The following is a 115343-nucleotide window of genomic DNA, read 5'->3' as shown; positions in this document are numbered from 1 at the left end:
AGTTTCATGTGGAATTAGAAAAGAAAATGAAGGCATCTGGAGAGAAAGATACAGAGTTCCTTTTGAAGAAGTATATATAAGAAATTAATTTTCATATATATATTTCAACCAGAGATTTGGTTACACACTTAATTGATTCAGTTACACAATCTTGCCAATTTATCAGGAAATTTGTTAGTGATAAGTTTCATCAAAATCTAAGTCAAGAATAAAAATTACTTAGAGCACTTTGTTTAAAAATATTAATCATTAAAATTTACTTTTATGGCACAACCAATTCCAGCAGAAAAAGACCCTCAAATCCTCTTACAAATTAGAGATTTTTTAAATGCTCTAAATAACAGTGGTGGCAGACCATTGGAAACAATGACGCCTCAAGACGCAAGACAAGTACTGATAGATGCTCAAAAGTCAGTAGAATTTGATTATTCAGATATTGTTGAATCCGAAAGAGAAATTACACAAGATGGTTATACAGTAAATATTCATATTGTAAAACCTGCCGATGCAGTTTCTGAAAAACTACCAGTATTTATGTTTACACATGGTGGTGGATGGATATTAGGGGATTATCCTACCCACAGGAGATTGGTACGGGACTTAGTCGTAAATAGTGGGGCAGCAGCAGTTTTTACAGACTATACACCATCGCCTGAAGCTAAATATCCAACCGCTATTAATCAAATTTATGCGGCTACAAAATGGGTTTCAGAAAATGGAGACCAGATAGGAGTAGATGGTAAAAATATGGCGGCCGCCGGAAACAGCGTTGGCGGAAATATGACTGCTGTACTTTGTCTTATGGCAAAAGATAAAGGTGGCCCTGAAATAAATTTCCAATTACTTTTATGGCCAGTAACAGATGCTGATTTTACACGTGAATCTTGGCAAAAATATGCTGAAGGCAGATTCTTAACAGCAAGCTTAATGAAATGGATGTGGGATAACTATACTACAGATTTAGAGCAAAGAAAAGAATACTATGCTACCCCGTTCAGTGCTTCAGTTGAAAAATTGAAAGGATTGCCACCTGCATTAGTACAATTAGCCGAGAATGATATTCTTTTTGATGAAGGATTAGCTTATGCCCGTAAGTTAGATGAGGCTGGTGTTCCTACAACAATTCAAACCTTTAACGGATTTATCCATGATTATGGTTTGTTAAACCCATTAGATCATATTGATGCGGTTAAATTTTCATCTGAACAAGCTGCCTTGGGCTTAAAAAAGGCTTTATTTAGTTAGTAAAACTTAAAAATGTGTAGAGGTCAGCTCATAGTTGCTGGCCTCTTTTTTTTATGATTAGTCGGATATTTTCCTCAATACTTCTCTTCTTCAATTTCCACAAACTTAAATTATTGTTAATATAGAGATAATGGATTTGTTGCAAATATAGTGTTTACAATGTTTTACTGGTGGTTTGTGTCCAGTGGAGTTAACTTGATAGGATTTACAAATCTCTCATTTTTAGATGTAAAAGATGGTTAAATAGCGTAGAGAAGACATAAAAAAAAAGCTAAAACTTTCGTTTTAACTTTTTTTTAAGAAGTGACCTCGACTGGATTCAAACCAGTAACCTTCTGAGCCGTAATCAGATGCGCTATTCAGTTGCGCCACGAGGCCTTTTTGTTTTTTCAATTGGGCTATTTTTCAGTAGCTTTGTTGATTGCTTATTGCGGGTGCAAAGATAAGCATATGTCTATTTCATCAATAAGGAATTAAAGAGAAAAAAAAAGACAAAAGATTTTTTTATCCTTTGCCTTTATTAGTGACCTCGACTGGATTCAAACCAGTAACCTTCTGAGCCGTAATCAGATGCGCTATTCAGTTGCGCCACGAGGCCTTTTTGCTTTTCAATCTGGCTATTTTTCAATAGCTTTGTTGATTGCTTATTGCGGGTGCAAAGATAGGCATAAATGTGAGATATGCAAGCATGAAATAATATAAAAATAAAAAAAAATGCAGATTAAAAAATATATACGTGATATTCAAGGATTTCCGAAAAAAGAAATTTTATTTAAAGACATCACTCCGTTGCTAAATGACCCAATTGCGAGAAAAGAAACTGTTTTTATTCTGGCGGAATCTTTAAAAGGGCAAAAAATCGATAAAGTGGTGGGAGCCGAAAGTCGGGGCTTTTTCTTTGGGATATTACTGGCTCAGGAATTAAACGCAGGCTTTGTTCCGGTGAGAAAGCCAAATAAGCTGCCATACGACACGATTTCGGCTTCGTACGAACTCGAATACGGCACAGACAGTTTAGAGATGCATACAGACGCCATAAAGAAAGGAGACAGGGTTTTGATTCACGATGATGTTTTGGCCACAGGAGGAACCGCAAAAGCCGTTTGTGAATTGGTAGAACGACTAGGAGGGGAGATCGTACAATGCAATTTTCTAATGGAGCTTAGTTTTTTGAACGGAAGAGAGAAGATTAACAGCTATCCTATTTTCTCTGCTTTGACGTATTAGTAATAAGGTACGTTCGCCAATCAATTCACTAAGATGTGACAAAAAATAAAATTCCAAATTCCAACATAATAATTGGAATTTGGAATTTAAACATTTAAAATTTATTTCTTTTTAAAACTATCTCAAGGTTGCCCCAAGTTCAGTTTCGAAAGTCTGCTGTAATTTCGACATGATTTTGTCAATTTGAGCATCTGTAAGCGTTTTAGTGTTATCCTGAATGGTAAAACTCAAAGCATACGATTTTTTGCCTTCCGGAAGTTTGTTTCCTTCATAAACATCAAACAGGTTAATATCTTTTAAAAGTGACTTTTCTGTTTGTCTCGCAAGGTTAAAAATACTTTCGTAAGTGGTACTTTTATCAATCAGTAAAGCCAAATCTCTTCGAACTTCAGGATATTTTGGAATTTCGGTATATTTAATTTTTCCGGTAATGATTTTCAGAATCAAATCCCAGTTGAAATCAGCAAAGTAAACATCTTGTTTGATTCCGAAATGTTTCAATATTGATTTTTTAACAACTCCTATTTCAACTAAAGTCTCGCTGTTGTAGCAAATTGCCGTTCCTTCTGCGAAAACATCCGATTGTACCGGAGCATTTGTAATTTTATCAATTCCTAAACGTGATAGTACGCCTCTTACATATCCTTTTAATAAAAAGAAATCAGTAGCTTTTTGAGGATTCGTCCAGCTTTCTTTGTTTCTGTTTCCTGAAATTAACAAAGTAAGGTGTTTGTGCTCCTCATATCCGTTAAGATATTTATGATACGTTTTACCAAATTCAAATAATTTTAAATCCGAATTCTTTCTGTTGATGTTATACGAAATAGCTTCTAAACCTGAAAACAGCAAAGACTGACGCATGGTCGATAAATCACTGCTTAAAGGGTTCAGGATCGTAACATTGTGCTCTTCTTTTAAAGCAGAGGATAATTTTGCATATGCTGCTGTGGTTAATGAATTGGCCATCATTTCGTGAAACCCTTGCGAGTTCAGTTGAGAGGCAATTACATTTTGAACCTTATAATCTTCTGTTCTTGGAGAATTAGCAACGGTTGCATTGAATTTTTTAGAAAAATTAATGTTGTTGTATCCGTAAACTCTCAGAATTTCTTCAATCACATCAATTTCACGCTGCACATCTACACGGTAAGCGGGGATCGTTAAACCTAAACCTGAATCTGAAACGCTGTTTACTTTTATATCTAAAGAAACCAGAATTTTTTTATGGTATCTTTTGGAATCTCTTGTCCTATAATTTTTGAAACATGACTGAAATTCAATAAAACTGAAAAATCTTCTACTTTTTTAGGGTAAACTTCTATCACATCAGAAGTGATTTTTCCTCCGGCTACTTCCTGAATTAAAAGTGCCGCGCGTTTTAAAGCATATTCTGTAATGGTTGGATCAATTCCTCTTTCAAATCTAAAAGAAGCATCCGTATTTAGCCCGTGTCTTTTAGCGGTTTTACGCACGCTTACGGCATCGAAATAAGCACTTTCTAAAAATATAGCGGTCGTTCCTTCTGAAACTCCGGATTTTTTACCTCCAAAAACACCTGCAATACAAAGTGGCCCTTTTTCGTCACAAATCATCAAATCTTCTTTGTGCAAGGTTCTTTCGACATCGTCTAAAGTCACAAATTTAGTGCCCTCAGGAAGTGTTTTTACAATTACTTTTCCATTGATTTTCGCTGCATCAAAAGCATGTAATGGCTGTCCTAATTCGTGTAAAACATAATTAGTAACATCGACAATATTATTTTTAGGAGTCAGTCCGATTGCTTTAAGACGATCTTGTAACCAGGCTGGCGATTCTATAACTGTAATTCCGGAAATAGTTACTCCGCAGTATCTTGGGGCCAAAAGAGGCTCTTCAACCGTAACGTCAATTTTTAAAGTACGCATGTCTACTCTGAAATTGCTCACTGATGGTGTAATTAATTCGATGTTTACACCACGCTGCAGCATTCCTGCTCTCAAATCACGGGCAGTACCCAGGTGACTCATAGCATCTGCACGATTTGGAGTCAATCCAATTTCGAAAACTTCATCGTTGACAACTTTAAAAACTTCTGCAGCAGGAGTTCCCGGAACTAATCCTTCGGCCAAAACCATAATTCCGTCATGACTTGTTCCCAGACCTAATTCATCTTCGGCACAAATCATTCCGTGACTTTCTACTCCACGAATTTTTCCCTTTTTAATAGTGAATTCAGCACCTTCTTTATCGTATAAAACCGTTCCGATTGTAGCAACAGGTACTTTTTGTCCCGCAGCAACGTTAGCAGCTCCGCAAACAATTTGAATAGGAGCTTCTAAACCAATATTTACAGTGGTAACTTTTAATCTGTCGGCATCAGGATGTTTTTCACAGGTCAATACATGCCCCACAACAACACCTTGTAAACCGCCTTTGATCGACTGGTATTTTTCGACAACTTCTACTTCAAGCCCTAAATCTGTTAGTAGCTCTGAAGTTTGATCAGATGGCCAGTCCGTTTTAATAAATTGTTTTAACCAATTGTAAGATATTTTCATTTTGCTTTTTTATTCTTGTATGAGGTTACAAATATAAGAATTGCACATTGTAGTAAGAAACAATTTATTTGCTTTTTTCGGACTATTCTTTCAGAGAGAAATTTTAGAATATGTAAGTCTCTTTTTAACACATAGAAACATAATTTTAGATCTTCAAATAAGGCGTTTCACTTGGAGTAAATCGCATAGCTTATGGGAGATAATTGTATTTCTTTTATCTGTTCTTTCAGTAGATAAAAACTTTTTTTTATGTATTAATTTCTTTAAAAAAAAAAAAAAAACATTGCTTTAATTATCAAACACTTATATCGTTTATTTAAATTAACTCTTCAATATGTTTTTTAATATTTTCGGAGATCTTTTTTGTTGGCAGATCATTTTCATCATCGCCAAACGGGTCTTCGATTTCTTCGGCAATAAGCTCTAAACTTGCCAGTACATAAAAGATGAAAACCACCACCGGTGCCACATAATAACCCAAACTTACTGAATAACCAAAAGGAAGTGTCATAGTGTAGAAGAAGATAAACTTCTTGATAAAAGCGCTGTAGGAGTAGGGAATAGGGGTGTTTTTGATTCGCTCGCAGGCACCGCAGATGTCTGTAAATGATTGTAACTCTTCGTTTAAAATAATAAGCTGTTCTCCGCTGATTTTTTTATCCTCGTACAGGTCGTTTATTTTTTGAAAAATTATTCTTTTAACCTGATTTGGTTTGTGTTTGTGATGATCGATTTCTAAATCTACATCTTCAAAAAGCTGTTTACCGGTGTCAGAATCGTGCAGGTGTTTGTGCAATACGGAAGCGTAGGCAGGGATAAATTTTCTGAAGAATTTTTTATCATTTTCTTCTTTCAGTATCGCCGAAAGTTTAATGGCCAGATTTCGGCTGTTGTTAACAAGACCTCCCCAAAGTTTTCGACCTTCCCACCAACGATCGTAGGCCGTATTGGTTCTGAAAACCAGTAATAATGAGATTACAAAACCCAACATCCCGTGCATGATCGGGATGTTGTGGATGTAGTCGTTTTTACCAATTTTAAAATACGAGACTTCCAGATATCCAACAATTGAAGAGTAAATTCCGATCGCAATCATGATCGGAAGTAGTTTTCGAACCGTATCCGATTTATGAAAATGAAAAATAAAAGTGAACCAATCTTTGGTGTTGTATGAGATCATTTGGACTTGTTTTGAAACAAATTTACTTTAAAAATTGATATTCCCCGCCAACTCTTTCAAAGCAATCTCAGATAATTTTGCCTGAAATTGTGCATTGCTGTAGCGCACCTTAGCATTTACATAGTTTAATTGAGCTGTTCTGAAATCCAGTGTTGTAATAGTTCCAATTCTGAATTTATCTAGAGTAATATCTAAATTTTGTTTGGCAATCGTTACGTTGTCTTCTTCTAATCCAATCAATTCTAAATTGGTTAAATACGTTTGAAAAGCGGTACTTAACTGAGTATCTAGGATCATGTTTTGCTGCTCAATCGCAATTTGTGAGTTTTCGATCTGTAGTTTCGCTACCTTTTCATTTCGGTGTTGATTGAACCCATCAAAAACGTTTAAAGTGGCGTTAAAACCATAGTTAAAACCTTTAGATGAGTTTTGACTTGTAAATCCAAGACTGGACTGACTTTCGTTAAAGTTGTATCCCGAAGTCAGGTTTACCACCGGATAACGGTCTGCTTTTACTTGTTTAAGCTGAAGCTCGGCAATACGTTTGTTGATAACCTGAGATTCTAAAGCCGGATTTTGTTTGTGAGCCAATTCTATTAAATCGACCAAAACGAGTTTATTATCTACAGCAACTACATTGGTTACGGTGAAATTTATTTTAGGATCACGTGCCAAATATTGGTTGAGTAAGATTTTAGCATTGGCATAGGATTCTTTTTGTCTCAGCAAAGCAACCTGATCTGAATTTAAATCAACCTGCGCATTTAAAACTTCCAGTTTTGATGCTTTTCCAATACTGAAACGGTTTTGTGCCAGCGTTAATCTTTGTTTCGAAATTACAATTGTGGTGTCTAATGCAGACAGTTGCTGCTGTTGCTGTACCAAATCAAAGTAAGCGCTGTTGACTTGTCCAATTTTGACCAATATCACTCTTTTCATTTCAGAATCACCCAGTTTTTGCAATTCTTTAAGCTGGTCCAGTTTGGCAAACATTTTCATTCCGTCAAAAACGGTCCATCCCAAGCTAACACCGTAGGCTAAACTGTTATTTTTAGCATTTCTTAAAGAGGTTGTAGTTCCGTCCTGACGTGTTTGTGACGAGTTGGTAACACTGTTATTGTCGGTTACCGAAGCTGTGGCCCTTGGCAACATTCCGGCGTTTCCAACTGTTACATTGGTTTCACTTATTTTAAGACTGTTTTTAGCAATCTTAATTTCGAAATTATTCTCTAAGGCGATCTTCATGGCGTCTTCAATGGTTAAGACTTCCTGCGCACTGATTTTTGTTGTACAGAACAACAATAAAACGAGACTTGTTACTATTATTTTAGCTTTCATGTGATGAAGGATTAGCTGCGATTCCACTTTTTCAGAAGAGATTCGCAGCTTCTATAGGATTTCAGATTTTATATCAATTATTTTGTGTTTCTTTCATATTCATCGATATGATCAAATTCAGGATAATGTTTTCTTGCTTTAGACCACATTAAATAAATGGCAGGAATCACAAATAGGGTTAAGGCTAACGAAAAGATGGTTCCTCCAACAATTACAACCCCCATACCAATTCTACTCGTAGAGGCAGCACCAAGTGACATTGCAATTGGCAAAGCTCCTAAAGCGATGGCCAAACTTGTCATTAAAATTGGGCGCAAACGTGCTTCTGAGGCTTCTAAAATAGCTTCCATTTTTGGTTTTCCCTGTTCGCGCAGCTGATTGGCAAATTCCACAATCAAAATACCGTTTTTTGTCACCAATCCAATAAGCATTACCGTCCCAATTTGGCTAAAGATATTCCAGGTCTGATTGAAAAGCCATAATGAAAATAAGGCTCCGGCAACCGCCATTGGTACGGTTAAGATGATGATAAGCGGATCGATAAAACTCTCGAACTGTGCAGCAAGAATTAAAAAGATCAGTAATAGGGCTAATCCAAAGGCGAAAGAAGTATTTGAACTACTTTCAACAAAGTCTCTCGATTCTCCACTTAAATCAGTGGTGAAAGTATCGTTAAGTACTTTTGCTTTGATTCTGTCCATTTCCTGAATTCCGTCGCTGATACTTTTTCCCGGTGCCAAACCTGCAGAAACTGTTGCAGACATATAACGGTTGTTGTGGTACAATTGAGGCGGATTACTTTGTTCTTCAATTTTAACCACGTTGTCCATCTGAATCAATTCTCCGCTTTTATTTTTCACAAACATCGAAGTCAGATCCAGTGGTTTCGAACGGTCTTTTTGATCAAACTGACCAATTACCTGATATTGTTTTCCGTTTTTAATGAAATATCCAAAACGCTGCCCGCTTAAAGAAAGTTGTAACGTTTGTGCAATGTCAAGGATCGAAATTCCTAAACTTTCTGCTTTTTCACGGTCAATACTTACGTTGATTTCAGGTTTGTTGAATTTTAAATTCACATCGGTAACTGAGAAAACGTCACTTTTGCCAACTTCTTCCATAAAAACCGGAATTTTTTCTCTTAGTTTCTCAAAATTCGGAGCCTGAATAATGTACTGAATCGGTAATCCTCCACGACGGTTTACGGCAATGGTTGGCTGTTGAATTACAGATGTTTTAGCATCAGGGTAACGTTTGGTCATTTTGGTCAATTGATCTGCAATATCTTTCTGAGATCTTTTTCTCTGATCCGGTTCAACCAACGAAAGTCTGATAAAACCAGAGTTAGTGGCCGAAGCTCCAAAACCCGGCGCAGTGATAACCAGACTCACTTTTTTCTCCGGAATAGAATCGTCTACCAATCTCGAGATTTCCTGCATAAAACGATCGGTGTATTCGTAAGAGGACCCTTCCGGCGTAGTCATACGCATGGTCACAGAACTACGATCGTCATAAGGCGCCGTTTCTTTTGGGAGTATGGTAAAAAACAAATAGATCAATCCAAAACAAGCAATCAGAATAGGGAAACTAAGCCATTTTTTTGCGATAAAACGATTTAAAGAGTCAGCATAACCGCTGTTAAGTTTCTCAAAGAAAGGCTCGGTTTTTACGTAGAATTTAGATTTTTTCTGTTCTCCGCCTTTCATCAAATAGGCGTTAAGCATTGGTGTCAAAGTCAGCGATACAAAAGCCGAGATTAAAACGGCGGCTCCAATGACGACCCCAAATTCCCTAAAGAGTCGACCAACAAATCCTTCTAAAAATATTACCGGTAAGAATACGGCCGCAAGGGTTACCGAAATCGAGATTACGGCATAGAATATTTCATTAGATCCTTTAATAGCGGCCTCAATTGGCGACATTCCTTCTTCTACTTTCTTGAAGATATTCTCGGTCACTACAATTCCGTCGTCCACCACGAGACCGGTTGCTAAAACAATCGCAAGCAGAGTTAATACGTTGATCGAAAACCCGAAAAGCCACATGATGAAAAACGTCGCAATCAACGAAACGGGAATATCAATTAATGGTCTGAATGCAATGGCCCAGTCTCTGAAAAACAAGTAGATAATAATGATTACCAAAATAATCGATATCCCTAAAGTTTCGGCAACTTCAAGTACTGATTTTTTCACAAAGATCGTATTGTCCAGTGCAATATTCAGTTTGATATCTTTTGGAAGATCCTTTTTTAAGGCTTCATACTTTTTGTAAAATTCAGATGAAATGTCCAGATAGTTGGCTCCCGGCATTGGTACTATAGCAAGACCAATCATAGGTAAACCGGACTGACTCAATTTTGTTTCGATGTTTTCAGGGCCTAATGCAGCTCCTCCAATATCGCTTAAACGAACAATCTTATCCCCATTGGTACGAATGATAATGTTGTTGAATTCTTCCGGTTTTGAAAGGTTTCCAACCGTTTTTACGGTTAACTCGGTATTGTTTCCCGTTAGTTTTCCTGAAGGTAATTCGACATTTTGAGCGTTTAAAGCATTACGAACATCAGATACGGTGCATTTATAAGCGGTAAGTTTTACTGGATCAATCCATAAACGCATGGCGTAACGTTTTTGCCCCCAGATTTGAACACCGCTGACTCCGGGAATAGTTTCCAGACGTTGTGAAATCACATTCTCGGCATAATCACTCAATTCGAGAGAACTTCTGGTGTCACTTTGTACCGTCATCGAAATAATAGCGTCACTGTCGGCATCTGCTTTAGAGACTACCGGCGGGGCGTCGATATCCTGCGGTAAACTTCTGATGGCCTGAGAGACTTTATCACGAACGTCGTTTGCTGCTTCTTCCAGATTTTTGTCCAGATTAAATTCAATAGTGATGTTACTGCTTCCCTGATTACTAGAAGAAGTTATGTTTCGAATCCCATCGATTGCGTTGACCGCTTTTTCAAGAGGCTCTGTAATCTGAGATTCTATAATGTCGGAATTGGCTCCGGTATAGTTGGTTCGGATAGAAACCTGCGCAGGGTCGATCGAAGGAAATTCCCTAACACCTAAAAAGGTATAACCAATGAAACCGAACAGAATAATTAAAAGATTCAGTACGATGGTTAAAACAGGTCTTTTTATACTGGTTGTTGATAAACTCATAATGTTATTTATGATTTTAGAGTTTAGATTTTAGATTTTTTTTTGAATAAAGCAGAAGAAAGAGTATAGAATAAAGAAAATAGATTGGAGCGTATTAATTGTCACGTTAGACGTCATACATTTTACAGCTAACAACTAACATTTCACATCTCACATTATCTATTTTTTCACATTCACTTTTATTGGTGCTTCATTTTTAAGCGACATTACGCCACTGGTAATCAGAGTGTCTCCGGCTTTTAATCCTGACAGAATTAAAATAGAAGAATCTGTTCTTGTCGTAGCGTCAACCATCACTTCTTTGGCTTTACCCATGTTGGCAATGTATACTTTTTTACCGCTTTGTACCGGAATTATAGCTTCTGAAGGGACTACAATGGCATCTTTTACAATGTTTAGAGGTAGTTTCACATCAGCGAAAGTTCCAGGGAAAAGCTTTCCGTCCACGTTATCCGCAATAGCACGAATTTGCAGTGTACGTGTAGCTACTTCGACTTCCGGCTCGATGGCGTATATTTTTGCTGTATAAACTTTATCGGAACCTGAAACGCTAAAATCAATAACAGATCCCGATTTTACTTGTGCGGCATATTTTTCAGGTATCGAAAATGTAATTTTTAGTTTACCGGTATTTACCAGTTTGGCAACCAGAACGGTAGGAGTGATGTAGGTTCCCGGCGAAATAGAACGCAAACCAACTTTTCCTGAGAAAGGAGCTTTAACTGAAGTTTTGGCAATTTGGGCTCTGATTAACTGACTTTGCGCCTGTGCAGAGGCATGATCGGCTTTAGCAACGTCAAATTCTTCCTGACTGATAGCTTCTTTCTGAAGCAATAATTTTGCTCTTCTTTCATTTTCGGCAGCCAGACCTTCACGGGTTACGGCTTGTCTAAGTTGCGCTTTTAGTTCGATGTCATTTACTTTAAAAAGCACCTGTCCTTTGTTTACAAAACTGCCTTCATTGAAATAAATGCCTTCCACAATTCCGGAAACTTCACTTCGAATCTCAATTTGTTCATTGGCTTCAATAGAACCTGATAGTGACAGGTTGTTGTCGAAGGTTGCAGTTTTAACAACTATTCCGGTTACCGTAGTAGGAGTGTCTTTGTCTCCAAACTTTTTCGATTCGTCGTTTTTCTTTTTATTCGACACGACTCTGTAGGCAATAAAACCTCCTAATACAATGATCAGTAGGGCGTAAACTAAGTTTTTTACTTTCATAAACTTGAGGTAAATGTATTTTTTTTGGTGTATGTTTTCAGTAAGCACACAAATTTAACTTTTTGTTGTGAAATCTGGAGAGCTTAGCTTTTATTTAACATTTGTACGTACAAACATTACATAAAACTAAGATTAGACTCTTTTTCTGTGTCAAGGTTTAATACAGAATTAAAAAAAATCAAGATAATTAATCAACGCGTTAGTTTTAAATAATATAAAAGTCGTTTAATAATAGTCCCGATGCATCGGGATATGTCCATATAAAAGTATATAAAAAGAAACCATAGTTGCACCTGTGTTCAAAATAACAGAAACACCTTATTCAAAAATATTAATTCTATGTATCTATGTATTAAAGAATAATTGCACCCAACGAGTTAAATCAGTTAAAGTTTACGTCTTTTAAGAACTTCTTTTCTGTGGTTTTACCCACAAAAAGGGTAGAATTACGGGTTCTGCGAATCAAAAAAATCCGACAAAGATATTTTTCGATGTATTTTGTCCGATTTTATTTGCACTTTATCGATTTTATTCGTAACATTGATGGGCTTAAACAAAATGATCTGTTTTTTTTGGAATAATAATGTATCTGAGGGTTAAGCGTTAAAATGTGTAGGTTTTTTATTTTATTTAAAGTTAAAATAGTTAAATAAATAAACAGTGTAATTAACAACTGTTTAGACATTTTTTAAGTTTCAACCCCAAATTTACTTGTTTATGCTAAAAAAATTACTCGTTGGTTTATGGATGGCATTGTTGGTTGTAGCTATCTCATTTCTCTTCTGGCAGAATGAATTTAAATATAGTCTGCCTACGCCGGTTCCTCAAAATTACAAAGCGATAGCTGTAGGAAGTAAGATTGATTTAAAATGCTGTTTGGCAGATCGGAAACCTATTTTTATCCATTTCTTTAATCCCGATTGTCCTTGTTCCCGATTTAACATTCCTCATGTTTCGGAACTCATTAAAAAGTATGGCGACAGGATTAATTTTAAAATTGTGGTGCTCAACAAAGAGAGATCTTTCACTATAGCCGAAATTCAGAAAAAATTTGATGCTAAAATTCCGGTTTATTTCGATCAGGCAATAGCGAAAAATTGCGGTGTTTTCTCAACCCCGCAGGCTGTTCTTCTGGATGATTCTCAGAATTTGTACTATCGCGGGAACTACAATAAAACCAGGTATTGTACCAATGCCGACAGTAATTATGCTCAAATGGCAATTGATTCCTTATTGAAACAGAATCATTCTCCTTCCTTTGATGCTTTAGCTCTGAGAGCTTACGGATGTTCGTTACCAAAATGCAATAAATAAACCAAATTCTTAACCAAAATCATTTTAATTTATGAAAACAAGAGCCAGTTTGAATGAACAAGATTATTTGCACAATTTCATGTCTACGATGACCCAACGATCGGACACCATTGTCAATTATGTTTTAGCGATTTATTTTCTGTTTGGAATTGCTTTAGCTTTTAAATATGATACGTTTGAGATCGGAGTAGGAGTGGGTGTTTTAAATTTGCTGTTGTACTATTCAGCAAAGTTTTTCTTTAAGAAATCTAATTTTTACCAGTATGTGCTGGCTATTGTTTTAGCTATATTTATGGCACAGTATATTTATCAAATGCATGGTTTGTTTGAGATGCATTTTACCGTTTTTATTGCCAGCACGATTTTAATTATCTATCAAAACTGGAAGCTTCAGATTCCTTTAACACTTTTGGTGGTGTTGCATCATGGGGCTTTAGCGTATTTGCAAAATCAGGTTTTCAACGACCCAAAAGGATTGCAATTGTATTTCTCGCAGGTTAATTTTGATGTAGAAACCTTTGTAGTTCACGTTGTTCTGGCCGCAGTGGTATTTTTTATGAACGGGTACTGGGCGTACTATTTTAAAGAACACAGTCAAAACCACATTTCTAAAATTTCAGACGAATACGAATTAGAGAACATGAAATTGGCTTCTGCAAAGTACAGCTCACTAACCGCTACAAAAGATTATAATGATTTTATTCACAGAACGACACTGGATTTGAAATTACCGGTAAGCTCTGTGCTTAAACTTATTGACGTTTCGAAAGGGCATACAGACAATGATAAATTATTAAACTATTTGGAGATGATGCGTGAAAGTGCCAAGAGAATTGACGATCTGGTAAACGATATTCATGTGAAATCTACTGATAGCAGAAATTAAGATAACAAATTTTAGTGTGTTTTAAATCAGTGATTTAATGATTGTAAAATACAGGCCTAAGATAAAAAATGGTATTGCTTATTAATTTTAAATACAGGATTTATGGACAACAGAATTACCCGCCCGACTCCATCCGACAGAGAAGTCGACTGGAACAAAACAAAAGTATTATTAAGTAAAACAGATACAAAAGGAACCATTTTATATGCAAATGAGGCATTTATTGATGTTTCGGGATATGATGAGCATGAATTAATCGGTCACGCTCATAATATTGTCCGTCATCCGGATATGCCGAAAGTAATTTTTAAATTTCTATGGGATAGCATTAAATCAAGTCAAAACATCCATGTCATTATCAAAAATATGTCTAAAACGGGACGATTCTATTGGGTGGTAACCGATTTTAAAATTATTGCAGATGATGATGGTGAAATTGTTGGTTATTTTGGAACCCGAAAATCAGTACCTGAGGAAATCATTACGAAGTTTATTGACCCTCTGTATAAAAAACTGCTGCATATTGAAGAGGTAAGCGGAATGGGTGCTGCCGAAGATTATTTGATTGGCTTTTTAGAAGAACGCAAAAAAACGTACATGGAGTATATCGATCATTTGATTGCTACAGGAAAAGACGACAAGAATAAAATAAGCAAAGGACTTTTTAGCGGTTTGTTTGAAAAGAAAGCAGCTCCTAAAAAATAGCAATTTCGTTAGAATACATATACTTCATTGTAAAAGATAAGCATTCAACTTAGAAGAATTTGTCCCCCAACGAATTCAAATCACCAAAAACATCAGTTGTTGAAGGCCTGGTCTTTACCACAATGAAGTATATTTTTTTATACATTTCCATGAGCCTTCGATTTGGCTTGTGATAATAACAATAGGTTTGCATTTAATTTAGTTTTCATAAGCCTTCGACTTCGCTCAGGGTGACCGTAGTGCTCTTGTTTAGAATATAGGTAATTCGCTCCAATCTTAACCCCTTAGCATCTGAGGATCTCAGCAACTTAGAACCCTAGTACCTCAGTACCTTAACTAATATAATTCCAAATATTTTTCTTCTTGGTCAGTTCGATAAAAACAGCTTTTAGTATGGCATGTTCCGGTTTTTGGAGTGGTGCGTCTTCTTTTAAGATTTTCATGGCATAATTACGAGCCAGACCAAGAATGTCCCTGTCGCGAACAATATCGGCAATTTGAAGATTCAGAACGCCGCTTTGTTGTGTTCCCATCAAATCACCCGGGCCACGTAGTTTAAGATCTACTTCGGCGATTTCAAAACCATCGTTGGTCTGAACCATGGTTTCCATTCGTGTTTTACTGTCGGAACTTAACTTGAAGCTCGTCATCAGAATGCAATAACTCTGTTCGGCTCCACGACCCACACGTCCACGCAGCTGATGCAATTGCGACAGACCAAAACGTTCTGCGCTTTCAATGATCATTACACTGGCATTGGGAACGTTAACACCAACCTCAATTACGGTGGTGGCTACCATGATATTGGTTTTGCCTTCAGAAAAACGTTTCATCTCAGCATCTTTATCAGCAGGTTTCATTTTACCGTGCAGAATAGAAATAGCGTATTGAGGTAATGGAAAATCGCGGGAAATACTCTCGTAACCGTCCATTAGATCTTTAAAATCCATTTTTTCCGATTCTTGAATCAATGGATAAACAATATATATCTGTCTTCCCAGAGCGATTTCATCACGTAGAAATTTCCAGACTTTCAAACGATTACTGTCGTATCGATGAACCGTTTGAATCGGTTTTCGTCCGGGAGGTAATTCGTCAATTACAGAAATGTCTAAGTCCCCATACAAACTCATAGCCAAAGTTCTCGGAATAGGAGTAGCAGTCATCACTAAAACGTGTGGAGGAATTTCGTTTTTCTTCCACAATTTCGAACGCTGTTCTACGCCAAAACGATGCTGTTCGTCAATTACAGCGAGTCCCAGATTCTGAAATTTCACCTTGTCTTCCAGTAGCGCATGTGTGCCAATTAAAATTTGTAAACTTCCGTTTTCCAGTTCTTCGTGAATTATTTTTCGAGCTGCAGTTTTACTTGAACCTGTTAAGAGTTTTATGTTGATATTTAGTGTTTTAGCTAATTCAGATAAGCCGATAAAATGCTGATTGGCAAGGATTTCTGTGGGAGCCATTAAGCAGGCCTGAAAACCATTGTCTATCGCCAAAAGCATGCTCATAAAAGCTACAATTGTTTTTCCGGACCCCACATCTCCCTGCAGTAATCGGTTCATCTGGGCATTGCTTCCCATATCGGAACGAATCTCTTTTATTACTCTTTTTTGAGCATTTGTGAGGCTAAACGGTAAATGATTCTGATAAAATTCATTAAAAAACGTTCCTACCATGGTAAAAGGATGTCCTTTTATTTTATGCTTGCGGATTAGGTTTTTGGTAATTAATTGAAGCTGTATAAAAAACAATTCCTCAAATTTTAATCGGTATTGTGCTTTCGCCAAAGCGTCAGTGCTTTTCGGAAAATGAATATTGAATAAAGCTGCTCTTTTAGAAATAAGCTTTAGTTCCTCGATTAAATAAGCTGGAAAAGTTTCGGTAAATAAAGCCTGAGTTTCCAGAAACAGCTGCTCCATTAGTTTGTTAATGGTGCGGTTTGAAATTCCTTTGTTAGCCAGTGTTTCGGTTGAAGGATAAACAGGCTGCATGGCTGAACGAAGACTTCTTTCATGTTCGCTCCACAATTCAATTTCAGGATGCGCCATACTAAATTGACTTCCGTATAGGGAGCATTTTCCAAAAATTACACAAACTTCATTCAGTTTCAGACTTTCGCGAATCCATTTATGCCCCTGAAACCAGTTTAAGTCCATTTGCCCCGTATCGTCTACAAAAGTTGCTACCAGCCGCTTTTTATTCTTTGCAAATTCGACGGTTTTGATATTGATTATTTTTCCAATAATCTGCACCTCAGAACCTGTATTCTGAAGTTCGTTAATTTTATAGTAACGCGTTCGGTCTATATATCTGTTCGGGAAAAAGTTAACCAAATCTCCGTATTTATGAATTCCAAGTTCCTTTCGAAGCAGCTGCCCACGACTGGGACCAACGCCTTTTAGGTATTCAATGGGGGTTTCAAGGAGATTGTTGGACATTTCGGTAATTGTAGATTTTAGATTTTAGAGTATAGAGCAAAGAATAAAGAGTATAGAACAAAGAGTCAAGATTTTAGAGTAAAATCTATAATCTTGCTTCTTTGCTCTATTTTCTATCTTCGAATCGCTTTCATAACTGCGAAGATAAATTTTAATTAGGAAATTTGAAAGTCTGAAATAATTCATTGCCTATTTTAATAAATAAAGATATTGAGTAGATTTGTTCAGATGTTTTTAGACCAAAACCTTACATAATGACTAACGAAGAAAAAGTTCCTTTTGAAACCATGAATTTTTCTGGTGTGACTTTCAAAGTGATTAACCGACATGAAGCCAACACTATTATTGGCGATCTTACTGATTTTAACAATCAAAAAATATACAATGTTTTTGAAGATACCTGGCGTTTTCCAGATTACGAAGACAATCCTATATTTCTCTTAGCGGAAGATGATGTCGAAATGGATACGTTTGAAATGGATTACAGCACAGATGAAAATCCGGATGTTTTTATACTCGGATTTATTTTCAAAGGCAATCTAACCGTTAAAAAACTTATTAGTTCTTTTGATACAGATAATTCACCTGCTCTGATTGTTTTAGGAGAAACAACCACTACAAACATTACTTTGTTTGGAAGTGTACATTATTTAGGTGGCGGCTTAAAATGCGATTCCCTTTTAGGAGAATACAATCATGGAGAACTTTTTGTAAAGGGTGATGTTACAGCCTGGTTAATCTACAGTGATGATATGTGGATGCATTTTGAACGTTTTACAAATGTTCAGGCAATTGTTAATGTGGGCAGACCTGATGTTTTGATTTGCAGTAATCTGACAGATACAGACGGATCAATCGTAACCATTGAAAATTACCTTCCTTCAACACACCGATTGAGTGATATCGTAAATGATTCCTTTATTGAATATTCAGATGATGGTACAGAGATCTTAGGTAACAATTATTATAATGATTGCTTTAAGAAAGGACTTTCAATTGTTGATCAAAACAAATCAGATCAATATTTGTATACTGATTTTCGCGCTCAGTTTAAAGAGGCCGTAGAAACGATAGTTGAGATGGAAAAATTCAAAACAGAGGAAAGACTTTACAGCAATATTGGAAATACCACACATTTGTTTGTTTCTTTTGATTATGAAGGAAAGAAATACAGTCAGCTTTCAGAAGAAATTGGAAACGGATTTAATATTAGGATGCGTGGTTTATGGTGTCATGATACTGAAGAAATTACACTCATTCTCGAATATCTGGACGAAGAGGGAAATCCGAAATACCAATGGATGAATGATGAAACGACAAACGGAATAGAGTTTTATTGCATAAAACGTGCTGTAATAGAAGCTTTTTATGTTCTTACTTCAGAAGCTGAAGAGGAAGAGGAGAGTGAGGAAATGGAAGAGGATGAAGAATACGATAATGGTTTTTCATTAGAAGAATTTGCTGTACAGTTTGGTAATTATGCTTTGCCGGCAGATTTAGTAAAGTTGTACGAGTTTGAGCAGGAATATGGCCCAGAAACTTATTCGGAATGTTTTGGTTTGACCATTACAGAAGACAAGACTGGTATAAAAACATGGTCGGAAAAAGAAGAATTTTACAATAGTTTTATCGAGTTTGCAGGAGCCAACGGTTCCGGAAGCTCGTATGCTTACTGGTTGATAAATGAGGATTTAAACCATTGTCCTATAGTCGTGTTCGGCGATGAAGGTGGTATTCATATAGTAGCTGAAAACACTAGTAAATTAATTCATCTTCTGACTTTAGATACCGAAATTTCAGTTGATTTCGATTCGGCTTATTTTTACAAAGACGAAGAGTATTATGAAGAGAATGAGAATAAGGAAGATTTTCAGCAATGGGTTAAAAAGGAGTTCAGTCTTGATCCGTTAGAAACCAATGAAGAAACAGAAGAAATTGTAAACGAGGCTCAAAAGAAATACAAAAAACGACTGAATGATTTCTTAGTCAGTTTTGATATTGAAATCGGCGATGACAATGAGTAATTCTCAGAGGGTTCAAGGTCTCTACAAAATCGAAATTTCTATCTTTGAATAAAATTTATAAAAATGACTACACATTTAGCACTTTTACGCGGGATCAACGTTTCCGGTCACAACATGATAAAAATGGAAGCCTTGAAGGCAATGCTAGAAAACATGGGCTTTCAAAACGTACGCACTTACTTGCAGTCCGGAAATGTATTTGTGGATACAGAAGAAGAAAGTGCTTCAAAAGTAGGTTTTATGATCAAACAGGAGATTTTTAAAGTTTTTGGACATGAAGTTCCTGTGATTGTAATTGCTAAAGAAGACCTGGAATTGTGCTTTTCTAACAATCCATTTTTAAAAGAAAAAGATATTGATATCAAGAAACTCTACATCGTTTTTGTTTCGATTGCTTTGAAAAAAGAAAGCATACACGATTTAAAAATCAGTCAATTTAAGCCTGATGAAGCCAGTATTGATGAAAACAGAATCTATATTAAGTATGATATAGGTGCCGGAAAAACAAGATTAGAACTGAAATACATTGAGAAAAAACTAAATGTAATAGGAACAATGCGTAACCTGAATACTGTTACCAATTTGCTGAACATGTATGTTTAGATCTTCAGATTATTAGATTGTTAGATTGTTAGATTTTTGACCTTGACTAAAGAAAAAAGAAAGATAGAGTCCTGAGGGGACAAGTTTTTCATAATTTATTACTAATAAGATCTAAGCTAGTCTAACAATCTAAAAATCTAACAATCTATTCTCTCATCCATTTTAACATCGTCGGAAAAGCCGGTTTTCCCTCTTTAGTAGCGCTATCACTACCTAAAGTAAGACCTATCCATTCAAGAAATGGCAGGCCAATAAAATTTCCTGAAGTAAAATTAGAGATCAGCCATTCAGAATCATTTTTATAACCATCGGGGTGAAAAACCAGCTCGATTGGTAATTCTAAATGAGAACATGCGGCAAATGACCATAAAATAGCGGCCATTTCTTCGGCTTCAGTGGGCCAGTTGGAGGCTATTTTTTCGGTTCCAACGAGTTTTCTGTCCGAAGAACTGGTTACGGCAAGATGCCCCGCTTCGTGCAAAATATCACCCGGATATAATAATTTGTCATAATCAATAATGACACAATTCGGACCTAAATCTAAACCCGGCAGAAAAGTATCATTCAATTCCTTTTCAATTACATCTATTCCAATTTCAGTAAGAAAAGATAAAATTTTCTTTATTTCTGAATTTTCTTTCGTGAACATATTCTCGTTTTAAATCAAATCGCAATACCAAAATCCATAATCAAAAGCATCGTTGGAATTGGTATCACAAGCAGTGTTTGAGGTTTCCTGAGTTTTAGGCTTTTCATACTTGCGGTAAACGATTTCACCAATCTCAAAAGAAACAGGCTCTGAGAAAATCGGACCATCAAATGTAAAGGTGTGAAATTCGCCATTTTCACCACAAACGTCCACGTTTTCAGGTAAGTCGTTAATGAAATCCTGATCGATAATTCTTCCCACAAAACTTTTATCTAAAAACCGTTCGTTTACACATACCACAATCGTTTTAAATCCAAGTGCAATGAATTCTTGTATTAAATCTTGAGTCGGAATTTTCCAAAGAGGGAATACACCTTCAAAACCTATTTTAGCCAATTGAGTCTCACGATACTTTCGTAGATCTTCCAGAAAAATATCCCCAAAAATGGAATGTGTGATTCCTTGATTTTTTAGCTCAGCTAAGGTTTCATTCATCACACCCTCGTAAGTCTCCATCGTAGGCATCTCCGGGATTTGCATGATTTTCAAAGGCAAACCCAGACTTTTTGCTTGCGCTTCCAACAGTTCTACACGAACACCATGCATTGAAATTCGCTGGTATTGTTGATTAACACTTGTCAGTAAACATTCAATTTTGAATTCAGGATTTTGTGAAATCTTATAAAGGGCAAGAGCAGAATCTTTTCCGCTGCTCCAGTTAAATAAAGCTTTTTTAGGTATTGGCATGCTGTTGCAATTTTGTCTGGTAAACTTACAACTTTCCTTCGATTTGTTTGTCAAACCTTTGTAACTTTGGAATTTCGCCCTCAATTTTGGTTCAATGAAATATACTCTTTTATTTTTTACCGCTTTTACTTTTGCGCAGCAAACACAATTTGTTGATTTTAAAACCGTTTCTGGACAATTGACTGTAAATGTTGTCGAAAAAACAATTTCAGGTACAGTCGATTATCAATTTGAGATTCTGAAACCAATTGATACGATCAGGATTGATGCAAAAAATATGGCATTTTCTAATGTTCAGATAGATAACAGAGAAACTGTTTTTATAAGTACAGATAAAGAACTGAAGATTGTCGGTAATTTCCAAAAGGGAGAAAATCATCTTACTTTTCAATACAGCGCCAAGCCAAAACAGGCCCTGTATTTTGTGAATATGGACAACTCAGAAGTACAAATCTGGACACAAGGGCAGGGAAGGTATACCAGCAATTGGTTTCCAAGTTTTGATGATGTAAACGAAAAGGTCGTATTTAGTTTAGGAGTAACCTACGATAGCGCGTATCAGGTAATTTCGAATGGTATTTTAGAAAGTAAAAAAATAAACACCAATCAAACACACTGGCAGTATAAAATGGAGAAACCAATGAGTTCTTATCTTCTGATGCTTGCCATAGGAAAGTATGATAAAAAAGAGCTAAAGGCAAAATCCAGAATCCCGTTAGAATATTATCTGGAAAACAAAGATGCAGATCGTTTTGAACCAACTTACCGTTACTCTAAACGTATTTTTGATTTTTTGGAGAAAGAAATAGGAGTTAAATATCCATGGGAAATCTATCGCGAAATTCCGGTACGTGATTTTTTATATGCCGGTATGGAAAACACCACTTCAACACTTTTTGCTACCCGTTATGTAGTGGATTCTATCGGTTTTGAAGATCGAAATTATACCAATGTAGACGCACATGAATTAGCACATCATTGGTTTGGTGACCTTATTACAGCCGAAAGCAGTACACATCATTGGCTTCAGGAAGGATTTGCTACTTATTTTGCAGCTTTGGCAGAAAGAGAAATTTATGGCGATGATTTTTTCTACTCCAAATTATACGATACCGCACAACAAATAAAATTTGCCTCCAGAACCGATTCTATTCCGGTTTTAAATGCGAAAGCAAGCTCTCTCACATTTTATGAAAAAGGAGCCTGGGCATTATTTGTATTACATGAATCTATTGGCGATAAAGCATTCAAAAAAGCAATAAAGAGTTATCTTAAAAAGTACGCTTATCAAACGGTAAATACACAAAATTTCTTTGATGAAATAAAAAAGGTATCTGACTTTGATTTGGATAAATTTCAGAAAACCTGGTTGGAATCAATTGTTTTTGATACAGCAACGGCCAATACTTTATTGAGTAAAAACAAATCGATTCAGGTTCGATTAGAAGTTGATAAATTAAAAAAGATAGCTTTAGCAGAGAAAGAGAATTTTTTAAGTAAAACTTTAGATTCAGATATTTACTCTTCTGTAAAAGAAGCTATTGTTAATCAATTAGAAAATGAAGAATACGAATCAAAGAAAGCATTATTATTGCAAGCTCTGAAAACAAATGACCTTCAGGTTCGGCAGGCAGTTGCGGCTTCTTTGACTAAAATCCCGGAAGACTTCAGGGTGGAATATGAAAGCTTGCTAGACGATAAATCATATCAAACACAGGAAGTTGCTTTGTATTGGTTATGGAGAAACTTTCCCGAACACCGTACCCGATACTTGGACAAATCAAAAAATTGGGTTGGTTTTAACGACTACAATTTAAGAACGCTATGGCTTTCATTAGCACTTTCAACACCTAATTATGCAAATGATTCAGAAGTCTTAATTTCGGAGTTAATAGCTTTTTCTTCTGCAAAATATGAAGCTACTACCAGGCAAAATGCTTTAGAAAAACTGATTGCTTTTAAGATTATCAATGATGCTGTTTTAACTAACTTAGTTTCTGCGACAACTCATCACATGTGGCAATTTTCAAAGTTTGGGAGAGATACAATCCGACTTTTGCTAAAAAATACAGATTTGCGTGCTTCGTTTGAAAGAATTTTGACTAATTTAAACCCCGACGAACAATTTCAACTAAAACGTTTGTTGGCAGAGGAAGTAAAAAAATAGCAATTTTTAGTAGTAATAAAAACAGAGTGGAGTAATTGTAAAAAAGTACAATTGAATACTTTTAACTCCTAACTTAAAACGCACAACTTAAAAAAATATGAGAGCATTGGTTATTTCTGGTGGGGGAAGTAAAGGGGCATTTGCCGGCGGTGTCGCACAATACCTGATCGAAGAGAAGAATCATGAGTATGATTTGTTTATTGGTACTTCGACCGGTAGTTTGCTAATACCTCATTTGGCCTTAGGGCACATTAAAAAAATTCACTCTGTTTATACCAATGTTACCATGGCCAGTATTTTTAATATTTGTCCATTTGTCGTTAAAAATAAAGACGGAGTAGACATTGTAACCATAAATCATTTTAACGTATTACGTCAGTTTTTCAAGGGAAAACGTACTTTCGGTGAAAGTAAAGGTTTAAAGAGGTACATAAAGAACAATTTTTCTATATCAGATTTCAATAAACTAAAAAAGCTTGACAGCGACATTGTTATAACGGTAACTAATTTTACCAAGAATGAAGCAGAATACAAATCGGTGAAAGATTGTACTTATGAAGAATTCTGTGAATGGTCCTGGATTTCCAGTAATTATGTCCCTTTTATGAGTCTTGTTGAGAAAAACAACTACGAATATGGGGATGGAGGTTTTGCGAGTTTAGTTCCAATCCGTGAAGCCATTAATCGGGGGGCAACAGAAATTGATGTTATTATTCTGGAAACCGAGGTAAATATGGATAAAACGGTTATCGGTAAGAATCCGTTTTCTTTAATGATCGATTTGTTCCGAATTGCTTTAGATCAGGTTGAAAAACATGATATTACTATTGGAAAGCTTTTGGCAAACAATAAAAATGTAAAACTTAATCTGTACTACACTCCGACAAAACTAACCGATAATGCCCTTATCTTCAATCAGGAAGTCATGAAAGAGTGGTGGGAACAAGGCTATGAATATGCCCAGAATAAATCTGAAGTTATGAGTGATAACAGATAGTCTTTCTTAGACTTCTTAGATTGTTAGACTAACTTAGATTATTGGATCTTTAGATTATTGGATTATTCGAAATAAAAAAACTCATTATAAGGTTTAGCTTTAAAATCTAATAATCTAAAGATCCAACAATCCAAAAATCTAGAAAAGTTCCGCTACTTCATTTTTGATATACGCCAAAGCTGCATTGCTTGGGGATTGTTTCTCCAATAAATCATTTAAAATTACTTCACGTAATTTATCGGCACTGTCTACACGATCACTCATTGCAGTTTTACGGATGATTTGTATGGTTGAATTTTTTGCTGTGGTAATAATGGTCCAGCATTCATCCGACATGTAAATTTGTTGCGTTAAATTGTGCTCAAACTCTTGTTCGATCTGATCGATCACAAAATTCTCGTAATCGTGTTTTTCATTTGAGATTGGAGCGATTCGGATGAGTAATTTGGTCAGATTGATACGCTCTAAATATAAAGTCATACGTTCGTAAGCTTGTAAACGTATAGGCAAAGATTCTTTATGTGCTTCTTTGTTTAGTAAAAAATTACGCTTTTTATCGAAATTTTTAATGTGCAGTTCAAAAAAACTGTAGGCAATAAATCCGGTAACGACAGCAGGTAAAGTGTAACTGGCTAATTCTATAATTCTTGTAAAATCCATTGGGTTTAAATTTTTAGCAAAAATATACTTTTCGAGGAGAAATCCACTTTAAAATTATTGTAATAAACAAACTGGAAGCATACTTTTGTGATGAGATTTTAAAACTACTTCAAATACAGCCTGAATGGACACCTACATTATAATTTTACTTTGTTTAGCTGCTTTTGCGGCAGGATTTATTGATGCCATAGTAGGTGGTGGCGGATTAATTCAAACACCAATGGGGTTGATTCTATTGCCAAATTTACCGGTCTCTACCGTTATAGGCACTCTGAAATTACCCGCTTTTACCGGAACTTCTTTCGCAGCCTTCCAATACCTCAAAAAAGTTGTAATTCAATGGAGACTTTTAATAATCATGATGTGTTTAGCTGTTCCCTCTGCATTTCTGGGTTCTACGCTGTTAACCTATGTCAGTAACGATTTTATGAAACCTCTTTTATTGGTTGTGTTATCACTTTTACTGATTTATACTTATGCCAAGAAGAATTTCGGACAACACGAAGCTAAAGATCATTCGGCCGGAATACAAATATTATATGCCGTCGCTATCAGTATAATTGTTGGTTTTTATGATGGCTTTATCGGTCCCGGAACCGGAAGTTTTTTTGTGGTTGCTTTTATAGCGCTTTTAGGATTTGATTTTCTTCACGCGTCTGCAAATGCCAAAATGGTAAATCTCGCTACCAACTTCGGTTCGATCTGTCTGTTTATGATAAAAGGAAAAATAATCTGGACTATTGCAATTCCTATGGCGATAAGCAACGGACTCGGCGGGTGGCTTGGTGCAAAACTCGCCATTAATAAAGGAAATGGTTTTATTCGCGTTTTCTTTTTAGTGGTAGTAATTGGTACGTTAATCCGATTTTCTTACGATGTCTTCTATAAATAAAAGTGACTCTACGTAACTACATATATCAAATTCAATTTATCGAGTCAAATATTTTTTATTAGTCTTATTGACATGTTGTTACAAAAAAACAACTACTTTTGTATTATATTTTGTATTTTAAAAGTATCATAATATGATAGAGACAGTTGAGAATTATGAGAATTACATTAATAGCTTGCCAGATTTAATCGCTAAATCTTATTATAAAGCGGAGTTTTTTATGCAAAAACTAGGGTTAAAGCATGCAACTTATTATAGAAAATTACGATCTAAAAGTTTTACTCACCAGGAAGTAAAACTCATAACCACTATACTGTTTCCGGAAGAAATACTAGTAAAGGAATTTCAAAAAAGTGAAGAAGATATAAAAGCAGGTCGAATTATCGATTATTCCGATTTTAAAGAAAAACTAAGAACTAAGTTCAATATCTAGACTCAAAGGATTTCGTTTGTTATCCCAGAATAAAACTACGTAAATTATTTCTCTCTCAATTTTATAAAATAAATAAATTTGATGCGATATTAGAAATTTTCTATAAACAGTTTGTTTGTACTTTGACCCAATATAATTATTTTCTAAAATTATATTCAGAATTAGAATAGTATTATTAGAGAATAATTTAGCTTTAGGTTCAGAGTATTTGCTTATTATTTCATAGTAAGTTTTCTCTGCATTTTGAGTAATTAATAGTTTCATTCCCATTCTGTTGGTTTTACAAATATAGAATATCTGAATATTTTAAGAAGGATTTTTCTTTCATTTTTTTTTTAAAACAAACAAATCCTCGGCAATAAAAAAATCAAAAAAATAACATTTACTATAAAATCTCGTTAGGTCAGAACTTACATAAGTAAGTGACCAACTAATTTCTTTTTACATCTATAAATTGCTAATTTTGCATCACTATGGAGAAAAATTTCATGCAAAAGTACATTGACCAGCTCAATGAAGCGCAACGACAGCCTGTTTTGAAAAAAGACGGGCCAATGATTATTATTGCTGGTGCAGGTTCGGGAAAAACCCGTGTTTTAACAATTAGAATTGCTTATTTAATGGCTCAGGGTATTGATGCTTTCAATATCTTGTCGCTTACTTTTACGAATAAAGCAGCCCGTGAGATGAAGCACAGAATCTCTGATATTGTGGGAGCTTCTGAAGCCAAAAACCTCTGGATGGGAACTTTTCACTCGATTTTCGCACGTATTCTTCGTGCAGAATCAGATCACCTGGGTTATCCTTCTAATTTTACGATTTACGACTCTCAGGATTCTGCTCGACTGATTTCTTCTATTATCAAAGAAATGCAGCTCGATAGAGACATTTATAAGCCAAAACAGATTTTAGGTCGTATATCAAATTACAAAAACAGTTTGATTACAGTTAAAGCCTATTTCAATAATCCTGAATTGGTGGAAGCCGATGCCATGGCAAAAAGACCGCGTTTAGGAGAAATTTATCAGCAATACGTTGAGCGCTGTTTTAAGGCCGGTGCTATGGATTTTGATGATTTGCTATTGAAAACAAATGAGTTATTGACCAGATTTCCAGAAGTTTTAGCAAAATATCAAAACCGTTTTCGTTATATTCTGGTGGATGAGTACCAGGATACGAACCACTCTCAATACTTGATCGTAAGAGCGTTATCTGATAAATTTCAGAATATTTGTGTGGTTGGAGACGACGCTCAGAGTATTTATGCTTTCCGTGGAGCGAATATCAATAATATTCTGAACTTCCAGAAAGATTACGAAGGCGTAATCATGTTTCGTTTAGAGCAAAACTACCGTTCCACCCGAAATATAGTGGAAGCAGCAAATACGGTGATGGAACATAATAAAACCAAACTTGATAAAGTAGTTTGGACAGCAAATGATTTTGGCGGAAAAATTAAAGTCCACAGAAGTTTAACAGATGCCGAAGAAGGACGTTTTGTAGCCAGTACGATTTTTGAACAAAAGATGCAAAACCAACTGCATAATGGTTCATTTGCCATCTTGTACCGTACCAATGCACAGTCACGTGCGATGGAGGATGCACTTCGTAAACGAGATATTCCGTATCGAATTTACGGCGGTTTATCCTTTTATCAGCGCAAAGAAATTAAAGATGTTTTGTGCTACCTTCGTTTGGTAATCAATCCGAAAGACGAAGAAGCCTTGATTCGTGTAATCAATTATCCGGCACGTGGAATTGGAGACACAACCGTTGAAAAACTTACCATTGCGGCAAATCATTACAAACGTTCGATTTGGGAAGTAATGGTTAATATTGATAAAATTGATCTAAAATTAAATGCTGGAACGAAGAACAAAATCAGAGATTTTGTTACGATGATTCAGAGTTTTCAGGTCATCGATCAAAATCAGGATGCTTTTTATGTTACCGATCATGTCGCTAAGAAAACAGGACTTGTTCAGGAATTAAAAAAAGATGCCACACCGGAAGGAATGGCTAAAATTCAAAATATTGAAGAGCTTTTAAATGGTTTAAAAGATTTTACTGAAGGACAAAAAGAGGTTGACGGTGCAAGAGGAGCTTTGTCTGAGTTTATGGAAGATGTGGCACTGGCTACAGATTTAGATAAAGATACTTCTGATGAAGATCGTGTAGCATTAATGACGATTCACCTAGCTAAGGGACTTGAATTTCCTCATGTTTTTGTAGTAGGAATGGAGGAAGATTTGTTCCCAAGCGCGATGAGTATGAGTACGCGAAGTGAACTGGAAGAAGAACGTCGTTTATTTTATGTAGCGCTTACTCGTGCCGAACATCAGGCGTATTTGACCTATGCACAATCACGTTACCGTTGGGGAAAACTGACCGACAGTGAACCATCCCGTTTTATTGAAGAAATTGACGGGCAGTACCTGGAATATTTAACACCGGCCGAAACCAATTATCGCTATAAATCTCCAATTGACGGAGATATTTTTGGAGACATTGATAAGTCAAAACTACGATTGGTGAAACCTGTAGGAAGTACACCGCCTAAACATGTTACAGCCAACGAGCCAAAATCGGATTTGAATATTCGAAAATTAAAACCCGTTACTGGTACCAGTCCAAACAATGGAGCCACCAATTTGTTTGATAATAAGCTCACCATTGGAAATATTGTGATGCACGAACGTTTTGGGAAAGGTGAAATCGTCAACATGGAAGGTGTTGGTGCTGATAAAAAAGCTGAAATAAAATTTGAAGTAGGCGGAATCAAGAAATTGTTGTTAAGATTTGCTAAATTAGATGTTGTAGGGTAGAAAGAGTGTAGAGAAAAGAGGATAGAAAATAGATTTTTAAAGAAATTTAATTTTTTATAACTGGATTTGATTTTCAACCCTCTCAATTTTTCATTACTTTTCAAAAGGATAGAGATTCTCTAAATCTATTGTAATTGTAATGTTGTTGTTTATTTTAAAAATTTAAAAAGAACTAAAGATCAGTCTTTGTTCTATAATCTAACTTCTTTATTCTAAAAAAATGGCTGAGTTCATAAAAATATATTCGGACAAACCCAGTGAAGCTGCAATAGCTAAAGTGGTAAAAGTTCTTCAGAGTGGTGGCTTGGTGATTTATCCAACTGATACGGTTTACGGTTTAGGTTGTGATATTACCAATTCGCGTGCTTTAGAAAAAATTGCAAAAATAAAAGGCGTCAAATTAGAGAAAGCAAATTTCTCGTTCATCTGTCACGATTTAAGTAATTTATCGGACTATGTACGCCAGATTGATACATCAACGTTTAAAATTCTTAAGAGAGCATTACCGGGACCTTATACTTTTATTTTACCCGGAAACAATAATCTTCCTAAAGAGTTCAAAAAGAAAACAACGGTAGGTATTCGTGTGCCGGACAATAATATTATTCTTGAAATTGTTCGTCAGCTGGGAAATCCGGTGGTCTCAACCTCTATTCGTGATGAAGATGACGTAATTGAGTACACCACAGATCCTGAGCTGATCTTTGAAAAATGGCAAAATCTGGTCGATTTGGTTATTGATGGCGGATACGGTGATAACGTAGGTTCTACAATTATTGATTTATCTGAACATGAACCGGTAGTGGTGAGAGAAGGAAAAGGTGATCTTGATATCTTGTAAAAGAAAAAGTACTCCACTTTATACTGTATAAAAAAGATTTGTTACTTGTTGCAGTTATTTTTGATTAAGTGAAATACGTCTAAACCAGAATCTTTTTGAAACAAAAAAAGCCCTCGAAAGGCTATTTGTAAAAAAAAACTTAAATGATATAATTATCTAAAATAATTAATTAACTTTAGGTTTGTTAAAATTTAGTTAGTTAATTTAAAGATAATGCTATTCTTGATTTATATTTAATTGGTTATTAAAAAATTAAGGATACATAAAAGCAGGTCAATTGACCTGCTTTTTCTGTTTAATAAAGTATGTAAAAACGAGATTATTTCGCTTGTTTCTTCATTTCTTTTTCAATCATATCGTAGAATTGATCGATTTTTGGCATAACCACAATACGAGTTCTTCTGTTACGGGCTTTATTCTCAGCACTATCATTAGCAACTAATGGTACATAAGAACTTCTACCTGCAGCGATTAATTTAGCAGGGTTTACACCAAGTTCATTACTTAATACACGAACGATTGAAGTAGAACGTTTAACACTTAAATCCCAGTTGTCTAAGATAATTCCATTGCTTTTGTAAGGAACGTCATCTGTGTGACCTTCAACCATACACTCAAAATCAGGTTTGTCGTTTACTACTTTTGCAACTTTAGCCAAAACAGATTTTGCTTTGTCACTCACGTCATAACTTCCACTTTTGAATAATAATTTATCAGCGATAGAAATAAATACAACTCCTTTTTCTACGTTGATTTCGATATCCGGATCATTGATTCCAACAGCTCCTTTTAAGCTTGTAACTAAAGCTAAAGTTACACTGTCTTTCTTAGTTAATGCATCCTGAAGTCTAGATATTTTTAAATCTTTTTCTTTTAAACTTTCTAAAGATTTCTCAAGATTTTCAGCTCCTTTAGTAGTTAAAACAGTTAAGTCTTTAGAAGTACTGATTAAATCCTGATTGTGTTGCTTATAGCTTTCAGCAGTTGCTGCTAATCCTGCTTTTTCTTCCAAACAAGTATTTAATTTAACTGTGCAAGAGTTTAATAAATCTTGTATCTCTTTGTTCTTAGCTTCTAAAGCAGCATATTGCTTCTTCGATACACACGAAGTTAAGGCCATTAGTACTGATAGTGCGATAACTATTTTTCTCATAGGTATTATATTTAATTAAACGTTGATTACAAATTTAGTTCTTAATATTTTGATTAATGTTAAAGATTTCTTTAAATACCTGTAATTTCTTTAGGTAATACAAGTAAACGATACTTTTAACCATATAGTATTCTTGTATCTGGAAATCTTTACGCTTTTTAAGGTACTTTAAAGATATACAATAAAAAGAGAAATGAGCTTTCAGGATAGCATAAGTATGGCCAAATTTTCCCTGAGTAAGGAAACGGATACCCGCTATTCCGTCCAAAACCATTCGGAAGAAAATCACGAAGAATAGTCTCTTTTTAGGTAAATTCTTAACAAGCATTAATAATGAATTTCTAAAATTCAAGAAAGTCTTCCTTGGATTTCCTTGCTGTAAAGTTGCCCCTCCAACATGATAAACAGTGGAACTGGATACATACTTAATCACGTGTCCTTCATTTGCAGCACGCCAGCACAAATCGATTTCTTCTTGATGAGCAAAAAAGGTCTCATCAAAACCTCCAAGTTCATGATAAACTTCACTCCTGATAAAGAAACAAGCCCCGGAAGCCCAAAACAATTCACAATTATCATCATACTGCCCATTATCTTTCTCTATTGTATCAAAAATACGACCACGACAAAAAGGGAATCCATACTTATCAATGAAACCACCGGCTGCACCTGCATATTCAAAGTATTCCTTATTTTTATAATCAAGAATTTTTGGCTGAATGATTGCGGTTAGTTTTTCATTTTCAAAAGTTTCAAGAATAGGAGTGAGCCAGTTCTCAGTAACTTCAATATCTGAATTTACTAAAGCATAAATCTCAGCATCAATATGTTGTAAAGCATCATTGTAACCTTTAGCAAAGCCATGATTGCCATTGTTTTGAACTATTTTTATGGAAGGGAAATTATTTTTAACAAAGTCTATAGAATCATCCGTTGAAGCATTATCAGCAACATAAATTTGAGCACCCTCAGAAAATCGGATAACAGAAGGCAAAAATTGTTCTAACAATTTTACGCCATTCCAGTTTAAAATTACAACAGCTATTTTATCCAAAAGTAATTCTTATTTATTTTAATATTATTCTATTCTTTATAATCGGGTAAGCTTCTTAAAAACTGATATTTTTCATTCTCAAAATCCATCTGACAGTAAAAATGACTCAGTCCGTTTGTGACATTCAAAAACCGTGCCTGCATTGTCATGTTATAACGGGCAATCTGATCAAAAGTTGCCTGAGAGATTTTAACTTCGGGGGCTTTGCATTCTACCAATATATGTATAGAGCCATCAGAATTGAAGACTACTACATCATATCTCTTTCTTAAACCATTGACAGTAAGAACTTTTTCAACATTTATAAGTGATTTAGGGTACTTTTTCTCAATCATTAAAAACTGAACTACATGTTGGCGAACCCATTCTTCCGGAGTAAGAATGATAAATTTTTTCCTGATTTCATCAAAAATAGACACTTTATTTTCGCTATTTTTGAATCGGAAAGTATAGGTTGGGAAATTAAGTTTAAGCATAAAGCAAAAATATAAAATAGTTTCAGGTTTCTGGTTAAAGTTTCAGGTTATTGAAACGTTAACCTGAAACTTTAAACTTGAAACAAAATTTTTAATGGACGAAGTTGTAAAAATTGTTAATGACATAAAAGCCGGAAATATAAAACCGATCTATTTTTTAATGGGCGAAGAGCCGTATTATATTGATAAATTATCGGAGTATATTGAACAGAATGTGCTTGCTGAGGAAGAAAAGGGATTCAATCAGACCGTTTTATACGGAAGAGATGTAACGGTTGAAGATATTGTAGCAACGGCCAAGCGCTATCCTATGATGGCTGATCGTCAGGTTGTTATCATTAAGGAAGCACAGGATTTATCGCGAACAATTGATAAAATTGAGTCTTATGTTGGCAATCCGATGGAAACAACCGTGTTGGTTTTTTGTTATAAATACAAAACGCTGGACAAACGAAAAAAAGTAACCAAATTACTGGCTCAGAAAGGAATTGTTTATGAAAGTAAAAAATTATACGAGAATCAGGTCGGTGACTGGATCAAACGTGTCCTTGCCGGAAAGAAATATACAATTGACCCAAAAGCCAATGCAATGTTAGTTGAATTTTTGGGTACCGATTTGAGTAAGATTAATAATGAATTAGAAAAATTACAAATCATTCTGCCACAGGGAACCGTTATTACGCCCCAACATATCGAAGAAAATATTGGTTTCAGCAAAGACTATAATGTTTTTGAATTGCGAAAAGCGATAGGCGAACGAAATCAGTTGAAGGCCTATAAGATTGCGGAGAATTTCGCCCACAATCCTAAAGAATATCCACTAGTAATGACGACGGGATTAGTATTCGGTTTCTTTGTTCAACTTTTAAAATACCATGGACTTAAAGATAAAAATCCTAAAAATGTTGCAGCAACCATTGGAGTCAACCCTTATTTTTTAAAAGAGTACGATTTAGCAATAAAAAACTATCCGATGCGAAAAGTGAGCCAGATTGTAGGCGCACTACGTGATGTTGACGTTAAAAGCAAAGGAGTAGGAGCCAATGCATTACCACAATCCGATTTATTAAAAGAAATGTTATATAAGATATTCAATTAAGTGATTTAATATTAGCTTGTTATAAATACTTTCATGTGTAATAAATGTATCAATATGCCCTGATTTATTCACTTTAAATTTTGATTTTTAAAATCGCTACTGACAAGGAATATTTAGTATTTCATTTACTAAATACATAAAATTAATATGGCTACAGGAATAATTTGTCATAATAGTAGTATATAATGTATTAAAATTTTGGTAAAAACAATCTAAATTTACTATATTACCTGAATAATTTATATAAAAAATTTCGGTGGCCCCATCTACTTTAAATTTACGCATTTCAAGAATAAGGACTATTCTTGCGCTATTTGTTTGTCTTTTAATTGGTTTTAAGAGTCATTCGCAGTCTCAGATTCTCTCAAAAACAAACTCAGACATTATTCTGTCAAAGATTGATAGTATAAAAAAGTTAATCCAAACAGAGAATGTTGAAAATCATCTTTTAGGACTTAAAATCTTAAATAAAACAAAAGCTTATCTGAAAACAAAAAATGACACGGCAAGTCTTTTGTTCTTTCACAGAGAGAGTATTAAACTAATTTCCTATTTACGAAGTTTTGGAACCCCAAATGCTTATCTTCTTGAAAATTTCCAAATCTTAAAAAAATACAATAACAAGCGGGAGTTAGCCCTACTGCATGAAGCTCTTGGTGATCTGAGATATTATGAAGGCAGTAAGTCATTGTCACATGAGTATGATTTGAAAGCGCAAAAATTAATAAAAAAATATGGCAACTATGAGGATAATATAAATATAAACTACAACCTCTCCGTTTATTATAAAAACTCTAAAGACTATAAGAAATCTATTGATTTTGCGATGACTTCGCTTGAAAACATTAAGAAAAGCAATACATTCGAGAAGAACAATTTCAAGATACCAAATTTATATCTCTTCATTTCTGAAGATTATTACCATTTAAAAGAAAATGACAGCGTATACAAATATCTGACACTTGCAGAAGAAACGAAAACGAATACTACAGACGGAAGGTTTCCTTATGGAGCTTAGCTGAATGAATTAAAAGCAATGTATTATTACAATGTAGGTGATCTGGAAACTGCGGCAAAGTTGTACCAAATTTCAGTATCTGAATATGTTAAACTCAATCAGTATAAAATGAGGCTTGTTCAAAAATCAAACAAGCTAAACAGTACTTTAAAAATAAAAAATATTGAGAATAAAGGGAAAATTAATGAAGCGAGACTTGAAAGCGTAAGTGAATCTTATAAAAATTATTTGCTGATTTTTGCCTTTTTGATTGTTCTGATATTGACAGTTCTGTTTATAATTCAATTTAGAGCCTATAAATACAAAATGAAGGTCAATTTAATTCTACAGAAGAAAAACTTAGAGTTAAAAAAAATAAATAGAGAGCTGAATGAGGCATCAAAAATAAAAGATACTTTTCTGGATGTGGTAACGCATGAATTGAAAACTCCTTTGAATACAATTAAAGGAACAGCATATTTGCTTAAAAGTGAAAAATCGGAACTTCTAAAGGAAGATTATATTAAAAATTTAAATTTTTCTTCAGATTATCTTCTGGGCTTTATCAATAATATGGTAGATTTTAAAAATTTAAAGCGTCATGATACTGTTAGCTTAGAATACAAAGACATTAACCTGGAAATAATACTGAACTCGATCATTGAAATGTTTAGAATCAATAATCTGAACCAGAATAGAATCATACTTAATTTTGATGGTAAAATTTCAGATATGTTAAAGTGTGATGAAATAAGATTTACTCAGGTAATTATGGAGTTAATGACGAATGCCGCAAAATTTACTAAAAATGGCGAAATAACTTTAAAAGCAGAATTAATTGATTCTGCTAATGGTAAAGAAAGCATTAAATTTGAAGTTTCTGACACGGGAATTGGAATTTCAGAAGATGCTCAAAATAAAATATTTGAACCATTTATACAGGAGTCGACAGACATCAATATGAATTACGGTGGAAGTGGTTTAGGGTTGTCCATTATAAAAAGAACGTTAGAACTTTTTGACAGTCAGATAAAAGTTAAATCTATAAAAGGTAATGGAACTACTTTTTCATTTGTAATTGATTTTGAGATTTCTAAAGAAAGCAATGATGAAACCCTTATTAGTACAACTGAAAGACAAATAGAGCAACTTTCAAATATCGAGATTTTATTGGTTGAGGATAATAAAATGAATCAGCTGATCGCTAAGAAAATTTTAGTCAATAAAGGTTTTAAATGTGATGTGGCTAATAATGGACTTGAAGCAGTTGAGAAAGTTAAAACTAAAAGTTATGCCATAATATTAATGGATATAATGATGCCAGTTATGGACGGTTTTGAGGCATCGGCAATTATTAGTAATTTAAAACCTGAAATACCAATCGTAGCTTTAACGGCCATTTGCGAAAATATTGGCAACGATGATTTTCAAAGGGCTAAAATTTTAGAAAAACTTGATAAGCCGGTTGATCCAGATATTTTGTATGAAACAATTTTAAAATATGTTGTACAAAAAACACTTTAAGATCTATGGAAATTCACGATATTTGCATCTCTAAAAAATTACTACTTTTAAAATACTAATAAAGCAATTATGGGAATGAATAAAAATACCATCCTGGGATGGGCTACTTTTATAATGGTACTTATGGGTTTGTTACTTATAGGTCTTGGCGCTTTTAGATACAGAGACGTTTCGGGCTGGGGATTTGCTGCAACCGGAGTTGGTTTTATTGCAAACGCCTGGGTTTTTAACGCTTTGAAAGGAAGAGTTTAAAATATATCTAAGTAGATTTCTCTAAAGAATCGCAAAAAAAATAAACATAAAAATAAAAAATAAATCAAATGTCAGACGATAAGAAAGTAATTTTCTCAATGCAAAAATTGAGTAAAACCTATCAGGGAGCAGACAAGCCAGTTCTTAAAAATATTTATTTGAGTTTCTTCTATGGAGCGAAAATTGGTATTTTGGGACTTAATGGTTCCGGAAAATCTTCACTTTTAAAAATTATTGCAGGAGTTGATAAAAACTACCAGGGTGATGTTGTTTTTCAACCAGGTTATACTGTTGGTTACTTAGAGCAAGAACCAATACTTGATGATTCTAAAACAGTTATCGAAATTGTTCGTGAAGGTGCAGCTGAAACCATGGCAGTTTTAGAAGAGTACAATCAGATTAATGATTTGTTTGGTCTTCCTGAAAACTATGAAGATCAGGATAAAATGGACAAGTTGATGGACCGTCAGGCAGCTTTGCAAGACAAAATTGATGCTCTTGGTGCCTGGGAAATTGATACAAAACTTGAAATTGCAATGGATGCCTTACGTACACCGGAAGGAGATACACCAATTAAAAACCTTTCAGGAGGGGAGCGCCGTCGTGTAGCACTATGTCGTTTGTTGTTGCAACAACCTGATGTATTGCTTTTGGATGAACCTACCAACCACCTTGATGCTGAGAGTGTTCTTTGGTTAGAGCAACATTTAGCACAATACTCCGGAACTGTAATAGCTGTAACGCACGATAGATATTTCTTAGATAATGTTGCGGGTTGGATTTTAGAATTAGACAGAGGTGAAGGTATTCCATGGAAAGGAAACTATTCTTCATGGTTGGATCAAAAATCAAACCGTATGGCTCAGGAAGAAAAAGTGGCTTCTAAAAGAAGAAAGACTTTAGAGCGCGAGTTGGAGTGGGTTCGTCAGGGAGCAAAAGGTCGTCAAACGAAACAAAAAGCCCGTTTACAGAACTACGACAAATTATTGAATGAAGATCAAAAACAACTGGATGAGAATCTGGAAATCTATATCCCGAACGGTCCTCGTTTAGGAACAAATGTGATTGAAGCTAAAAATGTAGCAAAAGCTTTTGGGGATAAATTATTGTACGATAATTTGAACTTTACTTTGCCACAGGCCGGAATTGTTGGAATTATTGGGCCAAACGGTGCCGGTAAGTCGACTATTTTCAAAATGATTATGGGAGAACAACAAACTGATAGTGGAGAATTTTCAGTTGGTGAAACTGTAAAAATTGCTTATGTTGACCAGTCACATTCAAACATTGATCCAAATAAATCAATTTGGGAAAATTTCGCTGACGGTCAGGAATTGGTAATGATGGGAGGTAAGCAGGTAAATTCAAGAGCTTACTTATCACGTTTCAATTTTGGAGGTGGTGAGCAAAACAAAAAAGTATCAATGTTGTCCGGTGGAGAGCGTAACCGTCTACACTTAGCAATGACTTTGAAAGAAGAAGGAAACGTACTTTTACTGGATGAGCCTACGAATGACCTTGACGTAAATACACTTCGTGCACTTGAGGAAGGTTTAGAAAACTTCGCTGGTTGTGCTGTAATTATTTCTCACGACAGATGGTTCTTGGATAGAATCTGTACACACATTCTTGCTTTTGAGGGAGACTCTGAAGTTTATTTCTTTGAAGGAAGTTTCTCTGATTATGAAGAAAACAAAAAGAAACGTCTTGGTGGTGATTTAACTCCAAAACGTTTGAAATACAGAAAATTGATTAGATAGTAAAATCTAAGCTTTTAATAAAAAAATCCCAAATTCCAATTATTGTGAATTTGGGATTTTTTACTATTAGAAATTACATAAAGGATTTCTTTGATCTTTATCGATTTGCAAATGTGATTTCTTCTACGTCGAAATGACAAATATTGCAATAAGTATTGGGGTTTGGAATTTGGAATTTTCTAAAGAAACTTAGCTTTCAATTCCGCTGTCGGAATCATGCAGCTTTCTTTTTTACCATACCAATTGTATCTATTTTTGGCGACATAATCATAAATACGGTCGCTGATAAAAATGGGAACAATCCTGAAAATTTCTGATAATCTCCAAAGACCCCCAAATTCTTTTGCAATAGCTATTACTGCTGAAGATTTGTAAAAGTAAGCAGAGTCAGGATTGAATAGTAAAATACTGTCCATCTTTGCAAAACTAATCCCCAAATGTTTACAAATCGAAATTCCCAATTCTGATTGCAAAGCCACAAATCTAAAAATATCTTTTTTGTCATGCTTGATTATGAATTGTACGGCAGAGTTGCAGAGATTGCAGATGCCATCAAAGAGAACTATTTTTTTATTTGCGGGTAAATCAATCATTTTTTAAACAAGTTGTGTTTTGATAGAATAACATAATTATTTATAATATCTATTGTAATTTTATTTTCAATAGTATTTGAAGATCAAAAATGGCTTTAATAAAATAATTTTAAGGAAATTTTAAAACATAACGACCTTCTTGTTCGTTTTTGAGGAATTAACGCTTTAAATCGCTTTATTTTAAATTTTACCAAGAAAAACGTAAATTTTATTACTTTTTAACCGCTTCAACCAACTCCAACTCATCTAAACTGACTTTCGAAGTGAAAATGCCGTAATTTACCGTTGCTTTATTTTTCTCTATAGCATCAATACTTCCAACAGATCTTCCGTCAAGCATTCTTACACGATCACCAACTTTTAGAATTGGTTTTGGTTTTTCAACTACAGGTTTAAGTTTCTTTTCTTTTTTCTCTTTTCGAATTTCCTCTACCTTAACTGTGATTTCAGCAATTACTTCTTTTTTCTTTTCAATTATTGCTTTCGTTTCTTTTGGAGTCGCCTTTTTACGTTTTGAATTTTCAATCTCAACTATTTTCAAAAATTCACCAATAAGTTCCTTTTTGTTTTTGTTGTTAAAGTATTTCTCTGAAATATCTTCGATTTTCTGACCGATATAAATCGTTTTCTGATTGCTATCGTATAATTCCTGATAACTTTCCAGTTTTTGCTTGATCTTAACGTTGATGTTTTCCATCTTTTTGCTTTCTTCACGAGCCCTGGTTTCTTCCTCTTTTAGATTAAGAGAAGTTTTTTCAAGCTTGGAGCGCTCTTTCTGAAGGGTTGCAATCGTTTTATCAAAACGAACTTTACCCACTTCAATTTTCTTTTTTGCACGATTAATCAATCCAAAAGGAATTCCGTTTTTTAGAGCTACTTCAAAAGTAAATGAACTTCCGGCCTGACCTAAAGCCAGTTTGTACATAGGTTCCAAAGTTTTTTCATCAAACATCATGTTGGCATTGGTTGCATATGGCAATTCATTAGCCAAAATCTTTAGATTGGAATAATGAGTGGTTATAATTCCGAAAGCTTCACGATGATAAAATTCTTCCAGGAATATCTCTGCCAAAGCACCACCTAATTCCGGATCAGATCCTGTACCAAATTCATCAATTAAAAACATAGTCTTCTTGTTACACTTCTTCAGGAAGTAGTTCATGTTTTTTAATCGGTAACTATATGTACTTAAGTGATTTTCAATAGATTGATTATCTCCAATATCTGTTAAAATCCTGTCAAACAAGAATGTTTCGCTTCGTTCATGAACCGGAATAAGCATCCCGGATTGCAGCATTAACTGTAACAAACCTACTGTTTTTAGCGAAATTGTTTTCCCACCCGCATTAGGTCCCGAAATCACAATGATACGATTATCTTGCTTTAGTTCAATGGTTTGTGGATGGGTAACTTCGTTTTTCTGTTTGTTGTTCAGGTATAAAATCGGATGATACGCTTCTCTGAAAAACAACCTTCTTTCTTCTGTAATAGTAGGCAGGATTCCGTTGATACGATTCGCATATTTTGCCTTTCCGGCAACAACGTCAATATCACTCAAAAAATCCTGATATTCAATTAATAAAGGCAAGTACGGACGAATTGCATTGGATAATTGCTTCAAAATTCGGGTAATTTCTTCCTTCTCTTCGTATTCTAAATTGGCTAATTCTCTGGAGTATTTTAATGTAGCTTCAGGTTCGATATAAGCAATACTTCCTGTTTTCGAACTTCCTAAAATAGAGCCCTTAACTTTTCGTCGGTACATAGCTAAAACCGCCAAAACTCTTCGGTTTTGCACAAAACTTTCTTTTATATCATCAAGATAACCAAGACTATTGTACTGTGTAAGAGCGACTCCGAAACTTTGGTTTACTTTACCGCGAACCAGGTTCATACCTTGACGAATGCTTAATAAAGCCGGTGAAGCATTGTCTTTTATTTCACCATATTTGTCTACAATAGCATCAATAGTGGTCACGATATCTTTTGTGTATTCAACACGTGAAGCTCTCGCATTTAGATTTGGATAATAATCGTCAAATTTTTTAAGGAAATTTAGTAAAAAGTTTGAGGTAGAAGAGAGTGTGGCAATTTTTCTAAAGCTTCCCACTTCAAGAAAACTATCTTCAATTGCCAGAAACTTAATCTCGTGAGTTATAGCGTCAAACCCGTGATTGGGAATGGCGTTATTATTTTGAAAAGAGGAAACATATTCTGATGTTTGCATTAAAGCCTGCATCAAAGTTTCCCGATCTCTAAAAGGTGTTATTTGTAAAGCTTTTTCTTTTCCTATATCAGTATTACAGCCTGCTGAGATGGTTTCGAGTACTGTAGGAAATTGTAAATCTTGTAATGTTTTTTCGGTTATAGATATCATTATATATCGTAAGTTGTAAAAGTTCAAAGTTACAAAGTTTTGCAACGAAATAGTACTATTAATTAGTACTTTGAAGAAAACTTTGCTTAATTTGTGATAAAATTTAAAAAATGAAAATCAATCTTTCTCCTGATTGGGAAACAGTATTAAAAGATGAAAAACAAAAAACTTATTTTTCTGAGCTAATGAAAACTTTGGAAACTGAGTATCAAACACATACTTGTTATCCACCTGTAGAATTGATTTTCTCTGCTTTTAATACCTGTGCTTTTCAAAACTTAAAAGTTGTCATCATAGGACAAGATCCTTATCATGGAGAAGGAGAGGCGAATGGATTGAGTTTTTCTGTAAATGATTCCGTTAAAATCCCGCCTTCACTTCGAAATATTTACAGGGAACTAAATGACGATCTCGATTCGATCTTTATGCCGACTTCTGGTAATCTTGAAAAGTGGGCAAAACAAGGTGTTTTACTTTTAAATGCGTCCTTGACAGTTCGCAAAGATAGTCCAAATAGTCATAAACATTTGAAGTGGAATTTGTTTACAGACGCTGTAATTCAAGCTATTTCAGATGAAAAAGAGAATGTTGTTTTCCTGTTATGGGGAAGCTTTGCTCACAAAAAAGGTGCTAAAATCGATCGTTCCAAACATTGTGTTTTAGAATCCGGACATCCTTCACCTATGAGTGCTAATCAGGGAAAATGGTTCGGAAACAAGCATTTTAGCAAAACCAATGATTTTTTGAAATCCAAAGCAATCAAAGAAATCGACTGGCTGTAGAAACGAAGAGCTAGTTAAAATCAGCTTTTATAACAAAAACTGATTGTTGCTAATTATTAAAATGACACACTTACTCTTTTGTGTCTTTTTTAATAATCTCTTCCAGAATAGCTTTGTTCTCGTAGTTGACTACTTTTAAAATAATCTCTTGATTTTTAGCAGTTTTACCTTCGATTATATAAAGCTTTCCTTTGTTTACAGGAACATTGCTTTTGTCAAAATCAACATCACCAAATGTCAGTGTGCTTTTAATATCTGCGGTGTCAACCCATTTTTCATTTAAAGTCTGAATTGCTTTTTCGGAATACTGAAAAGGCTTAGTGCGTAAATTATTTAAAACTCTGGCGTTTGGAAAGTAATTGCAACGTGTATCTTTTCCACTGAACACAAGGGCTACAAAAAAGCATCCCATAACCAAACCAACCAAATAATATGCAAAACGATGTACGAACTTCATGAAATATAATTTTTGCAAAGGTACATTAAAGTTCCTTTAAAATACAAGTAAATTAATATCGTTGTCCGGTAAATCAAACCATTCTCCAATTGCTTTGCTGGTCAGGATTCCGTGATACATGTAAATTCCGTTTTTTAAACCTTTATTACATCGTATAGCACTTTCCAGACCACCGTCTTCTGCAATTTGAAGCAAATAAGGCGTAAGGATATTACTTATGGATAATGAAGCTGTTTTAGAATATCTGGAAGGTATATTAGGTACACAATAGTGCAGCACATTGCTTTTTATAAAGGTCGGTTTTTCATGAGTGGTAACCTCCGAAGTTTCAAAACAACCTCCGGTGTCAATACTCACATCTACAATTACAGCACCTTTTTTCATGTGTTCTACCATTGTTTCTGTAACAATAATAGGGCAACGCTCTTTACCGCGCATGGCACCAATCGCTACGTCACAACGTCTTAAAGCCTTTAGCAGCGCTTTTTGCTGTACCGTTGAAGTAAATATACGCTGGTTAAGACTGTTTTGCAAACGGCGTAATTTGGTAATTGAATTGTCAAAAACTTTCACATTTGCACCCAGTCCTATGGCGGTTTTTGCAGCAAACTCTCCAACAGTTCCGGCACCCAGAATAACAACATCAGTAGGAGGGACTCCGGTAATATTACCAAACAAAAGGCCTTTTCCAAACTCGTCCGTAATCATTAATTCGGCAGCAATAAGAATAGAAGCTGTTCCTGCAATTTCACTTAGCGACTTTACAGCAGGATAGGATCCATCTTCATCTTTTATGTATTCAAAAGCTAGTGCTGTTATTTTTTTCTGTGCTAAAGCTTCAAAGTATGCTTTCTTTTTAGTTTTTAACTGAATGGCCGAAATTATGATGGTTTCCGGATTGATCATTTCAATTTCGGCTGTTGTAGGAGGTTCTACTTTAAGAAGCATTGGGCAACCAAAGACTTTCTTTGTGTCATTTGTTACTTCAGCTCCTGCATCAGAGTATTCTTTATCGGTGTAACTGGAACTTTCTCCGGCTCCTGATTCAATCATTACTCTATGTCCCTCATATGTCAACGCACTAACAGCATCCGGAGTCAGACAAATACGACGTTCCTGATAACTTGTTTCTTTAGGAATTCCTATAAAAAGCTCACTTTTGAATCGGCCAATTTCAAGTTTTTCTTCTTGTGGCAACAATTGCTGTTTCGTAAATGGAGTTAAGGTAATTGACATGGGTTGTGCAAAAAATTAAGAGTACAAATTACGTAAAAAGTTTTAAAATCAATGTAAAAATTCTGCTAATAGTTGTTTAAGAATTACAACAGAATTTTCTCCATTTTTATGTCCGCTCTTTCGTAACTGACGTCACCTAAAGGAACTTCAGTAAAACCAAATTTCTGGTACAAATGAAGCGCAGGAAGCAGTATGCGATTGGAATACAAAAACAGCTTTTTAATATTGTTTTCTTTTGCAACAGCCATGCAATGTGTTAACAGTTTGTTTCCAACTCCAAGACCTTGTGCCTGATCTGAAACAGCCATTTTGCTCAATTCAAAGGTATAGTTATCGACTTTCATTAAGGAAACAGTTCCAATAATTTCACCGTTATATCTGGCGTAGAAGATTAGTCCGCCTTTATCGATAATTTCTTCTTGTGGGTTAGAAAGTACCAATTCGTCTTTTTCTTCTACTTTAAAATACTTTTTAAGCCATTCCAGATTTAGAATCTTAATGTGTTCTTTTAAATCAGTTGAGAAAGAGATTATTTCTACAGTATTTTGGGCATTCATCTTTATTTTCTTAGTGTCTTTATGTAGACCTTTCGCCTTTTGTTGAAAGTTTTAGGATAATTTTAATTCTCTATTTCCGTCAGCCAGCAGTTCAATTGTGATGGTTGAAGTTTCTTCCGGGAGTAAGCTTGCAATTTTTTCAGACCATTCAATAAAACACCAATTTCCGGAATACAAGTAATCGTCAACTCCCATGTCTAGTGCTTCAGTTTCTTTGTTTAATCTATAAAAATCAAAATGATAAACAATTTGATTGTCAGAAGTATAATATTCATTAACTAAAGAAAAGGTAGGGCTACTAGTTGCGTCCTGAACTCCCAGGTTTTTACACAATTGTTTGATTAAGGTAGTTTTTCCAACCCCCATTTCTCCATTGAAAAGGATGATTTTTTTTGGATTTGAAGCTAAAATTTGCTCAGCCACTTCTTTGATTTGATCTAATGAAAAAACGATATTCATTGTTTTATTTTTTTGCCACGAATTTCGCTAATTTTAACGAATTAGAAGGTTTTAGTTTTGAAAAAAATTAGTAAAACTCCTGACATTCTTTCTATTTTGGATTAAATAAAAACAAAATAATCATTTCTTCTACCTGAACCTCTCAGTGCTGATAGGTACAACACAACAAAAAAAATGATAATCCTGTATTGTATTTTTTGCCACGAATTCACGAATTTATTATGCGTATGCTAAATAAATAATTCGTGAATTCGTGGCATTCTTTCTATTTCGGATTAAATACCAAAAACGGAATAATCATTTCTTCTAACGAAATCCCCCCGTGCTGGTAAGTGTTTTTATAATAACTCACATAGTGGTTGTAGTTGTTTACATAGGCTAAAAAGTAATCATTTTTAGCAAAAATAAACGAACTACTCATGTTAATCGCTGGCAAACCAATTGTTTTAGGCTCTTTAACGACATATACATCTTTTTGTTCGTAGGTTAAACTACGACCAGTTTTGTAGCGCAAATTTAAACTTGTATTTTTATCTCCAACCACTTTCGACGGATTTTTTACATTAATAGTACCGTGATCTGTTGTCAAAATCAATTTAAAACCTAAAAGTTGCGCCTGCTGAATAATTTCGAGCAGCGGCGAGTTCTTAAACCAGCTTAAAGTGAGTGAGCGATAGGCTTTATCATCTGAAGCCAGTTCTTTTACCACTTCCATTTCAGTTTTGGCGTGCGAGAGCATGTCAACAAAATTATAAACTACAGTTACAAGGTCATTTCCTTTTAAAGCTTTGAAATTTTCTGCCAGTTTTTTTCCTCCGGCGTAATTCGTAATTTTAAAATAATCTTCTTTAATATTTAAACCTAAACGTTTTAATTGCGCTGATAGAAATTCGGCTTCAAAAAGGTTTTTCCCACCATCTTCAACATCGTTTTTCCAATATTGCGGAAACTGTTTTTCCATCTCTATCGGCAGTAAACCTGAAAATATTGAATTACGGGCATATTGTGTGGCGGTTGGAAGAATAGAAAAGTACGGAACCTCTTTTTCTAGTTTGTAATAATTAGAAACTACAGTTTCAAAAGATTTCCATTGATCATAACGCAGGTTGTCAATTACTACAAATAGAATAGGTTTGTCCTTCTTTTTAATCTCCGGAACTACTAATTCTTTGAATAAATTGTGCGACTGAACAGGTTTGTCCGCCTTTGGAGCAAACCAGTCTTCATAATTTCTCTCGATATATTTTCCGAACTGCGAATTAGCCTCTACTTTCTGAGATTCAAGAATTTCTATCATCGCCTGATCGTTGATGTTCTCGAGTTCTAATTCCCAGAAAATTAGTTTTTTATAAAGCTCAATCCAATCTTCAAAAGAATTGACCATAGCCAACTCCATGGATATTTTTCTAAACTCCTTTTGATAATCCAATGTCGTTTTTTCAGAAATTAGCCTCGAATGATCGAGATTTTTCTTCAGACTTAACAAAATCTGATTCGGATTTACCGGTTTTATGAGGTAATCGGCAATTTTGGAACCAATAGCTTCTTCCATGATATACTCTTCCTCACTTTTGGTAATCATAATCATTGGAATAGCTGATTTTTTCTCTTTCATTTCCGAAAGTGTTTCCAGTCCACTCATTCCGGGCATATTTTCATCTAAAAAAACAATATCAAAATTGTCTTCTTCAAATAGTGCAATCGCATCTAAACCATTGTTAGAGGTGGTTACAGCATAGTTTTTTTTCTCCAGAAATAATATATGTGGCTTTAAAAGATCGATTTCATCATCGACCCAAAGTATTTTTATCTTGTCCATAAACGATTTAATTTTTAATGCAATTTAGAAGTATAGAACTTAAAAAGTATTAAATATAGTATAAAATTCAGAATTAAGAATGGTTAATTTTTCTAAAAATCTACTTAATGTAATGTTATTATATTGATTTTCAAAGGGAACATTTGTTGATTTTTAAGTAAAAAACGCAAAGTTGTTTATGGTTAATTACTTATATTTGTTCACCTAAAAATAACCAAATAGTGACTCATATCAATAAGTTAAAAATATTCAATGATCCCATTTACGGGTTTATCACCATACCGAACGAACTTATTTACGATTTAATTCAGCACCCGTATTTTCAGCGTTTACGCCGTATTTCGCAAATGGGTTTATCGTATTTGGTTTATCCCGGTGCCAATCATACGCGTTTTCATCATGCCTTAGGCTGCATGCATTTAATGCAAAAATCAGTAGATACACTTCGTTTTAAAGGAGTTGCAATTTCGGCTGAAGAAGAGAATGCATTGTATATTGCCATTTTACTGCACGATATTGGCCATGGCCCTTTTTCGCATGCCATGGAAAAGAGTATTGTAGAAGATGTGCATCATGAAGCCATTTCATTGCTGTTTATGAATAAACTCAATGAAGAATTTGAGGGAAAACTGAGTCTGGCCATTCAGGTTTTCAAAGGTGATTATCACCGAAAATTTATGTTGCAGCTCATCTCAAGTCAGCTCGACATGGACCGAATGGATTATTTAAAAAGAGATAGTTTTTATACCGGTGTAGCCGAGGGAAATGTAAATTCTGAACGTTTGATTCAGATGATGAATGTAGTTGACGGTACTTTGGTAATTGAGGAAAAAGGAATTTATTCTGTCGAAAAGTTTCTGCTTTCAAGAAGATTGATGTACTGGCAGGCTTATTTGCATAAAACGAGTCTAGTGGCCGAATTGATTTTGATGAAGGTGTTAAAAAGAGCTAAAGAACTTACTTTAAAAGGCATAATTCTGCCGTGCAGTGAGCCACTTTTGTATTTTATGAAGAACAGAGTCACTCTGGAGGATTTTGATGCTGAAAAATTAGATTTATTCTCCCAATTGGATGATTTTGATATTATTAGTGCTTTAAAAGCCTGGCAAAAACACAATGATTTTATACTTTCAACTTTAAGTAAAATGCTTATTAATAGAGATTTACTTAAAATCAAGCTTACCGCAGAAAAAATACCTGCCGAAGAATTACAATCGCTGAAAGAAGAATTTGCTAACGAACATCATATTACACAATTAGAAGCCGGATATTTTATTTTTGGCGGAAAAATTAAAAATCAGGCTTATAGCAAAGAAGCTGAACCCATACGAATTTTCAAAAAAGACAAAACAATCGAAGATGTTGTAGAAGCGTCTGATCAATTGAATTTGAGGTCGTTATCTAAATTGGTGACAAAATATTACATCTGTTTCCCAAAACAACTTATCTAAAATTAACATTTAAAATCTATTTTTTATATTTTTGTCGCAATGAAATTTACAGCAGAACAAATAGCGGGAATTTTAGAAGGAGAAGTTGTTGGGAATCCCAATGTAGAAGTTTCTCGGTTATCTAAAATAGAAGAAGGTGAGGAGGGATCGCTTACTTTTTTGGCCAATCCAAAATATATCAATCACATATATACTACTAAAGCATCTGTAACAATTGTTAATGATAGCTTTATTCCGGAACAGGAAATCACTACAACTTTAATAAAAGTGGAAGATGCTTATGCTTCTTTCTCTAAACTTTTACAGTTTTACAATCAGGTTAAATTGAATAAAAACGGTATAGAAGCACAGTCTTTTATAACAGAAGGAACTAAATATGGCGAGAATCTGTATTTAGGAAGCTTTAGTTATATTGGACAAAATGTGGTTCTGGGCGACAATGTAAAAATTTATCCGAACAGTTTTATTGGAGATAATGTTGTTATTGGCGATAATGTGTATATTTTTGCAGGTGCTAAAATTTATTCCGAAACTATAATTGGTAACAATTGCACTATTCATTCCGGAACTATTATTGGTGCGGATGGTTTTGGTTTTGTACCAAATGATGAAGGAGTATACAGTAAGGTACCACAAATTGGTAATGTTATTATTGAAGATAATGTTGATATTGGTGCTAACACTACCATCGACAGAGCAACTCTTGGTTCGACGATTATCCGACAAGGAGTTAAATTAGACAATCAGATTCAGATTGCGCACAATGTTGAAATTGGCAAAAACACTGTAATTGCAGCGCAATCGGGCGTGGCCGGTTCAACTAAAATTGGCGAGAACTGTATGATTGGCGGACAAGTAGGTATCGCAGGACACTTGACTATAGGTAACAATGTGAGATTGCAGGCTCAATCAGGAGTGGCAAGAAACATTAAAGATGATGAAATTTTACAAGGGACACCGTCTCTTGGTTATACTGATTTTAACAAATCGTATGTTCATTTTAAGAATCTGCCTAAAATAGTTTCCGAAGTAGAAGAATTAAAAAAACAAATAATAAACCCAAAAAATGGAAATAATGGTTAAACAGAAGACCATCAAAAATGAAATTTCACTAACAGGCGTTGGATTACACACTGGGAAAGAAGTTACAATGACTTTTAAACCTGCTCCAATAAATAATGGTTTCACTTTTGTAAGAGTAGATTTGCAAGGTCAGCCGGTCATTGAGGCTGATGCTAACTATGTTGTTAATACGCAAAGAGGTACTAATTTAGAAAAACTTGGCGTAAAAATTCAAACTCCTGAACATGTTTTGGCGGCATTAGTTGGATGTGATCTTGACAATGTTATTATAGAATTAGACGCTTCAGAACTTCCTATCATGGATGGTTCTTCAAAATATTTTGTGGAAGCAATTGAAAAAGCTGAAATAGAAGAGCAAGACGCTAAACGTAACGTTTATGTGGTAAAAGAAGTAATATCTTTTACAGATGAAACGACCGGAAGTGAGATTTTGGTAATGCCAAGCGATGATTATCAAGTGACTACAATGGTAGATTTTGGTACTAAAGTTTTAGGTACTCAAAATGCTACAATGAAAAGTATAGCCGATTTTAAGAATGAAATTGCAAGTTCAAGAACTTTTAGTTTTTTACACGAATTAGAGTCATTATTAGAGCACGGTTTAATTAAAGGTGGTGATCTAAATAATGCAATCGTATATGTAGACAAAGAAATTTCTGAGTCTACGATGGCGAATTTAAAGAAAGCTTTCGGGAAAGATGAAATTTCGGTAAAACCTAACGGTGTTCTTGATAATCTTACTTTACACTATCCAAACGAAGCAGCTAGACACAAACTTCTTGATGTAATTGGAGATTTATCTCTTATCGGAGTTCGTATACAAGGAAAAATTATCGCTAACAAACCAGGGCATTTTGTAAATACACAGTTTGCTAAGAAGTTAGCTAAAATTATCAAGATAGAACAAAGAAATCATGTACCTGTTTATGATTTAAATCAGGAGCCATTGATGGACATTCACAAAATCATGGCGATGCTTCCTCACAGACCTCCGTTCTTGTTGATTGATAGAATTATCGAAATGTCTGATCGTCATGTGGTTGGTTTGAAGAATGTGACCATGAATGAAAATTTCTTTGTTGGACATTTCCCAGAGGCGCCGGTTATGCCGGGTGTGTTAATTGTGGAAGCAATGGCACAAACGGGTGGAATTTTGGTTTTAAGCACAGTTCCGGATCCTGAAAATTACTTGACTTATTTTATGAAAATTGATAATGTCAAATTCAAACACAAAGTATTGCCGGGTGATACCTTAATTTTCAAATGCGAATTGATTTCTCCAATCAGAAGAGGAATCTGTCATATGCAGGCAAATGCTTACGCAAATGGAAAATTAGTAACCGAGGCAGAATTAATGGCTCAAATTGCGAGAAAACAATAATAATTAATCAATTTTATTGTTTAGGTTTGTTGCCCAAATTAGACTATTTTAATTTAAAATATAAAAAACACATATGAATCAACCATTAGCATATGTTCATCCTGGCGCTAAAATCGCTAAAAATGTTGTAATTGAACCTTTTACAACAATTCACAATAATGTTATTATTGGTGATGGTACTTGGATTGGTTCAAATGTGACGATCATGGAAGGTGCTCGTATTGGTAAAAATTGCAATATTTTTCCGGGAGCGGTTATTTCTGCGGTACCACAAGATTTAAAGTTCGGCGGAGAAGATTCTCTAGCTATTATTGGAGATAACTGTACGATTAGAGAATGTGTTACGATCAACAGAGGTACAGTGGCCTCCGGACAAACTATTCTTGGAAATAACTGTTTGGTTATGGCTTACGCTCACATTGCACACGATTGCGAAATTGGTAATAATGCCATCATTGTAAATGGTGTTGCATTGGCAGGTCACGTAGTTGTTGGAAACCATGCTGTAATTGGTGGTTTGGCAGCGATCCATCAGTTTATTCATATCGGAGATCATGCTATGATTTCGGGTGGATCATTGGTTAGAAAAGACGTTCCTCCTTATACAAAAGCAGCAAAAGAACCTTTGTCGTATGTAGGAATTAATTCAGTAGGTTTAAGAAGAAGAGGTTTCAGTACTGAGAAAATCAGAGAAATTCAGGAAATTTATAGAATTTTATACCAAAAGAATTACAACACAACACAAGCTTTAAGTATTATTGAAGCTGAAATGGAAGCAACTCCTGAAAGAGATGAAATTCTGGATTTTATCCGAAATTCGTCAAGAGGAATCATGAAAGGGTATTCCGGAAACTATTAAAATAAGTTTAATCGTTTATTTGTTGAATCGTTTATAGGAATAAATAGTTAAACGATTCAACGATTCAACAAGAAATAAATAAAACAAAAACAAAATGGCATCTACATCAGATATTAGAAACGGATTGTGTATTAAATTCAACCACGATATTTTTAAAATTGTTGAATTTCTTCACGTAAAACCTGGAAAAGGACCTGCTTTCGTAAGAACAAAATTAAGAAGTTTAACATCAGGGAAAGTATTGGATAATACATTTTCTGCAGGACATAAAATTGATGTTATTCGTGTAGAAACACATAACTACCAGTTTTTATATGCTGAAGGTGATGAATTTCATTTTATGAACACAGAATCTTTCGAGCAAATTTCTTTAAATAAAAACATTTTAGATGCTCCGGGATTATTGAAAGAAGGAACAAGTGTAATGGTTCAGGTAAATACTGAAACTGACTTGCCTTTATCAGTAGATATGCCATCTTCTGTAATTCTTGAAGTTACTTATGCTGAGCCGGGAGTAAAAGGAAATACAGCTACAAATGCTACAAAAAATGCGACAGTAGAAACTGGAGCGTCTGTAAACGTTCCTTTGTTCATCAACGAAGGTGATAAAATTAAAATTGATACAGCTTCAGGTTCTTACATGGAGCGTGTAAAGGAGTAGTTTTTATAAGTTTTCAGTTTTCAGTCGCAGTTATCAGTTTGTTAATGCAGATTGAAAACTGAGACTGAAAACTGAGACTGAAAACTAAATAAATATATGAAATTTCCAAAGAGTCATTCTTTACAAGAAATTGCAAATTTGCTTGATTGCGAATTTATTGGTGACCAAAACTTTCCAGTTTTAGGCATGAACGAGATACATGTCGTTGAAGCCGGAGATATTGTTTTTGTTGACCATCCTAAATATTATGACAAAGCATTACAATCGGCTGCTACTATAGTTTTAATCAACAAAAAAGTAGATTGTCCTGAAGGTAAAGCCCTTCTAATTTCTGATGATCCTTTCAGAGATTTTAATATCTTAACCAAACACTTCAGACCATTTCAAGGCACAAATGTGTCGATTGCACTCTCTGCAACTATCGGAGAAGGCACTGTAATTCAGCCCAACTGTTTTATCGGAAACAATGTTACCATTGGTAAAAACTGTCTGATTCACCCTAATGTTACTATTTACGATCATACTGTAATTGGCGACAACGTAATGATTCATGCCGGAACTATTTTAGGAGCCGATGCTTTTTATTACAAAAAACGTCCTGAAGGCTTCGATCAGTTAATTTCCGGAGGTAGAGTCGTTATCGAAGACAATGTTGGCATAGGAGCACTGTGTACGATTGACAAAGGTGTTACCGGTGACACTACTATTGGTGAAGGTACAAAATTGGACAATCAGGTACATGTTGGACATGATACTGTAATTGGTAAAAAATGCTTAATTGCGTCACAAACCGGTATTGCCGGATGCGTCGTAATTGAAGATGAAGTTACCATTTGGGGACAGGTAGGAACCACCAGTGGCATCACAATAGGAGCAAAGGCTGTTATTATGGGGCAAACTGGAGTTACCAAATCGGTTGAAGGAGGAAAATCTTATTTCGGAACCCCAATCGAAGAATCGAGAGAAAAGTTAAAACAAATGGCCAATATCAAAAAGATTCCTGAAATTCTAAATAAATTGAAGTAATTATGTCTATAAAAGAATTTGTTCAAAAATTTTACAAGTCAGATGCCTTAATTGATAGCGAAATCATGAAAGCTTACTTACATCCGGAAGTAAAGTTAGACTGGAACAGCACCAAAGGATTGATTGAGATGGATTATGATTCTATGATGGCTATGGCCAATGAGCTTAGCCGTGCTTATGTTCGTTCAAAGGTTAGAATTAGCCATATCATTGCCGAAGAAGACTTAGTTTCAATACGATATTCTCACTTTGTAAAAACGATTGAGAACCCTAGAGAAGAGATGTTATTAGCTCATTTTGCCACAATTTGGCAAATAAAAGATGATAAATTATATCGCGGTTATCAAATGAGTCAATTTTCTTAATTTTTTTAAAGACAAAAAGGTTAAAATACGTTACAAAACCTTACTTTTGCATCACAATTTTAAAAACTACATAAAATATATATCATGAGTGTTTTAGTTAATAAAGATTCCAAAATAATTGTTCAAGGATTTACAGGTAGCGAAGGAACTTTCCACGCTTCTCAAATGATTGAGTACGGTACAAATGTTGTTGGTGGTGTAACTCCGGGTAAAGGAGGAACAAGCCATTTAGACCGTCCGGTTTTTAACACAGTAAAAGATGCTGTAGAACAAGCCGGAGCTGATACATCTATCATTTTTGTTCCGCCAGCTTTTGCTGCTGATGCAATTATGGAAGCTGCTGACGCTGGAATTAAAGTAATTATTGCTATTACTGAAGGAATTCCTGTAGCTGATATGATTAAAGCTAATAACTATGTTAAAGAAAGAAATTCAAGATTAATCGGACCAAACTGTCCTGGTGTAATTACTCCGGGTGAAGCTAAAGTTGGTATTATGCCAGGTTTCGTTTTCAAAAAAGGAACAGTTGGTATCGTTTCTAAATCAGGAACTTTAACTTACGAAGCTGCTGATCAGGTTGTAAAACAAGGTTTAGGAATTACTACTGCTATTGGTATTGGTGGAGATCCAATTATTGGAACTACAACTAAAGAAGCAGTTGAATTATTAATGAACGACCCAGAAACTGAAATCATCATTATGATTGGTGAAATTGGAGGTCAATTAGAAGCTGATGCTGCTAAATGGGTAAGAGCTGATGGTAACCGTAAACCAGTTGTTGGTTTTATTGCCGGAGAAACTGCTCCAGCAGGTAGAACAATGGGTCACGCAGGTGCTATTGTTGGTGGTTCTGATGATACTGCTGCTGCTAAAAAACAAATCATGAGAGACAACGGAATTCACGTTGTTGATTCACCAGCTGAAATTGGTAAAAAAGTAAAAGAAGTACTTGGATAATTCCGGGTATTTAAAATAATAAATTCCAAAAAAGTCTCAATATTCTGTTGAGACTTTTTTACATTTAAAGTCCTGAGGGATAAATCAAAAAAACTTAGTATCTAAGCATCTCAGCATCTTAGAAACTTAAAAATAAAAATATGTACAAAGAATTAGAAAAATTTAAAGTAAGCAGCAGCTTTACTTTTACAATTGAAGACAGTTTAGAACAAGTTTGTAACGCTCCTGAAGGAGGTGCAGGTGTTTTTGTAGTTTATGCAGTTGAAGGAAATGCAAAAGAATTGATCATGGTAGGATCTACCGGAACTGTTCAGAATGATGGTACTTTGAAAAGTAAAAACGGCGGATTGTACGATAAAATTGTAAACGGACATCAATTTGCAAAAACGGGAAGAAAATACTCTTGGCCAGCACAAATGAAATTAGAAAATATTGCTGCTCTTGAAGTAGTTTGGTTCGAAACTTTCAATGCAGATTCAAAAGGAATTCCAACTACAGTAGAAGGACAGGTTTTGCAGAATTTCTTAGATGAAAATGCAAAATTACCTAGATGGAATGTAGCTTTCTAAAAGAAAACTTCCATATAAAATCGTCAAAAGCCTTACTAAATATTTTAGTAAGGCTTTTTTTTTAACACATAGAAATATAGATTTGATACTTTTAAAAAAGGTACATCGCTTATTGAAAACACACAGAGGCTGCTAGGTGTGAGAAACCGGTAAAGTATCTTTTTTGTCAGATATTATACCGATTCTAGTACTGCTTCAGTCCAATGTTTTGTTGCTTAATATTTGAATTTGGAATAGTTACTTTTTTGATCGGCAGGTACTACTTTAGAATAAAATACAAACAAATCATCTAAGCTAATGTTAAAAAAAAGCTAAAGAACTATGGCTGTAAAATCTGACATTTAGAAAAAATAAAAGATTAGCTTAAATTTTACTTTTATGTGCTAAACCCCGTTAAGTCAATAAAAAAAACTCTTTTCAAATGTTAAATGTTCACTTTTCTCACATTAAAAAATTTGTTTTGTATGTTTGCTTTTATATATTTATCGCACAGATGTAAAGAATAATGTTAAAAAATCTTATTCTTTATGTTAAAAATCAGTACTTATTTTCAAGAATTCTATTGCGATTTTATATGAATACCAAAACTCTACAATTCAAAACATCAGACGATCTTACGCTTTGGACTAACTTGAAAAATGGAGACGAAAAATCATTCTCTCTGTTGTTTGAAAAATACTATGGTGATCTGGTAAACTACGGAAACTCTCTTTCTTCAAATACTGAAAAGGTACAGGATTGTGTTCAGGATGTTTTTACAGATATTTGGGTTTACAAAAATGGGCTTCAGAGTTCAGTTGTAGTAAAAGCCTATTTACTGTCGAGTGTGCGCAAACGTATTGCCCGTTTATACGAACGTGATCATATTTTTCGCAAGTCTGCAAGCACAGATTCAATTGCTTTTCTTTTAGAGTTCTCTGTAGAACATGATCTCATGGATGATGATTATGCTACAAAAGAAAAAGTAATTCATTTGAATAAATTATTAAACAATTTACCGGCAAGACAAAAAGAAGCTTTGTATTTAAGATATCATCAAGGCTTAACGGTTGATCAAATTGCCGATATGCTGGAGGTAAATTATCAATCAGCAAGCAACTTACTACACCGCGGTTTACTTACTCTTCGCAAGGAATGGAAGGGTAGTGTTTCGTTAATTCTTCTTCTTTCTTCTGCTACTTTTTAGTTTTATTTGTACAGAATTAAAAAAAAATCACAATTTGGTGAGTATATAATAAGAAAGCCGTCCTCTATGTTTTTGTAACCCTATTTCTAGATGCAAAAACGTAATAAATTTATCGAAATTGAAGATTTCTTATCTGATGAATCATTCCAGTCATGGATTTTATCCAAAATAGACAATGATGGTTGGGAAGAATGGACTTTAGAGAGTCGTCAGCGCGCTAAGCTGGTAGAAGACGCAAGATTATTGTTGTTGGCCATGAAAGTGCCGGATCAGCCGATATCTCCTGTAGACCTTCATCATGCTTTGCAGGCCACCTGGATTAAAATCGAAGAGAAAGAGAATCAGAACAATTCAACCCCAAGTTCCAAAATAAAATTTCTTAAGAAATATTTTCTTAGCGGTATTGCCGCTGCTTTAATTCTTGGTTTAGGATCAGTTTGGATATATCACAATCAAATAGTCACCGTTGGTGGAGAAGTAACCTACAATGAGTTAATTAGTGAAAATAAGGAAGGATTGGTCGAACAAACTAATAATTCAGACAAAGCTCAAATTATTACTTTATCTGATGGTAGTTCGGTTTTATTACAGCCTAATAGTAAATTGAGTTATCCTAAGATCTTTACCGGAAATGAAAGAAAGGTGTATTTATCCGGCGAAGGTTTCTTTGAAATTAGTAAAAATCCTAAAAAGCCTTTCTTTGTTTACGCAAACGAAATTGTTACGAAGGTAGTCGGAACTAGTTTTAGAGTCAAGGCCTATTCTGATCAACCTGATGTTGAAGTTTTGGTTCGCACCGGTAAAGTAAGGGTAAAATCAAACGATTTGGTTTCAAAATCAGATGATCATGAAGTTGTTTTATTACCTAATCAGGCGTTACGTTTTCAACGTAAAGATTTAAGTTTTAATAAAATTACAAATATCACTCAGGATGTAGTCCTAACCCGTAGTGTTGGAAATATTGAACAGCTGAGTTTTGAATTTACCGATATTCCGGTATCACAAATTTTTGAAACCATAGAGCAGGCCTACCTTGTAGACATTGATTATCCAAAAAATAAACTGAAAGACTGTCACCTCACCACTTCTCTTAGTGATCAGCCTTTGATGGAAAAATTAAAAATTGTCTGTAACAGTATTGGCAATAAAACCACATTTGAAATGAATGGAAATCAAATCGTTATAATATCTGACGGATGTAACTAATCACACTTTACAACTGTAATTGTAAAGTTGGTTTTTAAAATTTAAAGAATAGAAAAATAACCAAAACAAAAAAATAATAGCGCCTATGTAAAAGAAAATGCATAAAAAAAGTGCCGAAATGCTGTAACATTATCGACACTTAAATGAATCAAATTACTCTCTGTAAAGAGTAATTGAGGATGTTTCTTAAAATACACTCGAACAGTATTAATTAAAACAAACCAAAATTATGAAAAAACCAGTTGTTAAACAACGATTACTCCATCGAATCATGAAAATAACACTATTTCAGTTTGTTCTGGCACTCGTGTTTTCAAGTGTCGCTATGGCAAATGATGTAAATGGACAAAAGAAATTAGATACTAAAGTTACAATTAATATAACCAATTTAACTTTAGACAACACCTTGTCTAAACTACAAAAGTCTGCAAACGTAAAATTTTCTTACAATTCAAGATTGCCACAATTGAATCAGAAAGTTAGCATAGATGCTAACAATGAAACTTTGTCAAGTATTTTGAATCGAATTTTATTGCCATTTAATATCACTTATACCGAAGTAAGCAATCAGATAATTCTGCAGAAAAATGTATCAGTAGTTCCTTTTACAAGTGCTGAAACATCAAATTCAGTATTTGAAAGCTTAACTGCTGCAGGTCCGATTATTAAGGGTACCGTTACGGATGTCAGTGGTACTCCGTTACCGGGAGCGACTGTATTAGCCAAAGGGACTAAAATTGCTGTACTAACAGATTTTGATGGTAAGTTTTCGATTGAAATGCCGTCAAACAGTACCGCTCTGGTTATTTCTTATGTTGGTATGGAGACAAAAGAGATTGGAATCGGAAATACGACACCAACAATTGTCTTAAATGAGGCGGGGCAAAATCTAAAGGAAGTTGTAGTTACTACAGGTTATGAAAAAACTTCAAAAAGAACTTTTACAGGAGCAATCAGTAAAATTTCCGGCAGTGAATTAAAAGTCGATGGTGTTGTAGATGTGAGCAGAATGATTGAAGGTAAAGCTGCCGGTGTTACTGTACAAAACGTTACAGGATCTTTTGGTACGACACCTAAAATTACGGTTCGTGGATCTTCATCCATCTTTGGAGATACAAAACCTTTATGGGTTATTGACGGAGTGGTACAAGAAGATATTATCAACGTTACCTTTGCAGATTTAGCGTCGGGTGACTCCTCTACTTTATTGAGTTCTGCCATTGCTGGATTAAACGCTAATGACATTCAAAGTATTGAAATTTTGAAAGATGCATCTGCAACTTCAATCTATGGTTCAAGATCGTTGAATGGAGTAGTAGTGGTAACGACCAAACAAGGCCGCCGAGATTCTCCTTTAAAAATAAGTTATTCTGTTGAAAATACCATAAGAACTGTACCAAGTTACACACAATATGACATTTTAAATTCTCAGGAATCAATGAGTATTTTTCAGGAAATGAGAGGTAAAGGTTACCTGGACCAAAGCTCTTCATTAACAGCTAGATTTAGTGGCGTTTATGGTACCCTGGCTAGAGAAATAAATCGTTACGATCAAACTAATGGACAATATGGAGTCAAAAATGAGCAGCCCTTCATTAATGAATTTTTGAGAAAATACGAATTAGGAAATACAGACTGGTTTAAAGTCTTATTTAGACCATCTATTACACAAAACCATTCATTAAGCTTCTCTGGTGGTGGAAAAAACAACACATTTTATGGCTCTCTAGGATACTATACAGATCCGGGATGGTCTATTGCTGATAATGTCAAACAACTATCATCAAACCTAAAAGGAACGTTTTATATTAACGACAGATTAAATATTACCCTATCAACTCTTGCTTCTATCCGTGATCAGGGAGCTCCTGGTTCGTATGAAAGTAAAGATGATGTGGTTTTCGGAAAAGTTAGCAGAGATTTTGATATTAACCCGTTTAATTATGTTTTAAGCACAAGCAGAACACTTAGACCTTATGATGAAAACGGTAATTATGAGTATTATCAAAACAACTGGGCACCAATGAATATCATTAAAGAATTACAAAATAATAAACTTGGTATTAAAGTAAATGATATTCGTTTTCAGGCAGACATAGATTACAAAATAAACAAAAATTTAACCTACAACTTTACCGGTTCGGCGCGTTATGCCAACACATCACGAGAGCACAGAATCTATGAAGGCTCAAATGTTGTTGGAGCTTATAATGCTGGTATAACTGTAAATCCAAATGCTTTGATTCAAAATGCTAACGTATTTTTGTATCAGAATCCTAATGATTTAACGGCACTAAAAACTTCGGTTTTACCCAATGGTGGTTTTTTGCGTAAGTTTACTAATGACTTAACTTCCTACAATGTTAGAAATAGCATTACCTACAGAAATACGTTAAATGACAAACATGAAATTGAAGGTTTCTTTGGAACTGAGTTCAGATCAGTAGATAGAAATAATGACAATTTTACAGCGGCTGGAATTCAATTTCAAAAAGGACTTACCGCTTTTGTCGAGCCAAAATTGATTGAGAAATTGGTAAATGAAGGAAACTCTTATTATGATTTTGGTGCTGAAAGAGAGCGTACTGTGGGTTTCTTCGGAAAAGTGGGTTATACCTACGACCGTCGTTATACCGCATCTGTTACAGGTCGTTATGATGGTTCAAACAGACAAGGTGATACAGGTTCTTCAAGATGGCTGCCTACGTACACTGTGAGTGGTAAATGGAACATTAAAGAAGAAAAATTCATGAAAAATGTGGAGTCCGTTAACACATTAGCACTTAGAGCTTCTTATGGTTTGACCGCCACTGCAGGACCTGCAACAAATTCTTTAGCCATTTATAGAAGCTTTATCACAGATCGTTTCAATACAGCGGACAGAGAAAATGCAATTCGTATCGCTAATTTGCAAAACAAAGATTTGACTTGGGAGAAACAATTTGAAACTAATATTGGTGTAGATCTTGGAATGTTTAGAAATAGAGTGCAGTTCACAGCAGATGTTTACAGCCGTAAAGCATTTGATCTTATCGATTTTGTAATTACATCAGGTGTTGGTGGAGAAAGTGTCAAACAAGGAAACAATGCCGATATGCACACAAAAGGTCTTGAAGTTGGTTTTACAACTCAAAATATTGTATCCAAAGATTTTAAATGGTCTACGACATTAAACTTCTCTGTTTACGATCAAAAAATTACAAAACTAGCCAATAAACCGTCAGTATTTAATTTAATTGCTGCAAATGGGGGTAATACCGTAGGACACCCTAGAAACTCATTGTATTCTTATCAATTTACGGGGCTAAATAATCAAGGCTTACCAACCTTTAAATTACAAGACGGAGCCGAAAATAATATCACGGAAGCTAACTTTCAGGACACGAATGATGTTACTAAGTATTTAAAATACGAAGGATCAGTAGAACCAAATAAATCAATCGGTTTAGCCAATACCTTTAGTTACAAAAGCTGGTCCTTATATGTTTTCATCGTAGGATCGGGAGGAAACAAAATAAGACTGAACCCCGTGTACAACAATGAATATACTGATTTGACTGTTTTTACTAAAGAGTTTGCTAACAGATGGATTAATCCTGGTGACGAACAATATACAAATGTACCGGTTATTGCGGATAAACTGTTAAACAGAAATTATGGAGCGAATAATTTACAGATAGCCTATAACACTTATAATTTCTCTGATGTCAGAATTGCAAGTGGTGACTTTGTACGATTAAAAAATATATCATTGGGATGGGAATTTCCTAGCGATTTTAAGAAAAAGTTAGGGTTGAGCACCTTTAGTTTAAAAGCTTCAGCAGTTAATCCATGGTTGATTTATTCAGACAAAAAATTAAACGGACAAGATCCTGAATTCCGTAACTCTGGTGGGGTTGCCTTCCCAATTACATCGCAATATACTTTTGCAATTAATCTTTCATTTTAACTATTTATTGACTATGAAAAATATAAAAATATTATTGTCTTTACTAGTGTTAACCGGTATTACAAGTTGTGATGATTATCTTTCAGAAGTACCGGATAACAGAACTCAAATAGATACTCCTGAAAAAGTTTCGGAATTATTAGTTTCGGCTTACCCTAATAAAACGTATATGGTTCTTGCAGAAGCAATGTCTGACAATGTTTTTGACAGTGAGCTACAATCGCGCACTAATTTATATAACGAACAAAGTTTCAACTGGGAAATGCACACTCAGATTGGATTTGATTCCCAGTCAGAATTCTGGGTAGCATCTTACGAAGCAATTGCAGCAGCAAACCAGGCACTGGAAGCCATTGAAAAGCTCGGGAGTCCGGCTAGTCTAAATCCTCAAAAAGGAGAAGCTTTAATAGCCAGAGCCTACAATCACTTTATGCTGGTTTCTCTATGGTCAAATCGTTACAATCCTGCCACCGCTACAACAGACTTAGGGGTTCCATACATTAAATCTCCCGAAAGTGAGTTACTGGTTCAGTACAAACGTAATAGCGTAAAAGAAGTTTTTGATTTTATTGAGCAGGATATTATAGAGGGGTTAAAATATGTAACCAATAATTACAAAGAACCAAAATATCATTTTACCGTGGATGCGAGTAAAGCGTTTGCTACTCGTTTTTATTTGATAAAAGGAGATTGGGATAAAGTACTGGAGTATTCAGAAAGTTTAGGTTCTAAACCAACAAAAATTAGAGACTGGCCAACTTATACTGGTACGGCTTTTGCCCAAAGGGACATTCAATATTCAAGTGCAGATCGGGAAACCAACTTATTAATTAGTTATCCAAATTCACTTGCAAACAGGGCGGTTGGCTATAGATTTTCTCTTGCTGCAAATAGATCTAATGAAATTCTTGGCAACAGTACAAATATGTGGAATAAAGCCAATCTAACATTTACTAGTGGTCAATATGACGGAGGTACAGTTGTTTATTTTCCAAAAGTTTATGAATACTTCAAAATCACAAATCTAACATCTGGTGTAGGGGTACCTTATGCTGCTACTGTTTTGTTTAGCAATGATGATGTGTATCTGAATAGGATTGAAGCATTAGTAATGAAAAACAAAATGGCTGAAGCCAATACGGAGTTGGGTTACTTTTTAGGCACCAGAACTAGTGGCTATAATGCAGCGACAGATTTATTAAATGAAGGAGTCGTTGTAGCTAAATATCCTGTTATCCCAAATGAATTCACCCCTTTTTACACCTTAACCCCTGTACAAACTTCTTATATAAAAGCAATTGCTGAAGCACGTAGGAGAGAATTTATGCAAGAAGGACACAGATGGTTTGATATTAAACGTTTTAATCTTGTAGTAACGCATAATACACTTGCATTTGGAAAAATAGAAAGAAATAACATTCTGGAAAAAGATGATAAACGCAGAGCCTTACAAATACCACTTAGAGCGTCAGATAACGGTATTGAAAAAAATCCTAGATAAATTTTAATTAGAAAGTAGTATGAAAATATTCAAAACATATAAAACGGTACTAATTGCGGGAGTTTTGCTTCTTGCTTCCTGTGCTCATGAAAATCAGCCGAAAGAAAGTCAGTTTGATTATTCAATTCCTGTAAAAACAGATTTAGATAAATGGATTGGTACTAATTTTTTAGACCCCTATAATATTAATGTATATTATTTGTGGAATCAAAATTTAGTAGACAACAATAGGTATCTGTACCCACCAGATGTAACTAAAGTTCAGCCGGCGATGGAGGTTGTAAAAAAAATCTGGATTGATAGTTATTCTACTCTTGGAGGAGCTGATTTTGTTAAAAAACTTGCCCCAAGAGAATTTGTACTTGTTGGAGGTATAAATTTAAATACAAATGGAACAAGGACATTAGGACTTGCAGAGGCGGGGCAAAAGATAACGCTCTTTGAGGTAGACAATCTAAATAAAAAAAGCAGAGCAGATGTAACAGAATTTATTCATACCATTCAGCACGAGTATGTACATATTCTAAATCAGACAAAACCTTTCGATCAGCAGGCGTGGTATAAGTTAACTCCAGGTGGATACACAACATCGTGGTATACAGAAGCCACTGCTACTTCAAGAAACCTAGGTTTCATCACAAGTTATGCACGATTGAATATTATCGAAGATTTTGCCGAAACAGCTTCAACAATCTTAACAAGCTCAAAAGCGGAGTACGATGCCATATTAGCAGGTGCAAGCGCAACCGGTAGAGCGAGTATTAAAGCCAAGGAGGCAATTGTGGTGAATTATTATAAAAGTGCTTTTAACATCGATTTTTATGCTTTAAGAGATGAGGCACAAAAAAATACAGATGCCATAATAAACAATTAAGAATATTAAATTTTTATAAAAAATCAATATTATGAAAGCAAAATTTATATATAACTATTTAATGATTTCTATTGCAGCTTTGCTATTAGGGTCATGTTCGAGCCCGGAAGTAGAGGCAAAATTTGATGAAAATGCAACGGATCGGCTAAGCGGTCGTCAAAAAGAATTGAATGATTTGTTACTTTCTTCTTCTGAAGGATGGAAAGCGGTTTATTATACCGATAGTACACAACTTGGAGGTTGGACCCACTTGTTTAAATTTTTACCACAAGGAAATGTAGATATGGCATCTGACTTTAGTGATACAGGAACTTACAGAAGTCAGTACAATATACAAACAGGAAGCACTGTAAGTTTAGTCTTTACTACAAAAAATAGAATACATCTTTTGTCAGATGCCGCAAACTCTCCTACAACAGCACTTTATGCAAAAGGATATTTAGGAGATTTTCAGTTCTATTATTATGGACAAAAAAATGGGGATATTATTTTTAAAACTAACAGGAATGGACATTTTCTCCGTTTTGCAAAAGCAACGGCTCAGGACTGGACTGATTTGCCTAAAAATGTACCTGTCATTAATGGTTTAGCTGGCGACGCATCAAGCCCACTATTCCGATTATTGCAGATAAATGACGGAACAACAACTAAAGACTATCAATTTGATTATAACGCCCAAGCTCGTTTTGCGACTGGATCTTCTTTAGACCCTGCTGTTAAAGAAAGTTATGATTTTGCTTTTTCATTTAATCCGACAGGTGCTTTTTCAAAACTTCCTTTAGAAGTTAAAGGTCAAAAACTTGCCAATTATATTTTTGACCCTATAAGCAAGAGTTTCACCGCAACCGGAACAGGTGGAGTGGCAGCAACCATTAAGTTCACGAACAAACCTCTATTGCTAACAGATGATTACAAGATACTATTGCCTGCAAATGCGAACGTAGTATATGGTCATGACAGGTCAATATTAACAGCTGCCTCAACAAACTCAACATTATTCCTTTCATTATTCAAAGATATTGAAGCTTCTATGCCGGCTGGCACAACATTATTAAGAGTACAGCCGTGGTTTAACACTCCTAACGGAAGCTATGTTGAATACAGATTTTCAAACGCAGCAGGTGTATTAACAAGAGTATACCATTTCTTTACATTATCAGTAGATGAAACAAAAAAAGTCATCATCTTAACGCCTACACCTAAATGGACTTCCGGAGCTACTTTTGCCAGTGCACTTCCTATTCCTGCACCTGCAAACTTAAAGGCTATGGATGATCAGCTCATGAATCCGGCAGGTTTATACTTTAAGAAAGAAAATTTTACAGTAGGCGCTACTAATACCGTATTTACCTTTACGTCCGCTTCAAGTCCATTTAGAATGACAACTTGGGCTTTCCAATAAATTTTAGTTTTATTTTTATTTTATTATTTTGAGTAGGGGGCAATTCACTTTAGAATTGCCCTTTCTATTTTTAACAGTTAAAAAAGTATAAGAAATTCTGATCGATTATTTAGCTCCGAAATGAATTGCGATTGTTATTTTTTTAAAAAAAGAATTATCATATATTTGACAAGTCATTCACAGCACTGTTTTTTTACTCATTTTTTTCAAGAGAAAGTAAATAGCTGGTTAGCTGGAAATAATATTAACATTAATTTTGAATATGAAATTACTAGAAGGAAAAGTTGCCATTATTACAGGCGCTAGTCGTGGAATTGGAAGAGGAATTGCTGAAGTTTTTGCTAAACATGGCGCAAACGTTGCTTTTACATACAGCTCATCTGTAGCTTCTGCAGAAGCTTTAGAAGCTGAATTAAACGGTTTAGGAATTAAAGCAAAAGGATACCAATCAAATGCTGCCGATTTTAATGAAGCACAAACTTTTGTTGATGCAGTTTTAGCTGATTTCGGAACCGTAGATATCTTAATTAACAATGCCGGAATTACAAAAGACAACCTGTTAATGCGTATGTCTGAAGCAGATTTTGATCAGGTTATTGATGTCAACCTGAAATCTGTCTTTAATATGACAAAAGCAATTCAAAAAACCTTTTTGAAACAACGTTCAGGATCTATCATAAATATCAGTTCAGTAGTAGGAGTTTCAGGAAATGCAGGACAAACTAACTATGCCGCTTCAAAAGCTGGTGCAATTGGTTTTACTAAATCTGTAGCATTAGAGTTAGGTTCACGTAACATTCGTTGCAATGCAATCGCGCCTGGTTTTATTGAAACTGAAATGACTGCAAAATTAAACGAAGATGTAGTAAAAGGATGGAGAGAAGGAATTCCGTTAAAAAGAGGAGGAAGCGCAGAAGATGTTGCTAACGCTTGTCTTTTCTTAGCTTCAGACTTAAGTGCGTATGTTACCGGACAAGTACTTAATGTTTGCGGAGGAATGCTTACCTAATAAGTTGATTGTTGATGGTTTGTTGTTTATTGTTCTGCAGCCATAAACTATAAACAAAAAACTCTAAACCATAAACAAAATAATATATGACTACAAACACGATTCTATTAATATTACTTTCTTTAGTAATCGCAGTTGGTTTGTCGTATTTTCAATATTTTTTTAAAGCCAAAAACAAATCCAATGTGATTTGGTTTTTGGCTTTTTTACGTTTTTTAGCCATTTTTGGATTATTGCTTTTACTGATAAACCCAATAATGACCAAAAATACACTGGAAGTTACTAAAACTCCGCTTGCGATTGCTGTAGACAATTCAAGTTCTATTACCGCTTTAAATTCAAATAAAAAAGTAATAGAATTGCATCAAAAATTGATGTCGAATCCTGCACTTCGGGATAAATTCGAAATTCAGTCCTACCAGTTTGATGCCGATTTTAAACCTTCGGAGAAGTTTGATTTCAAAGGAAAACAAACCAATCTTGACGAAGTTGCCAAAAATCTAAAAAGCATCAATAAAAACCTGATTTTTCCAACTGTAATTATAACTGATGGGAATCAGACTACAGGAAACGATTATGTCTATCGTTTTGATCCTGTCAATAAAGTTTATCCTTTGGTTGTGGGAGATACAACCACTTTTTTAGATCTTAAAATCAATCAGCTTAACGTAAACAAATACGCTTTTCACAAGAATAAATTTCCGGTAGAAGTATTTCTTCAATACGCAGGAGACAAAGCCACGAATGCTGATTTTACCATATCACAAGGAGGTAAGGTAGTTGCTAAAGAAAAAGTCTCTTTTTCTCCTTCTAAAAAGACAGCAACCTTAAACTTGCTTTTACCAGCTGATAAAGTAGGCTTACAAATTTTTAAAGCGGCAGTTTCTTCCAATATCAAAGAGAAAAACAGCTACAATAATATCAAAAATTTTGCTGTCGAAATCATTGATCAAAAGTCAACGATTGCAATCGTTTCTGCTATAAACCATCCCGATATTGCAGCGTTAAAACGTTCGATTGAAACCAATGCACAGCGTAAAGTGATCCTGGTTAAGCCAAACGATATCAATCAGCTGCAAGAAGCTTCTGTTTTGGTTTTATACCAGCCAACGACAGCATTCAAGGCCATTTTTGATAACAATAAGCTTGCCGGAGTAAACACTTTTATCATCACCGGTAACAACACTGACTTTAATTATTTGAATCAGCAGCAAAAAAATCTGGTATTTAAAATGAGTGGTCAGAGAGAAGATTATCTGGCAGAATTTGAATCGCAGTTTAATCTGTTTGCTGTAGATAATATAGGTTTTGAAAATTTTCCGCCACTGCAAAATTTATTTGGAACGGTAACCACTAATGGAAATGTATCGGTACTGCTTTCTTCAAAAATTAGAAATGTTTCGACAAATGCACCATTACTAGCCTTTACAGAGAATCAGGCAAAAAGGACTGCTTTTCTTTTAGGAGAAAACAGCTGGAAATGGCGTTTACAAAGCCATATTGACAATCAGTCTTTTGAGAAGTATGACGTTTTTATAGATAAGGTTATTCAGTATCTCGCTTCAACTACTTCCAAAAAATCTTTGGTAGTTACACACGAAAGCTTCTACAATTCCGGTGAGGCTATTGTCATCAATGCGCAGTACTTTAATAAAAACTATGAGTTTGATGAAAAAGCAAGACTTACAATTACCGTAACAAATGCAGCAACCAAACAGGTAAAAAACTATGACTTACTAAAAGGAAACAACTCTTTTTCGGTAAATCTGGATGGATTGGCCACCGGAAAGTACAATTTCACAGTAAAAGAATTGAACACCAATACTTCTTATTCAGGTCACTTTGAAATTTTAGATTTTGATATAGAAAAGCAATTTGTAAATCCGGATGTTCAGAAATTAAAGCAATTAGCCCTACAAACCAACGGAAAAGCTTTCTTTGAAAATCAGTCAGATGATTTAATTCAACAGCTTTTAGAGAATAAAGAATACAAATCGATCGAAAAAAATATTTCCACCAAAACACCTTTAATTGATTGGGTTTGGCTGTTGATTTTAATTGCTTTGGTATTGACCGTAGAATGGTTTATCCGTAAATACAATGGATTACTTTAAATAGTAAAAAAGTTTCGTAGCACAAAAAAAACTTTTTTTTGCGTAACTTGAAACTTTAAACATGAAACAAAACTAAGTAATACAATGGATTTCAGGCTAAAAGTATTCTACACCGTTGCACTCCGTCTTAACTTTACTAAAGCGGCAACTGAATTATATATTTCACAGCCAGCGGTTTCCAAACACATTCAGGAGCTTGAAGAAACTTATAAAACCAAGCTTTTCGAACGAAACGGTTCCAAAATCGCTTTAACTCCGGCAGGAGAAATTCTGCTAAAACACACCAAAAACATCTTTGAAATATATCGCGAAATAGATTTCGATATGAGCAGTTTTATTAACGATCGTCAAGGATTACTGAGGTTGGGAGCGAGCACAACGATTTCTCAGTACATTATTTCACCGGTATTAGCACGTTTTCATCAAAAACAAAAAGACATTAAAGTCAATTTGCTCAACGGAAATACAGAACAAATTGAGAATGCCTTAATTAATAAAGAAATCGAAATCGGAATTGTCGAAGGACAATCCAAAAACCAATCGATTAAATATACTCCGTTTTTAAAAGATGAACTGGTGCTGGTGTGCAATACCAAAAATCCGCTGATCAAACAAAATGAAATTTCACTGGAAGATTTAAAATCGATGAAATTCATTACCCGTGAGCGTGGATCTGGAACACTTGAAGTTATAGAATACTCTTTGAAGCAAGTTGGGGTAAAAATAAGTGATCTACAAATCGAAATGCAGTTAGGAAGTACCGAAAGCATTAAATCATATCTTCTAAATTCGGATTGCCTGGCTTTTATGTCCATACATGCAGTAGATAAGGAGCTTAAAAACAATGAATTAATGATACTTGATGTCGCTAATTTGTCTGTTGAACGCTACTTCTACATCATTACTTTACTAGGTAAACCAAATGCATTAACCGAGCTTTTTATCCAAAATTTGTCTGCTTATTATAACCTAGAGTTATAGCCTATTGCGTTTTACGATTGGTAATTTTGATATAAACGATAGACCTTTGTACAAGAAATATCAAATTACTTATTTTGAAAACGAAACAACAAACATCGGTACATTTTTTTGAAATTAATCCTTATACGCAACAGGCAATTTTTGCTTTCATAATTGTTCTATGCCTATTTTCAATCATTTCACCTCCAATTGCTTTACTATTAGGAGTAATTCTGGTAAATGTCTTCGGGAATCCATTTGAAAAGTTCAATGCGGTAGCGATTACTTATTTACTTCAATTTTCAGTGATAGGTTTAGGCTTCGGAATGAATGCAACTGCAGCGCTCTCTGCCGGAAAAGAAGGATTCTTACTTACTATATTATCCATTTTCAGTACTTTAATTTTGGGAACTTTCTTAGGGAAATGGTTGAAAACCGAGAAGAAAACCTCTCATTTAATTTCTTGTGGAACAGCTATTTGCGGAGGAAGCGCCATTGCAGCCATTGCACCGGTTATTAAATCTAATGAAAATCAGACCTCAATCGCTCTGGGAGTTATTTTTATTCTAAACTCCGTAGCATTGTTTGTTTTCCCCTTTATTGGACATCAACTCGACTTATCGCAGAAAGACTTTGGATTATGGTGTGCCATATCGATTCACGACACCAGTTCTGTAGTAGGTGCTGCCAACAAATATGGTGCTGAAGCACTTCAGATTGCAACTACGGTGAAATTGGCCAGAGCCTTATGGATTATACCGCTCTCTCTCTTAACCGCTGTGCTTTTTAAGAATAAAAACTCTAAAATCAAGATTCCGTATTTCATAGGTTTATTCATTCTCGCCATGCTTTTCAATACTTATGTGCCACAAACGGCTGTTATAGCACCACATATTGTTTCGATTGCCAAAATTGGCCTTACGATAACTTTATTCCTGATAGGAGCTACTTTAAGTGTTAATACTTTAAAATCAGTTGGCGCTAAACCTTTACTACAAGGAGTTGTTCTTTGGATATTTATTGCAGTTCTGGGGCTTGTATCGATACTATTTTTCCACTAAAGAGAAATAGCTATTTCACATTCGAGAATCTAACAACAGGTTTATCAATCAGTTTATACTGTTTTCCTTTAAACGAAAAACGTCTTTCGATCTCGAAATTAAATTTCTTTTTAGTTTTGGCCATTGCAGCAATTTCATCGGGTAAAACGACTTCAAATTCATCATTAGCCTGGGCAGCTTTACTAAAGGAGCCGTTTGTTTTAACGATAATATCCCTAAAGTGTTTTTTGTTTGTATCCTTTACGACGGTGTAAGAACCGGACCATTCTACGCTCGCCACATTGGTGAGTTTGTAATTGTAAGACTCTAAAATAGGCTGGTACCTTCCGTCAAATCCGGCAATCAGGTAGAGAATCCCTTCAAATGGACCGCCCGCACCACCATTTACATGGGTGAGGGTAAAGGCGTACTGATCTTCTCCAATTTCTACCAATTTTGGTGAAGGTGCCTGAGCAAAAGAGCCAAACGCCGCAATAGCAGGTTGAAAAGATCTGATTTGCCAGGTTTGGTTGTTTTTAGCAAACTTGGCAACGCCAACGAGTCCGCCGGAAAATCTTCCGGTCTGCAACCCGTCTTCATCGTAAAAAGAATGATTAAAAAGCAGCAATTTAAACTGATTCCCTTTAGAATCTGTATAATCAAGAGTGCCCAAAACCCTGGTTGCAACGCCATTTTCATAAGGAAACAACTGATCGCCTTCGACACCATTGACATCAATGTAGGCGGCAGGTTTGCAATTGCTGCATTTCCAGCTTATAAAAGTATTATGGTCGGAGAGATTATATAGTTTACCCGGAAACAATTGCTGCATCGTTTTCACTGAATTGAAAGGATCCGCTACCTGTAATGTTCTTTTGGTATTCAGAATCGTATCCTGAACATTTTTCAATTCGACAATATCTTCTTGTGCAAAACCGCTGGAAGTGAAGAGCAGGAAAAGAATTCCTATAGAAATGAGGCGCATATTTTTAGATTTAGATAAAAGGTAGCGAATTTACGAAGAAACTTTTAATTTGAATTTCAATTACTTCTGATTCAAAAAAAATAAATGAAGCTAAATTTTGCAATCTTTACGATTATTCCCTTTGAAATGTACATAAATAAAATAAATTTGCACCTCTAACAAAAATAAAAATGAAAAACTTAAAAATGAAACCAAGACTAATTGCATTATTCGCATTAGCAATTGGTTTTTTGACATTATCCTGGGGGATGGTTGGTCACGAACGTATTAATAAAGCCGCAGTTATGGCTTTGCCACACCCGCTTCAGGTATTCTTCTATAATCATATAGATTTTATTACACAGGAAGCTTCTGTACCGGACATTAGAAAATATGCCTTAAATTATAAAGACGAAAATCCAAGACATTATTTTGACATGGAGAGTTTTGGTAACCCAGTAGATTTCCCACAGACTTTAGAAGCAGCAAAGCAAAAATACGATGCCAAATTCTTAAACGAGAACGGAATTCTACCTTGGTATATCGAAGAGATGATGGTAAAATTAACGAAAGCTTTTAAAGAGAAGAACAGAGCTGAAATCTTATTTTTAGCCGCAGATTTAGGTCATTACGTTGGTGATGCACACATGCCATTGCATACCTCTTCAAATCATGACGGACAATTAAGCGATCAAAAAGGAATTCATTCCCTTTGGGAAAGCAGACTTCCGGAATTGTTTGTTAAAAACTACAGACTAAACGTTCCGCAAGCACAGTACTATGAGGATGTTCACAAAGCAACCTGGGATATGATTAATGATACTCACAGTTTAGTACAGCCTTTGCTGGATGTAGATAAAAAGCTAAGAACAACAACTCCGGAAAATGAGACTTTTAAAATGGATGCTGATGGAAAAGTACTAAAGAGTAAATACAATACAGCTATTTTCTCTGACGAATATGCTAAAAAACTGCACAAAGAACTAAACGGAATGGTGGAGAATCAAATGAAGAAAGCCATTGCAGCAACAGCAAGTTTTTGGTACACAGCATGGGTAAATGCAGGAAAACCGGATTTAAGTGATTTAGATGCATTTGAGCTGACACAAAGAAATAATCAAGCCTTAAAAGATGATGCCAGATTATTTCAACAAGGAAACTTATTCGGAATGAAAAATCAGAATGATTAAATAGTTTACTATATAAGTATTCAGTCTCAGTCTCTGTACTGTGTTTAGTTTACAGATTATAGCTAATTATTATAATGAGAACAGCCTCAAATTCTAATGAATCTGAGGCTGTTTTTTTGTAATATTTTTACTTAATTTTATTTTAGACTTCATCCGCGATCAATACCGCAATAGTAAGCAGTATTCAACTGTGAGCACGACTGAATACTGCGACTGAGACTGAAAACTAACGCTGATACTTCTTCTCTTTAAGCATATAGGAAGCTGTTTGATAAAAAGAAATGGTTTCTTTTACCAGATCAGCTCTCTCTGTTTTCATCGGAGTTTCGTTGTAATCAATTTGAAACTCAGGAGCAATACCGGGTTTCGGGTTAATTTGCACATTAAACTGTTTTACCTGCTGCTTAGGCGACAAAATCGTCAGAACATTGTCTTTTATTAGCCCCATGTCCTGATAAGTAGCAATAAAAGCTCTGGGTTTATAATCCGATTTTAAAACATCCTGACCAAAAAACTTACTTTCGTAATTAAAGTTTAATAATCCAAAGAGTGTTGGCATAACATCTATTTGCGACATTAACTGATTGTATTTTTGAGGTTTTCCATTCGGATCGTAAATAAACCCTGGAATTCTATACTTATCTAAGGGAAGCTCAGTTTTTCCCGCACTTGAGGCACAATGGTCGGCTACAATTACAAAAATGGTATTTTTAAACCAAGATTGTTTGCTTGCCATTGCAAAGAATCTTTTCAACGAATAATCTGTATATTTTACACCGCCTTCACGAGATTTTGCATCACCCGGAATATCAATTTTATTATTTGGATACGTAAAAGGTCTGTGGTTACTCACCGTCATAATGTGATTAAAGAAAGGTCTGTTTTCCTTTTCCTCAGCATTCATAACCTTTATCGCTTTATTGTACATATCTTCATCACAAACACCCCAAACATTGGAGAAAGTAATTTCTTCAGGTGCAAAACTTGACTTGTCTACAATTTCATAACCATTTCCGGAAAAGAAATCCTGCATATTATCAAAGAAAGCATCTCCGCCATACAAATATTTCACCTTATATCCCTTTTGCTTAAAAATAGCTCCGGTAGAAAATTTATTTTTATTGTCTTCTCTTTTTACGACACTTTCACCGGCAGTTGGAGGCAAACATAAAGTAACCGCTTCCAGTCCGCGAACTGTTCTGTTTCCGGTAGCATACAAATTGGTAAAAAGAAGACTCTTTTGAGCCAAACTGTCTAAGAAAGGAGTAATGTTTTCTTCATTTCCATACATCTTCATAAAATCGGCACTATAACTTTCAATAGTAATCAGAACCACATTTTTATGATTTTCAAGCGAATCTCCGGTGATCGTTCTTTTAGTACTGTTTCCGTTAATAGTAGCGAACTGTTGTTTTAGTATCGCGAAAGCCTCTTCATTAGGCAACGTTTTATAAAAATCAAAGTAATCAAGTTTACTGTTCTCAAATGCTAAGTAAAATTTGTATATACCGTTAGCCTGCAACTCGTTAACAAAAACATTCTTTGAATTTTCCGTTTTTGCAAGTGTTGGAATCGCAAATAGTGAAACAGCAAATGCCCCAAGATAGATAGCAGTAATTTTTATTTTTTCACTTATAGTTGGAATATGATCAATATAGTTTCTGGATTTTTTAAGGATAAAGTAAGTCACAATTCCGGTCACTAAAAATAAAACAGAAAACAAAGGAATTACCGGATAGGACTCCATAATATTTCCAATAACTTCAGTCGTGTAAATCAAATAATTTACCGCAATAAAATTATACTTCACACCAAACTCATTCCAAAAGAAATATTCACTTAAACCATTTTGCAGAATAAGTAAAACATACAGGAAAATTACAAATGCAAACAACCAATATCTGATTTTATCCCTTAGCTTAGGCAGAAACAATAAAAGAGCAAAGAGAGCCATCTTAATTCCGATGAAAATCATAACGATCATTGGCAAAGCACCTCCATACTCGTCAAAGATACTTTTCCCGGAAGCTGCATAGATAAAGAGAACTGCAAAAATCCCAAGAATTATATAACCGGAAGGTTTATTATACTTAGAATTGGATATAAAAATCAGATAGAGCCATAAAAAAACACTTGCCACAACAAAAACAAAAAAATCAGAAACAAGTCCAAGGACAAAGATTTTTAAGCTCTGAATAATGGTAAATGAACTTTGTGTTATGGGATGAAAAAACAAAACAATTCTTAACAGAAAACTAACGATAAAATAAAATATCGCCAGATTATAGATTGGGGAAAACTTTTTTGAGAGGGACATTAATAGCTTTTTAAGTTCAGATAATTATTAATTTAAAAGAGTTATTCGTTTGCTTAAGATTGTAAAATTAGTAAAAATAACATACTTTTTTTAAGGATAAACAGCGAGTAGTCTCTTTTATAGTCAAATATGAGAATAGTACCTATTTTGACTTCTTTTTCAAACAAAAATAATCCCATTAAATTAATTCAGAATAAAGTTATGCTTTTGCCTTACTTAGTGTTAACTTAAGGTTTACTTAAGCAGGATAATTTTCAGCTATTCTAATGGCATTAAGTCCTTTCTGACCTCAAAAGTCTTATCTTTGAAGGTAAATAATTACAGTTCAACTAAAATTACACTATTAAAATGCACATTCTAATCGTTGAAGATGAGTTAGGTATTGTTCAGTTTTTGCAACAAGGTCTGCAGGAAGAAGGATACCAGATTACGACAGCCAATGATGGCTCTAAAGCTTTTGAGCTGATCCACAGCCAACACTTTGATTTGATTCTGTTAGACTGGATGCTTCCTAAAATTAACGGATTAGATTTGTGCAGAGCCATTAGGGTTAAAGATCAGAAAACGCCAATTATCTTTTTAACCGCTAAAGATACTGTACAGGAAACGATAGAAGGCCTAAAAGCAGGAGCAAATGACTACATCAAAAAACCTTTTAGCTTTGAGGAATTGGTAGAGCGCATCAAAATACACTTTAGAAATCAAAAAGGATCAGAAGATTTGACTTTGGGGACTATCAAAATAGATTTGTTAAAACATATCGTTCTAAAAAACAATGAAGAAGTTGCGCTAACCCAGAGAGAATTCGAACTCTTAAAATATCTTATTCAGAACAAGGGAAAAGTCTGCACACGAAATCAAATATTAAAAGATGTTTGGGAAATAAACTTCGAATACGACACTGGTGTAATCGATGTTTTTATGAATGCCATCCGAAAAAAGCTCAATTTAAAAATTGAAGAAGATTATATTAAAACTATACGCGGTATCGGTTATATCGCTAACGATTTATAAATGACACAACTTTCTTTTAAAAACAGAATTGCTTTAAATTACATCATTACAACGGGATTATTAATTTTAGCCGTTTTCTCCGTCATTTATTCTATTGTAAAACACACAGTTTACAGTCATATCGATGAAAAAATAAAAGTTGAAATTCAAAATCACCTCCAGGAAATCAAAGAGGTAAAGGGAAAAGTAATTTTAATTGATGAAGAAGAATGGAACGAAAGAGAGCACAACACGGTAGATGTCAATCCCGTTTTTGTAGAGTTCCTCGATCTGAATAAAAAAATCATTGAAAAAGCACCGAATCTAAAAACTCAAATCCTTAAATTTAATGATTCTGTTGAAGATTTTGAACTCTTTGACACCAAAATGGGAGACCATGCGATCCGACAAATTCAGGTTCCGCTTCATCTTAAGGAGAAGAAAATTGGATATGTGATTGTTGCTATGTCCCTGGCCGATTCTAAAATGGTATTGAACAACCTGTTTGATATCATGTCGCTTTCTTTTTTAGGCATTTTGATCCTGTTATTTTTTATAGCCAGATTCTTTGCGGGACGAAGCATAAAACCCATCAATGAAATCATTAATACCTCAAAAATTATCACCAAAGACAATTTAAAGACACGTATTGCATTGCCGAGAACTAAGGATGAATTGTATACACTTTCGAAAACGATAAACAATCTTTTAAACCGAATTGAACATGCAATTGAACGCGAAAAAGAGTTTACCTCTGATGCTTCTCATGAACTAAGAACACCTCTTACCGTTATTAAAGGAACACTTGAAGTGCTAATCCGTAAACCTCGTGATAACAAAGAATACGAAGATAAAATAAACTATTGCATAAAAGAAGTCGACCATCTGAATATGCTTGTAGATCAACTGCTGTTGATGGCTCGTTTTGAAAATCAGAAGAAAAATATAAATACCGAATCTGTTTATCTAAATGGGGTAATTTTAGACGTTTTCAGATTAAACTCCGAAAGAATTAACAATCAGCAAATCAAAATTAAATTTGATACCCGTCAGGATTATTATATTGAGTCGGATAATTTTCTAGTGATTACGATACTTAGAAATATAATTTCCAATGCTATTAAATATTCCCACAGTGGAGGTGAGGTAACTGTTCTGCTCTCCGAAGAGAATGAAAAGACAATCTGCAGAATTTCGGATAACGGTATTGGTATTGCAAAGCAAGATTTAGACGCTATTTTTAGCCCATTTTTTAGATCCAATTCTACAGAACATCCCGAAATTAAAGGAACCGGATTAGGACTTTCCATCGTAAAAAGGGTAACTGAATTACTTCATATCAAGTTTAAAATGGAAAGCGAAATAGGGGTAGGTACCACTGTCATTCTATACTTTGATCATAATAAAAAAGCACTATTATAGCTTCTGAAAGGCCTTTAAAACTAAGCCTTGAAAGTTTTTTTAACAATAAAATACCTTTAAGTTAAAATAAAAAATGCTTTTTTATGAAAATAACTACTATATTTGCAACCGAATCAAAGAATTAAAAAATAAAACAAGACATGATTTCTAATCAATTACATCATCATCATTTTCATTATTGCTCTCAGGCGATGTGTTAATGGTATGCGTGTAAATCATCATATTTTAAAACCCGTTTGAGTACATCAAACGGGTTTTTTTATACCACTTCTTTGTACTCAGACTATTTAATTCAAAAAAACTAAAAAAATGAGTACATTAAAAATTGCAATTCAAAAATCAGGTCGATTAAACGAAGACAGCATTCAAATTCTTAAAGATTGTGGTATTTCAATCAACAACGGAAACGATCAGCTTAAAGCCGAAGCTTCCAACTTTCCTTTAGAAGTTTTATACCTTCGAAACTCAGACATTCCGCAATATTTAATTGATGGAGTGGTAGATCTTGCTATCGTTGGGGATAATTTACTTGTGGAGAAAGGCCGACAAATCGAAGTAATTCAAAAACTGGGTTTTTCTAAGTGTAAAGTTTCTGTTGCAGTCCCTAAAACCTTTGAATACAATTCGATACAGGATTTATCAGGTTTGCGTATTGCAACCTCATATCCAAATACTGTTAACGAGTATTTTAATTCTTTCGGACTGACAGTTGATATTCACCAAATTTCGGGTTCTGTAGAAATTGCCCCTAATATCGGACTTGCAGATGCCATTGTTGATATTGTTTCCAGCGGAAGCACCTTATTCAAAAACAATTTAAAAGAGGTTGAAGTAATTCTTAAAAGTGAAGCTGTTCTGGCAGTTTCGCCAAAAGTGTCTCCCGAAATTCAAAAACATATTGATACTTTAAAATTCAGAATCCAGTCCGTTTTAAGAGCAAGAAACTCCAAATACATCCTAATGAACGTGCCTAATGATAAAATCGAAGCAATTGGAAAAATTCTGCCGGTGCTTCGAAGCCTTACCGTTTTGCCACTTGCACAGGAAGGATGGAGCAGCGTTCATTCGGTAATTGACAAGGACACCTTTTGGGATGTAATTGACAAATTAAAAGAGGAAGGAGCAGAAGGAATCTTAGTGTGTCCAATTGAGAAAATGGTTCTGTAGTGTGCTTCGCACGCTTTAGGCTTTAAGCAGTACGCTATAAGCCTAAAAAATTAAATAAAATATTCCACAGTTAAACCGCATACAGCCTAAGGCTTACCGCTTAAAGCTTATAGCATAAAGCATAAAAAAAATGAATAAAATAAACAATCCGAAACCAGATACCTGGTCAGAAATACTAAAACGACCAACTAAAACGATCGATGATATCGAAGTTACAGTAAAAGAAATCTTTAAAGAAGTACAGAAAAAAGGGGATGAAGCTGTTGCTAAATACACTTCTATTTTTGACGGAATTGCTCTGGAAAACTATGAAGTTTCAGCTGAGGAGATTCAGGAAGCCAATAGTAGTATTTCAGAAGAACTAAAAGCGGCTATTCAGTTAGCAAAAGAAAACATATATAAATTTCACAGTGCTCAAAAAACAGATAAGATCTCAATTGAAACAACTGAAGGAGTCAACTGTTGGCAGGAAAAGAGACCTATTCAAAAAATTGGTTTATACATTCCCGGAGGAACGGCACCTTTGTTTTCAACCGTTCTAATGTTGGCTGTTCCTGCCGGAATTGCAGGCTGTAAAGAAATAGTACTATGTTCTCCGCCTGATAAATCCGGAAAAATAAACCCTGCAATCCAATATGCCGCTAATTTATGTGGTGTAACCAAAATATTAAAAGTGGGTGGAATTCAGGCGATTGCCGGAATGACATTCGGAACAAACTCAATCCCTAAAGTTTATAAAATTTTCGGACCAGGAAATCAATTTGTAACTGTGGCAAAACAGTTGGCAACTCAATATGGAGTAGCCATCGATATGCCTGCCGGACCTTCAGAATTACTGGTCGTAGCTGATGACACTGCTGTACCAGCCTTTGTTGCCTCCGATTTACTGTCTCAGGCAGAACACGGAACAGACAGTCAGGTGATTCTGGTTTCGACTTCTAAAAGATTAATTGAAGCCGTTGAAAAGGAGATCCAAATTCAAATTGAAGAACTTCCCCGAAAAGCCATCGCTAAAAAAGCCATTGAAAATTCAAAGCTAATTTATGTAGAAAACGATCAAATCGCTTTAGATTTAATTAATGAGTATGGACCGGAACATTTTATAATTTGCTCTCAATACGATGATTTCTACTGTAACGGTATTATCAACGCAGGTTCTGTGTTTATTGGCAATTACACCCCTGAAAGTGCGGGAGACTATGCGTCAGGAACCAATCATACTTTGCCAACAAACGGCTATGCCAAAAATTATAGCGGCGTAAATCTGGACAGTTTTGTAAAATCAATGACTTTTCAGAAAATATCTAAGGAAGGAATTCAGAAAATTGGCAGCGCCATTGAAATTATGGCTGAAGCTGAAGGATTACAAGCTCACAAGAATGCAGTTACATTGCGATTAAAAAGTTTGAAGGAAAGAGGATAGAGCAAAGAGTCAAGAATATAGAAGCAAGAATATAGAGCAAAGACTATAGAACATACAAGTAAAGGATATGGTAGCTACTGACCAGACAAAAAGTCTACTATCTTGACTCTTGGCTCTATTATCTATTCTCTAAAGAAAAAAAACAAAAAAATGAAATTCGATATAAACACAATAACAAGAGAGAATGTAAAATCTTTGAAGCCGTACTCATCAGCTCGTGACGAGTTTGAAGACTTTGATACTGCCGAGATGATTTTTCTGGATGCGAATGAAAATCCGTTTCAAACTGGAGTAAATCGTTACCCTGATCCGCAACAACTTTCGGTTAAAGCCATTTTGGCAAAGGATAATAAGGTAAAAACAAGCCAGATTTTACTAGGAAACGGAAGTGATGAAGTTCTCGATTTACTCTTCAGAGCTTTCTGCGAACCTAAAACAGACAATATTATTTCGCTTCCGCCAACATACGGGATGTACAGCGTTCTGGCGAATATAAATGCAGTCGAGAACAGAGAAGTTCTACTTTCAACTGATTTTCAGCCACAAGTAGATCAAATCTTAGATGCTGTTGACGATTCTACGAAAATTATCTTTTTATGCTCTCCAAACAATCCTACGGGAAATTCATTTTCAGACGAGAGCGTTGTAAAACTACTTCAAAACTTTAAGGGTATAGTCGTAATTGACGAGGCTTATATTGACTTTTCAAAAAAGGAAAGCTGGTTGACAGAGATAGACGAATATCCAAACTTGATCATCACGCAAACCCTTTCAAAAGCCTACGGACTAGCAGGAATCCGATTAGGAATTTGTTATGCGTCCGAAGCTGTGATTTCGGTTCTAAACAAAATAAAACCTCCTTATAATGTAAACGAATTAACCCAGCAGAGGGCTATAAATCGTTTGAATGATCCTGAAAAAATAAAGACTGAAATAGCTTCAATTATCGAACAAAGAGAAGAGTTAGTTAAAGTTTTACTTAAGGTTTATTTTGTAGAGAAAGTATATCCAACAGAAGCTAATTTTGTTTTGGTAAAAGTAGACGATGCCAATAAAAGATACGATCAGTTAATTGAAAAAGGAATCGTAATCCGAAACAGAACCAGTCAGCCTTTATGCGAAAACTGCCTTCGTTTGACGATTGGGGTCCCGGAAGAAAATGCTGTTTTGATTAAAGAATTAAAACTGTTGAAGTAATAAAGATTTAAACCACAGATTTCAATGATTTTTAAACTGCAACGAACAAAAAAATCATTTCAAATCACCTAAATCTGTGACAGACTAAAAATATAAACTATGAAAAAAGTACTTTTTATCGATCGTGACGGGACGATTGTTTTAGAACCTGAAAATTACCAATTAGATGCTTTGGAAAAAGTAGAATTTTATCCAAAAGCTTTTCAATACTTAGCTAAAATTACCAACGAACTAGATTACGAATTGGTAATGGTTACCAATCAGGACGGTCTGGGAACGGATAGTTTTCCGGAAGAAACGTTTTGGCCAACACAAAATTTCATCTTAAAAGCTTTTGAGAATGAAGGAATTAAATTTGATGCTGTCTTCATCGACAGATCTTTTCCGGAAGATAATGCCCCAACAAGAAAGCCAAGAACAGGAATGCTGACACAATACATCGATAACCCGGAATATGATTTAGAAAATTCCTTTGTTTTAGGAGATCGTTTGACAGATGTGGAACTAGCTAAAAATCTGGGAGCGAAGGCTATTTTTATCAATGATAATGACGGAATCGGGAGCAATGAAATTTCTTCAAAACGGGAAGAATTAGACCAAACGATTGTGCTTCAGACAATGAATTGGAAAACGATCTATGAGTTTTTAAAGCTAGAAGCTCGTTCAGCCTCGATTACACGTAAAACGAATGAAACAGACATTTTTATTAATTTGAATCTGGATGGAACAGGAAAAAGTAAAATTGAAACCGGAATTGCATTTTTTGACCACATGTTAGATCAAATTTCCCGTCACGGACAAATGGATTTAGAAATACTGGTTAAAGGTGATTTGGAAGTTGATGAACACCACACCATTGAAGACACCGCAATTGCTTTGGGAGAAGTTTTCGCCAAAGCACTGGGAAATAAACTGGGAATCGAACGTTATGGTTTTTGTTTACCTATGGACGATTGTCTGGCACAGGTCGCAATCGACTTTGGCGGAAGAAACTGGCTGGTTTGGGAAACCGAATTCAAGCGTGAGATGGTTGGTAAAATGCCAACAGAAATGTTTTTTCACTTCTTTAAATCATTCTCAGATGGCTCAAAAGCAAACATCAACATCAAAGCTGAAGGAACTAATGAGCACCACAAAATCGAGGCAATTTTTAAAGCTTTCGCAAAAGCGATAAAAGTGGCAGTGAAAAGAGATACGGAGAAAATGATTTTGCCTTCTACAAAGGGAATGCTTTAAACGTTTGTTTCAGGTTTCAAGTTTCAGGTTACTCAAGAGAACTTAAAACTTGAAACCTGAAACAAAACAAACAAAATAAGAAATGAAAATAGTAATCATAAACTACGGAGCAGGAAACATTCAGAGTATCATGTTTGCAGTGGAAAGACTCGGCTTTAAAGCGGTTTTGAGCAATAACCCTGATGAAATTCAAAAGGCCGACAAAGTAATTTTTCCGGGAGTAGGGGAAGCAAGTTCAGCAATGACAAAACTGAAAGAAAGCGGTTTGGATCGCTTGATTCCGAACTTAAAGCAGCCCGTTTTAGGAATCTGCCTCGGAATGCAATTAATGTGTAATGCAACGGAAGAAGGGAATACGGAAGGTTTAGGAATTTTTGATGTAGATGTCATAAAATTTACATCTAATGTAAAAGTACCACAAATGGGGTGGAATCAGATTTATAATCTAAAATCTGATCTGTTCAAAGACATTGCCGAGAATGAATTTATGTACCTGGTACACAGTTTCTACGCACCAAATTGCCAACATATGATCGCAACCACAAACTATGATGTAGAGTATGCATCGGCATTACAAAAAGATAATTTTTACGGAACGCAATTTCACCCTGAAAAGAGTGGTGACGTTGGGGAGAAAATCCTTGGAAACTTTCTTAAACTAAATAACAAAGAATAAATTCCAAATTCCAACCACGTAAAAAAATTTAAAATCAGAACTCTAAAATTTAGAAAAATGAGAATAATACCCGCCATAGATATTATCGACGGAAAATGTGTTCGCTTATCGAAAGGCGATTATGACACTAAAATAATTTACAATGAAAATCCTATCGAAGTTGCCAAATCATTTGAAGCTCACGGAATCGAATACCTGCATTTAGTAGATTTAGACGGTGCGAAGTCAAGCAAAATTGTCAATTACAAAATCTTAGAGCAAATTGCGACACAAACGAGCTTGCAAATTGATTTTGGAGGCGGTTTAAAATCAGATGAAGATTTAAGAATTGCCTTTGAAAGTGGCGCAAACCAAATTACAGGCGGAAGTATTGCTGTGAAAAATAAAGAAATATTCCAAAAATGGATCACTCAATATGGTTCCGGGAAAATTATACTAGGCGCTGACGCTAAAGACGAAAAAATTGCCGTTTCAGGCTGGTTAGAAAATTCAGACGAAGATTTAATTCCGTTCATTCAGGAGTATCAAAACAAAGGAATTCAATATGTTATTTGTACGGATATTGCAAAAGATGGAATGTTAGAAGGTCCAAGTTTTGACTTGTACAGCAAAATTTTAAAAAACTGTAATGTCAAATCTAGCGGAGTCGAGATTAAACTAATCGCATCAGGGGGAATTTCAACGTTTGACGAATTGCCTAAACTAGCCGAACTGGGTTGTGAAGGAACAATTATCGGGAAAGCTATCTACGAAGGACGCATTAGCTTAAAACAATTAGAAAATTTTATAATTAGAAAATAAAAACATATGGTTACTTGTCATTTAAAATACACAATAGATCCTTTCCAGCTGGCTGTTTTCGAAGATTACGGAAAAAGATGGATTAAATTAGTAAACCGATTTGGTGGTCAGCATCATGGTTACTTCATGCCTTCTGAAGGAGCTAATAATATTGCGTTTGCAATGTTTTCTTTTCCCAGTTTAGCTGAATACGAAAACTATAGAAGGTTAATTTTGGAAGATCAGGAATGTATTGAAACTTTTAAAATTGCAGAAGATTCTCGCTGTATACTAAGTTACGAGAGAACTTTTCTTCGCCCAGTATTCGAATAGTATAAAATAGAAAATGAGAAAATTTGATAGTTAGATAATTTATTACGTGACATAGAATAATTAACTAATTTTCTAATTAACACTTTAAAGAAATGTTAGCAAAAAGAGTCATACCCTGTTTGGATATAAAAAATGGGAGAACCGTAAAAGGGGTTAATTTCGTTGATCTTCGCGATGCAGGGGATCCTGTTGAGTTGGCAGAACTGTATTCAGCAGAAGGTGCCGATGAACTGGTTTTTCTGGATATTTCAGCCACTGAAGAACGCCGTAAAACGCTTGTTAATATGGTTCGAAATGTCGCAGAGAAGATCAATATTCCATTTACTGTCGGAGGTGGAATTTCGAGCGTTGAAGATGTTGAAATATTACTAAACAATGGAGCAGATAAAGTTTCGATCAATTCTTCGGCGGTCAAGAATCCACCGTTAATTAATGAATTGGCTCAGAAATTTGGAAGTCAGTGCGTGGTTGTCGCTATCGATGCCAAACAAACTAACGGACAATGGATCGTACATTTGGTAGGAGGAAAAGTACCAACCGAACTTAACTTATTTGATTGGGCAGTTGAAGTGGCAGCACGTGGTGCAGGAGAGATATTATTTACTTCGATGGACAATGACGGTACTAAAAACGGATTTGCCAATGAGGCACTTGCTAAACTTTCAGCACTTGTTAATATTCCGATAATTGCTTCGGGTGGTGCAGGAAATATTCAGCATTTTGTAGATTCATTTAAGAAAGGCAAAGCCGATGCAGCCTTAGCCGCAAGTGTTTTTCACTTTAAAGAGATTGAGATTAAGACTTTGAAGGAAGAGCTTAGAAATAATGGTGTTGAAGTCAGGATTTAGAGCATAGAAAAATAGAAGAAAGAAAAAAGATACCGGCACTCTAAAATCTAAAGTCTAGAATAAAAAGAGTACGATATAATTAAAAAACAAAAAGAATTCAGCAATCTAGAATCTGAACTCTAAAATCTAAAATAACTATGAACGTAGATATAAAAAGTGCACACGGATTAATTCCGGCAATCATTCAGGATGCAGAAACCAAGAATGTGCTGATGCTGGGATATATGAATGAAGAATCACTTCAAAAAACAATAGAAACTCAAAAAGTAACCTTTTTCAGCCGATCCAAACAAAGACTTTGGACAAAAGGCGAGGAGAGCGGTAACTTTTTAAATCTGGTTAGCGTTAAAAATGACTGCGATGGAGATACACTTTTAATCCAAGCAAACCCTGTAGGGCCAACCTGTCACACAGGAGCAGACACCTGCTGGCAGGAAGAAAACAAAGAGAATTATGGCTTTCTTTCTACCTTAGAAAACACCATCAAAACTCGCAGGGAAAATGCTGATTCCGAGAAAAGTTATGTTGCTTCACTATTCGAAAAAGGCATCAATAAAATAGCCCAAAAAGTGGGTGAAGAAGCGGTTGAAGTAGTAATCGAAGCTAAAGATGATAATGATGATTTATTTCTTAGCGAAAGCGCCGATTTACTGTTTCATTACCTAATCTTATTGCAAGCCAAAGGCTATCAGCTTAATGATGTTGTTGATGTTCTGAAAAAGCGTCAGAAGTAAAAAGTTTAGTTTCAAGTTTTAAGTTTCAGGTTTCAAGTTGTGTGCAGTAACCTGAAACTTGAAACCTGAAACAAATTACCTCATGGTTACTCTACAAACTCAAAAACGGCAAACTCCTGTGGTTGATGAAAACCAAATCTAGAACTTTTATAAGCTTGTAAAGCAAGGTATTCAGTGGTATTACCGTAATCAATTCTAAAAGCATTTCCTCGCCACTTAGTTCCCACTTTTGGTGTCGAAAAATTACCGTTTTTAATCGTATTCAGGCTCGAGAAGGGAATCTTAATTTCGGTATTAAACCCTTCGTTTGTTATTTTACTTTGTGTTTCCAATCCCAAAACATCAAATGCTATATTCATGTTCCATCCGCCACAAGCTGGTGAGATACATTTTAGAAGTAAATCATAATAAGAAGAGTAGGCATTCACGCCAATTTCGAGATAGTTTTCCCCATTACCGTCCGGATCTATAAAAATCTCAACCAAATCATCAGTATTAAAAATTTCACTGTCTTTTTGCTGTGCCTTACCCATAATTTTAGAATCAATCGAACGATAGGCAATATATAGGTTATCAGTATCCCATGCAAAAGAAACATACGTATCCTGGCTCGCCTTTTTTCCAGAATCATGAACCACAAATGGTCCCAAAAAAGGAGTCTTCCAATCTGATAAATTGCCATCAATATTAACTTTTTGAATTGTTCTTGGAATAAGAATATTTTGCGAATAAGTTGTGATCGAGCACATCAAACAAAAAAGGATAGCAATTTTAAGAATTCTCATAAATAGCGTATATGAATTTGATTTGCTAAAATACAGAAGAATAAACGAATTTTAACATTAATTTTTAGAATCCTCTCTATTAAATCAGTCAAAACTTGATTCGAATGTTTACATTTGTTGAAGTGTAAACGGCTCAAAAAGCCTTTTTAATTTCGACTAAAAGAAAATATCTGTTTCATATGAAAAAATACTTCGGTGGCGTTTGTATCGCCTTTCTATTTGGCTTTACTGCCAATGCACAAGGACTTTTGAATAAGTCAGAAACTATTTTTACACATCAGGACACTTTACGCGGAAGCATCACAAAAGAAAGAGCCTGGTGGGATTTAAAATACTATCATCTTGATGTAAAAGTAGATCCAAAAGAGAGAACAATTTCAGGTTCAAATACAATCCGTTATACTGTTTTAACTCCGTACGATAAGATGCAGATTGATTTGCAGGAACCAATGCAAATTACGAAAGTAACACAGGATGGGAAAGAATTACAGTTTAAGAGAGATGGAAATGCCTTTTTCATTACGCTGACTGAAAAGCAAAAAGTGGGTGATACCAAAGAAGTGGTAGTGAGTTTTAAAGGAAAACCAAGAGAAGCCGTTAAGGCACCCTGGGATGGAGGAATCAGCTGGAAAAAGGACAAAAATGGTAAAGATTTTATTGCTTCATCCTGTCAGGGATTGGGAGCAAGTGTATGGTGGCCAAACAAAGATCATATGTATGATGAAGTCGAAAACATGTTGATCAGCGTAAATGTTCCGGGAGATCTTACAGAGGTTTCGAACGGAAGATTAAAAAGCGTTAAGAAGGAAAAGGATGGAACTAAAACCTTCAACTGGTATGTTTCAAATCCCATTAACAACTACGGTGTAAACATCAATATCGGGGATTATGTTAATTTCTCAGAAGTATACAAAGGTGAAAAAGGAGATCTAGATTGTAACTATTATGTTTTAAGAGACAATCTAGCTTTGGCAAAAGAACAGTTCAAAGACGTACCAAAAATGCTAAAAGCTTTTGAAAACTGGTTCGGACCTTATCCGTTTTATGAAGACAGTTACAAATTGGTCGAAGTGCCCTATCTGGGAATGGAACACCAAAGCAGTGTGACCTACGGGAATGGCTATAAAAATGGTTATTTAGGACGTGATTTAAGCGGAACAGGTTGGGGATTAAAATTTGATTTTATCATCATCCATGAATCAGGTCACGAATGGTTTGCCAACAATATCACGTACAAAGATATTGCGGATATGTGGATTCACGAGAGCTTTACTAATTACTCTGAAAGCCTTTTCCTGGAGTACTACTACGGAAAAGATGCTGCTGCAGAGTACGTAATCGGATGCCGTAAAGGGATTCAGAACGACAAACCTATCATTGGTAATTATGACGTAAACAACGAGGGGTCAGGTGATATGTATCCAAAAGGAGCCAACATGCTGCACATGATGCGTCAGATTATAAATGATGATGCCAAATGGAAATCGATTTTAAGAGGTCTAAATAAGACTTTTTATCACCAAACTGTGACAAGCAAGCAAATCGAGGATTACATCAACACACAATCCGGAATTAATTTTAATAGAGTATTTTCTCAATATTTGACCACAACAAAAATCCCGGTTTTTGAGTACATGTTTAAAAACGGAACTTTCGGTTACCACTGGACCAATTGCGTTTCTAAATTTGATATGCCCGTAAGAGTAAAATTAAACGGAGTGGAAACATGGTTAAAACCAACAACCGAATGGCAGTCTGAAAAAACTACTAATGAAGACAGAAAGGTCGAAGTAGATAAAGATTTCTATGTAACAACTTCTAATATTATAGAATAACGAAACTAAATAAATCTGTTGTTATAAACAAACCGGACAGGTTTTAAAAACCTGTCCGGTTTCTCTTTTAAAAAGAATACTATCATCGGCTATTCAGCTTCGCTTTCTCTTTAATAATATCGGCGATCTTCCTGTTGTCGATTTTACTTTCCAGCCATGAAATAATATCAAGGTATAAAAAGGCTCTTTTCTCATAAGTATTCTTCTCCAGTTCGATAAAGCGAGCCCTCATCTTGATAAACTCCTTTTTAATATCGGCAGGGTAGAAGTTATTCAGATTTTTCATGAACTTGATAATCTCTTTCTGAACCTCATGTAAATCATTCATTTTTAAGAGAAACTTATACGTATTCTTCAAATGATTTTCCAGATAATAATCCTTACCCAATTCGTAATGTGCAATCAAGGACAAAAGTCTTGCAAAGCACATTAAATCTTCACGCATCGACAGATTTTTATTGTTGATGATCTTATCCAAATAATTAATCGATTCATTGTACTTTTCAGTACCGAAATAAATAGAGGCAATTTTATAGTAAAACAACATCTCGTGATGCTCATCAAGATGTTCGCTGTGAAGCTTTATTTTCTGCAGAATCTCCGGAATAAGATATTCACTTTCAGCAAAAGTTCCTTCCAGTATGTGAAGGTTCAGCTTATTATTATAAACGTACAGAAAAGAAAGCGATGCAATATTATCATTTACCGGAAACCTTGGATCTGCAATGGTTTCTTCTAAAAGCGTCAGGTATTTTTTGAAATTCGATTTGTATTTCAACATATACAACGACTCCAGAAAATAATGATTCCCCTTTAAGAAAAAGACCGGGTTCAGGTAAATCATATTAGGATTATCATAAAACAATCTCACCCATTTGTAAGCATATTTATAACTCGCTAAGAAGTCCTGAACCAGAAAACTACGCCAAAGATTAGCATTGTAAAACCAATACTTTTCCCTAAAACCAAACTTACTCTCGTCCAGTTTTGAAATGTGCTTATTGAAGTAATCGTCAATGTATTTGTACTCTTCGTCGCTTTTTACATAGCCGGTTTTTAGCATGATTCCGTACAACTGCAGCGATAAATTCGATAATTTACTTGAAATGGTATTGCGATAATTCAGTTCTTTGGCCTGAATCACTAATTCGTCGGCACGTCCCTGAATACTTCGCGTAATGTACTGTGATTCGATTAGTTTTTCGAATTCTACAATTTCATACGCCATATATTTCTCGTCATTCTCAAGCGCCAATTGTTTTGTTTTGTCCAGAATCTTCAAACTCTGTTTGTACAAACCTTTATTGTATAAAATAACAGCAAAATCGATTTGTTCGCGCAACTGATAACGAATATTCTGACTCGGAATATTCAAGCGTATACTCACCAGAATCTGTTTGTATAAGTATGATTTTAAATTAGATAGCTGAACCTTTTTAATAATGCCACTCTTAAGAATAAGCTTTTCATCATAAGTTTCAGACTTATCCAGAATGTTAAATAATTCGATGAATTTGGTATTCGAACTCGTCTCTAAACGACTTGCAAAAATCTTAAACTGCCTTTTTTCGGATTTAGAAAGTGATTTTATTAATACAAATAAGAAATCTTTTTGATGGTTAGCCATTGTAAAATATAATAATATAACTTATTGATTTTTAGTTAATTAACCTGCTTTAAAATGTTTTATGAACAGTATAATTTCATTAAAATGAATTTCGTGCCGGCAAAGTACAATATATATTTGTTATCAAGATGTGAAATTACATTAAATAAACGAATATGAATAGAGAGAAAGTTCAAATTTTTGACACCACTTTGCGCGATGGAGAGCAGGTCCCGGGATGTAAGTTAGATACGAAACAAAAACTAGTTATCGCAGAACGACTTGATAAAATGGGAGTTGACATTATCGAAGCAGGTTTTCCAGTGTCAAGTCCAGGCGATTTTTTATCGGTTTCTGAGATTTGTAAAATTGTAGAAAATGCAACTGTTTGCGGTCTGACAAGAGCCGTAAAAAACGACATTGATGTTGCTGCAGCTGCCTTAAAGCACGCTAAGAAACCTAGAATCCACACCGGAATCGGAACCTCTCAATCTCACATACTCCATAAACTAAACACAACTCCGGAAGACATCATTGCAAGAGCAAAATTTGCCGTTGCACATGCCAAATCCTACGTAGAAGATGTAGAATTCTATGCCGAAGATGCCGGAAGAACCGATAATGCCTTCCTTGCGAAAGTTTGCGAAGAAGTAATAAAATCAGGAGCAACAGTATTGAATATTCCGGATACAACAGGCTATTGTTTGCCTGAAGAATATGGAGCAAAAATTAAATACCTAAAAGAAAATGTAAAAGGTATTGAAAACGTAACCCTTTCCTGTCATTGTCACAACGATTTAGGAATGGCTACAGCAAACTCCATTGCAGGAGCTATCAACGGAGCGAGACAAATTGAATGTACTATAAATGGTATAGGGGAGAGAGCCGGAAATACAGCTTTAGAAGAAGTTGTAATGATCTTCAAACAACATCCTTACCTAAATCTGGACACCAATATCAATACAAGAGAATTAAACGAGATGAGCCGTTTAGTTTCTGAAAGTATGGGAATGATTGTCCAACCAAACAAAGCCATCGTAGGAGCTAATGCTTTTGCACACAGTTCCGGAATTCATCAGGATGGAGTGATTAAAAACAGAGCCACTTATGAAATCATGGATCCGCTGGATGTAGGTGTAAATGAGTCCTCTATTATATTGACAGCAAGAAGCGGGAGAGCTGCTTTGGCGTATCGCGCTAAAAAAGTAGGTTATGAACTTACTAAAGTGCAACTGGATATCGTATACGTTGAATTTTTGAAATTCGCCGATATTAAAAAAGAAGTAATTGATGCTGATATTCATCAAATCATCGAAGCTGCAAAAATTCAGGGAGAATTAATTAGAAACTAGTTCAATAGAGCAAAGATCTAAGAGAATAGAATAAAGAGAATAGAACAAAGAAAAAAGGGTTTAAATACATAAAGAACGAGACGTTATGAATTTGAAAATAGCAGTTTTACCAGGAGACGGGATTGGACCAGAGGTAATTTTACAAGCCAAGAAAGCTTTACATGCTATTGGTGAGGTGTACAATCATGAATTTGTTTTTGAAGAGGCGCTCATGGGAGCCATTGCCATTGATAAAACAGGAAATCCTTTGCCGGAGCAGACATTAAACCTTTGTTTAAATACAGATGCTGTATTGTTTGGAGCCATTGGAGACCCTAAATACGATAATAATCCATCAGCAAAAGTACGTCCGGAGCAAGGATTATTGAAACTGCGTAAGGAGTTGGGATTGTTCGCTAACATTCGCCCGATAAAACCATATAAATCACTCATTGATGCTTCTCCGTTAAAAAGAGAAATTATCGATGGTGCTGATTTTACTATTTTCAGAGAATTAACCGGAGGTGCATACTTTGGAGCTAAAACCTTAAATGAGGAAGGTACACACGCTTCAGATTTATGTGAATATTCAGAAGAAGAAATCACAAGAATTGCGCATTTGGCTTTTAAATCAGCACAAAACCGACGCAAAAAACTTACGATGGTCGACAAAGCCAATGTTTTGGAAACTTCCCGTTTATGGAGAAAAGTCGTTCAGAAAGTAGGTCAAAGTTATCCTGATGTTGCTTTAGACTTTTTGTTCGTAGATAACGCAGCGATGCAATTGATTTTAAATCCAAAACAATTTGATGTGATTTTGACCGAAAATTTATTCGGAGATATTCTATCAGATGAAGCAAGTGTAATAACGGGATCTATTGGTTTATTAGCCTCAGCGTCTTTAGGAGAAAAGAATGCTTTGTTTGAGCCAATCCACGGTTCCTATCCTCAGGCGAAAGGAAAAAACATCGCCAATCCGATTGCTTCCATTTTATCAGCGGCGATGTTATTAGAACATTTTGGTCTATTTAAAGAAGCTGCCATGATCTATAAAGCAGTCGAAAAAGCAATCGAATTTAAAGTAGTAACCGTCGATTTAAAACCGGATTCAAAGTTCGGTACAAACGAAGTAGGGGACTTTGTATCCAATTTTATCTTCAGTAAAGACGATTTACTCTATTTTAATAATGACAACGTTCACATTGGACAATCAACAATTGTTTAATATTTTTTGTTAAAAATTGAATAAATAACAAGAAGTATGTAAAATGTTGAGATTTTATTTTTTTAGTCCTTTAAGTTTTCATACTTTTGTCTCACTAAAAAAAAGAAAGATGCAAATCTCAATTATTATTACTATTTCTGTCATTATTGTAAATGTGATTATCACATATGCACGGGGAATGGTATAAATATAATTGAAAAACTATATTATAAACCTTCCAAATACTGGAAGGTTTTTTTTTGAATTAAAATTAAAAAAATAACACAATAATGGAATTAAATAAGTACAGCAAAACCATCACTCAAGATCAAACACAACCAGCAGCGCAAGCCATGTTGTACGGTATTGGTTTAACTGAAGAAGATTTGAAAAAAGCACAGGTAGGTATTGTGAGCATGGGGTACGATGGTAACACTTGCAACATGCACCTGAATGATTTAGCAAAAGACGTTAAAAAAGGTGTTTGGGATGCAAATCTAGTCGGACTTATTTTTAATACCATTGGTGTAAGTGACGGAATTTCGAACGGTACAGAAGGAATGCGTTATTCCTTAGTTTCCAGAGATGTCATTGCCGATTCTATCGAAACAGTTGCGGGTGCGCAGTGGTACGACAGCATCATTGCAATTCCAGGTTGTGATAAAAATATGCCTGGTGCTCTGATCGCCATGGGACGTTTGAACCGTCCGTCTTTGATGGTGTACGGAGGATCTATCCATTCCGGAAAGTGGAAAGGAGAAACATTGAATATTGTTTCAGCTTTTGAAGCTTTAGGAAAAAAAGTAAAAAATGAAATTACTCCCGAGGATTTTAAAGGAGTTATTCAAAATGCCTGTCCCGGAGCAGGTGCCTGTGGAGGAATGTATACGGCTAACACTATGTCTTCGGCAATTGAAGCCCTGGGAATGAGCTTGCCATACAGTTCGTCAAATCCCGCTTTAAGTCAGGAAAAAAGAGACGAATGTCTTGCTGCAGGTAAAGCCATTAGAACATTATTGGAAAAAGATATTAAGCCTAGAGACATTATGACTCGTAAGGCTTTTGAAAATGCCATTACAATTGTAGCCGTTTTAGGAGGTTCAACCAATGCCGTAATGCATTTGATCGCTATGGCACATGCCGTTGATATTGAAATTACACTTGATGATTTTCAAGCGATTAACGACAGAACTCCTGTACTTGCAGATATGAAACCAAGCGGTAAATACATGATGGAAGACATTCATGAAGCAGGAGGTATCCCGTCAGTAATGAAATACTTATTGAAAGTAGGACTAATTCATGGAGATTGTTTAACTGTAACTGGAAAAACAGTGGCAGAAAACTTAGCTTCAACTCCGGATTTACAAGACGGACAACAAGTAATTCATGAAATACAAAAAGCTTTAAAACCAACCGGAAACATTCAGGTTTTATATGGAAATCTTGCTTCTGAAGGAGCTGTTGCCAAAATCAGTGGAAAAGAAGGAGAGTATTTTGAAGGTCCTGCGGTTGTTTTTGAAGGTGAGTTTGAAGTGATTCCAGGCCTTGAAGCCGGAAAAATTAAACCCGGTAATGTAGTCGTCATCAGGTATTGTGGACCAAAAGGTGGTCCGGGAATGCCTGAGATGCTAAAACCTACATCAGCCATTATTGGAGCAGGATTAGGAAGCAGCTGTGCTCTTATTACAGACGGCAGGTTTTCCGGAGGTTCACATGGCTTTGTGGTAGGACACATTACACCAGAGGCTTATGATGGTGGTGGTATTGCACTGGTAAAAGATGGTGATTTAATCGCTATTGATGCTGTTAAAAATACAATCAACCTGAAAATATCTGACGAAGAATTCGCCGCTCGTAAAGAGAGTTGGATTCAGCCTCCTTTAAAAGTAAACAGAGGAGTTTTACTGAAATACGCCAGATCAGTCTCAAGCGCTTCAACAGGTTGCGTTACCGATAAATAATTTTACAATAACAATTTCAAAAAACAATGACAATATCAATAAAATAGCAAAGTTCAATTGCAATAAAAAGTAGAAATATAAAGAATCAGTTTGAAATTGATTTTAACATTGCCATTGAATTTTGAAATTGATTTTTGACATTGAAAAAACAATATACTATGAAAATATCAGGGGCAGAAGCCGTTATAAGATGTTTGTTAGCAGAAGGAGTAGACTTACTTTATGGTTATCCGGGAGGAGCGATCATGCCGGTTTACGATGAATTATATAAATTCCAGGATCAGTTACACCATGTATTGGTACGTCACGAGCAAGGTGCTACACATGCCGCACAAGGATATGCCCGCGCTACAGGAAAAGTAGGGGTAGCCATTGCAACTTCAGGACCGGGAGCAACCAATTTAATTACCGGAATTGCAGATGCTCAAATCGATTCAACCCCAATGGTTTGTATCACAGGTCAGGTAGGGAAGCATTTGTTAGGATCTGATGCTTTTCAGGAAACGGATATCATCGGAATTTCGACTCCGGTAACCAAATGGAATTATCAGGTAACTGAAGCTTCGGAAATCCCAGAAATTATTGCAAAAGCATTTTACATCGCACGTTCCGGACGTCCGGGACCTGTATTGATTGACATTACGAAAAATGCTCAGTTTGACCAATTCGATTTTAGTTATGAAAAATGTACCGGAATAAGAAGTTATACTCCGGTTCCAAAACTAAAATTAGATAAAGTGGCCGAAGCTGCTGCTTTAATCAATAGCGCTAAAAAACCTTTTATTGTTTTTGGACAGGGTATTATTCTGGGAAAAGCGGAAGCCGAATTTAAAGCTTTACTTGAAAAATCAGGAATCCCTGCTGCCTGGACCATTTTAGGACTTTCAGCCTTGCCAACAGACCATCCCTTAAACGTGGGAATGCTGGGAATGCACGGCAACTATGGCCCAAATTTGCTAACCAACGAATGTGATGTTTTAATTGCTTTCGGAATGCGTTTTGACGACCGTGTTACCGGAAACCTGAATACTTATGCCAAACAGGCAAAAGTAATTCACTTCGAAATTGATCCTGCCGAAATCGATAAAAATGTAAAAACAGAAATAGCTGTTCTTGGAGATGTTAAAGAAGCTCTAACCGCTTTATTACCCTTAATCGAAGCAAAATCACATGATTTATGGCATAACGAATTCAAAGAGCTAAAGAAAATCGAGTACGATTCTGTTATAAAAGAAGAATTAAATCCAACCAATAATAAAGGAATTTCAATGGGTGAAACCATAGAAATGATAAACAAACATTCAAAAGGGGATGCTATTATCGTCTCAGATGTTGGGCAGCATCAAATGTTTGCCTGCCGTTATGCAAAATTCAACTCTACCAAAAGTAACATTACCTCTGGTGGATTGGGAACGATGGGATTTGCTTTACCCGCAGCCATCGGAGCCAAAATGGGAAAACCGGATCGTGAAGTAGTGGCTATAATTGGTGATGGCGGTTTTCAAATGAACATACAAGAATTGGGAACTATTTTTCAGACTAAGGTGCCTGTAAAGATTGTTATCCTGAACAATGAATTTTTAGGAATGGTACGTCAATGGCAGGAGCTGTTTTTTGATAACAGATATGCTTCTACTAAAATGATCAATCCAAATTTTGTAGCGATAGCTGAAGGATATTATATTAAATCTAAAAAAGTAACACAAAGGGAAGATTTAGATGCAGCCGTTGCCGAAATGCTGGCTTCAAAAGATTCTTATTTCTTAGAAGTTATGGTAGAAAAAGAAAATAACGTATTCCCAATGATTCCAACGGGAGCATGTGTTTCTGAAATTAGATTAAGCTAAAATTAAAGTTTCATGTTTCAAGCTTTTTTGTTTCAAGTTGTAAAACGTGAAACCTCAAACTTGAAACAAAAAAAACTAAAAACAATGGAAAACAGAACATTTACCATATCGGTATACTCAGAAAATAATGTAGGATTGTTAAACAGGATATCAGGAATATTCTTAAAGCGCCACATTAATATATTAAGCCTAAACGTTTCTGAATCAGAAATAGAAAGTGTTTCCAGATTCATTATTGTTGTGGAAACAACAGAGAAATGGGTCAAAAATATTGTTGGGCAAATTGAAAAACAAATTGAAGTTATAAAAGCATTTTATCACACCGATGAAGAAACCATTTATCTGGAAAACGCTTTATTTAAAATTGCTTCAAGCCTGTTGTTTGATGAAAAACAAATTCAGAACATCATCAAGGACAGTCAGTCTACAATTGTCACGGTTTCCCGTGATTTCTTTGTGATTTCTAAATCGGGGAGACGTTCTGAAATCGAAGATTTGTATGCCAAATTCAAACCTTATGGCATTATGCAGTTTGTTCGCTCAGGAAGGATATCTGTTTCAAAAGAAAAAATGGAAATTTCAACAATGTTAGAAGCATTCCAATAGGATTATTTCATCTATTAACCAATTATTAAATACAACATTCATTAAATATTATTAAAAAAAATGGCAAATTATTTCAACACATTACCACTTAGATTACAATTAGAACAATTAGGAGTTTGCGAATTTATGGAGCAATCAGAATTTGCAGATGGAATTTCGGCTCTGGCAGGAAAAAAGGTTGTCATTGTAGGCTGTGGAGCACAAGGTCTGAATCAGGGTTTAAACATGAGAGATTCCGGTTTAGACATTTCATACGCATTACGTGCAGATGCAATTGCAGAGAAAAGAGCATCATATAAAAATGCCACTGAAAACGGATTTAAAGTAGGTACATATGAAGAATTAATTCCAACTGCCGACTTAGTTTGTAACTTAACTCCTGATAAACAACATACTGCTGTAGTTACCGCCATAATGCCTTTAATGAAAAACGGAGCAACATTATCTTATTCTCACGGATTTAATATTGTGGAAGAAGGAATGCAAATCCGTAAAGACATCACCGTAATTATGTGCGCGCCAAAATGCCCTGGTTCTGAGGTTCGTGAAGAATACAAAAGAGGATTTGGTGTTCCGACACTTATCGCTGTTCACCCGGAGAATGATCCAAACGGTTTTGGTTTAGATCAGGCTAAAGCGTACGCTGTAGCCACCGGAGGACATAAAGCGGGAGTTCTGAAATCATCATTCGTAGCCGAAGTAAAATCAGATTTAATGGGAGAACAAACCATTCTTTGCGGGTTATTACAAACCGGTTCTATTTTATGTTTCGATAAAATGGTGGAGAAAGGAATCGACAAAGCTTATGCTTCAAAATTGATTCAGTATGGATGGGAGACTATTACTGAAGCCTTAAAACATGGAGGTATCACCAATATGATGGACCGTCTTTCCAACCCAGCAAAAATTGAGGCTTACGAAATTGCTGAAGAACTAAAAGACATTATGAGGCCTTTATTCCAAAAACATCAGGATGACATTATCTCAGGAGAATTCTCCAGAACCATGATGATCGATTGGGCAAATGATGATGTAAACTTACTAAAATGGAGAGCTGCAACTGGAGAAACTAATTTCGAAAAAACAGCTCCACAAGAAGCTCCAATTTCAGAGCAAGAATATTTTGATAACGGAGTACTGATGATTGCAATGGTAAAAGCGGGGGTAGAATTGGCTTTCGAAACCATGACAGAGGCAGGAATTATCGAAGAATCAGCTTATTACGAATCATTACATGAATTACCTTTGATTGCAAACACGATTGCAAGAAAAAAATTATTTGAAATGAACCGTGTGATCTCGGATACTGCTGAGTATGGCTGTTATTTATTCGACCATGCCTGCAAGCCGTTGTTAACAGAATTTATGAAAACAGTGGAAACAAATGTAATAGGTAAACCATTTTCTACTTCAAATGGAGTTGACAATGCTACTTTAATTGCTGTAAACAAAGAAGTTCGTCAACACCCTATCGAAGAAGTAGGAGCATGGTTGAGAGAATCAATGACAGCAATGAAAAAAATTGGATAATAAATTGGGAATTACCACACATACGGTTGTGGAATCTGCTCTGTATCTCCGTTTGATGTAATATTTTTGAATTAGTAAGCACTTATTAAGAAAAATGGATATAGACGCAAATTGCATTCACTTAACTTCTGAAAGTAAGACTGTAAGTTAAGTGAAGCTAATCCCTAATGAAGGGGGTATATTTAGCAATAAATATACTTGTTGAAGTTTCATTTTAATTAATAAAGTTGCTTCTATTTTCAAAAATAGTGCGGAAGATTGTAATACAGAATTACAAAATTAATTGTTATTGAAATTGTTAAAATTAAAAAGGCATGGTATTCATTTATCGTGCCTTTTTTGCAAAATGTCTTTTTTCATCAAAAAGCCATTTTTTAGATTATACTTATTAAAAAGTAATATTTTTTTCAATATCTGTTTTTTTTTCCTATTATTTATGAATTAAATAATTTTAAGAATAGACTGATATTTAATACATTTATAAAAAAAATTCTAAAAACGTATGAGTTATTATAAAATTGAAAATTTAGAACAGTATTTTAAACATTACAATAAGTCAATAAGAGAGCCTAGAAAGTTTTGGGGAAAAATAGCTGAGGAAAATTTTACCTGGTACCAGCAATGGGAAAAAGTAGTTGATTTTAATATGGCTGATGCGGAAGTAAAATGGTTTACAGAAGCAAAAGTTAACATCACTAAAAATTGCATCGACAGACATTTAAGCAAAAGAGGAGAAAAAACGGCTATCATTTTTGAACCGAATGATCCCTCAGAAAGCGCTTTACATATAACGTATAACGAATTATACGAAAGAGTTTCCAAAATGGCGAATGTTTTGCGCGAGCAAGGTGTACGTAAAGGAGACCGAGTTTGTATTTATTTACCAATGATTCCGGAATTGGCTGTAGCTGTATTAGCCTGTGCCAGAATCGGAGCCATTCATTCTGTTGTTTTTGCAGGGTTTTCAGCTTCTGCTGTGTCTGCCAGAATAATTGATTGCGAATGTAAAATGGTTATTACTTCTGATGGAGGATACAGAGGTAATAAAAACATTGACCTTAAAGGAATTGTTGATGAGGCATTAGAAACTTGCCCGTCTGTTACTAAAGTTTTAGTTGTAAAAAGAACTAATAACGAAGTTAAAATGAAAGACGGCCGTGACGAATGGTTACAGCCTCTATTAGATAAAGCCTTAGACAATAGTGTTGCGGAAATAATGGATGCTGAAGATCCGTTATTCATTCTGTACACCTCTGGTTCTACAGGTAAGCCAAAAGGAATGGTACATACCACAGCCGGATATATGGTTTATACGGCTTATACCTTTAAGAATGTTTTCAATCATGAAGAAAATGATATTTTCTGGTGTACTGCTGATATAGGTTGGATTACAGGTCACTCTTATATTTTATACGGACCTTTATTAAATGGAGGAACAACCGTAATTTTTGAAGGAGTTCCTTCTTATCCTGACTTTAGCCGTTTTTGGGACATTATTGAAAAACATAAAATCACACAATTTTATACAGCACCAACTGCAATTCGTTCACTTGCAAAAGAAAGTTTAGATTATATCCAAAAGTATCCTCTAAAATCACTTAAAGTAATTGGATCCGTTGGAGAGCCAATCAACGAAGAAGCCTGGCACTGGTTCAACGATCACGTTGGAGATAAAAGATGTCCGGTTGTAGATACCTGGTGGCAGACTGAAACCGGTGGTATTATGATTTCACCAATTGCCTTTGTAACCCCAACTAAACCAACCTATGCGACCTTGCCATTACCGGGAATTCAACCTGTTTTAATGGATGAAAAACGCAATGAAATTGAAGGAAATCAGGTTGTTGGAAGTTTATGTATTAAATTTCCATGGCCGGGAATCGCCAGAACAATCTGGGGGGACCACCAACGCTACAAAGACACTTATTTCTCTGCTTTTCCGGGAAAATATTTTACAGGAGACGGTGCCTTAAGAGACGAAGTAGGATATTACAGAATTACCGGTAGAGTAGATGATGTTGTAATTGTATCCGGTCATAATTTAGGAACAGCTCCTATTGAAGATGCAATCAACGAACATCCTGCAGTAGCCGAATCTGCTATCGTTGGATTCCCACATGACATTAAAGGAAATGCCTTATATGGTTTTGTAATCTTAAAGGAAACAGGAGAAGTCCGCGACCGATCGAATCTTAGTCGTGAGATCAATCAATATATTTCTGACCACATCGGACCAATTGCAAAACTCGATAAAATTCAGTTTGTTTCAGGCTTGCCAAAAACACGTTCAGGAAAAATTATGCGTAGAATTTTACGTAAAATAGCAGAAGGCGATTTTTCTAATTTTGGAGACACTTCAACTTTGCTAAACCCTGAAATTGTTGATGAAATTACAAAAGGGAGGGTCTAGTATCTTCATAAAATAAAAAAAGCTGTCCATTGGGCAGCTTTTTTTATATCGATTATTTTTTTACTTCCTTAATCCTTTAAGAAGCGCATAAATAGCCATTGCATGTCCGTGACCTAAATCAAAATCTGCTTTTAGCCAGGTTACAATTTCGGTTGCTTTTACTTCAGGTTTTAATTCACCACTTACTGAAAATCCTTTTTCATCTGAAAGTTTTTTAAAATCATCAGGACCTTTTCCTGTCTTTGTTTTAATATTGGTTAAATAAGCTTGAAATGACATAATTTTGTAGTTTTAAAGGTTATAGTTTATTTCTCGACAATCGTTTTTATGTTCGTTAGGCTTTCTTCTACATCAGCTCCAATTATTTTATCCATATCAAAGAAAAGAAGCATAAAATTCTTAGGCCAGTTCATTCCACTATTGTAAATCCAGATAAGCCTTGTTTGATTTCCGGCTAAAGTCTCAGTTTGCATATGCCCGTTTGCCGTAAATACATAAGGCACTAAAAAACGAAGTTCAAAATCGATTCTGTTATTTTCTACTTTTTTTATTTCCCATTCTCCTTTACCAGTCTTATGGTGTTTGCTTTCAAAAGTCAAGACAGAGCCCGCGCTTCCGTCAGTACCTGTTATCTCGATTTTTGTAGCAGGATCCAGCAATAGCCATTTACTGTACAATTTTTGATTTCGATTCAGTTTTATAAAATCAAAAACTTCCGCTTTGGGTTTATGGATGATCATTTCTCTCCTTATAGTATATTTATTTTTAGTAAACATCGCTACTACTAAAGCTATTGAAACTATAGCTACCAATACCGTTATTATTTTTACGAATATCATTTTCATTTTTGTTAAATTGGTTAATTAAAAAGGTCTTTATAATTATTTGTTATTTTTGATTTGCGTTGAAGTTAAGCATCCCGGAGATTCACCAATGGTCTGAAATATAATCTGACTGTTAAGACATTTTCTACAGAACGTCTTTACTTTAAGACAATTACCACTGAAAGCCAGATGAGAATTTATAGTTATCATTTTGTTTTACTTTTTCTGTTAATTTTTAATCAAACTAACAAGACAAAGATGCGATTACTTACAAAAGACAATACTGTACGTAAATGACAACAATAGGGGGATTTACGTCATTTCATTCTGCCGCTACAAAAAACAAGCAAAATCGAAGGCCTGCAAAACTAAAAAACTTTGATTGCGCTTAGCCTGACAGCTTTTCTTTAGCTAATAAGAAATCTTTAAAACAACAAATCCGACAACCCCAAAAAAGCCTTGGGATTATCGGATTTACAATACTTATTAGTTATCCTTTATTTCGGATACATCAAATATATTTAGCCAAAAAAAGGAAATACTTTTCAGTGATTTCCTTACTTCTTTTTAACATGTTTTTGATTCATTCATTCTATTTAATTCCTAATCTCGATTTCAGTTTAAGGAATAATAGGCCAATTTTATACGCATCTTCTGCAGACGAATTTCTATCGCTTTTCGGAATTTTAAATATTTCACTTAAATCGTCCAGAGAAAACTGTTTGTCATTAATGTCCATCAATTTTCGGTACATCATATCGATATCCAGCGCTTCATTTTTTAATCTTCCACAATCCAGACGTTCCAATGCTGCATTTAGCATTTCGATATCAAAATTAATATGATGCCCAACCAGAACTGAGTTTCCTATAAAATTAATCAGAGCTTCTATCGCATCAGGTTCCGGCATCTTCATCATTTTGCTTTCGATGATGAACTCATTAGAAAGACCGTTATCCTGCAAAAATTTGTACTGCAGCAAAACAGCTTCAAAATTGTCTTTAATCACAATGCTGTCATCCGTAACCGAAAATGCGCCTAAAGACAAAATAACATCTTTATTCGGATTTAAACCTGAAGTTTCTGTAGATAACACCACAAATCTGTTCGGTTTAACTTCAAATTTCGTTAAGTATTCCTTCCAAAAGTCCGGATACTCTTTATTGATATTTTTAATCCAGTCTAGCATACTTATGAGAATTGTGTAAGTTGAAATTTACTCTTAATTAATTCCTCAAGGTCTTTCATTGGGGTTAAGGCATTTTTTAACTTTTCTTTGTCTGTTTTCGACATTTCCCTCAAATTAATATATTGTCCGGAATCGTCATTTTTCAAACCTTCAACAGTTCTAAATTTAGACAAAGTTAGAAAAGCTTCAGCACAGCTTAAATAAATCTCTGCATTTTTAGAATCTGTAATCGCTAATTGTTTAAATCTCAAATAAGTATTTTTAATTCCCTTTATATTAGCATTCAAAATCAGCAAACGAGCTGAATCAATTAAAGGCATTAATGCACGGGTTTTAATATCAAATTTTGTTTTATGCGGTCCTTCTTCTTCAATAATAAACTTTTTGAAAAAACTTAATGGAGAATTGCGTTTTAAAGCATCATTCCCTAAGAAATCAAAAAACAAAGTATTGTTTACCGCATTCTTAAAGATCACGTTTTCGATCACTTCTTCAATTTTTGGTTCTCCAAAAACAATCTCATAATCAAAGAAAATACTACTCAAATCATTACTATTTTCACCTGGAGTATTCATCCAGCTGTTGTATTGTTTCGTCCAGTCTGTCAATGACTTACACCAAAGCATATTACTCCCCATATGTCCGTTTGGACAAAGTTCGTAACCTACTTTTTCTAAGATTGAAGTTGTTCTTTTAGCCAGTCTTAAAAAGTAATCTTTTACCTCTCTGTACTTGTCCGGTGCCACGTCTTCAAAAATCAGAATACTGTCCTGATCTGTAAGTAAAAGCTGCTCCTTACGCCCCTGACTACCAATACTCAACCACGCAAAACGAGCAGGAGGGGAGCCTAAATCTAAAATAGACAGCTCGACAGCACGCTTAATAATAGCCAGATTAATTTCGCTTGCAATATTGCTGACATGCGAAATTGGAATGTTTTTCTGAATCGAATTCTGAATCAAATCAGACAAACGATCACGTATTTGTTTTAGATCTTTTGGTAATTGAGAACGTTTTACTTCCTTAATCAAAACACCCGGATTACTGGCTTGTGCGACAATTAGATCATGCTCGGAAATAATTCCTTTTACAGCAGATTTACTTGTACCGTCTTTGGTAACGCATAAATGAGTAACGTTGTGTTTCAACATTAATAATTGTGCTTCCGCCAAAGAAACATTTTCAATAACCGTAACTACCGGCGAAGACATAATCTTATCAATCGTTTCAGTGATAGGATAGCGGCCCGTAGCAATTTTTGAAGATAAATCGGCGTTGGTTACAATACCAATTGGATTGTTTTTTTCACAGATCACAACATTATCAACCATAGATTCAGTCATTAAAATAGCAACATCTTTGATAATCTGGTTGGATTCGGTTGTTAAAGGCGAATTATTGTAAGCCAAAGACTGAATGTATTGCATTTCAGATTGCTGATCTACATAAAAAGCAGTATCAGAAATCAATTTTCCGTTAGAATGTACATTGTCCTTTGCATGTCTTGAATTTACAGCAAAACTCTCCAACAGAAAATTCAAAACATCCGAATTATTCGCTACGAATGGTCTGAAAACTGCAATTGGAATAGCATAAATAATACTTTCTTCACGAGCTTTAGCCGTCATCATATAGTTATTTTTGGCAAAAAACGGACGTAAGCCAAAAATATCTCCTTCATGACATTTGTTTATAATCGTTTCCTCGGCATCAGCAATTGTGGTCAGATTTACAATACCCGAAGCAACAACATAAAAGCTGTCATGAAGCAGGTCATTGTTTTGAAATAATACTGCATGTTTTTCTAAATTGATCACACGAATGTTAGTTGCAATATCTGATAATTCCTGAAAAGTTAAATTATCAAATGGCGGGTATTCTTTTAAAAAATCTGCAATATGCTCAGCAATTGTATTCATACGGTTGATATTTTTTTTAAAGTATCGAATGTAAAAATAAGAAAATTATGTCTTAGAATGAAAGCATCCCATACAGAATATAATTATTTTAAAGAAATCTTAAATATAACCATTTTAAAGCTTTTAAAACAGCTCATTGCAATTTTGAAACTCAATTTAAATTAGTTATTGATATGGATTGGTGAAAGTACAGACACAGAGTAGCACTGAGAATCGATTCTTTTGCATTAGAATAATCTTTATCGAAAATATTGAAAGGATAATGAATCACAGTAGAACAATTCTCTAAATTGTCTATTTTACATAATATAAATTATAGTTCATTTGTTATGTAACTTATTAACAAATACCACATGGCCTTAAAACGTTCCTCACTGGAGAATTATGTACTACTACTCAAGTATGTAGAGCAAATGCGTCACACAAAATTTAAACCAAAAACTTTCCTGAAAAAGATTCGTCCATTTTGTAAAACTGAGCAAATGGCTTTAAGAATGCTACATATTCGTATTAGAGGTTCAAATGTAGGAATTTCTATCAATATTGAAAAAGATTGTTTCATTATTCAATTACAACATCGTATGCATGAGTTTATTTTTTACTGTGATACTGCTGAAATTTCTTCAAAATTTCTTTTACACAAACTACTTAAACATAATCTATTAACACCTTAATATATGTCAACGATTTCAATATTAATTCAAAAAAGAGAAAATTTAATCATGGAACTAGCTGGCTTAAACTATGATTTAAACGAGTATTCAAAAAATCCTGTAGAAACTGTTGATTTACTAAGTCTTAAATATCAGCACAATTTTACGATTCAGGAAATTATAAAAATTGGTCATCAGATTAATACTTTTTTTAATCATGAAATTTCAAATTACAAACAAAAATTTTTTGAAGTTGAAAAGAAAATAACTGAGGCTATATCAAAGAAAGAGTTTACAATTAATGATCTGCCAAAAAATCATTATTCATTATGGCAAAATTCAGAAAATTAAATTTTTACTCCTCCCCTTTCGATTTTTTTTATTGTTGCCGTAGGGTATAACGGCAACTAACTCACTCAAAACCTACTCAAATCTATGATTTCATACAAAGAAAGACATCAAGCCAAGATTAAATTTAAAAACAACAATTTAAAAACTACTCTTATAAATATAGACTACTTAATTATTAATCTCGAAGGTCAGCCGTTTGGAGAATTTCCCGAACATTCAAAATTTCGTTTAAAACCATACGAATATGGAACTAAGATATTTGAATTAAGAGCCGACTTATATTACGAAGATTTAAAAATTGGTATTTATACCGCAAAACCCCGTTCCGTTATTATGAGTGAGCAATTTGCTCAATTACAATTCGAAAACAATCTATTTTACACTTTGTCTAACGATGCCCTGAGTGGTATTATAAACGCTTTTTGCGATGAAACGAACTACTTGTTTAAGTCTATTAATAGACTGGATATATGCCTTGATAAGTCTGACATCAACAATTCTTACCGTAATTTATATAGTAATGTGGTTGCAGGTAACTATCTTATTTCGGGGCGTCCGAAAAATCTACAAAGCTATTTTGAAACGTACAAAGGAAAATCAATACTTAACGGCTTCCAAATAGGCAAAAGAACATCCGACAAAATAATAAGATGCTATAACAAAACGCTGTCGTTGCAATTAACTGAAAAGCCTTATATAAATGATTATTATGCTAATAATGGTTTGAAAAATGACAACGTTTGGCGTTTTGAATATCAATTAAATTCTGCGTTTTTCAGAGGGTTAAACGAATATTCCAAAGCAGATATAAATATTAGTCAGACAATGACTTGGGGTATTTTTAATAAAGCAAATCTTTACGAGTTACTGAAAATTGCAACTAAAGGTTTTTTTGAACTTCGTGAGAATACTGGCAAAAGTCAAATCAATAAAGAAAAGCTTATCATCTTGTTTGATTTTGATTTTTTGCAATCTCAGATTACCAAATTCAATCCTATAATCAAACGCTTAAAGAAAGTTGTTCTTTCTTCAACAACAATCAAAAAACGTCTTGCGAAGTCTCTGTTTAGAGAATATTACTCAAACAATCAGGATATATCTTATATCGTTGCTTTAAATCTTTTACTGGAAGATTTAGACCTAACTACTGAAAAACCACTTTTAATGTGGTTTAAAAACAAATTACATTTTTATCTACACGAATTTAGAACAAAGGAAAAAATAGTAAATGACTTTGATTCTGAACTATTCCACGAACACCAACTTTTATTTTTATAAGCCATGAAAACACAGAATACAAGCCAAAAAGTTACTAAAACTCAGTTAATGCATATTCTCGAAGTTAGTTATCCAACTGCTAGAAAAGAGTATCAAATCATTTTAGATAGTCTCGCATTGAAGAGAAAATATTTAATGATTTCAGATTTAATTGAGTACAAAATTCTTTCTTAAAATGGTAAAAAATAGAAAAAATTAGAAAGGAATAGAAAGAATTAGAAAACGTCAAATAATAGTTGCAATAACCTTTGTGAAAGAAATTTAAACAAATAAAATTTATAACAAATGAAAATTGCAACTATTACAGGCGTTACGAAAACGCAGGAATTAACCGTTACAAAATCAATTGGTTCTTTGATTGTTTCAAGTGATTTGCCTTTATCGGGATTAACTACCGAAAAAATCAGCGTATACATTGAGCGTGGAAACGGTTCAAACGTCATTTTAGCAAACAAAGTGTTGCTTAAAGACTTCATTTTGGCGAGTACGTACGGTACGGAATGTACACAGTCAGACGCAAACAATGCTTTAATCGCATTATGTGAAATTGCTGAAGGGGGCTCTGTTTTTCTTGCCGATAAAGAAAGCATTAAAATTGTTTTAGAGGACTTAGTTTCAGCAAAACGTTACGATTTACATGGAATTGAAGAACCTGTAGCGACAAACAACTTGTACTTTTTCGAGCAGAAAACAGTTGCTTCCGAGGAATTCAATAAAAAAATTGATGTTCAGGGCTTTGATTTAGCGATTATGACGGTTGATGCTTCGGTAAGTGACTTGTCTTATCAGTACCAAAATGGTCAGGTTGTAAAGTACCTGCCTTTTGAGTTACAAACTTTAAGTAGGGATATTGACCCGTTACAGGCAGTTCTTACTGATGGGAAAGTAATTCAGGGCTTAGATGATAGATTAACACTGCCTTTAGTAGCGGTTGTTGCTATCGAGATTAACAAATCTCAGGGGGCTGTTATTAACTTCGTCGTAAGGACGCTTAAATCTGTGTAATTATGGGGTTCTTTAAAAAAATCGGAAAGGCGATTAAAAAAAACGTCTCATTCAAAAATTTAGTAAAAGTTGCAACTCCAATCATGGGGGCAATTCCTTTTGTCGGTGGGGCTGTTCAGAGCATATCACAAAATTTACAGGATGCTCATGAGGCAAAAAAAGCTAATAGACAGGCTGAGGCTGAAATGAATAATCAACTTGCTATTTCTACCGCAGGTCAAACTGTTGGTGCTGTCGCAAATGCGGGGGCTGAAATTTTTGGAAATGCTGTAATGACTGGTGTCAATGATGGTCTTTCAAAAGGTGTCACGAAAGGCGCTGGTGAAGTTGGTGCTACCGTAGTAAGTTCAACCTTGAAAGTTTGGTTCGAAAGAAACTGGAAAATTGTTCTTGCAGCAGTCGCGGGTCTTATTGCTTTGATTTGGTTCATAAGAAAAGACAACAACAATAACTCAAGATCTAGGGTTGCAAAAAGAAGATAAGCCAAAAAATTACTATCGGATTTACCTAATAATATTCGTAGTGGATTCGATAGTAATAATCTTGAAAAAGATGGCTGAAATAACATTATTAATTAAACACATTATAAAGTAATGGCATATAGAAATCAGGGTTATAGCAACAAAAATTATGGCTATAACAACAATCAGAACAAACCTAAATCAAAGCGTTCGGGTGCAAAGTACACTACGTACACTCCTGTTTCGGGTCCTAATCAGGGTGTTGAACAACATCTAACAACTGGTTGGAGGCTTTCAAAAGGTGAATTAATTTCAATAAAATGCGTAACAACTGGTAAATCAAATCTTTCGGATAAGGGTTGGTTTGGTTCAGTAGCCTGCACCTTTACAAATACTAAAACTGGCGTACGATCTTTTCATTGGGGAACAATGCAAAAAAACGGCGGTAAAGTAGTAATTGACAGTATGGCATTTGTGCTAAATCCACGTGCAAAAAACGGAGGTTACGCAGGTACTTTTTTACGTTCGAAATAAAGAAAACAACTTAAATAAACTTAAATATGAAAAGTTTAAAAACAATTTTATCCGTAATCGGAATCGTAGTGAAATATGGTGCAGTTGTAACCGCTATTTTAAAAGGTATTCAGGTTGTATCTGACGAATTGCAAAAACTTGATTTTGGCAATGAAGAGAGTACACCTTCTGCTCGACCTCTAAAAGCTCCCGAAGAACCTTTAAATACTGAATCAAATGAGTAGTTTTTTAGGTCAGAAAGACAGAACTAGGGGAATTCGTAATAACAATCCGGGCAACTTAAGATTTGTAGCGTCTAATAATTGGGTGGGAAAAATACCTTATGTAGACAATACAGATGCTGATAAAGCCTTTGAACAGTTTACCGAAATCAAATATGGTATTCGTGCAATGTTACGTGTAGTTATTAATAACATCGATAAAGGTAACGATACCATTACGAAGCTAATTACACGATATGCACCACCAATTGAAAATGACACTGTATCATATATTCAGGGAGTTTCTAGGGCTGTCGGTTTAGAGCCAGACGAAAAAATTAAAAACGTCGATGCTATCTTTTTAATAACTATCGCTAAAGCAATAATTAAACATGAAGTTGGAAAAGAAGCTTCTTTTGTTTTGGATTCGGACATACAGGATGCGATTGATATTATCGGAACTTTTAACCTTAATAACGTTACGGTAACCCCTAAAAAGAAATTCAGGTTTAACTACTTGATAATTCCTGTCTTACTTTTTTTTTATACTGTTTACAGCGTTACAGTCTAAACAAACGTCAAAAGAGATAAATAATATTAATTTTTAAAATACAAACACAATGTTAGATAAAATCAAACTTTTTTACGCAAACAATAAAACTATTTCAAACATCGTATTGGTTGCATTGGCGGGATTCTTAGCTTATAGACTATTTAAGAAAAAATAAGCTTTATGGCTCAAAGAGAGATAACAAATAGAACTAAGGGTCAAGCAAATACTGTTTGGCTCTTTGATTTTCTGCAAAAGTACTGGATTCTTATTACGGGGATAATCATATTTTTTCCGCTCTTAAGAAAATGGTATGAAAAATTTACTCAGGATGCCGAAGAAAAGGCTTTAGAGAATGCGGAAAACGATTTAAAAATTGCTGTAGCAAATCCAGTTACAAAGGAAATTGAACTAAATAAAATTACGCCTCGTAAGGAAGTTCATGTTATTGCTGAGGCACTAGCGGTTTGGTTAGGAACAAATAAGCAAACAAAAGATGCGCCTTGGTATACGTGGATTACTGAACCAATGTCAAATTTTGAAAACGAAAAGGAAACCATCAGAGAATTACTAAAAGTAAAACAAGTTTCTACTGTTCCACTCGTAATTGGTTGTTATTATGTCATTACAAGGCGTGATTTAAGAGCAGATTTAAAAAAATATTTATCAACTTCGGACTTGAAAAAAGTTCCTTTATTCAATTAAAATATGGCTTTTATTCAATATTTAGATGAAACCTACGCTGTTAAAGTCAAGGAAGTTCCTTTCGATTACGAACTTGGTTTCACAGTAAAAGGTATTGAAACACCTTTTTTCATACTGTCTTTGTATGTTGATAATAAGCGTGTAAATGGCGTTTCTTTTAGCAACTATGACAGTCTGCCCATGCTTTCGGTTATAAATGATATGGCTAATGTCGATTTAAATGTAATTCCTGAAAATTACTTTGCGACTGCCTATACCGAAATCTATTTAAGTGCTGCACCAAGTTCCGGCTCAAACATTCAAATAGCAAACTTTCCTGATTTCCTAAAAAAACCATTAAGGTATCTAAAAGAGTATAAATTACCGCAGTTTCGAATTGATGGAAGGTTTTCTCAGGGTTCGGGTTATCAATTTGATAGAAAGGTTTATTCAATGTTAACCTTTCATACTATGCAGGGAGATAACAAGTTTTATGTTCAGAATTATGATACTTATCCTAATCATACTCATTTAGATACAGTCGAATATCAGGGAACAACCCCGAATTATATACGAAATGGATATGATTTAATTACCTCCTTCCCAATTCAGAACAACGGTGGAATTGTTCAATTTGGGGATTATTATGTAAAAATGACTACTACAAAAACGTCATTCCCTTATGGTTTAAAGATTTGGATTTTTACAGATATACGAACTAATGAGTTTTGGATTTTAGTCAATTATGTAGAGCAAGGTACTAGCATCATAAAGAAAGGTGAATTTGATATTTCGACCCTTGTGTGCGTCAATGGAGGTTTTAAAATTAAGAACTTACTTCACGAAGTAGAGATTCAAATCAGCAACGTTTATGGCTAATACTACCCCTACTCCTTACAGTTGTACAGTATTCAATAAAAATAAATCTATTAGACCTATAAAAATTGAGTTTTGTAAATCAATATTTTACCTACATAATTGGTGTAAACATGTCGGATTTGATTATCACTACATTAATATTTACAATCGAAAAACGGGTATATATATTTCTCGACAATACTGCAATGAATATATAATAGACAAGCCTTTGTATTAAGTTACAAAGGCTTATCGCATTGAAAATTATATCTTGACAGGGATGGTCTATGTGTAAAGTATGCGTCAATCCAAAATTTAATATCGGCGGGTATATTAGGAGATATAATCGTTAATTCTTCAGTATTTGCTCTAACCCCGCTTTTATATTCTCCTAAATTTATGATTACATCTATAGTAACCTTCTCTAAGTAGTTTCCCATGAAACAAAAAGATTTTGGCTTTTGAACATCTCCAAGAAATTTTTCTCCATTATAATCAAATTCAAAATAGCCGTTTTTGTCTAATAAATCTATCATATGTTTTTTTTTGTTTTTAAATATTTGATAATCAGTCAGATTTTAAAGTTAAATTATTTATTCTTTTATAGCAATTGACAAAGTGAAATTAAAATTATTGACATTATATATACAATCTACTTTTCTTTTGGAAATGTTGCAATGATTATCTTTCTATCTTCTCTTTAATTGCTTCAATACTTTCGTTAACTGGAATGTTGATACCATTCGTAACAATTATTTCACTTCCTTTTTGTGGATGTGGAAAAAAAGCAACTATATGATCTGTAGATATGTAAATAGTTGATAGTTTGTGTAATGTAAGTTTTATTAATTTCATTTTTTTATGATTTATAGTTTATCTTTATAAAGGTATAATTATTTATTCTTTTATAACAGTCACCTATTGATATTTAACCTTTTGGCATTATATTTGGAAATCTTTAGTAATTATAAACTCACAAACTAAACCACATGAAAAAAATTACTTTATTATTTTTGCTTATCCTTTCCCTCCCAGTTCTTGCACAGGATTCGGATATGAAAGTTTATCTTGAAAAAACAGACATTGCCACGATAGAACAATACGAATTAATAAAGAAAGTTAATTCCTTTTATCCGGATATTATGATAAGCAAAGAGGTTAAAAACAAATTCAAAAACAATTTTAAAACAAATGAATTTCTGTCAGCCGATTTAATTTATGAAGATATTCCAAAGTATAAAATATATAATGTTACTATTTTAGACAATCGATGTTTGTCTTACACATTTGTAACTGCAGACGATGTTTTAACTTTTGGTGAAATCAGAACTTTTGACGGTAATACTGTCAGAACTTTATACAAGCTTGACAAAGGAAAGTCTTTGATGCAATATTTTATTAATGGTAAATTAATTAATGAAGTAAAAGGATAGATCAAATATTGTAAATTGTTGTTCTAATAAATACTAACTAATTAATAAACAATGAGAAAATTTAATTTAGGAGATGTCGTTACAGTAAAAATACAACCCAATAATGGGCAAATGTACATCGAACAAAATTTGGGTAAAATAATGGGCGGTTCTGATGATAATCCTATGTACCTTTGTAAATTCTATGATGAAAAAACTAATTCTTATAAGAATGACCGATTTTTAGAAAGTGTTCTACAATTGGTAGAAAATAAAAGCGAATAAACAAATAAGCCCCAATAAAACGGGGCTTTTTTTTATGTTTCTTTTTTTTTTATATATTAGATTTGTTCGAAAATAGAGGTTGAACATACTGTTGATAAAGTTGTTAACATCTTCTTGGACGTTCTGCGATTCATACTATAAATTATAGGTCAAAATGTATACAGTAAATAATCACTAACGCTTAAAGCCTTTGTTGATTTTTTAATGAATTGCTTTGTTGCCATACTATAATACCCATTAGTAAATATTGTAAACATTCAGAAACTAAAATTTCAACATCATGCTAAGCCCCGTTTGCTGAGATTCTCCTAAAATATTATTTTGAAATTTATTTTTCAAATACAGCAAAATTGCATCCAAAATGTTCAACAAGATTATTGCTAAACTTGCAAATTCTATAAAACTTAATTTTAGCCTTTGATAGATAACTCGTTTAAAAAATATCATGCTTATTCTTGTTTGCTGAGATTCTCGTAAAAAATTATTTTGAAATTTATTTTTCAAATACTGCAAAATTGCATCCATAATATTTGACAGGATTATCTCAACTAAACTTCTAAATTTTATAAACTGAATTTACAGCCTGTGATACATCCTTTAAAAATATCATGCTAATTCCTGTTTGCTGAGATTCCCGTAAAATATTATTTTGAAATTTATTTTTCAAATACTGCAAAATTCCATAGATAATGTTTAACAACATCATCAACTAATAAAACTCATCCGGACAAAGAATTTTGGCAATTTCCAGGATTTCATCCGGCATAAAAGGATTTTGTCTTAAACTTTCTATAAAATGTCGATCTTGAAATTCCTACTTTTTCAATTATGCAATTCTCGTATCATAATAATTTCACATTTTCTATTTTACATAATATTATTCTCTTCCACTTCATGGTACCCAAAAAAACATAGGTTTAACACTCTCATAAAAGACGTTTCACTTATTTAAAACATACAGTGACTACTATGCGTTAGAAACATATTTCTTTTTATACTCTTTTATAGAAACATCCCGATGCATCGGGACTATGTGGTAAATAGTTCTACTCGTACAACTTGGTCAGAACCGTTTCTTTGGGAACTAAATCGTCACCGCCTCTTTTTGAGAATTGTAGAACATCATCCTTTGCAAATAAAACTGCACCTGCAGAACCGTCTTTGCCTTTAATGGTAATTTGAGCTTTTTCGCCAAGCGCGTATACATTACCGGTAACTTCCATAACACCACTGACAAATTTCTGATTGTCGCTTGTAATCTCAGCCGTTCCAAATATTTTATTATTGGATTGTGCCATATTAATTTTCAGGACATATTCTTTGCTGCAGGTTTTACAATTTTCAGTGCTCCAGGTTCCAGTAAATCGGTTGGTTTGCGAATATGACGCTATAGCAACAATCATTAATAAGAATACGAAAATTTTCTTCATTTTGATTTAAAAGTATTTGTAATTCAATCAGCTTCAAATATAAAATAAAAAAGCATTCACCGTAGCGAATGCTTCTGTTTGATTTCAATTTTTAGTCTAAAATCTATTGTTTTAGTTTTGTTTTATCTTTTTCAGGTAAACTGGTTTTCCGTTTAGCGATACGCTAATTTCATTATTTTTTTCATTGAAAGTAGTTCGCAATGCATTTCCTTTAAAAATGGTTACGTCTCCGTAAACTTTTCCGGTTTCATCAGAAACGTATTCAAACAGCAATTTTTTGTTATCCGGCTCAAGTCCGATTTTGTAGCTTGAAAATTTTGAAGTTGTCAAATCAAACTCCTGATGCGTGTCAATAATATTGCCATCTGCATAAAAATTGGTAACGGTTTTGTTTAAAGTAATGTCCGGGTAATATTTGTTTACTTTTTGCAGTAATGCGTACTGCTCTACATTTGCCTCTTCTTTTTTGGACGTAATGGTTTGTGCAAATGAAATTGTGGTAAAAATAAGCGCGAATACTAAAATGTAATTTTTCATAATTTTTGATTTTAAGATTAGTGTTAATAATGCTTTTTTATAGTTCAATTAATGCGTAACCTAATCAAACGTTTTATTAAAAAACGTTTAAATTACACTACAAGATATGAAATCTTTACCTTTGCAAAAAATGAAAAGCAATTTTTTAAGAAAATGACAACAAAAAAATACATTACCCTTATCCTTATTTTAGGTTCTTTAACAGCACTCGGCCCATTTTCAATAGACATGTATCTTCCTGGTTTCTCAGGTATAGCAAAGGATTTGCACACTTCGGTAGCAAAAGTATCCATGAGTTTATCCAGTTATTTTATCGGAATTTCAGCGGGACAATTATTATACGGACCATTATTGGATCGTTTTGGCCGAAAAAAACCTTTGTTTGTAGGTTTGATGGTTTATATTCTGGCTTCTTTGGGATGTATTTATGTAACTAATATTGATTCGTTTATCCTTTTACGATTTGTTCAGGCCATTGGTAG

Annotated in this window: 103 protein-coding genes, 2 tRNA genes and 1 pseudogene (2 of these 106 running past the window's edge); 72 read left to right on the top strand and 34 right to left on the bottom strand. The window is 34.6% G+C overall.

Annotated features, from left to right (window positions below):
• A protein-coding gene (locus M4I44_RS15690) for a nitroreductase family protein (RefSeq protein ID WP_249965292.1) crosses the window boundary here: on the top strand, positions 1–88 show its final stretch. It extends 641 nt beyond the left edge of the window; only the last 88 of its 729 coding nucleotides appear in the window; its start codon lies beyond the left edge, outside the window; it ends in the stop codon at positions 86–88.
• 176 nt (positions 89–264) lie between these two features.
• Positions 265–1245 carry an alpha/beta hydrolase gene (locus tag M4I44_RS15685; protein ID WP_249965291.1) on the top strand — a complete coding sequence of 327 codons (981 nt, stop codon included), beginning with the start codon at positions 265–267 and terminating at the stop codon, positions 1243–1245.
• A gap of 304 nt (positions 1246–1549) precedes the next feature.
• On the opposite strand, the gene M4I44_RS15680 is transcribed toward M4I44_RS15685, so the two are convergent.
• A tRNA-Arg gene (locus tag M4I44_RS15680) sits at positions 1550–1623 on the bottom strand.
• 146 nt (positions 1624–1769) lie between these two features.
• Positions 1770–1843: transfer RNA gene (locus tag M4I44_RS15675), tRNA-Arg, on the bottom strand.
• Between the two features lie 116 nt (positions 1844–1959).
• Here M4I44_RS15675 and M4I44_RS15670 point away from each other — a divergent pair.
• Complete coding sequence (locus M4I44_RS15670; protein ID WP_249965290.1) at positions 1960–2472, top strand: adenine phosphoribosyltransferase; 513 nt, start codon at positions 1960–1962, stop codon at positions 2470–2472.
• A 117-nt stretch (positions 2473–2589) separates the two neighbouring features.
• On the opposite strand, the pseudogene pheT reads toward M4I44_RS15670, so the two are convergent.
• From pheT to M4I44_RS15645, 5 genes and pseudogenes are all read right to left on the bottom strand, one after another.
• Positions 2590–5009, bottom strand: a pseudogene (gene pheT, locus M4I44_RS15665) (phenylalanine--tRNA ligase subunit beta).
• Positions 5010–5325: 316 nt separating this feature from the next.
• Complete coding sequence (locus M4I44_RS15660) at positions 5326–6189, bottom strand: bestrophin family protein (protein ID WP_249965289.1); 864 nt, start codon at positions 6187–6189, stop codon at positions 5326–5328.
• Positions 6190–6216: 27 nt separating this feature from the next.
• On the bottom strand, positions 6217–7527 hold the full coding sequence (locus M4I44_RS15655; protein WP_249965288.1) for a TolC family protein: 1311 nt from the start codon (positions 7525–7527) through the stop codon (positions 6217–6219).
• 77 nt (positions 7528–7604) lie between these two features.
• Complete coding sequence (locus M4I44_RS15650; RefSeq protein WP_249965287.1) at positions 7605–10700, bottom strand: efflux RND transporter permease subunit; 3096 nt, start codon at positions 10698–10700, stop codon at positions 7605–7607.
• 159 nt (positions 10701–10859) lie between these two features.
• Positions 10860–11921: an efflux RND transporter periplasmic adaptor subunit gene (locus M4I44_RS15645; RefSeq protein ID WP_017498792.1), complete on the bottom strand. Its 1062-nt coding sequence runs from the start codon at positions 11919–11921 to the stop codon at positions 10860–10862.
• Between the two features lie 717 nt (positions 11922–12638).
• On the opposite strand from M4I44_RS15645, the gene M4I44_RS15640 reads away from it, so the two are divergent.
• The 3 genes from M4I44_RS15640 to M4I44_RS15630 all read left to right on the top strand — a co-directional run bounded on the left by M4I44_RS15640 (position 12639) and on the right by M4I44_RS15630 (position 14826).
• A complete protein-coding gene (locus tag M4I44_RS15640) occupies positions 12639–13235 on the top strand; it encodes a thioredoxin fold domain-containing protein (protein ID WP_249965286.1) in 597 nt (198 codons plus the stop codon).
• Positions 13236–13266: 31 nt separating this feature from the next.
• A complete protein-coding gene (locus tag M4I44_RS15635) occupies positions 13267–14121 on the top strand; it encodes a hypothetical protein (RefSeq protein WP_017498790.1) in 855 nt (284 codons plus the stop codon).
• Between the two features lie 102 nt (positions 14122–14223).
• Entirely contained in the window at positions 14224–14826 is a 603-nt protein-coding gene (locus M4I44_RS15630; protein WP_089078067.1) for a PAS domain-containing protein, read from the top strand.
• 332 nt (positions 14827–15158) lie between these two features.
• On the opposite strand, the gene recG is transcribed toward M4I44_RS15630, so the two are convergent.
• Positions 15159–17267: an ATP-dependent DNA helicase RecG gene (gene recG / locus M4I44_RS15625; RefSeq protein WP_249965285.1), complete on the bottom strand. Its 2109-nt coding sequence runs from the start codon at positions 17265–17267 to the stop codon at positions 15159–15161.
• A gap of 254 nt (positions 17268–17521) precedes the next feature.
• On the opposite strand from recG, the gene M4I44_RS15620 reads away from it, so the two are divergent.
• Both M4I44_RS15620 and M4I44_RS15615 read left to right on the top strand, forming a co-directional pair.
• Entirely contained in the window at positions 17522–19291 is a 1770-nt protein-coding gene (locus M4I44_RS15620; RefSeq protein ID WP_249965284.1) for a hypothetical protein, read from the top strand.
• A 63-nt stretch (positions 19292–19354) separates the two neighbouring features.
• Positions 19355–19894: a DUF1697 domain-containing protein gene (locus tag M4I44_RS15615; RefSeq protein ID WP_249965283.1), complete on the top strand. Its 540-nt coding sequence runs from the start codon at positions 19355–19357 to the stop codon at positions 19892–19894.
• Between the two features lie 145 nt (positions 19895–20039).
• Here M4I44_RS15615 and M4I44_RS15610 read toward each other — a convergent pair whose 3' ends face one another.
• Both M4I44_RS15610 and M4I44_RS15605 read right to left on the bottom strand, forming a co-directional pair.
• Positions 20040–20543 (bottom strand): hypothetical protein, encoded by a 504-nt coding sequence (locus tag M4I44_RS15610; protein ID WP_249965282.1) that lies wholly within the window; start codon positions 20541–20543, stop codon positions 20040–20042.
• Between the two features lie 9 nt (positions 20544–20552).
• Positions 20553–21290 (bottom strand): diphthine--ammonia ligase, encoded by a 738-nt coding sequence (locus M4I44_RS15605; RefSeq protein WP_249965281.1) that lies wholly within the window; start codon positions 21288–21290, stop codon positions 20553–20555.
• A gap of 94 nt (positions 21291–21384) precedes the next feature.
• Between M4I44_RS15605 and M4I44_RS15600 the strand changes: the two genes are divergently transcribed.
• Both M4I44_RS15600 and M4I44_RS15595 read left to right on the top strand, forming a co-directional pair.
• Positions 21385–23457 (top strand): M1 family metallopeptidase, encoded by a 2073-nt coding sequence (locus M4I44_RS15600; protein ID WP_249965280.1) that lies wholly within the window; start codon positions 21385–21387, stop codon positions 23455–23457.
• 97 nt (positions 23458–23554) lie between these two features.
• Positions 23555–24454 carry a patatin family protein gene (locus tag M4I44_RS15595; protein ID WP_017497538.1) on the top strand — a complete coding sequence of 300 codons (900 nt, stop codon included), beginning with the start codon at positions 23555–23557 and terminating at the stop codon, positions 24452–24454.
• A 138-nt stretch (positions 24455–24592) separates the two neighbouring features.
• On the opposite strand, the gene M4I44_RS15590 is transcribed toward M4I44_RS15595, so the two are convergent.
• Positions 24593–25114 (bottom strand): hypothetical protein, encoded by a 522-nt coding sequence (locus M4I44_RS15590; protein ID WP_249965279.1) that lies wholly within the window; start codon positions 25112–25114, stop codon positions 24593–24595.
• Positions 25115–25238: 124 nt separating this feature from the next.
• On the opposite strand from M4I44_RS15590, the gene M4I44_RS15585 reads away from it, so the two are divergent.
• From M4I44_RS15585 to M4I44_RS15570, 4 genes are all read left to right on the top strand, one after another.
• Positions 25239–26006 (top strand): TSUP family transporter, encoded by a 768-nt coding sequence (locus tag M4I44_RS15585; protein ID WP_070908107.1) that lies wholly within the window; start codon positions 25239–25241, stop codon positions 26004–26006.
• 133 nt (positions 26007–26139) lie between these two features.
• Positions 26140–26439, top strand: a complete 300-nt coding sequence (locus M4I44_RS15580; RefSeq protein ID WP_017497535.1) for a hypothetical protein — start codon at positions 26140–26142, stop codon at positions 26437–26439.
• Between the two features lie 488 nt (positions 26440–26927).
• Positions 26928–29264 carry an ATP-dependent helicase gene (locus M4I44_RS15575; RefSeq protein ID WP_249967423.1) on the top strand — a complete coding sequence of 779 codons (2337 nt, stop codon included), beginning with the start codon at positions 26928–26930 and terminating at the stop codon, positions 29262–29264.
• Between the two features lie 220 nt (positions 29265–29484).
• The gene (locus M4I44_RS15570) at positions 29485–30105 is read left to right on the top strand and encodes an L-threonylcarbamoyladenylate synthase (protein WP_017497532.1); all 621 of its coding nucleotides are present in this window, start codon (positions 29485–29487) and stop codon (positions 30103–30105) included.
• A gap of 319 nt (positions 30106–30424) precedes the next feature.
• Here the strand turns inward: M4I44_RS15570 and M4I44_RS15565 are convergent, their stop codons facing one another.
• The 3 genes from M4I44_RS15565 to M4I44_RS15555 are packed head-to-tail and all read right to left on the bottom strand — an operon-like array spanning position 30425 to position 32788.
• A complete protein-coding gene (locus M4I44_RS15565; RefSeq protein ID WP_017497531.1) occupies positions 30425–31258 on the bottom strand; it encodes an OmpA family protein in 834 nt (277 codons plus the stop codon).
• Positions 31259–31292: 34 nt separating this feature from the next.
• Complete coding sequence (locus M4I44_RS15560; protein WP_249965278.1) at positions 31293–32312, bottom strand: glycosyltransferase family 2 protein; 1020 nt, start codon at positions 32310–32312, stop codon at positions 31293–31295.
• Positions 32313–32341: 29 nt separating this feature from the next.
• On the bottom strand, positions 32342–32788 hold the full coding sequence (locus M4I44_RS15555; protein ID WP_017497529.1) for a type I restriction enzyme HsdR N-terminal domain-containing protein: 447 nt from the start codon (positions 32786–32788) through the stop codon (positions 32342–32344).
• Positions 32789–32882: 94 nt separating this feature from the next.
• On the opposite strand from M4I44_RS15555, the gene holA reads away from it, so the two are divergent.
• The 5 genes from holA to ettA all read left to right on the top strand — a co-directional run bounded on the left by holA (position 32883) and on the right by ettA (position 38420).
• A complete protein-coding gene (holA, locus tag M4I44_RS15550; RefSeq protein ID WP_249965277.1) occupies positions 32883–33887 on the top strand; it encodes a DNA polymerase III subunit delta in 1005 nt (334 codons plus the stop codon).
• Between the two features lie 256 nt (positions 33888–34143).
• The gene (locus tag M4I44_RS15545; RefSeq protein ID WP_249965276.1) at positions 34144–34905 is read left to right on the top strand and encodes a hypothetical protein; all 762 of its coding nucleotides are present in this window, start codon (positions 34144–34146) and stop codon (positions 34903–34905) included.
• An 18-nt stretch (positions 34906–34923) separates the two neighbouring features.
• Complete coding sequence (locus M4I44_RS15540; protein ID WP_249965275.1) at positions 34924–36408, top strand: ATP-binding protein; 1485 nt, start codon at positions 34924–34926, stop codon at positions 36406–36408.
• Positions 36409–36477: 69 nt separating this feature from the next.
• Positions 36478–36660, top strand: a complete 183-nt coding sequence (locus M4I44_RS15535) for a CAL67264 family membrane protein (protein WP_017497526.1) — start codon at positions 36478–36480, stop codon at positions 36658–36660.
• Between the two features lie 68 nt (positions 36661–36728).
• The gene (gene ettA, locus M4I44_RS15530; protein ID WP_026110094.1) at positions 36729–38420 is read left to right on the top strand and encodes an energy-dependent translational throttle protein EttA; all 1692 of its coding nucleotides are present in this window, start codon (positions 36729–36731) and stop codon (positions 38418–38420) included.
• 179 nt (positions 38421–38599) lie between these two features.
• Here ettA and M4I44_RS15525 read toward each other — a convergent pair whose 3' ends face one another.
• Together M4I44_RS15525 and M4I44_RS15520 are read right to left on the bottom strand one after the other, a co-directional pair.
• Positions 38600–39013 carry a thiol-disulfide oxidoreductase DCC family protein gene (locus tag M4I44_RS15525; RefSeq protein WP_017497524.1) on the bottom strand — a complete coding sequence of 138 codons (414 nt, stop codon included), beginning with the start codon at positions 39011–39013 and terminating at the stop codon, positions 38600–38602.
• A gap of 211 nt (positions 39014–39224) precedes the next feature.
• Positions 39225–41390 carry a DNA mismatch repair protein MutS gene (locus tag M4I44_RS15520; protein ID WP_249965274.1) on the bottom strand — a complete coding sequence of 722 codons (2166 nt, stop codon included), beginning with the start codon at positions 41388–41390 and terminating at the stop codon, positions 39225–39227.
• Between the two features lie 110 nt (positions 41391–41500).
• Between M4I44_RS15520 and M4I44_RS15515 the strand changes: the two genes are divergently transcribed.
• Entirely contained in the window at positions 41501–42172 is a 672-nt protein-coding gene (locus M4I44_RS15515) for a uracil-DNA glycosylase (RefSeq protein ID WP_249965273.1), read from the top strand.
• A 70-nt stretch (positions 42173–42242) separates the two neighbouring features.
• On the opposite strand, the gene M4I44_RS15510 is transcribed toward M4I44_RS15515, so the two are convergent.
• The 5 genes from M4I44_RS15510 to M4I44_RS15490 all read right to left on the bottom strand — a co-directional run bounded on the left by M4I44_RS15510 (position 42243) and on the right by M4I44_RS15490 (position 46700).
• Positions 42243–42629: a DUF4258 domain-containing protein gene (locus tag M4I44_RS15510; protein WP_017497521.1), complete on the bottom strand. Its 387-nt coding sequence runs from the start codon at positions 42627–42629 to the stop codon at positions 42243–42245.
• Positions 42630–42665: 36 nt separating this feature from the next.
• The gene (locus tag M4I44_RS15505) at positions 42666–43865 is read right to left on the bottom strand and encodes an alanine dehydrogenase (RefSeq protein WP_017497520.1); all 1200 of its coding nucleotides are present in this window, start codon (positions 43863–43865) and stop codon (positions 42666–42668) included.
• A gap of 83 nt (positions 43866–43948) precedes the next feature.
• Positions 43949–44422: a GNAT family N-acetyltransferase gene (locus M4I44_RS15500; protein WP_249965272.1), complete on the bottom strand. Its 474-nt coding sequence runs from the start codon at positions 44420–44422 to the stop codon at positions 43949–43951.
• A 51-nt stretch (positions 44423–44473) separates the two neighbouring features.
• Positions 44474–44881 carry a tRNA (adenosine(37)-N6)-threonylcarbamoyltransferase complex ATPase subunit type 1 TsaE gene (gene tsaE / locus M4I44_RS15495; RefSeq protein WP_249965271.1) on the bottom strand — a complete coding sequence of 136 codons (408 nt, stop codon included), beginning with the start codon at positions 44879–44881 and terminating at the stop codon, positions 44474–44476.
• 265 nt (positions 44882–45146) lie between these two features.
• Positions 45147–46700: a bifunctional response regulator/alkaline phosphatase family protein gene (locus M4I44_RS15490; protein WP_017497517.1), complete on the bottom strand. Its 1554-nt coding sequence runs from the start codon at positions 46698–46700 to the stop codon at positions 45147–45149.
• A 221-nt stretch (positions 46701–46921) separates the two neighbouring features.
• Between M4I44_RS15490 and M4I44_RS15485 the strand changes: the two genes are divergently transcribed.
• From M4I44_RS15485 to M4I44_RS15395, 19 genes are all read left to right on the top strand, one after another.
• Positions 46922–48151 carry an HD domain-containing protein gene (locus M4I44_RS15485; protein WP_089077629.1) on the top strand — a complete coding sequence of 410 codons (1230 nt, stop codon included), beginning with the start codon at positions 46922–46924 and terminating at the stop codon, positions 48149–48151.
• Positions 48152–48190: 39 nt separating this feature from the next.
• Positions 48191–49234, top strand: coding sequence for a UDP-3-O-(3-hydroxymyristoyl)glucosamine N-acyltransferase (gene lpxD / locus M4I44_RS15480; protein ID WP_017497515.1), 1044 nt, complete (start codon positions 48191–48193; stop codon positions 49232–49234).
• A complete protein-coding gene (locus M4I44_RS15475) occupies positions 49227–50615 on the top strand; it encodes a bifunctional UDP-3-O-[3-hydroxymyristoyl] N-acetylglucosamine deacetylase/3-hydroxyacyl-ACP dehydratase (protein WP_026110093.1) in 1389 nt (462 codons plus the stop codon). Before lpxD ends, M4I44_RS15475 begins: the two co-directional genes overlap by 8 nt.
• A 73-nt stretch (positions 50616–50688) precedes the next feature.
• Positions 50689–51474 (top strand): acyl-ACP--UDP-N-acetylglucosamine O-acyltransferase, encoded by a 786-nt coding sequence (lpxA, locus tag M4I44_RS15470; protein WP_017497513.1) that lies wholly within the window; start codon positions 50689–50691, stop codon positions 51472–51474.
• Between the two features lie 94 nt (positions 51475–51568).
• Complete coding sequence (gene efp, locus M4I44_RS15465; RefSeq protein ID WP_017497512.1) at positions 51569–52135, top strand: elongation factor P; 567 nt, start codon at positions 51569–51571, stop codon at positions 52133–52135.
• Between the two features lie 96 nt (positions 52136–52231).
• The gene (locus tag M4I44_RS15460; RefSeq protein ID WP_249965270.1) at positions 52232–53161 is read left to right on the top strand and encodes a UDP-3-O-(3-hydroxymyristoyl)glucosamine N-acyltransferase; all 930 of its coding nucleotides are present in this window, start codon (positions 52232–52234) and stop codon (positions 53159–53161) included.
• Positions 53162–53163: 2 nt separating this feature from the next.
• Entirely contained in the window at positions 53164–53526 is a 363-nt protein-coding gene (locus tag M4I44_RS15455) for a nuclear transport factor 2 family protein (RefSeq protein WP_202704250.1), read from the top strand.
• 84 nt (positions 53527–53610) lie between these two features.
• Positions 53611–54483 (top strand): succinate--CoA ligase subunit alpha, encoded by an 873-nt coding sequence (gene sucD, locus M4I44_RS15450; protein WP_017497509.1) that lies wholly within the window; start codon positions 53611–53613, stop codon positions 54481–54483.
• Between the two features lie 140 nt (positions 54484–54623).
• A complete protein-coding gene (locus tag M4I44_RS15445; RefSeq protein WP_070908092.1) occupies positions 54624–55052 on the top strand; it encodes a hypothetical protein in 429 nt (142 codons plus the stop codon).
• 574 nt (positions 55053–55626) lie between these two features.
• Positions 55627–56238 (top strand): RNA polymerase sigma factor, encoded by a 612-nt coding sequence (locus M4I44_RS15440; RefSeq protein WP_249965269.1) that lies wholly within the window; start codon positions 55627–55629, stop codon positions 56236–56238.
• Between the two features lie 90 nt (positions 56239–56328).
• Positions 56329–57444, top strand: coding sequence for a FecR family protein (locus M4I44_RS15435; protein ID WP_249965268.1), 1116 nt, complete (start codon positions 56329–56331; stop codon positions 57442–57444).
• Positions 57445–57673: 229 nt separating this feature from the next.
• Positions 57674–61393 (top strand): SusC/RagA family TonB-linked outer membrane protein, encoded by a 3720-nt coding sequence (locus tag M4I44_RS15430; protein WP_249965267.1) that lies wholly within the window; start codon positions 57674–57676, stop codon positions 61391–61393.
• A 13-nt stretch (positions 61394–61406) separates the two neighbouring features.
• Positions 61407–62894, top strand: a complete 1488-nt coding sequence (locus M4I44_RS15425) for a RagB/SusD family nutrient uptake outer membrane protein (RefSeq protein ID WP_249965266.1) — start codon at positions 61407–61409, stop codon at positions 62892–62894.
• A 19-nt stretch (positions 62895–62913) separates the two neighbouring features.
• Positions 62914–63768: a putative zinc-binding metallopeptidase gene (locus tag M4I44_RS15420; protein WP_249965265.1), complete on the top strand. Its 855-nt coding sequence runs from the start codon at positions 62914–62916 to the stop codon at positions 63766–63768.
• Positions 63769–63799: 31 nt separating this feature from the next.
• Positions 63800–65170 carry a DUF4302 domain-containing protein gene (locus M4I44_RS15415; protein ID WP_249965264.1) on the top strand — a complete coding sequence of 457 codons (1371 nt, stop codon included), beginning with the start codon at positions 63800–63802 and terminating at the stop codon, positions 65168–65170.
• 262 nt (positions 65171–65432) lie between these two features.
• The gene (gene fabG, locus M4I44_RS15410) at positions 65433–66179 is read left to right on the top strand and encodes a 3-oxoacyl-[acyl-carrier-protein] reductase (RefSeq protein WP_017497500.1); all 747 of its coding nucleotides are present in this window, start codon (positions 65433–65435) and stop codon (positions 66177–66179) included.
• A gap of 86 nt (positions 66180–66265) precedes the next feature.
• Positions 66266–68293, top strand: coding sequence for a hypothetical protein (locus tag M4I44_RS15405; RefSeq protein ID WP_249965263.1), 2028 nt, complete (start codon positions 66266–66268; stop codon positions 68291–68293).
• Positions 68294–68377: 84 nt separating this feature from the next.
• Positions 68378–69274 (top strand): LysR family transcriptional regulator, encoded by an 897-nt coding sequence (locus tag M4I44_RS15400; protein WP_249965262.1) that lies wholly within the window; start codon positions 68378–68380, stop codon positions 69272–69274.
• A 74-nt stretch (positions 69275–69348) separates the two neighbouring features.
• On the top strand, positions 69349–70314 hold the full coding sequence (locus M4I44_RS15395; protein WP_249965261.1) for a YeiH family protein: 966 nt from the start codon (positions 69349–69351) through the stop codon (positions 70312–70314).
• A gap of 10 nt (positions 70315–70324) precedes the next feature.
• Here M4I44_RS15395 and M4I44_RS15390 read toward each other — a convergent pair whose 3' ends face one another.
• Entirely contained in the window at positions 70325–71278 is a 954-nt protein-coding gene (locus M4I44_RS15390; RefSeq protein ID WP_249965260.1) for a glycoside hydrolase family 68 protein, read from the bottom strand.
• A gap of 170 nt (positions 71279–71448) precedes the next feature.
• On the opposite strand from M4I44_RS15390, the gene M4I44_RS15385 reads away from it, so the two are divergent.
• A complete protein-coding gene (locus M4I44_RS15385) occupies positions 71449–72447 on the top strand; it encodes a zinc dependent phospholipase C family protein (RefSeq protein WP_249965259.1) in 999 nt (332 codons plus the stop codon).
• Between the two features lie 226 nt (positions 72448–72673).
• On the opposite strand, the gene M4I44_RS15380 is transcribed toward M4I44_RS15385, so the two are convergent.
• Entirely contained in the window at positions 72674–74764 is a 2091-nt protein-coding gene (locus M4I44_RS15380; protein ID WP_249965258.1) for an LTA synthase family protein, read from the bottom strand.
• A gap of 348 nt (positions 74765–75112) precedes the next feature.
• On the opposite strand from M4I44_RS15380, the gene M4I44_RS15375 reads away from it, so the two are divergent.
• The 11 genes from M4I44_RS15375 (at position 75113) to hisIE (ending at position 85573) form a co-directional block, all read left to right on the top strand.
• Positions 75113–75778 carry a response regulator transcription factor gene (locus M4I44_RS15375; RefSeq protein WP_017497493.1) on the top strand — a complete coding sequence of 222 codons (666 nt, stop codon included), beginning with the start codon at positions 75113–75115 and terminating at the stop codon, positions 75776–75778.
• Positions 75779–77179, top strand: coding sequence for a HAMP domain-containing sensor histidine kinase (locus tag M4I44_RS15370; protein WP_017497492.1), 1401 nt, complete (start codon positions 75779–75781; stop codon positions 77177–77179). It begins immediately after the preceding gene.
• 309 nt (positions 77180–77488) lie between these two features.
• On the top strand, positions 77489–78346 hold the full coding sequence (gene hisG, locus M4I44_RS15365) for an ATP phosphoribosyltransferase (RefSeq protein ID WP_249965257.1): 858 nt from the start codon (positions 77489–77491) through the stop codon (positions 78344–78346).
• Positions 78347–78476: 130 nt separating this feature from the next.
• Positions 78477–79769 (top strand): histidinol dehydrogenase, encoded by a 1293-nt coding sequence (gene hisD / locus M4I44_RS15360; protein WP_249965256.1) that lies wholly within the window; start codon positions 78477–78479, stop codon positions 79767–79769.
• 150 nt (positions 79770–79919) lie between these two features.
• On the top strand, positions 79920–80966 hold the full coding sequence (gene hisC, locus M4I44_RS15355) for a histidinol-phosphate transaminase (RefSeq protein ID WP_249965255.1): 1047 nt from the start codon (positions 79920–79922) through the stop codon (positions 80964–80966).
• 99 nt (positions 80967–81065) lie between these two features.
• Complete coding sequence (gene hisB, locus M4I44_RS15350; protein ID WP_249965254.1) at positions 81066–82202, top strand: bifunctional histidinol-phosphatase/imidazoleglycerol-phosphate dehydratase HisB; 1137 nt, start codon at positions 81066–81068, stop codon at positions 82200–82202.
• A gap of 82 nt (positions 82203–82284) precedes the next feature.
• Positions 82285–82878 carry an imidazole glycerol phosphate synthase subunit HisH gene (gene hisH / locus M4I44_RS15345; RefSeq protein WP_017497488.1) on the top strand — a complete coding sequence of 198 codons (594 nt, stop codon included), beginning with the start codon at positions 82285–82287 and terminating at the stop codon, positions 82876–82878.
• Between the two features lie 57 nt (positions 82879–82935).
• The gene (gene hisA / locus M4I44_RS15340; RefSeq protein ID WP_249965253.1) at positions 82936–83679 is read left to right on the top strand and encodes a 1-(5-phosphoribosyl)-5-[(5-phosphoribosylamino)methylideneamino]imidazole-4-carboxamide isomerase; all 744 of its coding nucleotides are present in this window, start codon (positions 82936–82938) and stop codon (positions 83677–83679) included.
• Between the two features lie 6 nt (positions 83680–83685).
• Complete coding sequence (locus M4I44_RS15335) at positions 83686–83991, top strand: NIPSNAP family protein (protein ID WP_017497486.1); 306 nt, start codon at positions 83686–83688, stop codon at positions 83989–83991.
• 92 nt (positions 83992–84083) lie between these two features.
• On the top strand, positions 84084–84839 hold the full coding sequence (hisF, locus tag M4I44_RS15330; RefSeq protein WP_249965252.1) for an imidazole glycerol phosphate synthase subunit HisF: 756 nt from the start codon (positions 84084–84086) through the stop codon (positions 84837–84839).
• A gap of 131 nt (positions 84840–84970) precedes the next feature.
• On the top strand, positions 84971–85573 hold the full coding sequence (hisIE, locus tag M4I44_RS15325; protein ID WP_305881780.1) for a bifunctional phosphoribosyl-AMP cyclohydrolase/phosphoribosyl-ATP diphosphatase HisIE: 603 nt from the start codon (positions 84971–84973) through the stop codon (positions 85571–85573).
• 86 nt (positions 85574–85659) lie between these two features.
• Here the strand turns inward: hisIE and M4I44_RS15320 are convergent, their stop codons facing one another.
• Complete coding sequence (locus M4I44_RS15320) at positions 85660–86358, bottom strand: carbohydrate-binding family 9-like protein (protein ID WP_249965250.1); 699 nt, start codon at positions 86356–86358, stop codon at positions 85660–85662.
• A gap of 179 nt (positions 86359–86537) precedes the next feature.
• Here M4I44_RS15320 and M4I44_RS15315 point away from each other — a divergent pair, with 179 nt between their 5' ends.
• Positions 86538–88193, top strand: a complete 1656-nt coding sequence (locus tag M4I44_RS15315) for a M1 family metallopeptidase (protein ID WP_249965249.1) — start codon at positions 86538–86540, stop codon at positions 88191–88193.
• 82 nt (positions 88194–88275) lie between these two features.
• Here M4I44_RS15315 and M4I44_RS15310 read toward each other — a convergent pair whose 3' ends face one another.
• Positions 88276–89820 (bottom strand): hypothetical protein, encoded by a 1545-nt coding sequence (locus tag M4I44_RS15310; RefSeq protein ID WP_249965248.1) that lies wholly within the window; start codon positions 89818–89820, stop codon positions 88276–88278.
• A gap of 155 nt (positions 89821–89975) precedes the next feature.
• Between M4I44_RS15310 and M4I44_RS15305 the strand changes: the two genes are divergently transcribed.
• From M4I44_RS15305 to acs, 7 genes are all read left to right on the top strand, one after another.
• Positions 89976–91151: a 2-isopropylmalate synthase gene (locus tag M4I44_RS15305; RefSeq protein ID WP_017497480.1), complete on the top strand. Its 1176-nt coding sequence runs from the start codon at positions 89976–89978 to the stop codon at positions 91149–91151.
• An 85-nt stretch (positions 91152–91236) separates the two neighbouring features.
• Positions 91237–92355 (top strand): 3-isopropylmalate dehydrogenase, encoded by a 1119-nt coding sequence (gene leuB, locus M4I44_RS15300; protein WP_070908072.1) that lies wholly within the window; start codon positions 91237–91239, stop codon positions 92353–92355.
• 269 nt (positions 92356–92624) lie between these two features.
• Positions 92625–94298 (top strand): dihydroxy-acid dehydratase, encoded by a 1674-nt coding sequence (ilvD, locus tag M4I44_RS15295; protein WP_249965247.1) that lies wholly within the window; start codon positions 92625–92627, stop codon positions 94296–94298.
• A gap of 158 nt (positions 94299–94456) precedes the next feature.
• Positions 94457–96145 carry a biosynthetic-type acetolactate synthase large subunit gene (gene ilvB / locus M4I44_RS15290; RefSeq protein ID WP_249965246.1) on the top strand — a complete coding sequence of 563 codons (1689 nt, stop codon included), beginning with the start codon at positions 94457–94459 and terminating at the stop codon, positions 96143–96145.
• 84 nt (positions 96146–96229) lie between these two features.
• On the top strand, positions 96230–96751 hold the full coding sequence (gene ilvN / locus M4I44_RS15285; protein WP_026110090.1) for an acetolactate synthase small subunit: 522 nt from the start codon (positions 96230–96232) through the stop codon (positions 96749–96751).
• Positions 96752–96811: 60 nt separating this feature from the next.
• The gene (gene ilvC, locus M4I44_RS15280) at positions 96812–98281 is read left to right on the top strand and encodes a ketol-acid reductoisomerase (RefSeq protein WP_070908070.1); all 1470 of its coding nucleotides are present in this window, start codon (positions 96812–96814) and stop codon (positions 98279–98281) included.
• A 502-nt stretch (positions 98282–98783) separates the two neighbouring features.
• Positions 98784–100691 carry an acetate--CoA ligase gene (gene acs / locus M4I44_RS15275; RefSeq protein WP_249965245.1) on the top strand — a complete coding sequence of 636 codons (1908 nt, stop codon included), beginning with the start codon at positions 98784–98786 and terminating at the stop codon, positions 100689–100691.
• A 60-nt stretch (positions 100692–100751) separates the two neighbouring features.
• Here acs and M4I44_RS15270 read toward each other — a convergent pair whose 3' ends face one another.
• The 4 genes from M4I44_RS15270 to M4I44_RS15255 form a co-directional block, all read right to left on the bottom strand.
• Positions 100752–100970, bottom strand: coding sequence for a DUF4287 domain-containing protein (locus tag M4I44_RS15270; protein ID WP_249965244.1), 219 nt, complete (start codon positions 100968–100970; stop codon positions 100752–100754).
• Positions 100971–100996: 26 nt separating this feature from the next.
• Positions 100997–101536 carry an SRPBCC family protein gene (locus M4I44_RS15265; protein WP_249965243.1) on the bottom strand — a complete coding sequence of 180 codons (540 nt, stop codon included), beginning with the start codon at positions 101534–101536 and terminating at the stop codon, positions 100997–100999.
• Positions 101537–102107: 571 nt separating this feature from the next.
• Positions 102108–102704: a PolC-type DNA polymerase III gene (locus M4I44_RS15260; RefSeq protein ID WP_017497471.1), complete on the bottom strand. Its 597-nt coding sequence runs from the start codon at positions 102702–102704 to the stop codon at positions 102108–102110.
• Positions 102705–102706: 2 nt separating this feature from the next.
• A complete protein-coding gene (locus M4I44_RS15255) occupies positions 102707–104623 on the bottom strand; it encodes a DUF294 nucleotidyltransferase-like domain-containing protein (RefSeq protein ID WP_089077602.1) in 1917 nt (638 codons plus the stop codon).
• Between the two features lie 353 nt (positions 104624–104976).
• Here M4I44_RS15255 and M4I44_RS15250 point away from each other — a divergent pair, with 353 nt between their 5' ends.
• The 10 genes from M4I44_RS15250 (at position 104977) to M4I44_RS15205 (ending at position 111218) form a co-directional block, all read left to right on the top strand.
• The gene (locus M4I44_RS15250; RefSeq protein WP_249965242.1) at positions 104977–105297 is read left to right on the top strand and encodes a hypothetical protein; all 321 of its coding nucleotides are present in this window, start codon (positions 104977–104979) and stop codon (positions 105295–105297) included.
• A gap of 3 nt (positions 105298–105300) precedes the next feature.
• On the top strand, positions 105301–105627 hold the full coding sequence (locus M4I44_RS15245) for a hypothetical protein (protein WP_249965241.1): 327 nt from the start codon (positions 105301–105303) through the stop codon (positions 105625–105627).
• 84 nt (positions 105628–105711) lie between these two features.
• Entirely contained in the window at positions 105712–106905 is a 1194-nt protein-coding gene (locus tag M4I44_RS15240) for a hypothetical protein (RefSeq protein WP_249965240.1), read from the top strand.
• A 285-nt stretch (positions 106906–107190) separates the two neighbouring features.
• Positions 107191–107910, top strand: coding sequence for a hypothetical protein (locus tag M4I44_RS15235; RefSeq protein ID WP_249965239.1), 720 nt, complete (start codon positions 107191–107193; stop codon positions 107908–107910).
• A 2-nt stretch (positions 107911–107912) separates the two neighbouring features.
• The gene (locus M4I44_RS15230) at positions 107913–108392 is read left to right on the top strand and encodes a hypothetical protein (protein ID WP_249965238.1); all 480 of its coding nucleotides are present in this window, start codon (positions 107913–107915) and stop codon (positions 108390–108392) included.
• 111 nt (positions 108393–108503) lie between these two features.
• Positions 108504–108905 (top strand): hypothetical protein, encoded by a 402-nt coding sequence (locus M4I44_RS15225; RefSeq protein ID WP_249965237.1) that lies wholly within the window; start codon positions 108504–108506, stop codon positions 108903–108905.
• A 26-nt stretch (positions 108906–108931) separates the two neighbouring features.
• Positions 108932–109129: a hypothetical protein gene (locus M4I44_RS15220; RefSeq protein ID WP_249965236.1), complete on the top strand. Its 198-nt coding sequence runs from the start codon at positions 108932–108934 to the stop codon at positions 109127–109129.
• Positions 109122–109676 (top strand): hypothetical protein, encoded by a 555-nt coding sequence (locus tag M4I44_RS15215; RefSeq protein ID WP_249965235.1) that lies wholly within the window; start codon positions 109122–109124, stop codon positions 109674–109676. The genes M4I44_RS15220 and M4I44_RS15215 overlap by 8 nt, the downstream gene beginning before the upstream one ends.
• A 162-nt stretch (positions 109677–109838) precedes the next feature.
• A complete protein-coding gene (locus M4I44_RS15210; RefSeq protein ID WP_249965234.1) occupies positions 109839–110360 on the top strand; it encodes a hypothetical protein in 522 nt (173 codons plus the stop codon).
• A 3-nt stretch (positions 110361–110363) separates the two neighbouring features.
• Complete coding sequence (locus M4I44_RS15205) at positions 110364–111218, top strand: hypothetical protein (protein ID WP_249965233.1); 855 nt, start codon at positions 110364–110366, stop codon at positions 111216–111218.
• Positions 111219–111436: 218 nt separating this feature from the next.
• On the opposite strand, the gene M4I44_RS15200 is transcribed toward M4I44_RS15205, so the two are convergent.
• Together M4I44_RS15200 and M4I44_RS15195 are read right to left on the bottom strand one after the other, a co-directional pair.
• Complete coding sequence (locus tag M4I44_RS15200) at positions 111437–111733, bottom strand: hypothetical protein (protein WP_249965232.1); 297 nt, start codon at positions 111731–111733, stop codon at positions 111437–111439.
• 145 nt (positions 111734–111878) lie between these two features.
• Entirely contained in the window at positions 111879–112052 is a 174-nt protein-coding gene (locus M4I44_RS15195) for a hypothetical protein (protein WP_249965231.1), read from the bottom strand.
• Between the two features lie 134 nt (positions 112053–112186).
• Here M4I44_RS15195 and M4I44_RS15190 point away from each other — a divergent pair, with 134 nt between their 5' ends.
• Positions 112187–112630, top strand: coding sequence for a hypothetical protein (locus tag M4I44_RS15190; RefSeq protein WP_249965230.1), 444 nt, complete (start codon positions 112187–112189; stop codon positions 112628–112630).
• A gap of 51 nt (positions 112631–112681) precedes the next feature.
• Positions 112682–112894: a hypothetical protein gene (locus M4I44_RS15185; protein WP_249965229.1), complete on the top strand. Its 213-nt coding sequence runs from the start codon at positions 112682–112684 to the stop codon at positions 112892–112894.
• 264 nt (positions 112895–113158) lie between these two features.
• On the opposite strand, the gene M4I44_RS15180 is transcribed toward M4I44_RS15185, so the two are convergent.
• The 3 genes from M4I44_RS15180 to M4I44_RS15170 form a co-directional block, all read right to left on the bottom strand.
• Positions 113159–113419 (bottom strand): hypothetical protein, encoded by a 261-nt coding sequence (locus M4I44_RS15180; RefSeq protein ID WP_249965228.1) that lies wholly within the window; start codon positions 113417–113419, stop codon positions 113159–113161.
• A gap of 521 nt (positions 113420–113940) precedes the next feature.
• The gene (locus tag M4I44_RS15175) at positions 113941–114324 is read right to left on the bottom strand and encodes a hypothetical protein (RefSeq protein ID WP_249965227.1); all 384 of its coding nucleotides are present in this window, start codon (positions 114322–114324) and stop codon (positions 113941–113943) included.
• Between the two features lie 111 nt (positions 114325–114435).
• Complete coding sequence (locus M4I44_RS15170) at positions 114436–114861, bottom strand: hypothetical protein (protein WP_017497466.1); 426 nt, start codon at positions 114859–114861, stop codon at positions 114436–114438.
• 153 nt (positions 114862–115014) lie between these two features.
• Between M4I44_RS15170 and M4I44_RS15165 the strand changes: the two genes are divergently transcribed.
• A protein-coding gene (locus tag M4I44_RS15165; RefSeq protein ID WP_249965226.1) for a multidrug effflux MFS transporter crosses the window boundary here: on the top strand, positions 115015–115343 show its 5' end (the start). Its footprint extends 901 nt past the window's final position; 329 of the gene's 1230 nt are visible here — the first part of the coding sequence; the start codon lies at positions 115015–115017; its stop codon lies beyond the right edge, outside the window.

Origin of the sequence: Flavobacterium sp. B183, from assembly GCF_023539155.1 — a bacterium.
Classification (GTDB): domain Bacteria; phylum Bacteroidota; class Bacteroidia; order Flavobacteriales; family Flavobacteriaceae; genus Flavobacterium; species Flavobacterium tructae.
Note: the sequence above shows the minus strand (reverse complement) of the source record. Positions and strands in the feature narration are given on the sequence as shown.

What these genes read in the sequence shown, in the direction of transcription:
- M4I44_RS15315 (WP_249965249.1), top strand. Translation starts at nt 86,538, where the DNA reads ATGAAAAAATACTTCGGTGGCGTTTGTATCGCCTTTCTATTTGGCTTT.
- ilvD (WP_249965247.1), top strand. Translation starts at nt 92,625, where the DNA reads ATGGAATTAAATAAGTACAGCAAAACCATCACTCAAGATCAAACACAA.
- M4I44_RS15585 (WP_070908107.1), top strand. Translation starts at nt 25,239, where the DNA reads ATGGACACCTACATTATAATTTTACTTTGTTTAGCTGCTTTTGCGGCA.
- M4I44_RS15610 (WP_249965282.1), bottom strand. Translation starts at nt 20,543, where the DNA reads ATGTTCACGAAAGAAAATTCAGAAATAAAGAAAATTTTATCTTTTCTT.
- M4I44_RS15400 (WP_249965262.1), top strand. Translation starts at nt 68,378, where the DNA reads ATGGATTTCAGGCTAAAAGTATTCTACACCGTTGCACTCCGTCTTAAC.
- M4I44_RS15520 (WP_249965274.1), bottom strand. Translation starts at nt 41,390, where the DNA reads ATGATATCTATAACCGAAAAAACATTACAAGATTTACAATTTCCTACA.
- M4I44_RS15225 (WP_249965237.1), top strand. Translation starts at nt 108,504, where the DNA reads ATGGCATATAGAAATCAGGGTTATAGCAACAAAAATTATGGCTATAAC.
- M4I44_RS15660 (WP_249965289.1), bottom strand. Translation starts at nt 6,189, where the DNA reads ATGATCTCATACAACACCAAAGATTGGTTCACTTTTATTTTTCATTTT.
- M4I44_RS15380 (WP_249965258.1), bottom strand. Translation starts at nt 74,764, where the DNA reads ATGTCCCTCTCAAAAAAGTTTTCCCCAATCTATAATCTGGCGATATTT.
- leuB (WP_070908072.1), top strand. Translation starts at nt 91,237, where the DNA reads ATGAATTTGAAAATAGCAGTTTTACCAGGAGACGGGATTGGACCAGAG.
- M4I44_RS15640 (WP_249965286.1), top strand. Translation starts at nt 12,639, where the DNA reads ATGCTAAAAAAATTACTCGTTGGTTTATGGATGGCATTGTTGGTTGTA.
- recG (WP_249965285.1), bottom strand. Translation starts at nt 17,267, where the DNA reads ATGTCCAACAATCTCCTTGAAACCCCCATTGAATACCTAAAAGGCGTT.
- hisF (WP_249965252.1), top strand. Translation starts at nt 84,084, where the DNA reads ATGTTAGCAAAAAGAGTCATACCCTGTTTGGATATAAAAAATGGGAGA.
- M4I44_RS15195 (WP_249965231.1), bottom strand. Translation starts at nt 112,052, where the DNA reads ATGAAATTAATAAAACTTACATTACACAAACTATCAACTATTTACATA.
- M4I44_RS15240 (WP_249965240.1), top strand. Translation starts at nt 105,712, where the DNA reads ATGATTTCATACAAAGAAAGACATCAAGCCAAGATTAAATTTAAAAAC.
- M4I44_RS15310 (WP_249965248.1), bottom strand. Translation starts at nt 89,820, where the DNA reads ATGGCTAACCATCAAAAAGATTTCTTATTTGTATTAATAAAATCACTT.
- M4I44_RS15580 (WP_017497535.1), top strand. Translation starts at nt 26,140, where the DNA reads ATGATAGAGACAGTTGAGAATTATGAGAATTACATTAATAGCTTGCCA.
- M4I44_RS15430 (WP_249965267.1), top strand. Translation starts at nt 57,674, where the DNA reads ATGAAAAAACCAGTTGTTAAACAACGATTACTCCATCGAATCATGAAA.
- M4I44_RS15385 (WP_249965259.1), top strand. Translation starts at nt 71,449, where the DNA reads ATGAAAAACTTAAAAATGAAACCAAGACTAATTGCATTATTCGCATTA.
- M4I44_RS15590 (WP_249965279.1), bottom strand. Translation starts at nt 25,114, where the DNA reads ATGGATTTTACAAGAATTATAGAATTAGCCAGTTACACTTTACCTGCT.
- M4I44_RS15650 (WP_249965287.1), bottom strand. Translation starts at nt 10,700, where the DNA reads ATGAGTTTATCAACAACCAGTATAAAAAGACCTGTTTTAACCATCGTA.
- M4I44_RS15670 (WP_249965290.1), top strand. Translation starts at nt 1,960, where the DNA reads ATGCAGATTAAAAAATATATACGTGATATTCAAGGATTTCCGAAAAAA.
- M4I44_RS15170 (WP_017497466.1), bottom strand. Translation starts at nt 114,861, where the DNA reads ATGAAAAATTACATTTTAGTATTCGCGCTTATTTTTACCACAATTTCA.
- M4I44_RS15210 (WP_249965234.1), top strand. Translation starts at nt 109,839, where the DNA reads ATGGCTCAAAGAGAGATAACAAATAGAACTAAGGGTCAAGCAAATACT.
- M4I44_RS15415 (WP_249965264.1), top strand. Translation starts at nt 63,800, where the DNA reads ATGAAAGCAAAATTTATATATAACTATTTAATGATTTCTATTGCAGCT.
- M4I44_RS15260 (WP_017497471.1), bottom strand. Translation starts at nt 102,704, where the DNA reads ATGCTAGACTGGATTAAAAATATCAATAAAGAGTATCCGGACTTTTGG.
- M4I44_RS15570 (WP_017497532.1), top strand. Translation starts at nt 29,485, where the DNA reads ATGGCTGAGTTCATAAAAATATATTCGGACAAACCCAGTGAAGCTGCA.
- lpxD (WP_017497515.1), top strand. Translation starts at nt 48,191, where the DNA reads ATGAAATTTACAGCAGAACAAATAGCGGGAATTTTAGAAGGAGAAGTT.
- M4I44_RS15565 (WP_017497531.1), bottom strand. Translation starts at nt 31,258, where the DNA reads ATGAGAAAAATAGTTATCGCACTATCAGTACTAATGGCCTTAACTTCG.
- tsaE (WP_249965271.1), bottom strand. Translation starts at nt 44,881, where the DNA reads ATGAATATCGTTTTTTCATTAGATCAAATCAAAGAAGTGGCTGAGCAA.
- M4I44_RS15220 (WP_249965236.1), top strand. Translation starts at nt 108,932, where the DNA reads ATGAAAAGTTTAAAAACAATTTTATCCGTAATCGGAATCGTAGTGAAA.
- lpxA (WP_017497513.1), top strand. Translation starts at nt 50,689, where the DNA reads ATGAATCAACCATTAGCATATGTTCATCCTGGCGCTAAAATCGCTAAA.
- hisA (WP_249965253.1), top strand. Translation starts at nt 82,936, where the DNA reads ATGAGAATAATACCCGCCATAGATATTATCGACGGAAAATGTGTTCGC.
- M4I44_RS15600 (WP_249965280.1), top strand. Translation starts at nt 21,385, where the DNA reads ATGAAATATACTCTTTTATTTTTTACCGCTTTTACTTTTGCGCAGCAA.
- M4I44_RS15370 (WP_017497492.1), top strand. Translation starts at nt 75,779, where the DNA reads ATGACACAACTTTCTTTTAAAAACAGAATTGCTTTAAATTACATCATT.
- hisC (WP_249965255.1), top strand. Translation starts at nt 79,920, where the DNA reads ATGAAATTCGATATAAACACAATAACAAGAGAGAATGTAAAATCTTTG.
- M4I44_RS15245 (WP_249965241.1), top strand. Translation starts at nt 105,301, where the DNA reads ATGTCAACGATTTCAATATTAATTCAAAAAAGAGAAAATTTAATCATG.
- M4I44_RS15445 (WP_070908092.1), top strand. Translation starts at nt 54,624, where the DNA reads ATGTACAAAGAATTAGAAAAATTTAAAGTAAGCAGCAGCTTTACTTTT.
- M4I44_RS15685 (WP_249965291.1), top strand. Translation starts at nt 265, where the DNA reads ATGGCACAACCAATTCCAGCAGAAAAAGACCCTCAAATCCTCTTACAA.
- M4I44_RS15500 (WP_249965272.1), bottom strand. Translation starts at nt 44,422, where the DNA reads ATGAATGCCCAAAATACTGTAGAAATAATCTCTTTCTCAACTGATTTA.
- M4I44_RS15575 (WP_249967423.1), top strand. Translation starts at nt 26,928, where the DNA reads ATGCAAAAGTACATTGACCAGCTCAATGAAGCGCAACGACAGCCTGTT.
- M4I44_RS15645 (WP_017498792.1), bottom strand. Translation starts at nt 11,921, where the DNA reads ATGAAAGTAAAAAACTTAGTTTACGCCCTACTGATCATTGTATTAGGA.
- M4I44_RS15335 (WP_017497486.1), top strand. Translation starts at nt 83,686, where the DNA reads ATGGTTACTTGTCATTTAAAATACACAATAGATCCTTTCCAGCTGGCT.
- M4I44_RS15595 (WP_017497538.1), top strand. Translation starts at nt 23,555, where the DNA reads ATGAGAGCATTGGTTATTTCTGGTGGGGGAAGTAAAGGGGCATTTGCC.
- M4I44_RS15265 (WP_249965243.1), bottom strand. Translation starts at nt 101,536, where the DNA reads ATGAAAATGATATTCGTAAAAATAATAACGGTATTGGTAGCTATAGTT.
- M4I44_RS15620 (WP_249965284.1), top strand. Translation starts at nt 17,522, where the DNA reads ATGACTAACGAAGAAAAAGTTCCTTTTGAAACCATGAATTTTTCTGGT.
- M4I44_RS15255 (WP_089077602.1), bottom strand. Translation starts at nt 104,623, where the DNA reads ATGAATACAATTGCTGAGCATATTGCAGATTTTTTAAAAGAATACCCG.
- M4I44_RS15320 (WP_249965250.1), bottom strand. Translation starts at nt 86,358, where the DNA reads ATGAGAATTCTTAAAATTGCTATCCTTTTTTGTTTGATGTGCTCGATC.
- M4I44_RS15270 (WP_249965244.1), bottom strand. Translation starts at nt 100,970, where the DNA reads ATGTCATTTCAAGCTTATTTAACCAATATTAAAACAAAGACAGGAAAA.
- ettA (WP_026110094.1), top strand. Translation starts at nt 36,729, where the DNA reads ATGTCAGACGATAAGAAAGTAATTTTCTCAATGCAAAAATTGAGTAAA.
- sucD (WP_017497509.1), top strand. Translation starts at nt 53,611, where the DNA reads ATGAGTGTTTTAGTTAATAAAGATTCCAAAATAATTGTTCAAGGATTT.
- M4I44_RS15435 (WP_249965268.1), top strand. Translation starts at nt 56,329, where the DNA reads ATGCAAAAACGTAATAAATTTATCGAAATTGAAGATTTCTTATCTGAT.
- M4I44_RS15250 (WP_249965242.1), top strand. Translation starts at nt 104,977, where the DNA reads ATGGCCTTAAAACGTTCCTCACTGGAGAATTATGTACTACTACTCAAG.
- M4I44_RS15635 (WP_017498790.1), top strand. Translation starts at nt 13,267, where the DNA reads ATGAAAACAAGAGCCAGTTTGAATGAACAAGATTATTTGCACAATTTC.
- M4I44_RS15420 (WP_249965265.1), top strand. Translation starts at nt 62,914, where the DNA reads ATGAAAATATTCAAAACATATAAAACGGTACTAATTGCGGGAGTTTTG.
- M4I44_RS15440 (WP_249965269.1), top strand. Translation starts at nt 55,627, where the DNA reads ATGAATACCAAAACTCTACAATTCAAAACATCAGACGATCTTACGCTT.
- fabG (WP_017497500.1), top strand. Translation starts at nt 65,433, where the DNA reads ATGAAATTACTAGAAGGAAAAGTTGCCATTATTACAGGCGCTAGTCGT.
- M4I44_RS15525 (WP_017497524.1), bottom strand. Translation starts at nt 39,013, where the DNA reads ATGATTGATTTACCCGCAAATAAAAAAATAGTTCTCTTTGATGGCATC.
- M4I44_RS15405 (WP_249965263.1), top strand. Translation starts at nt 66,266, where the DNA reads ATGACTACAAACACGATTCTATTAATATTACTTTCTTTAGTAATCGCA.
- efp (WP_017497512.1), top strand. Translation starts at nt 51,569, where the DNA reads ATGGCATCTACATCAGATATTAGAAACGGATTGTGTATTAAATTCAAC.
- M4I44_RS15375 (WP_017497493.1), top strand. Translation starts at nt 75,113, where the DNA reads ATGCACATTCTAATCGTTGAAGATGAGTTAGGTATTGTTCAGTTTTTG.
- M4I44_RS15490 (WP_017497517.1), bottom strand. Translation starts at nt 46,700, where the DNA reads ATGGACAAGATAAAAATACTTTGGGTCGATGATGAAATCGATCTTTTA.
- M4I44_RS15425 (WP_249965266.1), top strand. Translation starts at nt 61,407, where the DNA reads ATGAAAAATATAAAAATATTATTGTCTTTACTAGTGTTAACCGGTATT.
- M4I44_RS15455 (WP_202704250.1), top strand. Translation starts at nt 53,164, where the DNA reads ATGTCTATAAAAGAATTTGTTCAAAAATTTTACAAGTCAGATGCCTTA.
- M4I44_RS15230 (WP_249965238.1), top strand. Translation starts at nt 107,913, where the DNA reads ATGGGGTTCTTTAAAAAAATCGGAAAGGCGATTAAAAAAAACGTCTCA.
- M4I44_RS15190 (WP_249965230.1), top strand. Translation starts at nt 112,187, where the DNA reads ATGAAAAAAATTACTTTATTATTTTTGCTTATCCTTTCCCTCCCAGTT.
- M4I44_RS15390 (WP_249965260.1), bottom strand. Translation starts at nt 71,278, where the DNA reads ATGCGCCTCATTTCTATAGGAATTCTTTTCCTGCTCTTCACTTCCAGC.
- M4I44_RS15505 (WP_017497520.1), bottom strand. Translation starts at nt 43,865, where the DNA reads ATGTCAATTACCTTAACTCCATTTACGAAACAGCAATTGTTGCCACAA.
- acs (WP_249965245.1), top strand. Translation starts at nt 98,784, where the DNA reads ATGAGTTATTATAAAATTGAAAATTTAGAACAGTATTTTAAACATTAC.
- M4I44_RS15555 (WP_017497529.1), bottom strand. Translation starts at nt 32,788, where the DNA reads ATGCTTAAACTTAATTTCCCAACCTATACTTTCCGATTCAAAAATAGC.
- holA (WP_249965277.1), top strand. Translation starts at nt 32,883, where the DNA reads ATGGACGAAGTTGTAAAAATTGTTAATGACATAAAAGCCGGAAATATA.
- hisD (WP_249965256.1), top strand. Translation starts at nt 78,477, where the DNA reads ATGAATAAAATAAACAATCCGAAACCAGATACCTGGTCAGAAATACTA.
- M4I44_RS15605 (WP_249965281.1), bottom strand. Translation starts at nt 21,290, where the DNA reads ATGCCAATACCTAAAAAAGCTTTATTTAACTGGAGCAGCGGAAAAGAT.
- M4I44_RS15180 (WP_249965228.1), bottom strand. Translation starts at nt 113,419, where the DNA reads ATGGATGCAATTTTGCAGTATTTGAAAAATAAATTTCAAAATAATTTT.
- M4I44_RS15200 (WP_249965232.1), bottom strand. Translation starts at nt 111,733, where the DNA reads ATGATAGATTTATTAGACAAAAACGGCTATTTTGAATTTGATTATAAT.
- hisH (WP_017497488.1), top strand. Translation starts at nt 82,285, where the DNA reads ATGAAAATAGTAATCATAAACTACGGAGCAGGAAACATTCAGAGTATC.
- ilvN (WP_026110090.1), top strand. Translation starts at nt 96,230, where the DNA reads ATGGAAAACAGAACATTTACCATATCGGTATACTCAGAAAATAATGTA.
- ilvB (WP_249965246.1), top strand. Translation starts at nt 94,457, where the DNA reads ATGAAAATATCAGGGGCAGAAGCCGTTATAAGATGTTTGTTAGCAGAA.
- hisG (WP_249965257.1), top strand. Translation starts at nt 77,489, where the DNA reads ATGAGTACATTAAAAATTGCAATTCAAAAATCAGGTCGATTAAACGAA.
- M4I44_RS15510 (WP_017497521.1), bottom strand. Translation starts at nt 42,629, where the DNA reads ATGAAGTTCGTACATCGTTTTGCATATTATTTGGTTGGTTTGGTTATG.
- M4I44_RS15235 (WP_249965239.1), top strand. Translation starts at nt 107,191, where the DNA reads ATGAAAATTGCAACTATTACAGGCGTTACGAAAACGCAGGAATTAACC.
- M4I44_RS15185 (WP_249965229.1), top strand. Translation starts at nt 112,682, where the DNA reads ATGAGAAAATTTAATTTAGGAGATGTCGTTACAGTAAAAATACAACCC.
- M4I44_RS15515 (WP_249965273.1), top strand. Translation starts at nt 41,501, where the DNA reads ATGAAAATCAATCTTTCTCCTGATTGGGAAACAGTATTAAAAGATGAA.
- M4I44_RS15630 (WP_089078067.1), top strand. Translation starts at nt 14,224, where the DNA reads ATGGACAACAGAATTACCCGCCCGACTCCATCCGACAGAGAAGTCGAC.
- M4I44_RS15655 (WP_249965288.1), bottom strand. Translation starts at nt 7,527, where the DNA reads ATGAAAGCTAAAATAATAGTAACAAGTCTCGTTTTATTGTTGTTCTGT.
- M4I44_RS15535 (WP_017497526.1), top strand. Translation starts at nt 36,478, where the DNA reads ATGGGAATGAATAAAAATACCATCCTGGGATGGGCTACTTTTATAATG.
- M4I44_RS15175 (WP_249965227.1), bottom strand. Translation starts at nt 114,324, where the DNA reads ATGAAGAAAATTTTCGTATTCTTATTAATGATTGTTGCTATAGCGTCA.
- M4I44_RS15215 (WP_249965235.1), top strand. Translation starts at nt 109,122, where the DNA reads ATGAGTAGTTTTTTAGGTCAGAAAGACAGAACTAGGGGAATTCGTAAT.
- M4I44_RS15305 (WP_017497480.1), top strand. Translation starts at nt 89,976, where the DNA reads ATGAATAGAGAGAAAGTTCAAATTTTTGACACCACTTTGCGCGATGGA.
- M4I44_RS15205 (WP_249965233.1), top strand. Translation starts at nt 110,364, where the DNA reads ATGGCTTTTATTCAATATTTAGATGAAACCTACGCTGTTAAAGTCAAG.
- M4I44_RS15460 (WP_249965270.1), top strand. Translation starts at nt 52,232, where the DNA reads ATGAAATTTCCAAAGAGTCATTCTTTACAAGAAATTGCAAATTTGCTT.
- ilvC (WP_070908070.1), top strand. Translation starts at nt 96,812, where the DNA reads ATGGCAAATTATTTCAACACATTACCACTTAGATTACAATTAGAACAA.
- M4I44_RS15615 (WP_249965283.1), top strand. Translation starts at nt 19,355, where the DNA reads ATGACTACACATTTAGCACTTTTACGCGGGATCAACGTTTCCGGTCAC.
- M4I44_RS15540 (WP_249965275.1), top strand. Translation starts at nt 34,924, where the DNA reads ATGTATTATTACAATGTAGGTGATCTGGAAACTGCGGCAAAGTTGTAC.
- M4I44_RS15475 (WP_026110093.1), top strand. Translation starts at nt 49,227, where the DNA reads ATGGTTAAACAGAAGACCATCAAAAATGAAATTTCACTAACAGGCGTT.
- hisB (WP_249965254.1), top strand. Translation starts at nt 81,066, where the DNA reads ATGAAAAAAGTACTTTTTATCGATCGTGACGGGACGATTGTTTTAGAA.